Source organism: Limimonas halophila, from assembly GCF_900100655.1.
GTDB lineage: Bacteria > Pseudomonadota > Alphaproteobacteria > Kiloniellales > Rhodovibrionaceae > Limimonas > Limimonas halophila.
Window position 1 is genome coordinate 1 of sequence record NZ_FNCE01000006.1, and the last position, 109,704, is coordinate 109,704.

Annotated in this window: 105 protein-coding genes and 3 tRNA genes (1 of these 108 only partly in view); 48 read left to right on the forward strand and 60 right to left on the reverse strand. The window is 70.2% G+C overall.

The window, feature by feature from the left end:
* Positions 1 to 180 precede the first annotated feature (180 nt).
* Positions 181 to 396 carry a DUF2283 domain-containing protein gene (locus BLQ43_RS08860; RefSeq protein WP_090019923.1) on the reverse strand — a complete coding sequence of 72 codons (216 nt, stop codon included), beginning with the start codon at positions 394 to 396 and terminating at the stop codon, positions 181 to 183.
* A gap of 332 nt (positions 397 to 728) precedes the next feature.
* Here BLQ43_RS08860 and BLQ43_RS14615 point away from each other — a divergent pair, with 332 nt between their 5' ends.
* Positions 729 to 881: a hypothetical protein gene (locus BLQ43_RS14615; RefSeq protein WP_176758601.1), complete on the forward strand. Its 153-nt coding sequence runs from the start codon at positions 729 to 731 to the stop codon at positions 879 to 881.
* Between the two features lie 144 nt (positions 882 to 1,025).
* On the opposite strand, the gene BLQ43_RS08870 is transcribed toward BLQ43_RS14615, so the two are convergent.
* Positions 1,026 to 1,307 (reverse strand): DUF2442 domain-containing protein, encoded by a 282-nt coding sequence (locus BLQ43_RS08870; RefSeq protein ID WP_090019927.1) that lies wholly within the window; start codon positions 1,305 to 1,307, stop codon positions 1,026 to 1,028.
* Positions 1,288 to 1,524, reverse strand: coding sequence for a DUF4160 domain-containing protein (locus tag BLQ43_RS08875; protein ID WP_090019929.1), 237 nt, complete (start codon positions 1,522 to 1,524; stop codon positions 1,288 to 1,290). Before BLQ43_RS08875 ends, BLQ43_RS08870 begins: the two co-directional genes overlap by 20 nt.
* A gap of 375 nt (positions 1,525 to 1,899) precedes the next feature.
* On the opposite strand from BLQ43_RS08875, the gene BLQ43_RS08880 reads away from it, so the two are divergent.
* Positions 1,900 to 2,280, forward strand: a complete 381-nt coding sequence (locus BLQ43_RS08880) for a hypothetical protein (RefSeq protein WP_090019931.1) — start codon at positions 1,900 to 1,902, stop codon at positions 2,278 to 2,280.
* A 40-nt stretch (positions 2,281 to 2,320) separates the two neighbouring features.
* Here the strand turns inward: BLQ43_RS08880 and BLQ43_RS14385 are convergent, their stop codons facing one another.
* From BLQ43_RS14385 to BLQ43_RS08920, 8 genes are all read right to left on the reverse strand, one after another.
* Positions 2,321 to 3,892 (reverse strand): sulfotransferase family protein, encoded by a 1,572-nt coding sequence (locus BLQ43_RS14385; RefSeq protein ID WP_143006216.1) that lies wholly within the window; start codon positions 3,890 to 3,892, stop codon positions 2,321 to 2,323.
* 44 nt (positions 3,893 to 3,936) lie between these two features.
* Positions 3,937 to 4,704, reverse strand: a complete 768-nt coding sequence (locus BLQ43_RS08890) for a PIG-L deacetylase family protein (protein WP_090019936.1) — start codon at positions 4,702 to 4,704, stop codon at positions 3,937 to 3,939.
* A gap of 36 nt (positions 4,705 to 4,740) precedes the next feature.
* Entirely contained in the window at positions 4,741 to 5,958 is a 1,218-nt protein-coding gene (locus BLQ43_RS08895; RefSeq protein ID WP_143006217.1) for a glycosyltransferase family protein, read from the reverse strand.
* 294 nt (positions 5,959 to 6,252) lie between these two features.
* Positions 6,253 to 9,816, reverse strand: coding sequence for a beta strand repeat-containing protein (locus tag BLQ43_RS08900; RefSeq protein ID WP_090019940.1), 3,564 nt, complete (start codon positions 9,814 to 9,816; stop codon positions 6,253 to 6,255).
* Positions 9,817 to 10,017: 201 nt separating this feature from the next.
* Entirely contained in the window at positions 10,018 to 11,868 is a 1,851-nt protein-coding gene (locus BLQ43_RS08905) for a cadherin repeat domain-containing protein (RefSeq protein WP_090019943.1), read from the reverse strand.
* A 421-nt stretch (positions 11,869 to 12,289) separates the two neighbouring features.
* Positions 12,290 to 13,954 carry a hypothetical protein gene (locus tag BLQ43_RS14620; protein WP_090019945.1) on the reverse strand — a complete coding sequence of 555 codons (1,665 nt, stop codon included), beginning with the start codon at positions 13,952 to 13,954 and terminating at the stop codon, positions 12,290 to 12,292.
* 82 nt (positions 13,955 to 14,036) lie between these two features.
* Positions 14,037 to 14,396 (reverse strand): helix-turn-helix domain-containing protein, encoded by a 360-nt coding sequence (locus tag BLQ43_RS08915; RefSeq protein ID WP_245659531.1) that lies wholly within the window; start codon positions 14,394 to 14,396, stop codon positions 14,037 to 14,039.
* A gap of 275 nt (positions 14,397 to 14,671) precedes the next feature.
* Positions 14,672 to 15,076 (reverse strand): helix-turn-helix domain-containing protein, encoded by a 405-nt coding sequence (locus BLQ43_RS08920; protein WP_090019947.1) that lies wholly within the window; start codon positions 15,074 to 15,076, stop codon positions 14,672 to 14,674.
* A 159-nt stretch (positions 15,077 to 15,235) separates the two neighbouring features.
* On the opposite strand from BLQ43_RS08920, the gene BLQ43_RS08925 reads away from it, so the two are divergent.
* The 7 genes from BLQ43_RS08925 to modC all read left to right on the forward strand — a co-directional run bounded on the left by BLQ43_RS08925 (position 15,236) and on the right by modC (position 21,458).
* The gene (locus tag BLQ43_RS08925; RefSeq protein ID WP_176758602.1) at positions 15,236 to 15,601 is read left to right on the forward strand and encodes a helix-turn-helix transcriptional regulator; all 366 of its coding nucleotides are present in this window, start codon (positions 15,236 to 15,238) and stop codon (positions 15,599 to 15,601) included.
* 202 nt (positions 15,602 to 15,803) lie between these two features.
* Positions 15,804 to 16,754: a hypothetical protein gene (locus tag BLQ43_RS14395; protein WP_143006218.1), complete on the forward strand. Its 951-nt coding sequence runs from the start codon at positions 15,804 to 15,806 to the stop codon at positions 16,752 to 16,754.
* A gap of 831 nt (positions 16,755 to 17,585) precedes the next feature.
* Positions 17,586 to 17,969 (forward strand): rhodanese-like domain-containing protein, encoded by a 384-nt coding sequence (locus tag BLQ43_RS08930; protein WP_090019951.1) that lies wholly within the window; start codon positions 17,586 to 17,588, stop codon positions 17,967 to 17,969.
* Positions 17,970 to 17,989: 20 nt separating this feature from the next.
* The gene (locus BLQ43_RS08935) at positions 17,990 to 18,448 is read left to right on the forward strand and encodes a methyltransferase family protein (protein ID WP_090019953.1); all 459 of its coding nucleotides are present in this window, start codon (positions 17,990 to 17,992) and stop codon (positions 18,446 to 18,448) included.
* Positions 18,449 to 18,708: 260 nt separating this feature from the next.
* Positions 18,709 to 19,485 (forward strand): molybdate ABC transporter substrate-binding protein, encoded by a 777-nt coding sequence (gene modA / locus BLQ43_RS08940; protein ID WP_090019955.1) that lies wholly within the window; start codon positions 18,709 to 18,711, stop codon positions 19,483 to 19,485.
* 176 nt (positions 19,486 to 19,661) lie between these two features.
* Positions 19,662 to 20,339, forward strand: coding sequence for a molybdate ABC transporter permease subunit (modB, locus tag BLQ43_RS08945; RefSeq protein ID WP_090019957.1), 678 nt, complete (start codon positions 19,662 to 19,664; stop codon positions 20,337 to 20,339).
* Between the two features lie 3 nt (positions 20,340 to 20,342).
* Complete coding sequence (gene modC / locus BLQ43_RS08950; protein WP_090019959.1) at positions 20,343 to 21,458, forward strand: molybdenum ABC transporter ATP-binding protein; 1,116 nt, start codon at positions 20,343 to 20,345, stop codon at positions 21,456 to 21,458.
* A gap of 649 nt (positions 21,459 to 22,107) precedes the next feature.
* On the opposite strand, the gene dgcA is transcribed toward modC, so the two are convergent.
* The gene (gene dgcA, locus BLQ43_RS08955) at positions 22,108 to 23,088 is read right to left on the reverse strand and encodes an N-acetyl-D-Glu racemase DgcA (protein WP_090019961.1); all 981 of its coding nucleotides are present in this window, start codon (positions 23,086 to 23,088) and stop codon (positions 22,108 to 22,110) included.
* On the reverse strand, positions 23,085 to 24,083 hold the full coding sequence (dgcN, locus tag BLQ43_RS08960; protein ID WP_090019964.1) for an N-acetyltransferase DgcN: 999 nt from the start codon (positions 24,081 to 24,083) through the stop codon (positions 23,085 to 23,087). Before dgcN ends, dgcA begins: the two co-directional genes overlap by 4 nt.
* A 132-nt stretch (positions 24,084 to 24,215) precedes the next feature.
* Between dgcN and BLQ43_RS08965 the strand changes: the two genes are divergently transcribed.
* Genes BLQ43_RS08965 through BLQ43_RS08975 form a run of 3 tightly spaced genes read left to right on the forward strand, consistent with a single transcriptional unit; the run spans position 24,216 to position 27,953 of the window.
* Positions 24,216 to 25,991: a gamma-glutamyltransferase family protein gene (locus tag BLQ43_RS08965; RefSeq protein WP_245659532.1), complete on the forward strand. Its 1,776-nt coding sequence runs from the start codon at positions 24,216 to 24,218 to the stop codon at positions 25,989 to 25,991.
* Positions 25,992 to 26,013: 22 nt separating this feature from the next.
* Complete coding sequence (locus BLQ43_RS08970; protein WP_090019966.1) at positions 26,014 to 27,369, forward strand: ActS/PrrB/RegB family redox-sensitive histidine kinase; 1,356 nt, start codon at positions 26,014 to 26,016, stop codon at positions 27,367 to 27,369.
* Positions 27,366 to 27,953, forward strand: coding sequence for an ActR/PrrA/RegA family redox response regulator transcription factor (locus tag BLQ43_RS08975; RefSeq protein WP_090019968.1), 588 nt, complete (start codon positions 27,366 to 27,368; stop codon positions 27,951 to 27,953). Before BLQ43_RS08970 ends, BLQ43_RS08975 begins: the two co-directional genes overlap by 4 nt.
* A 12-nt stretch (positions 27,954 to 27,965) precedes the next feature.
* Here BLQ43_RS08975 and BLQ43_RS08980 read toward each other — a convergent pair whose 3' ends face one another.
* The 3 genes from BLQ43_RS08980 to BLQ43_RS08990 all read right to left on the reverse strand — a co-directional run bounded on the left by BLQ43_RS08980 (position 27,966) and on the right by BLQ43_RS08990 (position 29,919).
* Positions 27,966 to 28,394, reverse strand: a complete 429-nt coding sequence (locus BLQ43_RS08980; RefSeq protein WP_090019971.1) for a hypothetical protein — start codon at positions 28,392 to 28,394, stop codon at positions 27,966 to 27,968.
* 28 nt (positions 28,395 to 28,422) lie between these two features.
* The gene (locus BLQ43_RS08985; protein ID WP_090019973.1) at positions 28,423 to 28,875 is read right to left on the reverse strand and encodes a PAS domain-containing protein; all 453 of its coding nucleotides are present in this window, start codon (positions 28,873 to 28,875) and stop codon (positions 28,423 to 28,425) included.
* Positions 28,876 to 29,001: 126 nt separating this feature from the next.
* The gene (locus BLQ43_RS08990) at positions 29,002 to 29,919 is read right to left on the reverse strand and encodes a LysR family transcriptional regulator (protein ID WP_143006219.1); all 918 of its coding nucleotides are present in this window, start codon (positions 29,917 to 29,919) and stop codon (positions 29,002 to 29,004) included.
* 231 nt (positions 29,920 to 30,150) lie between these two features.
* Between BLQ43_RS08990 and BLQ43_RS08995 the strand changes: the two genes are divergently transcribed.
* The 6 genes from BLQ43_RS08995 to BLQ43_RS09020 all read left to right on the forward strand — a co-directional run bounded on the left by BLQ43_RS08995 (position 30,151) and on the right by BLQ43_RS09020 (position 36,100).
* Positions 30,151 to 30,612, forward strand: a complete 462-nt coding sequence (locus tag BLQ43_RS08995; RefSeq protein WP_090019977.1) for a helix-turn-helix domain-containing protein — start codon at positions 30,151 to 30,153, stop codon at positions 30,610 to 30,612.
* A 204-nt stretch (positions 30,613 to 30,816) separates the two neighbouring features.
* Positions 30,817 to 31,518, forward strand: coding sequence for a hypothetical protein (locus BLQ43_RS09000; RefSeq protein WP_090019979.1), 702 nt, complete (start codon positions 30,817 to 30,819; stop codon positions 31,516 to 31,518).
* A 39-nt stretch (positions 31,519 to 31,557) separates the two neighbouring features.
* A complete protein-coding gene (locus tag BLQ43_RS09005; protein WP_176758603.1) occupies positions 31,558 to 32,784 on the forward strand; it encodes an outer membrane beta-barrel protein in 1,227 nt (408 codons plus the stop codon).
* A 10-nt stretch (positions 32,785 to 32,794) separates the two neighbouring features.
* Entirely contained in the window at positions 32,795 to 33,322 is a 528-nt protein-coding gene (locus BLQ43_RS09010; protein WP_090019984.1) for a polysaccharide biosynthesis/export family protein, read from the forward strand.
* A 14-nt stretch (positions 33,323 to 33,336) separates the two neighbouring features.
* Complete coding sequence (locus tag BLQ43_RS09015) at positions 33,337 to 35,469, forward strand: GumC family protein (RefSeq protein WP_090019986.1); 2,133 nt, start codon at positions 33,337 to 33,339, stop codon at positions 35,467 to 35,469.
* A gap of 16 nt (positions 35,470 to 35,485) precedes the next feature.
* A complete protein-coding gene (locus BLQ43_RS09020) occupies positions 35,486 to 36,100 on the forward strand; it encodes a hypothetical protein (protein ID WP_090019988.1) in 615 nt (204 codons plus the stop codon).
* On the opposite strand, the gene BLQ43_RS09025 is transcribed toward BLQ43_RS09020, so the two are convergent.
* A complete protein-coding gene (locus BLQ43_RS09025) occupies positions 36,063 to 37,346 on the reverse strand; it encodes an O-antigen ligase family protein (RefSeq protein WP_176758604.1) in 1,284 nt (427 codons plus the stop codon). The genes BLQ43_RS09020 and BLQ43_RS09025 overlap by 38 nt on opposite strands.
* 138 nt (positions 37,347 to 37,484) lie before the next feature.
* On the opposite strand from BLQ43_RS09025, the gene BLQ43_RS09030 reads away from it, so the two are divergent.
* From BLQ43_RS09030 to BLQ43_RS09050, 5 genes are read left to right on the forward strand one after another with little or no spacing between them, the layout of a single operon-like run.
* Positions 37,485 to 38,141 (forward strand): sugar transferase, encoded by a 657-nt coding sequence (locus BLQ43_RS09030; RefSeq protein ID WP_245659533.1) that lies wholly within the window; start codon positions 37,485 to 37,487, stop codon positions 38,139 to 38,141.
* The gene (locus BLQ43_RS09035) at positions 38,138 to 39,403 is read left to right on the forward strand and encodes a lipopolysaccharide biosynthesis protein (RefSeq protein ID WP_090019993.1); all 1,266 of its coding nucleotides are present in this window, start codon (positions 38,138 to 38,140) and stop codon (positions 39,401 to 39,403) included. The genes BLQ43_RS09030 and BLQ43_RS09035 overlap by 4 nt, the downstream gene beginning before the upstream one ends.
* Positions 39,403 to 40,629: a glycosyltransferase family 4 protein gene (locus BLQ43_RS09040; RefSeq protein WP_143006222.1), complete on the forward strand. Its 1,227-nt coding sequence runs from the start codon at positions 39,403 to 39,405 to the stop codon at positions 40,627 to 40,629. The genes BLQ43_RS09035 and BLQ43_RS09040 overlap by 1 nt, the downstream gene beginning before the upstream one ends.
* Positions 40,626 to 41,960 (forward strand): hypothetical protein, encoded by a 1,335-nt coding sequence (locus BLQ43_RS09045; RefSeq protein ID WP_090019998.1) that lies wholly within the window; start codon positions 40,626 to 40,628, stop codon positions 41,958 to 41,960. The genes BLQ43_RS09040 and BLQ43_RS09045 overlap by 4 nt, the downstream gene beginning before the upstream one ends.
* Positions 41,957 to 43,090 carry a glycosyltransferase gene (locus tag BLQ43_RS09050; protein ID WP_090020001.1) on the forward strand — a complete coding sequence of 378 codons (1,134 nt, stop codon included), beginning with the start codon at positions 41,957 to 41,959 and terminating at the stop codon, positions 43,088 to 43,090. The genes BLQ43_RS09045 and BLQ43_RS09050 overlap by 4 nt, the downstream gene beginning before the upstream one ends.
* Here BLQ43_RS09050 and BLQ43_RS09055 read toward each other — a convergent pair.
* Positions 43,050 to 43,991, reverse strand: a complete 942-nt coding sequence (locus BLQ43_RS09055; protein ID WP_176758605.1) for a sulfotransferase — start codon at positions 43,989 to 43,991, stop codon at positions 43,050 to 43,052. The two genes, BLQ43_RS09050 and BLQ43_RS09055, sit on opposite strands and share 41 nt — an antisense overlap.
* On the opposite strand from BLQ43_RS09055, the gene BLQ43_RS09060 reads away from it, so the two are divergent.
* Positions 43,990 to 45,072, forward strand: a complete 1,083-nt coding sequence (locus BLQ43_RS09060) for a glycosyltransferase family 4 protein (RefSeq protein WP_090020003.1) — start codon at positions 43,990 to 43,992, stop codon at positions 45,070 to 45,072. The genes BLQ43_RS09055 and BLQ43_RS09060 overlap by 2 nt on opposite strands.
* On the opposite strand, the gene BLQ43_RS09065 is transcribed toward BLQ43_RS09060, so the two are convergent.
* Positions 44,994 to 45,752: an FkbM family methyltransferase gene (locus BLQ43_RS09065; protein WP_176758606.1), complete on the reverse strand. Its 759-nt coding sequence runs from the start codon at positions 45,750 to 45,752 to the stop codon at positions 44,994 to 44,996. The two genes, BLQ43_RS09060 and BLQ43_RS09065, sit on opposite strands and share 79 nt — an antisense overlap.
* A gap of 74 nt (positions 45,753 to 45,826) precedes the next feature.
* Here BLQ43_RS09065 and BLQ43_RS09070 point away from each other — a divergent pair, with 74 nt between their 5' ends.
* Positions 45,827 to 47,065 (forward strand): glycosyltransferase family 4 protein, encoded by a 1,239-nt coding sequence (locus tag BLQ43_RS09070; RefSeq protein WP_090020006.1) that lies wholly within the window; start codon positions 45,827 to 45,829, stop codon positions 47,063 to 47,065.
* A gap of 4 nt (positions 47,066 to 47,069) precedes the next feature.
* On the opposite strand, the gene BLQ43_RS09075 is transcribed toward BLQ43_RS09070, so the two are convergent.
* The 5 genes from BLQ43_RS09075 to thrS form a co-directional block, all read right to left on the reverse strand.
* Entirely contained in the window at positions 47,070 to 47,537 is a 468-nt protein-coding gene (locus tag BLQ43_RS09075; protein ID WP_090020009.1) for an MmcB family DNA repair protein, read from the reverse strand.
* The gene (locus tag BLQ43_RS09080; protein WP_090020011.1) at positions 47,537 to 48,268 is read right to left on the reverse strand and encodes a hypothetical protein; all 732 of its coding nucleotides are present in this window, start codon (positions 48,266 to 48,268) and stop codon (positions 47,537 to 47,539) included. Before BLQ43_RS09080 ends, BLQ43_RS09075 begins: the two co-directional genes overlap by 1 nt.
* A 129-nt stretch (positions 48,269 to 48,397) precedes the next feature.
* Positions 48,398 to 48,961: a hypothetical protein gene (locus tag BLQ43_RS09085; protein ID WP_090020013.1), complete on the reverse strand. Its 564-nt coding sequence runs from the start codon at positions 48,959 to 48,961 to the stop codon at positions 48,398 to 48,400.
* A 223-nt stretch (positions 48,962 to 49,184) separates the two neighbouring features.
* The gene (gene infC / locus BLQ43_RS09090) at positions 49,185 to 49,724 is read right to left on the reverse strand and encodes a translation initiation factor IF-3 (RefSeq protein ID WP_090020015.1); all 540 of its coding nucleotides are present in this window, start codon (positions 49,722 to 49,724) and stop codon (positions 49,185 to 49,187) included.
* A 127-nt stretch (positions 49,725 to 49,851) separates the two neighbouring features.
* Complete coding sequence (thrS, locus tag BLQ43_RS09095) at positions 49,852 to 51,774, reverse strand: threonine--tRNA ligase (RefSeq protein WP_437123477.1); 1,923 nt, start codon at positions 51,772 to 51,774, stop codon at positions 49,852 to 49,854.
* 277 nt (positions 51,775 to 52,051) lie between these two features.
* Here thrS and BLQ43_RS09100 point away from each other — a divergent pair, with 277 nt between their 5' ends.
* The gene (locus BLQ43_RS09100; protein WP_090020018.1) at positions 52,052 to 52,819 is read left to right on the forward strand and encodes an alpha/beta hydrolase family protein; all 768 of its coding nucleotides are present in this window, start codon (positions 52,052 to 52,054) and stop codon (positions 52,817 to 52,819) included.
* Positions 52,820 to 52,859: 40 nt separating this feature from the next.
* Here BLQ43_RS09100 and BLQ43_RS09105 read toward each other — a convergent pair whose 3' ends face one another.
* Positions 52,860 to 53,045 (reverse strand): CsbD family protein, encoded by a 186-nt coding sequence (locus tag BLQ43_RS09105; RefSeq protein WP_090020020.1) that lies wholly within the window; start codon positions 53,043 to 53,045, stop codon positions 52,860 to 52,862.
* A 16-nt stretch (positions 53,046 to 53,061) separates the two neighbouring features.
* A complete protein-coding gene (locus BLQ43_RS09110) occupies positions 53,062 to 53,268 on the reverse strand; it encodes a Thivi_2564 family membrane protein (RefSeq protein WP_090020021.1) in 207 nt (68 codons plus the stop codon).
* Between the two features lie 476 nt (positions 53,269 to 53,744).
* On the opposite strand from BLQ43_RS09110, the gene BLQ43_RS09115 reads away from it, so the two are divergent.
* Positions 53,745 to 53,948 carry a cold-shock protein gene (locus BLQ43_RS09115; RefSeq protein WP_090020023.1) on the forward strand — a complete coding sequence of 68 codons (204 nt, stop codon included), beginning with the start codon at positions 53,745 to 53,747 and terminating at the stop codon, positions 53,946 to 53,948.
* Positions 53,949 to 54,025: 77 nt separating this feature from the next.
* On the opposite strand, the gene BLQ43_RS09120 is transcribed toward BLQ43_RS09115, so the two are convergent.
* Positions 54,026 to 54,919 (reverse strand): SDR family oxidoreductase, encoded by an 894-nt coding sequence (locus BLQ43_RS09120; RefSeq protein ID WP_090020025.1) that lies wholly within the window; start codon positions 54,917 to 54,919, stop codon positions 54,026 to 54,028.
* Positions 54,920 to 55,010: 91 nt separating this feature from the next.
* Between BLQ43_RS09120 and BLQ43_RS09125 the strand changes: the two genes are divergently transcribed.
* Complete coding sequence (locus tag BLQ43_RS09125; protein WP_090020027.1) at positions 55,011 to 55,814, forward strand: tetratricopeptide repeat protein; 804 nt, start codon at positions 55,011 to 55,013, stop codon at positions 55,812 to 55,814.
* Between the two features lie 22 nt (positions 55,815 to 55,836).
* Positions 55,837 to 56,280 (forward strand): hypothetical protein, encoded by a 444-nt coding sequence (locus BLQ43_RS09130; protein WP_090020029.1) that lies wholly within the window; start codon positions 55,837 to 55,839, stop codon positions 56,278 to 56,280.
* Positions 56,281 to 56,417: 137 nt separating this feature from the next.
* On the opposite strand, the gene BLQ43_RS09135 is transcribed toward BLQ43_RS09130, so the two are convergent.
* The 3 genes from BLQ43_RS09135 to BLQ43_RS14625 form a co-directional block, all read right to left on the reverse strand.
* Positions 56,418 to 59,156 (reverse strand): calcium-binding protein, encoded by a 2,739-nt coding sequence (locus BLQ43_RS09135; protein ID WP_090020031.1) that lies wholly within the window; start codon positions 59,154 to 59,156, stop codon positions 56,418 to 56,420.
* A 178-nt stretch (positions 59,157 to 59,334) separates the two neighbouring features.
* Positions 59,335 to 62,202: a beta strand repeat-containing protein gene (locus BLQ43_RS09140; protein WP_090020033.1), complete on the reverse strand. Its 2,868-nt coding sequence runs from the start codon at positions 62,200 to 62,202 to the stop codon at positions 59,335 to 59,337.
* 182 nt (positions 62,203 to 62,384) lie between these two features.
* A complete protein-coding gene (locus BLQ43_RS14625) occupies positions 62,385 to 62,999 on the reverse strand; it encodes a trypsin-like serine peptidase (RefSeq protein WP_176758607.1) in 615 nt (204 codons plus the stop codon).
* Between the two features lie 255 nt (positions 63,000 to 63,254).
* On the opposite strand from BLQ43_RS14625, the gene BLQ43_RS14630 reads away from it, so the two are divergent.
* A complete protein-coding gene (locus tag BLQ43_RS14630; protein ID WP_176758608.1) occupies positions 63,255 to 65,939 on the forward strand; it encodes a beta strand repeat-containing protein in 2,685 nt (894 codons plus the stop codon).
* Between the two features lie 173 nt (positions 65,940 to 66,112).
* Here the strand turns inward: BLQ43_RS14630 and BLQ43_RS09155 are convergent, their stop codons facing one another.
* The 3 genes from BLQ43_RS09155 to BLQ43_RS09165 form a co-directional block, all read right to left on the reverse strand.
* Positions 66,113 to 68,161, reverse strand: coding sequence for a hypothetical protein (locus BLQ43_RS09155; RefSeq protein ID WP_090020039.1), 2,049 nt, complete (start codon positions 68,159 to 68,161; stop codon positions 66,113 to 66,115).
* A 289-nt stretch (positions 68,162 to 68,450) separates the two neighbouring features.
* Positions 68,451 to 68,675: a hypothetical protein gene (locus BLQ43_RS09160; RefSeq protein WP_090020041.1), complete on the reverse strand. Its 225-nt coding sequence runs from the start codon at positions 68,673 to 68,675 to the stop codon at positions 68,451 to 68,453.
* A gap of 128 nt (positions 68,676 to 68,803) precedes the next feature.
* Positions 68,804 to 69,442: a hypothetical protein gene (locus BLQ43_RS09165; RefSeq protein WP_090020042.1), complete on the reverse strand. Its 639-nt coding sequence runs from the start codon at positions 69,440 to 69,442 to the stop codon at positions 68,804 to 68,806.
* Between the two features lie 204 nt (positions 69,443 to 69,646).
* On the opposite strand from BLQ43_RS09165, the gene BLQ43_RS09170 reads away from it, so the two are divergent.
* The 3 genes from BLQ43_RS09170 (at position 69,647) to BLQ43_RS09180 (ending at position 73,127) form a co-directional block, all read left to right on the forward strand.
* On the forward strand, positions 69,647 to 70,750 hold the full coding sequence (locus BLQ43_RS09170; protein ID WP_143006226.1) for a hypothetical protein: 1,104 nt from the start codon (positions 69,647 to 69,649) through the stop codon (positions 70,748 to 70,750).
* A 221-nt stretch (positions 70,751 to 70,971) separates the two neighbouring features.
* Positions 70,972 to 72,285 (forward strand): pilus assembly protein TadG-related protein, encoded by a 1,314-nt coding sequence (locus tag BLQ43_RS09175; protein WP_143006227.1) that lies wholly within the window; start codon positions 70,972 to 70,974, stop codon positions 72,283 to 72,285.
* 95 nt (positions 72,286 to 72,380) lie between these two features.
* Complete coding sequence (locus BLQ43_RS09180) at positions 72,381 to 73,127, forward strand: substrate-binding periplasmic protein (RefSeq protein ID WP_143006228.1); 747 nt, start codon at positions 72,381 to 72,383, stop codon at positions 73,125 to 73,127.
* On the opposite strand, the gene BLQ43_RS09185 is transcribed toward BLQ43_RS09180, so the two are convergent.
* The 8 genes from BLQ43_RS09185 to BLQ43_RS09220 form a co-directional block, all read right to left on the reverse strand.
* Positions 73,114 to 74,103 carry a M23 family metallopeptidase gene (locus BLQ43_RS09185; RefSeq protein WP_176758609.1) on the reverse strand — a complete coding sequence of 330 codons (990 nt, stop codon included), beginning with the start codon at positions 74,101 to 74,103 and terminating at the stop codon, positions 73,114 to 73,116. The genes BLQ43_RS09180 and BLQ43_RS09185 overlap by 14 nt on opposite strands.
* A gap of 20 nt (positions 74,104 to 74,123) precedes the next feature.
* The gene (locus BLQ43_RS09190; RefSeq protein ID WP_090020052.1) at positions 74,124 to 74,342 is read right to left on the reverse strand and encodes a hypothetical protein; all 219 of its coding nucleotides are present in this window, start codon (positions 74,340 to 74,342) and stop codon (positions 74,124 to 74,126) included.
* Positions 74,343 to 74,409: 67 nt separating this feature from the next.
* Complete coding sequence (locus BLQ43_RS09195) at positions 74,410 to 75,945, reverse strand: class I SAM-dependent methyltransferase (RefSeq protein ID WP_176758610.1); 1,536 nt, start codon at positions 75,943 to 75,945, stop codon at positions 74,410 to 74,412.
* An 85-nt stretch (positions 75,946 to 76,030) separates the two neighbouring features.
* Complete coding sequence (glnT, locus tag BLQ43_RS09200; RefSeq protein WP_090020056.1) at positions 76,031 to 77,365, reverse strand: type III glutamate--ammonia ligase; 1,335 nt, start codon at positions 77,363 to 77,365, stop codon at positions 76,031 to 76,033.
* 95 nt (positions 77,366 to 77,460) lie between these two features.
* Positions 77,461 to 78,786: an FMN-binding glutamate synthase family protein gene (locus tag BLQ43_RS09205; protein ID WP_090020058.1), complete on the reverse strand. Its 1,326-nt coding sequence runs from the start codon at positions 78,784 to 78,786 to the stop codon at positions 77,461 to 77,463.
* Between the two features lie 27 nt (positions 78,787 to 78,813).
* On the reverse strand, positions 78,814 to 79,515 hold the full coding sequence (locus BLQ43_RS09210; protein ID WP_090020060.1) for a GltB/FmdC/FwdC-like GXGXG domain-containing protein: 702 nt from the start codon (positions 79,513 to 79,515) through the stop codon (positions 78,814 to 78,816).
* On the reverse strand, positions 79,512 to 80,456 hold the full coding sequence (locus BLQ43_RS09215; RefSeq protein ID WP_090020062.1) for a class II glutamine amidotransferase domain-containing protein: 945 nt from the start codon (positions 80,454 to 80,456) through the stop codon (positions 79,512 to 79,514). Before BLQ43_RS09215 ends, BLQ43_RS09210 begins: the two co-directional genes overlap by 4 nt.
* 136 nt (positions 80,457 to 80,592) lie before the next feature.
* On the reverse strand, positions 80,593 to 81,240 hold the full coding sequence (locus BLQ43_RS09220) for a helix-turn-helix domain-containing protein (RefSeq protein WP_090020063.1): 648 nt from the start codon (positions 81,238 to 81,240) through the stop codon (positions 80,593 to 80,595).
* A 219-nt stretch (positions 81,241 to 81,459) separates the two neighbouring features.
* Between BLQ43_RS09220 and BLQ43_RS09225 the strand changes: the two genes are divergently transcribed.
* Positions 81,460 to 82,785, forward strand: a complete 1,326-nt coding sequence (locus tag BLQ43_RS09225) for an NAD(P)/FAD-dependent oxidoreductase (protein ID WP_090020065.1) — start codon at positions 81,460 to 81,462, stop codon at positions 82,783 to 82,785.
* Positions 82,786 to 83,015: 230 nt separating this feature from the next.
* Positions 83,016 to 83,348 carry a YjiS-like domain-containing protein gene (locus BLQ43_RS14755; protein ID WP_090020067.1) on the forward strand — a complete coding sequence of 111 codons (333 nt, stop codon included), beginning with the start codon at positions 83,016 to 83,018 and terminating at the stop codon, positions 83,346 to 83,348.
* Between the two features lie 42 nt (positions 83,349 to 83,390).
* Here BLQ43_RS14755 and BLQ43_RS09235 read toward each other — a convergent pair whose 3' ends face one another.
* A complete protein-coding gene (locus BLQ43_RS09235; RefSeq protein ID WP_176758611.1) occupies positions 83,391 to 84,266 on the reverse strand; it encodes a LysR substrate-binding domain-containing protein in 876 nt (291 codons plus the stop codon).
* A 382-nt stretch (positions 84,267 to 84,648) separates the two neighbouring features.
* Between BLQ43_RS09235 and BLQ43_RS09240 the strand changes: the two genes are divergently transcribed.
* A complete protein-coding gene (locus BLQ43_RS09240; RefSeq protein ID WP_090020071.1) occupies positions 84,649 to 85,170 on the forward strand; it encodes a helix-turn-helix domain-containing protein in 522 nt (173 codons plus the stop codon).
* Between the two features lie 76 nt (positions 85,171 to 85,246).
* Here BLQ43_RS09240 and BLQ43_RS09245 read toward each other — a convergent pair.
* The 3 genes from BLQ43_RS09245 to BLQ43_RS09255 form a co-directional block, all read right to left on the reverse strand.
* Positions 85,247 to 85,321, reverse strand: a tRNA-Gln gene (locus tag BLQ43_RS09245).
* 60 nt (positions 85,322 to 85,381) lie between these two features.
* Positions 85,382 to 86,263 (reverse strand): 4-(cytidine 5'-diphospho)-2-C-methyl-D-erythritol kinase, encoded by an 882-nt coding sequence (locus tag BLQ43_RS09250; RefSeq protein ID WP_090020073.1) that lies wholly within the window; start codon positions 86,261 to 86,263, stop codon positions 85,382 to 85,384.
* Positions 86,260 to 88,050, reverse strand: coding sequence for a tetratricopeptide repeat protein (locus BLQ43_RS09255; protein WP_143006229.1), 1,791 nt, complete (start codon positions 88,048 to 88,050; stop codon positions 86,260 to 86,262). Before BLQ43_RS09255 ends, BLQ43_RS09250 begins: the two co-directional genes overlap by 4 nt.
* Before the next feature lie 120 nt (positions 88,051 to 88,170).
* Here BLQ43_RS09255 and BLQ43_RS09260 point away from each other — a divergent pair, with 120 nt between their 5' ends.
* The 5 genes from BLQ43_RS09260 to moaB all read left to right on the forward strand — a co-directional run bounded on the left by BLQ43_RS09260 (position 88,171) and on the right by moaB (position 93,825).
* Positions 88,171 to 89,037 (forward strand): uracil-DNA glycosylase, encoded by an 867-nt coding sequence (locus BLQ43_RS09260; protein ID WP_090020076.1) that lies wholly within the window; start codon positions 88,171 to 88,173, stop codon positions 89,035 to 89,037.
* A gap of 68 nt (positions 89,038 to 89,105) precedes the next feature.
* Positions 89,106 to 90,560 (forward strand): aminodeoxychorismate synthase component I, encoded by a 1,455-nt coding sequence (gene pabB, locus BLQ43_RS09265; RefSeq protein WP_090020078.1) that lies wholly within the window; start codon positions 89,106 to 89,108, stop codon positions 90,558 to 90,560.
* Positions 90,529 to 91,338 (forward strand): aminotransferase class IV, encoded by an 810-nt coding sequence (locus tag BLQ43_RS09270; RefSeq protein ID WP_090020080.1) that lies wholly within the window; start codon positions 90,529 to 90,531, stop codon positions 91,336 to 91,338. The genes pabB and BLQ43_RS09270 overlap by 32 nt, the downstream gene beginning before the upstream one ends.
* Positions 91,339 to 91,471: 133 nt before the next feature.
* Positions 91,472 to 93,271 (forward strand): lytic transglycosylase domain-containing protein, encoded by a 1,800-nt coding sequence (locus tag BLQ43_RS09275; RefSeq protein WP_090020083.1) that lies wholly within the window; start codon positions 91,472 to 91,474, stop codon positions 93,269 to 93,271.
* The gene (moaB, locus tag BLQ43_RS09280; protein ID WP_090020085.1) at positions 93,268 to 93,825 is read left to right on the forward strand and encodes a molybdenum cofactor biosynthesis protein B; all 558 of its coding nucleotides are present in this window, start codon (positions 93,268 to 93,270) and stop codon (positions 93,823 to 93,825) included. Before BLQ43_RS09275 ends, moaB begins: the two co-directional genes overlap by 4 nt.
* A gap of 33 nt (positions 93,826 to 93,858) precedes the next feature.
* Here the strand turns inward: moaB and BLQ43_RS09285 are convergent, their stop codons facing one another.
* The 3 genes from BLQ43_RS09285 to BLQ43_RS09295 all read right to left on the reverse strand — a co-directional run bounded on the left by BLQ43_RS09285 (position 93,859) and on the right by BLQ43_RS09295 (position 96,125).
* Positions 93,859 to 94,797: a pirin family protein gene (locus tag BLQ43_RS09285; RefSeq protein WP_090020087.1), complete on the reverse strand. Its 939-nt coding sequence runs from the start codon at positions 94,795 to 94,797 to the stop codon at positions 93,859 to 93,861.
* Positions 94,798 to 94,881: 84 nt separating this feature from the next.
* Positions 94,882 to 95,502 carry an isochorismate family cysteine hydrolase YcaC gene (ycaC, locus tag BLQ43_RS09290; protein WP_090020089.1) on the reverse strand — a complete coding sequence of 207 codons (621 nt, stop codon included), beginning with the start codon at positions 95,500 to 95,502 and terminating at the stop codon, positions 94,882 to 94,884.
* A gap of 128 nt (positions 95,503 to 95,630) precedes the next feature.
* Positions 95,631 to 96,125, reverse strand: coding sequence for an Lrp/AsnC family transcriptional regulator (locus BLQ43_RS09295; RefSeq protein WP_090020091.1), 495 nt, complete (start codon positions 96,123 to 96,125; stop codon positions 95,631 to 95,633).
* Positions 96,126 to 96,507: 382 nt separating this feature from the next.
* Between BLQ43_RS09295 and BLQ43_RS09300 the strand changes: the two genes are divergently transcribed.
* A complete protein-coding gene (locus BLQ43_RS09300; RefSeq protein WP_090020092.1) occupies positions 96,508 to 96,921 on the forward strand; it encodes a winged helix DNA-binding protein in 414 nt (137 codons plus the stop codon).
* A 146-nt stretch (positions 96,922 to 97,067) separates the two neighbouring features.
* Here the strand turns inward: BLQ43_RS09300 and BLQ43_RS09305 are convergent.
* A tRNA-Met gene (locus BLQ43_RS09305) sits at positions 97,068 to 97,144 on the reverse strand.
* A 220-nt stretch (positions 97,145 to 97,364) separates the two neighbouring features.
* On the opposite strand from BLQ43_RS09305, the gene BLQ43_RS09310 reads away from it, so the two are divergent.
* Positions 97,365 to 98,309, forward strand: a complete 945-nt coding sequence (locus BLQ43_RS09310; protein WP_090020094.1) for a hypothetical protein — start codon at positions 97,365 to 97,367, stop codon at positions 98,307 to 98,309.
* 165 nt (positions 98,310 to 98,474) lie between these two features.
* Here BLQ43_RS09310 and BLQ43_RS09315 read toward each other — a convergent pair.
* Positions 98,475 to 98,551: transfer RNA gene (locus BLQ43_RS09315), tRNA-Arg, on the reverse strand.
* Positions 98,552 to 98,769: 218 nt separating this feature from the next.
* On the opposite strand from BLQ43_RS09315, the gene BLQ43_RS09320 reads away from it, so the two are divergent.
* The gene (locus BLQ43_RS09320) at positions 98,770 to 99,012 is read left to right on the forward strand and encodes an HP1242/YdcH family protein (RefSeq protein WP_090020096.1); all 243 of its coding nucleotides are present in this window, start codon (positions 98,770 to 98,772) and stop codon (positions 99,010 to 99,012) included.
* A gap of 45 nt (positions 99,013 to 99,057) precedes the next feature.
* On the opposite strand, the gene BLQ43_RS09325 is transcribed toward BLQ43_RS09320, so the two are convergent.
* Positions 99,058 to 99,459, reverse strand: a complete 402-nt coding sequence (locus BLQ43_RS09325; RefSeq protein WP_143006230.1) for a hypothetical protein — start codon at positions 99,457 to 99,459, stop codon at positions 99,058 to 99,060.
* A 160-nt stretch (positions 99,460 to 99,619) separates the two neighbouring features.
* Complete coding sequence (locus tag BLQ43_RS14895) at positions 99,620 to 99,748, reverse strand: hypothetical protein (protein WP_281217569.1); 129 nt, start codon at positions 99,746 to 99,748, stop codon at positions 99,620 to 99,622.
* Between the two features lie 88 nt (positions 99,749 to 99,836).
* Here BLQ43_RS14895 and BLQ43_RS09330 point away from each other — a divergent pair, with 88 nt between their 5' ends.
* Entirely contained in the window at positions 99,837 to 100,196 is a 360-nt protein-coding gene (locus BLQ43_RS09330; protein ID WP_090020102.1) for a hypothetical protein, read from the forward strand.
* Between the two features lie 310 nt (positions 100,197 to 100,506).
* On the opposite strand, the gene BLQ43_RS09335 is transcribed toward BLQ43_RS09330, so the two are convergent.
* The 4 genes from BLQ43_RS09335 to BLQ43_RS09350 all read right to left on the reverse strand — a co-directional run bounded on the left by BLQ43_RS09335 (position 100,507) and on the right by BLQ43_RS09350 (position 103,467).
* Positions 100,507 to 100,848 (reverse strand): hypothetical protein, encoded by a 342-nt coding sequence (locus BLQ43_RS09335; RefSeq protein WP_143006231.1) that lies wholly within the window; start codon positions 100,846 to 100,848, stop codon positions 100,507 to 100,509.
* Positions 100,845 to 101,894 (reverse strand): hypothetical protein, encoded by a 1,050-nt coding sequence (locus BLQ43_RS09340; protein ID WP_090020107.1) that lies wholly within the window; start codon positions 101,892 to 101,894, stop codon positions 100,845 to 100,847. The genes BLQ43_RS09335 and BLQ43_RS09340 overlap by 4 nt, the downstream gene beginning before the upstream one ends.
* 73 nt (positions 101,895 to 101,967) lie before the next feature.
* A complete protein-coding gene (locus BLQ43_RS09345) occupies positions 101,968 to 102,969 on the reverse strand; it encodes a hypothetical protein (protein ID WP_090020109.1) in 1,002 nt (333 codons plus the stop codon).
* Positions 102,970 to 103,125: 156 nt separating this feature from the next.
* Positions 103,126 to 103,467 (reverse strand): helix-turn-helix domain-containing protein, encoded by a 342-nt coding sequence (locus BLQ43_RS09350; RefSeq protein WP_090020111.1) that lies wholly within the window; start codon positions 103,465 to 103,467, stop codon positions 103,126 to 103,128.
* Between the two features lie 266 nt (positions 103,468 to 103,733).
* Between BLQ43_RS09350 and BLQ43_RS09355 the strand changes: the two genes are divergently transcribed.
* Together BLQ43_RS09355 and BLQ43_RS09360 are read left to right on the forward strand one after the other, a co-directional pair.
* Entirely contained in the window at positions 103,734 to 104,159 is a 426-nt protein-coding gene (locus BLQ43_RS09355; protein WP_176758612.1) for a curli assembly protein CsgF, read from the forward strand.
* Between the two features lie 25 nt (positions 104,160 to 104,184).
* Positions 104,185 to 105,102 carry a CsgG/HfaB family protein gene (locus BLQ43_RS09360; protein WP_090020115.1) on the forward strand — a complete coding sequence of 306 codons (918 nt, stop codon included), beginning with the start codon at positions 104,185 to 104,187 and terminating at the stop codon, positions 105,100 to 105,102.
* 4 nt (positions 105,103 to 105,106) lie between these two features.
* On the opposite strand, the gene BLQ43_RS09365 is transcribed toward BLQ43_RS09360, so the two are convergent.
* Positions 105,107 to 106,537, reverse strand: coding sequence for a mannose-1-phosphate guanylyltransferase/mannose-6-phosphate isomerase (locus BLQ43_RS09365; protein ID WP_090020117.1), 1,431 nt, complete (start codon positions 106,535 to 106,537; stop codon positions 105,107 to 105,109).
* A gap of 219 nt (positions 106,538 to 106,756) precedes the next feature.
* Here BLQ43_RS09365 and BLQ43_RS09370 point away from each other — a divergent pair, with 219 nt between their 5' ends.
* A complete protein-coding gene (locus BLQ43_RS09370) occupies positions 106,757 to 108,061 on the forward strand; it encodes a UDP-glucose dehydrogenase family protein (protein ID WP_090020119.1) in 1,305 nt (434 codons plus the stop codon).
* Positions 108,062 to 108,318: 257 nt separating this feature from the next.
* Here the strand turns inward: BLQ43_RS09370 and BLQ43_RS09375 are convergent, their stop codons facing one another.
* The 3 genes in view from BLQ43_RS09375 to BLQ43_RS09385 are tightly spaced (at most 45 nt apart) and all read right to left on the reverse strand, a layout consistent with a single transcriptional unit that may run on beyond the window.
* Positions 108,319 to 108,807, reverse strand: a complete 489-nt coding sequence (locus tag BLQ43_RS09375) for a hypothetical protein (protein WP_143006233.1) — start codon at positions 108,805 to 108,807, stop codon at positions 108,319 to 108,321.
* Between the two features lie 20 nt (positions 108,808 to 108,827).
* Positions 108,828 to 109,604: a polymer-forming cytoskeletal protein gene (locus tag BLQ43_RS09380; RefSeq protein ID WP_090020124.1), complete on the reverse strand. Its 777-nt coding sequence runs from the start codon at positions 109,602 to 109,604 to the stop codon at positions 108,828 to 108,830.
* A 45-nt stretch (positions 109,605 to 109,649) separates the two neighbouring features.
* Positions 109,650 to 109,704, reverse strand: the final stretch of a protein-coding gene (locus BLQ43_RS09385; protein ID WP_176758613.1) for an EI24 domain-containing protein. Its footprint extends 668 nt past the window's final position; the window shows 55 of its 723 coding nt (coding positions 669–723); the start codon falls outside the window, past its right edge; its stop codon occupies positions 109,650 to 109,652.

The window sequence follows — 109,704 nt, forward strand, 5'->3', positions numbered from 1 at the left end:
ACAGCATCCACCGCCCCGTCACGACACCGCAACCGTGGCCGGCGGGTTCGCCGCAAGCCGGTGTTTCATCGCATCGGCAGGAGATTTTGAGTGGACGGCTTTGGCCGCCCCGTCACGAGGCCGCAAGTGCGGAGCGCAGCCGGCCCACCCGATCCCGGCCGGCATGCAGCCGGAGCCTCCTTACGCGGCATCCTGGCCGGGTGCGGGAACGTGTTCGACGACGAGGCGGTCGATATTGGCGCAATGGCGGGCGTGCTGAACGTCGATGCCGACCAGATGGCCCTGTGCGTCGTAGTCCAACACGACGCCATCCGAAACCTCGTCGGAATCGACCGCCACATCATCCGTCAGATGGATGTAGAGCGCATCGGTCGCGGGATCGTAATTCAGCTTCACGGTTGACACTTTCGATCCGGAAGGCGTTGTGGACCGTCTCGCCGTCCGGCAGCGTGACCACGCGCAGATACCAGCCAATCTCGGGTATCCAGGTCCAATGCCGAATGCGCCCGTCTTCGGGCTGCACCTCGCGCCGCACCGGGGCGTCCAGCGCCTGCCAATACCATTCTACAGCATCGGACTTCTTTTCAGAAACAGGCGTGGATGGCCGTTACGGTGAACGGCCATGACGGTAATGGGGCGGATTTTCCCAATTCGTCACGCCCGCACACCGTTGCGGGCGTCCACGTTCCTGAACACGAATTTGCGTCCGATGCTGTAAACGGATGTAGGTGCGTTTCGCGAGCACGTTCACGCGGAAGTATTCCGTCATCGCGATCATCGCCGCCCTCTCCACCAGCGGCGAGATCGATACCGCTTCGCCGTGGTCGCGGCAATCCGTCATTACCCGCTTGCTGGCCTTCGGCCAGCGACTGCGTGTCTAAGCGGGCAATCTCGCCCTTGTCGAAGGCCCCGAGATCGGCGGGGATAACCGAACCGGGTGGGATCACCCGGTCGGGGCCGGGTGATGACGATGGGGGAAGGTCGGGTGGCGGCGACGCTTCGCGACGCGAACTTGGGGAGACGCCCTACGCCGGCTGTTCAGCCGGCGTGTGCGGTTGCGGCGCCCGCGCGCCGCGAAGCAGGCCTTCCGTGCTCAGATCTTCGTCGATGTCGGGCCAGTGAATGCCATACCCGCCACCGGCCACTTCCCAATGCGCGCGCTCTTCGGGCGTCGCGTTCGCAAGGCGCGGGTACCACGCGAGCGGCACACTGATCGAACGGCCGTCCATGAGGTCCACACTCAGGCGCGACTCGTCGACGGATACGGCCAAGACCCGGATATCGGTGTCAGGTGCCAAAGAAGTCATGCCACGCCTCCAACAATTTCATGCGCCGCTCGCGAACCAACCGATGGAGCGCCGTCAGGTCGTGCGCCGAAAAGCCGGTCGCGGATGCCACGCCGCCCGTTTGCAGCCAGAATTTGGCACTTGCACCGCCCTTGTCCACATGAACATGGGGCGGCTCATTCGGTTCATGGCTGTAAAAGTAGAAGCGAAAACCCTTTTCTCTCAGCACCGTCGGCATCGTCGCACCTGAAACCTTCCCCCCGCAACAAGCCAGCCCACCGAGCCGACACCCGACCGGCGTTCATTTCAAGGGGGCAGAGGCGAGATGCGTACGCTCACGACCGCCCCCCACCCGTCATGGCCCGCTCCCCCCACCCGTCATTGCCCGGTTCTCGTACCCGTCATTGCCCGCTTTAAGCGGGCAATCTCGCCCACCCATGCCACCGGACCCCGTTCCGGTGGACGGAAACCCCGGCGACCCGGCGGGCACGGCGACGCCAGCCGGTCCCTGGGCGGTGAAGCAAACTGGCATCGGCCACCCTCTTTACAAACGCAGCGTGCTTTCGTACGCACGGACATGCAGAACATACCATGAACATTTGCGAGGTACGCTATGATCAACGCCAGCATCGGAAAGCTTGCCAGCCTTGGCGACGCCGAGAAGGGCTTCGCCGTCATCGGCATCGGCACGAAAATGCAGTTCAGCGAAATCCTGAACCCGAACACCCTTGGAAGCATGACGCGTGTCGCCCACGACGGCGACATCCTCATCATCAACCATTTGCCGGCGGACAAGCCGGAAGCCTACCGGCGCCCGCACAAGAAGATCGTGCTTCTTCATCGGGATCGGGACGGCCATGCATCCCACACGCCCCTGGCAGAGATCCCGCCGGGCGGTCCGCTGATTCCGTGCGTAGAGGGCATCCGGCCCTTGAGCACGGTTCAAGCCGCCGAGGGCGAGGCCACGACGGAAGCCGCGGAAGAGAACAAATAGAGAACGAACACGGCCGGGCCGTCACATGGCGGCCCGGCCCTTACGGCTCGCCGCGCACCCAGGCCAGCGCGGCGTCGACGGTGTGGGCGCTGGGGTCCATGCCGACCCAGGTGTGCAGCCGGCCGCCCAGCGTGGGGTCGGCGCGGAAGCGGTCGAAGCTCACGCTCAGCGCGTTGATGTCCTGGTTCACCACCTTGCCGAAGATGGTCTGATAGATGACCTTCGCCCCGGCCTGGCCGTAGACGGGGTGCCACCCGCGCCGCTGGCGGCTGCGCTCGATGGCCTCGAACGGCCGCGTGACCACGAGGAAGGTGGGCTCGCACACCGCTTGCAAATCAGCAATGAAGAAGGCCGAAACAGGATGCTTCATAATCAAATGACTACATCCGGCTTCCGCCGCATATCTTTTTTGCTCTTGAAGCCATTCATGCAACCATTCGCGGAAACCGCTCGTATCACCTTCTTTGGCTTTAAGCGAAAATTGATCCACACGGGACAAAACCGCATCTCGAAGCCCGGTGGGTTCATGACTGTTCGGCGTCCTGGGATCTTTCGTCTGCACATGGGGCGGACACGAATATGCACCAAGCCGTGCCAAATACCCGGTTACGGCTGTGGTGCCACTTGACCACGACCCGAGGACGACGATTGGACGAACATCGTCCGGCGACCTGACCGCCCCGCTTTGCGTAGCCGGGGCAGACACCTGCCCACTCTTGTCCTCGTCGCGACTCGCACTCGGTCGTTGGGTCGCCGCCATGGAATCAGGGATCACGAGGCTGTCGACCTTCGGTGCCGGGACCGGACCGGTGGTCAGGGTTCGACCGGCTTCAAAGAACTGCTTACCGACGGTTTCCGGATCCCCGCTGATCCGCCGATAAACCTCTTCGTAATACTGACGCTCTTGTTCCGTCGTGGAGACGCTATCTCGCCCGTTTCTTGGCGGGGGAAGCGTGATCCCCTCCGGCTTTGTTGGAACACCGAGGCGTTCCAGAAAGCGTTGGGCGCCATCCTCGTCCCGGAAGTCTTCAAGGTTGATGTCCACGAAATCGCACGAATGATTATTCGCTATATATTCCCGATAGTACCCGCCGCGAGCACGCATTTCAGACACATACCACAAGATCGTTCCGGCGCGCCCAAACTGGCGGAACTTCTTGGACGGTATGATGCAATTCTGTGACGCCGGCGGGAGCCACACCCAGGCCGAAGCGGGGTTCTCGAATTCGCGAAGATTGAACAGACTCAGACCGGTTTTGCGGATGTCGCGCTTCAGGAAGACGATTTTCACGCCAACATCCGACGGAAGCAGATCGAGATTTTCGACCAAGCCGGCCTTCGCGAGATAATGCGAAGGCTCCACGTACACCTCGCCCGGCTCAGCCAACACGCGCTCGAACTTACGCGCCCAGAACGTCCTTATTTTTCGCGTCACACCGGCATTGTTGAAATGCATCATATCCGAGTGATCGGGCGTGTCGACGCCGTGCGACCACCACTGCTGGTGTTCGTGGTAAACGCGCGCGTTGGAAACGTTGCGCGCCAACAGTTCCGTCAGGAACACTGTCCCGGATCGGCCGGTGGTGATCGTGAAAACAAGCGTCTTCGACATCGGCGGTGCCACTCCGGATCAGCGGCGTCAGCTGATCGCTCGGGTTACGACGTAAACGGATCCAGCGTGAACGAAACGCGCATCGGCGCGGGCAGTTGAACGAACATCAACGGTTGAATTGTCGGCGTTTGCGGCCGCTTGGCTGACGCCGCAGCCGGGTCAACGACGAAGAAATGCTCGTAATCCGGCCAAGCGTAGTCCTTGAACCACGTCCAGCAGCCGTGCTTGATGTAGTGATCGCGCAATGTCTTCGCGATCTTCATGTCCGTCGGCTGGTGCGCCAGGCAATCCGAAAACCGGCCAAGATGCCGCTGCGCCAGAAGCACCGTCAGGTTGCTGCAATAGCCGGACACGAGGACGGAAAACCCGAATTCCTGTTGCAACCGCATGACGGCGCGGAATACCTGCACGTGCTCCTCATGGCCGTACTCACCCCACGGGTTGTGCGTTACGACCGTTTTCACCCCGCGCAGATGCTCGCGCAGTAACGCAATCAAGCGCTCACAGTTGCTTTCGTAGGTGTCGTTGTTCCGCCGGCATCGCAGGCCAGCCCAGGTTTCCCCGGGAAGCGGCCAAGCCGCGGTGGAAAACACCTCGCTCTCGGGAACGGCCAGAAAGGTCGTGTTCGCCAATGGAAACGCCTGCATCGCGGCCTGCCGGCGTTGGGACAGGCCCGGCTGACTACCGATGTTGCCGTAGCACAGCACGACCTGCCGCGAGCGAGCCACCGCCGAACTGGCCCACAGGCATTCGTCGTCGGGATGCGCCATGACGACGGTACAGTCGTCCAGGATCGTCGGATCGGTCTGCATCACGGATCCTTCACACGGCTTCGCCCGGCACGCGGTTCAGGACGCGGCACCGGCCGCCTCGCGCTGGTCGGCCAGCGCCAGCATCTCGGCCACGGCGTCCTTCTTGCGCTGCGCGGGCTCGAAGGGCTCGGCGGCGCGGTGGGCGCGCTGGACGGCCTGCATGTAGTAGGCGTCGTCGTCCATCAGCCGCTGGAGCGTGTCGAACCAGGGCTGGACGATGTGGGCGTTGGGCACGTTGGTGTACTTTTCCAGCAGCGCGTCCGGCAGGTCGAAGCAGAAGCCGCCGCCGTTCAACTGGTCGGGGATGCCGCCGCGGTTGGCGCCCAGCACGGGGATGCCGCCAAGCTGCGCCTCGGTGATGGCGCGCCCTGCCGCTTCCTGGATGAAGGAGGGGAAGAGCAGCGCGGCCGTGCGCTTGTAGACGCGGCGCATGTCCTGCTGGTTCGGAATCCACCAGATGTTGGGCATCGTCACGAAGTCGGGCTTGATCTCCCGCCACGCGTCGGCGGAAACGCGCCCTTCCACCAGCAGGAAGGTGAAGTCCGGGCGCTTGGCCCACGCCATTTCCACCAGCTTCATCACAAGCGTGGCGCCCTTGTCGCCGGTGGGGTTGATGAAGGTGATGAAGCCGCTGCTGCGCGAACCGATGCTGGCGACGGAGGTGACCTCGTGCGCGGGCGCGCGGTTGTTTTCGTGGATCATCGTGCGCAGCACGCCGGGATTGATGCCCAGGCGTTCGCGGTAGAGGTCGCGCAGATAGGGCGACGGGCACAGCACGTGGTCGAAGGTCTGGAAGACGTCCGGGTATTGGTAGGAGGCGTTGGCCAGATAAAAGACCAGCGTGCGGGTGTGCCGACGCGCGCTTTCCCACAGCTTCTTGGACAGCGTGTCGCTGCCGTAGCCGATCACGACGTCGGGCTGCAGCTCGCGCAGGATTTCGTCGGTCTTGGTCAGCAGGCGCTGGGCTTCGTCGCGTTCCAGGTGCCGGCCCTGGGTGCTCTTGGTGTAGAGCACGTGGTGGCGCACGCCATCGCGCCAGAAGCGCAGCATCTTGCCCTGGTTGTGGGCGGCGGCGCCCTCCGCGCCGACGGCGGCGGTCATGGGGAATTCGTGCCGCCCGTCGAAGAGCGTGGCGGAGATGGAATAGGCCTCGTGCCCGGCTTCGGAAAGCCAGCCCAGAAGCGTGCGCATTTCCAGCGCGGCGCCACTGCGCGTGTCCAGCACGCACATGGGCGAGAGGAAGACAACTTTCACGGCCCTGCCGCTCGCTTATCCGTTGGGGGTGACGGCCCGTATGGCGAAAATCGCGCCGGTCGTCCAGAGGGGTTGCCGGGATCGTGTTTTGACCCTGCCACGGGTGCGACGGCCTTATCCGTCCGGCCCCACCTCCCCGACCCGTCATTGCCCGCACCGGCAACTTCGGCGAGCAGCGGGGACGGCGAAGCGGTGGTTCGCTTCTGGCGGTGCGAAGCCGCCCGACGCAGGCCACATGAAAAGGGGCCGGCCCCGAAGGACCGGCCCCAAGCAGCGTCCGGTTATCCCGGATGCTTAGAAGACGAAGTCGTCGTTGTTGAAGGTGTTCACGTTCGTATCGATGAACACCAAATCGCCGTCGAACGCATCGGACGAAATCTGCGTGTCGTCCGACGTGCTGTCATCGTCGAAGTTACCGCCGGTGAACGTCAGGTCATCGGTGCTGTTCACGCCGCTGACGTTGCTGAAGTCGAGCGTGTCATCGACGATGTCGCCGCCAAAGTCGCCACCGTTAACACGGAGATTGTTATCAATCCCATCGAAGACGAGCGTGTCGTTCTCGTCAGTCTCGAGATTGATGACGGAGGCCGTGTCATTGAGAGAGTCATTGCCCTCGCCAGAGGCAATCTGATTGTTCACTCCCTCAGCGAGTTCGCCGAGATCATAAGTGACACTGCCGCCAGTGCTTCCGAGAGCAGCGATCTCGAAACCGCCACCGAAGTCGGAAAGGTCCACCGTCTCGATCGAACTGCCGTTAGTGACGTTCGAGACCAACAGGTTGTCGTCCGAGCTAGACGCCGTGATCGTGGTCGTGTTGGCAACGTCCAGATCGGAAATCGTGGCGTTGGTGTCGGACTCGCCACTGCCGTCATTCACGTCGAGGTTCAGGGTCTCGATGCCATTGCTGCCGCCCGATGCGTCGAGGGCGAGCTCATCGACGGTCTGACCACTGGCGTCAAGGCCAACGTTGATGCTCTGGCTATCGCCAGAACCACCGAGATTCAGCTCGACAGCACCGCTGCTCCCCGCAGTCGCGTCGCCCTTGATGTCGACGGAAGCACCATCGGCAAGATTGTCGAGCCGCGCGATGGAGAGCTCGCCGCCACCGCCGGATGTCAGCGTAGCGCTAAGCTCAATCGTCTCACTGCCGGCGAGATTGGAGGCATCAAGCGCAGCCACGGCCGGAGCCGTCATTGTACCCGCGCCATTCGCCGTAAGGCTCACGTCCACGGTTTCAATGTTGCTCGTCTCAGGCGCGTTAATCGACGTGGTGCCGGAGCCGCTCTGCGAGGCGGACACGCTCAACGTATCATCGCCGTCACCGCCGTTCAGCACGTCACCGCTGTCGGCGATGCTGCCGAAATCGAAGGTGTCGTCGTTGGCCGTGCCGGTCACGTCGTGATCGACGCCGCCGGAGAAGGTGAGGTCGACAAAGCCGGTCAGGTCACCAGCGTCAACGGTATTGCCGCTGCTGCTGCCACCGATCGCCGCGGAGATCTTCACGTCGGCATCGCCATTCAGGTCCAGGCTCTCGATCGTGCTGTCCTGAATCGACGTGAACTCGATATCAGCGACGTCGGTATCACCGCTGGTCTGGTCATTGGCGCTGTTGAGCGTCAGGTTGACCTGCTCGGCTTCACCGTTGCCGCCAACGTCACCACTGTCCAGCACGAGGCCGTCACCGCCCGAGCCGATCGTGAACGTGCCGGAACCGTTGCCAGTGTCTGCGGCGTTGTTCTCGATCGTGAAGCCAAGGGCATCACTGTTGCCGCTGGCCTCGCCGCTGGCAAGGCGGACGTCGAGAAAGCCAAGCTCAGTCCCGCCGCTGGTGTTGGCCTGCAAGGCAAAATTGCTGTCAGCGCCCACCGAGTTGGCGGTAATGCCGCTGCCTGCACCAGCAAGGCCACCAGAGCCAACAACAGCGTTGACATTTTCGAAGTCGCCGAGATTGCTGAGGTCGACGTTGCCACTGGAGCCAGACTGGAACTCGGCGCTGAACGTCTCGAAGTTATTCAGCGTGGCGCCGCTGCCCGGCGAAAGGTTACCAGTGCCGGCCGCGATCACCTCGTCCGTCCCGGCGCCGCCGTCGAGCGTCGTGTCGCCGCTGTAGTCGTTGCTGCCCAGGTCAACGGTGTCGTCGCCGGACCCAGTGGCGACGTCAATCGACGTGCCGCTCACGTTCGTCGAGCCGAGATTGCCGAGATCGACCGTGTCGTCACCAGCGCCACCGGTTGCGGAAATACCGCCGCTGGCGGAAGCATCCGTCGTACCGAACGTCGCGGTCAGGTCGCCCTCGAAACCGGCGGCGTCGACCGTGCGCGTCGCGACGTCAGAGGCGTCGTCCTCCACGATGCCGAGGTCGAGGTCCGCAGTGCCGCCAACCTCGATCGTCTCGAACGCGTTGCCGATATCGTTCGAACTGGACGAATTATCAGTGGTGAGAACCGTGTTTTCTTCGCCACCCGTGCTCGTGACGGACAGCGTTTCCACCACATCCGTGTCACCGGCCGCGTTGTCCGTGTCGATGGTGGCACTGGAGCCGCCCGTCGCCGTGACATTGATGCTGTCGCTGTCACCGCTGACCGCGTCGTTGGCGAACACCGCACGGAGTGTGCCCTCAGCGCCGGAAAGGCCGAAGACAGCGCCGGTGTTCTCGACGTTGCTGATCTCGGTGGTGCTGCCGGACGCGCTGCCGTCCGACCAGAACTCGTTCGTGCCGGAGGTGTTCGACGTGTTGTAGGTCAGAACGTCGCTGCCACCGGTCGCGTTGTTCGAAACGAACAGCTGCTCCGTGTTGTCCACCGTCGGGTTGACGGTGACCGCACCGCTACCCGAGCCGATCGTGCTGACCACCAACTCGTCGGACTGGCCGCCGGCGGAATCGATGCTGTCGAAGCTCTGCAGCGTGCCGTCGCTGCTGGAGCTCATGTCGATTACGCCCTGCGTGGTGTCGTTGGAGGCCGTGGTCTCCAGCGCCTGCTGCGGGCCAACGTTGTCCTGACCCGTGGTCAGCTGATTGGTGTTGCCCGTCGGCACGTTGGAGATGCCGGTGGTCTCGCTGGCAACCTGGTCGAAGTTCTCGTCCAGCAGGCTGACCTGCACGCCCTCGAGGCCCTCGGACACATTGTCGCGCGAGGCATCGAGCGTGAAGGTAAGGGTGTCGCCGGCCTCGGCGCCCGCGTTGAAGGTCACGCTGCCGGTGGAGAGCGTGAAGTCGTCCTGCCCGGCCTCGGCCGCGTTGCCGCCCAGGTCGCTGCCGCTGGTGGCGAGCTGCAGCGTCGTGTCCTCGCTGAGCGCCTGGTTGGTCGTCACGGTGTAGGTGACCGTGCCGCCCTCGTCCACGACGTTCGGGCTGTCGGACAGCGAGAAGTCCTGCTGGGGCTCGACGGGGTCGCCGCCACGGCCGATGCCGGTCGCATCCCCAACGGTCACGTTGTTCGGATCGACGCTGTCGCCGTCGGCGAAGGTCTGCCCGCCGACCGAGACGGCCGGGCTGTCGCCGCTGCTGTCGATGCCGGCGTCGATCGTGCCGTCGGCGAACTGCAGCTGCGAGGCCGCGTTCGCGATGTCGTTGTTCAGCGAGATCGTGGAGGTCGTGCCGGTGACGGTGTCCGTGATCTCCAGGCCGAAGCCGCTGACCTGGAAGTCGTAGTCCGTCACGCTGCCGGCGAACTGAACGGTGTCGCCGTTCGCGGCGAAGTTCGTCACCTGGCCGGCGGTCTGCTGGTTCGCCTGAATCTGGATCGTCTCGGTCGCGGCGGTGCCGATGACGTTGAAGCCGTCGTGCGAAGCGCCGCCCAACGGCGCGGCAATCGGCGTGGTGCCGCCGTCGCCGTCGAGAATGAGCCTATCAACCATGGTTGCCTCTCCGTCTGTTGTGTCTTGGCCCAAACCTTATGCCTGGTCGCCAAGTCCGGACCCGTTCCGGCGTACCTGCCGCCGGACAAGGTCACGTCGTGTGACGGGCGGATTCCCCCCCGAGCGTGCGGAGCCGTATGGAAGTCCCCCCGAGTGGTGGGGCGTGCCCGCGCGGAGCACGCCCCGGTCGTCCGTGCCGGGTTACGCGAACCCGAGCGCGTCGTCGCCAAAGACGTTCTGGAACGTCGAGGCGTTGAAGATGTCGCCATCGGCGTCCTGGCCGATGTTGATCGTGGTCACGCTGGCCTGACCGGCCGAGAGCGTCACCTCGCCATCGGTCGTGTCGTTGTTGGTGACACCGATGTCGGCCAGCTCGTCGATGCCCTGGAAGAACAGCTGATCGCCGCTCTCGAAGTCATCGATCGTGAGGTTGGCGCTGCTGCCCGTGTCGAAGATGAAGCGGTCGTCACCACCGGCGCCGGACACCGTGGCGTCCTGGTTGCCGTTGATGTTCTCGCTGTCCGAGGTGCCGGAATCGACCGGATCCGGGCCGCCCTCGCTCGGCAGGGCCGGCAGGTCGCTGCCGCTGCCGTCGTCGCCGCTGCCGTCGTCACCGCTGCCGTCGGACGCGGGCTCGCCGAAGGCGTCCCCGTTGATGCCGAGGCCGCGGTCGCCGAACTGCGTTTCGAAGCTGGTGGTGTCGAAGATCTGCTGATCGACGGTGTTGGACAGGTTCGTGACCGTCACGGTCGCCTGACCGGCCGACAGCGTCACCTCACCGTCCTCGAAGCTGTTGTTCTGCACGCCGACGTCGCCGATCTGATCGACGTTGAAGAACAGCTGGTCGCCGTTGGCGAAGTCGTCGATCGTCAGGTCGGCGCTGGAGCCGGTGTCGAACGCGAAGCGGTCCTGACCGCCGTTGCCGGAGACCGTGGCGGACTGGTTGCCGTTGATGTTCTCGCTGGACGAGGTGCCGGCGTCGACCAGCTCCGGCCCGTCACCGCCGAAGGCCGGCGGGAGGTTCGGGAAGTCTCCGCCGTCATCGGCCGTGTCGTTGGAGACGCTGAAGGTGACCTCGGCCGAACCGGTGTTGCCGTCGTCGTCCGTCGCCGTGACCGTGGCGGTGAAGCTGTTGCTCCCCGTCTCGAAGTCGTTCAGGGCCGAGCCGGCGCCCGCCTCGGTCAGCGCCACGGTGCCGTTGGCGTCGATCGTGACGTAGTCGGCGATGTTGCCGTCGCCGCCCGTGACCTCGAGGCTGGTGATGGAGCCATCGTCGGTGGCCGTGATCTGGCCGATGCCGGCCCCGGCGGCGGCGTTCTCCTGGAAGGAGACGGTCTGGCCGCTTTCGACGGTCGGCGCGTCGCCGTCGCCGTCACCATCGCCATCACCGTCACCGTCGCCGTCGCCGTCACCGTCGCCATCGCCGTCACCCGGCGTGGTCTGCTCGTCGTCGGCGATGGTCTGACCGAGGTTGTCCTCGCTCGGGACGGAATCGGCGTTCTCGTTCACGCCGTTCAGCGCGTCCTGGCCCAGCTGGCGGTCGGCGTCGAGGTTGCCGTTGTCGCCCCACTCGCCGCCGTTGGCGTCCCAGGCGGCGGCGAAGTTGTTGGCCGCGTCCACGCGGTTGTTGTGCGCCTCAACGACCGCCTGGGCGGAACTCGACAGGATGCCGTCGTCCAGGCCCTGCAGCGTGCCGACCGTGTCGATCGCGCCGCCGATCGCCGCGGCGATGCCCTCGGGGCTGCCGTCGTCGTTGATGACGCTCTCGATGTCGTCACGCAGGCCCAGATCGCCCAGCGCCGTGGCGCTGCCGAACAGGTTGGTGGAGATCTGGTCGGCCAGCGTGGCCGTGTCGGCGTCGAAGTTCAGCGCGCCGCTGTTCTCGGTGTTCTGCAGCTCGTTGGACGTGGCGAACTGCTCGGCGACGGACTCGATGCCGTTGCTCTCGATCTCACCGGCCCAGAAGTCACGGCCGTCGGTCCGCGGCGCGCGGCCCAGGATGCCGACGAATAACGCCGTGGCCTGGTCTTGCGGTGTGCTCAAGTCTGCCATGGAAGGCCTCCTCTCGATGGTGCGCGTTGGCGCTCCCTGCCCCTTAGCGCGTTCCTCGCTGGCTCAGCGTGGCCATGCATGCTGCCGGTCGGCGTGCACCCTTCGGGGTAGCCCCAGCGCATGTATAGTAACTCTTTAACAGGGAGCGGCGTGGCGGGTCAATCGCGGTGGCGTGGTAAGAGTCTGCGGTGAGCATGTGCGCGACAACTTATACTTTTGCCCCCGAGTCCAGTGCGAACGGTAAAATGGTCATCGCCGCCGCGTAAACCCCCGCACAGCGACGATCCTTAACCGCATCCCGAAGGTTGGTTGCGCCGCACGCGCCTCGCAAGGGGGACCGGCGTGCGGCCCCGCCCGATGACGATTGGCCACAGCCGCTGCGCACGCCGCAATCACACGCGTGGTACGACGCGGGGCGTGATCACGCCGTCAGCGCTTCGACGCTGCCGATGCCGACGAGGCTGATGGCCCCGCCGTCGGCGAGATCGATCGTGATCGAGGGACTATCCGCCACGTCGAGCTGCGGCGTGAGGGCGTCGGCCTCCATGAAAATGACGCCCGGCATGAAGGCGAAGGCGTCCAGCTCCAGCTGGTCGCTTTCAAAGGCCACGACCGTCGGCAGGTCGCCGTCGTTGGCCTGCTGGAATTCCAGCGCGGTCTCGCCGGCAAAGGTCTCCTTGTCCAGGTAGAGGTCCTGGGCGTCGGCGCGGTTGTCGAAGACGTAATTCACGCTGCGCGTCAGCGCCGCCGCACGGTCTGCCGCCAGCTCGGCCAGCTCCGCAGCCGAGTCCGGATCGCCGCCGTGCCCGGGACTGTCACCGCCGGACTCCCCGTCCTTCGGCTCGTCGCCTTCCGGCCCGCCAGCGTCCGGCTGGTCGCCGCCACTTCCGGTCTCGTCGCCGTTTCCGGTGTCGTCGCCGGGGCTGATCCCGTGCCAGGGGGCGCCGGACTCACCGCTTTCGCCGTCCTCCCCGTCCGCCGGAGCGTCGCCGTTCGCCGGCGCGTCGTCTTCCCGGCGCTCATCGGGCAGCAGCGCGCGCAGCAGCGTGCGCGCGCCTTCCGCATCCAGGGTGACGCCCTGGAAGTCGATGGGATCGACTTGGAGCGAGTCGGCGGCGGTGAAGGTCGTCTCCGCTTGCGGCTGCGCCACCGCCAGCTGGCGTGCCGCGGGGCTCTCCGGCTCGGCCGCGTTCGGCGCGGCCGTCACCGGCTCTGCCGTGAAGCCGAGCTCCGGGCGCGGCGCCTGAAGCTGCGCGAACGGCTGGCCGTTCTCGTCCGCGGTGTCGGCCGGCAGCAACACGGGATGGGGCGCCGTGGCGCTCCGCCCCTCGCCGTCCCGGCCAGCGCCGCCGACCAGATCGCTTGCCGCGTCGTGCGCGCTGACCAATTGCACGCGCGGTGCGTCCTCCGCCCCGGCGCCCGCCTCGTCCGGGGCGTGCAGGATCGCGGCCAGCGCCTCGATCCCCGGCAGCGCGGGCGTGGAAACCGTGGTGACGGCGCCGGTGCCGTCGACCGGGGTGGCCGCCAGCCCGACCGCGGCGATCGCGGCCGTCATCATCGCGCCCGTCTGCACCGCGCTGGAGCCGCTGGTGTGTTCGCCGCCGCCGGGCTTGCCGGCGCCCACGCCGCCGCGCACCTCGCCGCCGGGCGTGCTGGCGCGTGCGTCGTCGGCGCGGAGCTGCATGAGCGCCGTCGCCACGAAGGCCGTGAGCATGGCCGCGGGATGAATCGACAGCCGCGTGCCGCCGGAGGGCTGCGGCGCGCGCGGGACCAGCACCTCGTACTGATCCAGGATGCGGTTCAGCGCCTCGCGCAGATCGTTCGCCCGCACCGGACTGTCCAGCAGCCCCGCGTCGGCGATGAAGGTGCCGTCCAGCCGCGCGAAGTGCGCGATCACCTCTTCGCTGTCCGGGCGGACGAAGACGAACCACGGCTCGCCCTCGTCGGTCAGGCCGCGGTCGGTCTCGACCTGAAAGCCCGCGCGCGACAGCGCATCGACGGCGCGGTGGAACTCGGCGATCTCCTGGTTGCGCCAATCGCGCGGCTTGGGTGCGCGCTTGGAAAAGGACAGGATTGCCGCCGTCACCCTTTACCTCCCTGCGTGCGCGGGGCCGCTCTACCTGGAGCGGCCGGCGGACCGGACACCGGGTGCACCCGCCCGGACGCGCTCACGCGTCGTCGTTGGCGTTGGCTGCGCGCGTGGTCTGGGTCGGATCCTGCGCATCCGCGCCGTCCTCGTCGAAGAGGATGGCATAGGTGACGGGATCGTAATAGCGCATGATGCCCTTCACGAACGCCTTGGGCTCGACCTCCAGCGCGCGCGCCCACACCTCGTAGCGTTCCGGCGGCACGCGGCCGCGGCCCGCTTCGAGCTGCGAGACGAAGCTGTAGTAGTCCAGCCCGACCCGTTCGGCGAGTTGGCGCTGGGACAGGCCCGCGCGCTCGCGCAGGCTCTTCATCCAGCGCCCGGCTTGCTTGCGCAGGCTCTGGACGTCGTACTTGCTGTCGTGCTGCGGATGCGCGTACACGGTTCGGCTCCGTTGCCCTCGCCCCGGCGCCGCGCGGCGCCGCGCGTGGATTGTGTTTCCGCCCAGGCGTGCCCCGCCCGAAAGCAGCGCACGGCCGGATGGATCGCCCGCACGGGGCAGGCGATCCTTCGCGGAGTGTTAACATTTCACTCAACCCTAGCGGGGCAAGACGCCGCACGCAATGGGTAAAGCACCACGCGTGAACGCCGCGAATTGGGAAGGCGGCTGCACCGGGGGCGGTCACTCGCCCGGACGCACGAGATGGGGAGCGCCGTTCACGCGGAGACGCGGTCCAGCATGGCCGCGATCATCTTGCTCAGCGAGGCGCGGGCGGCGTCCGGCTCGGTGCGCCACAGGCGCAGCGCGCATTCCAGCGAGCGCGCGTCGGCCGGCAGGGGGTCGAAGGCGCGCGGATCGCGGGGCCAGGCCGCCGGGGCGAAAAGCGCATCCAGCCAGGCCGTCGCGGACACCCCGCTCAAGCGCAGCAGCCGGCCGACGTACAGGGTGGGCACGCCGGCCCAGCCTTCTTCGAACGCGCGGACTCGCGCCACGCGAAAGCCCACCGCCTCCGCCGCCTGCGCCCGCGACAGGCCCATCCCCTCCCGCAGCGCGCGCACGTGGTCCGCGATGCGCTCCGTCTCCGGCGGGCACGGGCGGACGGTTCGAAGGTTTTGGGACATGGCACGGCTCCGTGGCTGGTCTTCCCGCCGCCAGCCATAGCCATGCGCCAACCCCCGATCCACGCGTGTAGTGTCGCCCCTGCTTGCGCGCTTCGCGCGAGCGAAAGAGGTAATCTGGTTGCATTCAGCAACCGCCCGAACCCGCACAGTGTTCGGGGCATGGGAACCGGGTTCGATTCGCAGGATCAGGCCATCCGCGAGGCGTTCGGACGCCGGTTGCAGGATCTTCGCCTGACCGCCGGGTTCAGTCAGGCGCAGATGGCGGAACGTATCGGCCGCTCAGTGGAACAGGTCGCCGCGATCGAGAACGGGCGCACCGGCACCTCCATCCCGATCGCTGCGCGTATCGCGGGCGCGCTCGGCATCACCCTGCCCGACCTCTTCGACCTGGACGACCAGCCCGCCAACGACACCGACCACCGCCGCGCCCTGCGCGAGCTGGTCAAAAGCCTGCGCGGCGAAAGCGCCCACCGCATCAAGCTGCTGAAAAAGCTCTGGGCCACCGTGCGGCCGGAGCTGCGGTGATCTTCACCACGCCTCACCCCTCCATACCGCTGGTTATGGTTGCTGACCCCACATTCCAAACAGTCTGGGGTTGCAGTTTGCTCGAAACAAATTTAGCGTTAACTACCCCAGCGTACGATGTCATGCCAATACTGGCCGGAGAACAGAAATGTATAACGTCACTTTTGCGAACTTCATATGCAAATTCGGGGAAGAATACATTATGAACGACTATCTAAATGGAATCGTGCTCCCATCATTTTTTGATGACAAACTATTTCGTCAGTATGGAGAAGAAAATATCTATTTCATATATGAGCCGGAACTCGTTTATCTATCAAAAGAGGATGATATTGTAGGTATTTGGGGCACTTTTGTAAAGGATTCTTTACTTCAACGGAGTCACACCTACGATTCTCAAGAGGGGATCCGTGAAGAACCGACCAGTCTCGAAGCAGCAACATTCGCTCAATTCCTTCTTATACTTAACAATCATCGTCTGATATACCTGCCAATGACTCGTGATGCTCCATCGTTACAGAATTTTCAGACAACCATAAAAAAATTCTTAAACATTAAGCACGATGAATTTCTACGTACAGAAAAACATAGGTTAAACGAACAAAGTCAACGTGCAACCATAAAAGGGCTTGCTCATATACATCCAAAACCCACATTAGATGTAGAATACCTTGTTAGCAAACGAGCATTATCCGTATACCTTGACCAATTTCAGAAATTACAATCATTGACCATCCGGGTTATGGACACGAACCAGGAGGCTGAATACTCCGACCTCATAGATGATATCCGAGAACTCTCAAAGCCTATAAACCCTGACAGGACACAGCTGTCGTGGGCAAATAGCGAGGGATTGAATATCGATCATGTGAGAGAGCCAGTCGATGCTTTCGCACATGGAGAAAAAGTTCACATGACGCTAAAAGGACAAGGTCATGAAGGAACTAAAATGCAAGTTGATAACGAAAAATTGAGGTTAAAAGTAGAGCATGAATCATTACCTGCCGAAAACAATGATCTGGTGAAACTTATGTATCAAGACTACATTAATCAAGCCGCAAATGTGACCTCTAGTGGAGATATCTCGATTGGCCCAAATCCTCTTGGAAGTTTAGAAAAAATTGACATAACGGATATTCATAATGATGAGTGAAGAGAATCCCATAAAAGTATTGAGAGAAGATAAATTCTCGGATTTATATAAATTATACTCATCTATACCTAAAAGCAAGTTTAATTTTTTATTTCCTATTATAATATCTTTAATTTTATTGGTGTCTCTATTGATTGTAGTATATTATTATGTCCCCATAAGAAACTTATCCACGGATATTGGTCATATCATGCAAGAATTGAGTAGCGACATTATAATTATTTGTTCATCAATACTCGCGCTTTGGTTGACTGCCTTCACCATTTTCACTACATTCGCAAATACTGAACTTTTTGTTTTTATGAATCAAAAAGTGCGAAGCGATGCAAGAGGGCCAAATATATCAGAGTTAAAGTACACAATTGTTATTTTTATTGGTGTCGTAACCCATTTTCTCACCCTATTAATAACATCTTTGTTTATAAAATATACCGTATCCCAGAATGGGATTATAACGGATATTCTCACACGCGTGTGTTATCAACCTTTACGCTGGTATGGGTTTGTTGTTTTAGTGGTATTTTGTGCATATGTAGGATACATAACGTACGTAATGGCGCTGATAAAGTCGTTGGTCTACAATATCTATGCTTTCGTTGCTGTAGGTATAGAATATGAAGGAGCGCGTAGACGCAGGAATAATATGTGGCCATTCAGTGATAAATTTAAATGATCATATTAATAGTTACACCGTTACATTATTATTGTTTAATGTCACGGGTACTAATATGTAGGAAAAAGCGCTATAATTCGTCACATTGCAGTATATCCAAAAGCGTGAATCGTTAGGCTAGATCAGTTGGGCTCAAAGAAGTTTGGCGAGGTCCGCCCATGAACACCGAAACCATCGACGGCGCCACGCTGGAAAACTGGGGCGCGCAGGAGCTCTACGACGCCCACAAGCGCGGTGAGGTCGTCATCATCGACGTGCGCACGCCCCAGGAATACGCCTTCGAGCACATCCACGGCGCGCTGCTCGCCCCCATGGCGACCTTCGACCCGAAGGACCTGCCCTCCCAGGAAGGCAAGCCCATCGTCTTCCACTGCGGCTCCGGCAAGCGCTCCCACCGCGTCGCCGAGGCCTGCATCAAGGCCGGCTTCTCGAAGATCGCCCACCTGGCCGGCGGCTTCGCCGCGTGGAAGCAGGCCGGGCTGCCCTACGTCGCCATCGACCCGGCCAACGGCAGCCAGCGCGTCGTCGGCTCGGCGTCCTGACGCAGCGGGCGGAGGTCGCCGTGTCCGAGAAGCCCAACGTCAAGCTGCCGCCCCCCGCCATCTACGCCGCGGCCGTCGCGCTCGGGCTCGCCGTGGAGTGGCTGTGGCCCTGGTCCGCCTTCGCCGGCTGGCCGCGCTGGATGCTCGCGGGCGCGCTCGCCGGGCCGGCGCTGGCCCTCGCCGCCTGGGCGCTCATCACCTTCCGCCGCGCCGACACCGCCGTCGAGCCGTGGGAGCCCGCGCGCAACCTCGTCACCCACGGCCCCTACAGCCACACCCGCAACCCCATGTACGTGGCGCTCACGCTGCTCACCGCCGGGGTCGCCGTCGCCGCCGACCTGCCGTGGGTGCTGCTCGCCGTGCCCCTCGCCGTCCTCGTCACCGACCGCCACGTCATCCGCCGCGAGGAAGCCCATCTCGCCCACGTCTTCGGTGATGCCTACCGCGCCTACCGCGATCGCGTCCGCCGCTGGCTCTGAAACACAGCGTGTTTCATCGCTTCAATCAGGCAGATGGACGCCCGCCGAACGAGATGTTTGGGGCTGTCTTGGGGAAACATGCGGATGTTTCATCCCATCAATCAGGCAGATGGATGCCCGCCAAACGCGATGTTTGGGGCTGTCTTGGGGACAGGTGCCAGCCGAACCGTTGCGCGGCTTGTCAGCCGCACGGCGGTGCGCTATGGCCACAAAACCCTATGCGCATTGCCGGAAACCGCGGCCACGCGGGGAGGCGCTTGATGACGGCACGCACACGGCGGCTGGCGGCCGCCCTCGCGATGGCGGCAATCGCGCTGCCGGGCGCGGCTCGGGCGGCGGAGGCGCTGGTCGCCGTGTCCGCCAACTTCGCCGAGGTCGCACGAACCCTGAAACCCCAGTTCGAGGCGGCCACCGACCACGAGCTGACGCTCACCGTGGGCGCCACGGGCACCCTCTACGCCCAGGTCCGCAAGGGCGCGCCCTACGACGTCCTGCTCGCGGCCGACCAAAAGCGCCCCGCCAAGCTGGAAGCGGCGGGCGAGATCGTCCCCGGCTCGCGCTTCACCTACGCCGTCGGCCGCCTGTCGCTGTGGAGTCCCGAGCCCGAGCGCATCGGCGACGCCCCGCTCGACGCGCTGACGGCGGACGACGTCGAGCACCTCGCCATCGCCAACCCGAAGCTGGCTCCCTACGGCCGCGCGGCGAAGCGGACGCTCAAACACTTCGGCCTGTGGAAGCGGCTGTCGGAAAAGATCGTCATGGGCCAGAACGTGGGCCAGACCTTTTCCATGGTCGCCACCGGCAACGCCCAGCTCGGCCTCGTCGCGACCTCGTACGCCCTGAACGCCGAGAAGCACCAGCCCGCCAGCCGCTGGGACGTGCCCGCGAGCGCCCACGCGCCCATCCGCCAGGACGCCGTGCGCCTGCGCCACGGCGCGGACAATCCCGCCGCCGGAGCCTTCCTGAGCTACCTGCGCTCCAAGGACGCGCGGACGATCATCCGGCGCTTCGGCTACCGCACGGGCGGGAACAGCTGACCCGATGGCGGCGTGAGCAAGACACCCAGGTCGTGCAAAGAGAATCTGCGGAACCTCGGATAGGGTTCTTTGCACGCTAAAGCGTGCGAGGCGTTGAAAACGCCTGTCCACCTTCAGGAGGACAGCCCGTCGAAGACGGGCTCGCGCGCTTAAGCGCGCAAAGACAGAATGAGGCCATGGACCTGCCGGACCTCGGCCCGCTCTGGCTCAGCCTCCGCCTCGCCGGGATCGCGATGGCGATCCTGCTGGTGCTGGCGACGCCGCTGGCGTGGTGGCTGGCGCACACGCGCTCGCGCCTGAAAGCGCCCGTGGAGGCGGCGACCGCGCTGCCGCTGGTGATGCCGCCGACCGTGCTGGGCTTTTACCTGCTGGTCTTCCTCAGCCCCGACAGCCCGCTGGGCGCGGCGTGGGTGGAGGTCACGGGCTCGGCGCTGACCTTCTCCTTCACCGGGCTGGTCGTGGCGTCGATCGTCTACTCCCTGCCCTTCGCGGTGCAGCCGCTCCAGGGCGCGTTCGAGGCAGTCGGGCGCGGGCCGCTGGAAGCCGCCGCCAGCCTGCGCGCGGGGCCGCTGGACGCCTTTGCCACCGTGGCCGCGCCCATGGCCGCGCGCGGCTACCTGACGGCCGCGGTGCTGAGCTTCGCCCACACCCTCGGGGAGTTCGGCGTGGTGCTCATGGTGGGCGGCAACATCCCCGGCGAAACGCGCGTGATCTCCATCGCCATCTACGAGCACGTGGAAACCCTGGCCTACGCCGAGGCGCACTGGCTCTCCATCATCCTGCTCGTCTTCTCCTTCCTGATCCTGCTGGCCGTCTACGCGGTCAACCGGCGCTTTCCGGTGCAGGTGGGCTGACCGATGGGTGAGCTGACCGTCACCGTCCGCCGTGCCTTCCCCGACTTCACCCTGGCCGTGGACCACGCCTTCGCGCTGGACGGCATCACCGCGCTCTTCGGCCCCAGCGGCGCGGGCAAGAGCACGCTGCTGCGCATCGTCGCCGGGCACGAGCGCGGGGCGCAGGGGCGCGTCATCTTCGACGGCGAGGCGTGGCAGGACGGCCGGACGCACGTGCCGCCGCACCGCCGGGGCGTGGGCACCGTGTTCCAGGATGCGCGGCTGTTCCCGCATCTGAACGTGCGCGGCAACCTGCGCTATGCGGACAAGCGCGCGCCGGCGGGTTCGGGCCGGATCACCTTCGACGGCGTGGTGCGGGCGCTGGACCTGGGCCCGCTGCTCGATCGGCGGCCGCAGGCGCTCTCGGGCGGGGAGCGCCAGCGCGTGGCCGTGGGGCGGACGCTGCTGACGCGCCCGCGCCTGCTGCTGATGGACGAGCCGCTGGCGGCGCTGGACCTGCGGCGCAAGGCGGACATCCTGCCGCACATCGCGGCGCTGCCGCGCACCTTCGGCGTGCCCATCGTCTACGTCACCCACGCCATCGAGGAGGTGACGCAGCTCGCCGACCGCATGGCCGTGCTGGCACACGGGGAGCTGCGCGCGGCCGGGGAGACGGCGGCGGTGCTGGAACGCCGCGACCTCCAGCCCGAGCTGGGGCACTTCGAGGCGGGCGTGGCGCTCACCGCCCGCGTGACGGCGCACGACGCGGATTTTCATCTCACCCACGTGCGCCTGGGCGAGCAGCGCATCCAGATGCCGGCGGCGCCGGTCCCCGTGGGCAGCGACGTGCGCCTGCGCGTGCGCGCCCGCGACGTGGCCCTGGCGCGCGAAGAGCCGCGCGGCATCAGCATCCGCAACCGGCTGCGCGGCACGGTGCTGGACGTGGCGGAAGAGGCGGACACCGCCTTCGCCGAGGTGCTGGTGGACGTCGAGGGCCAGCACCTGCGCGCGCGCCTCACCCGCGCCGCCGTCGCGGACCTCGACCTGGCGCCCGGAACACCCGTGTGGGCGCTGGTGAAATCCATCGCCTTCGACCGGCGAGCGCTCACCGCGCCGCGGCCGTCGGCGGACGACGGCTGATCGGCTTCATCGGGATGCGGCGGTGGCGGTGCCAGCGCGACAAACATCGGGGGCGGTTCTCGTAAAGGCTGGCGCCCGTTGCGCCAAAGGCATCGGACGGGATCGCACCCCGAACCGGCACAGCCTCACCCCGCCGCGCCGTCCGGCGCGGCGACCCTCTCCCGCCGGGAGAGGGTTGGGCGTCGCGGCGGCCCCGACGACAAGCCACCGACCCAGGCGCGCCGGCCGTCCGTACGCGGGCGGTCGTTTATCGGACTGGATGCCAAGAACGGGGTCTAGGCATGACGGCGCGAGATGGCGCGAACATCTCGCTTTCCCCGCACCCAAGGCGTTTCGGCCGAGACTGCCACATTCCCAACAATAGACCTCAACAGCCCCGACCGCCGTTACGCGTGCGGCGAACGTCGCCGCTCAGAACCGCGAACGGATGCGATCAAACACGCTCGTCTTGTGACGGTTCGGCTTGCCCCGGTCCCCAAGACAGCCGCCAAAACCTCGCTTGGGAGGCGTCCGCCTGCCTGACTGGCGCGATAAAACACGCCGTCGTCCCAACACCGCAACATAACGCCAACACCACCGACCGCCGTGACGCGTGCGGCGAACGTAGCTGCTCAGAACCTCGAACAGATGCGTTTGAACGCGCTTGCGTTCACCCCCAGAGGGCGGATGGGGGCGGATGCAGGAGGGAGCCGTCGATGGTGAGGCCGGGGTCGCGGTCCTGGGCGAGGAGGAGCGGGCCGTCGAGATCGACGATCTCGGCGTCCTGGGCCAGCACGACGGCGGGCGCCATGGCGAGCGAGGTGCCCACCATGCAGCCGACCATGAGGCCGAAACCCTGCCCGACCGCCTGGGTCTTGAGCTTGAGCGCCTCGGTGAGCCCGCCGGTCTTGTCGAGCTTGACGTTCACGAGGTCGTACTTGCCCGCGAGGTCCGGCAGGTCGGCGCTGGTGTGGCAGGACTCGTCGGCGGCGACGGGCACGGGGCGGCTCATGCCGGCAAGCGCCTCGTCGTCCCCGGCGGGGAGCGGCTGCTCGATCAGCTCGACGCCCAGGTCCTTCAGCTCAGGCGCGAGGGCGGTGTACTGCTCGGCCGTCCAGGCCTCGTTGGCGTCGACGACGAGGCGGCTGCGCGGCGCGTTTTCGCGCACGGCCGAGACGCGGGCGAGATCGTCGGGGCCTTCCAGCTTGAGCTTGAGCACGGGGCGGTCGCTGTGCGCACGCGCGGCGACGGCCATGCGCGTGGCGGTGTCGAGCGAGAGGGTGTAGCAGGTCGCCACCGGCTCGGGCGTGGGCAGGTCCAGCAGCTGCCAGACGCGCTTGCTGGCGCGCTTGGCGGCCACATCCCAGAGCGCGCAGTCGACGGCGTTGCGCGCCGCCCCGGCGGGCAGGCGCTGCTGCAGCGTCTCGCGGTCCAGCCCGCCCTCGATCTCGCTGCGCAACGCCTCGATTTGCGCGACGACGGACTCCACGCTCTCGCCGTAGCGGGCGTAGGGCACACACTCGCCGCGGCCGAGAACGCCGTGGGTTTCCAGCTCGACCACCACGACCTCGGCCGAGGTGCGACTGCCGCGCGAGATGGTGAAGCGGCCGCGGATGGGCCAGGATTCGGGGCGGACGGTAAGTCGGGTCATGGCAGCACATCCACCAGGCGCGCGACGCCGTCGCGCACGGGATCGACGGCGGGCAGGCCCAGCGCGTCCTCGGTTTCGCGGAGGTATCGGCGCGCGGCCCCGGCGTCCATGGCGGCCGTGTTGACCGCGACGCCGACGGTGGCGACGGCGGGGTTGGTCAGCCGCGCCAGCTCTTCGTTGCGGGCGATGGTGTCGGCGAGCGTGGGCAGGCCGTAGGTGGGCAGCCCGCGCATGTGCTCGCGCGTGGGCTCGTGGCACAGCACCAGGGCATCCGGCTGGGAGCCGTGCAGCAGACCGAGGGACACGCCGGCGAAGGAGACGTGGAAGAGGGAGCCCTGCCCCTCCACGACGTCCCAGTGGTCCGGCTCGTTGGCGGGGGTGAGCCATTCCGCCGCGCCGGAGATGAAGTCGGCCACGACGGCATCGACCGACACGCCTTCCCCGCAGATCAGGATGCCGGTCTGCCCGGTGGCGCGGAAGTCGGCGTCAACCTCGCGGCGCTTCAGCTCGGCGTCCAGCGCCAGCGAGGTGTACATCTTCCCCACGGAGCAGTCGGTGCCGACCGTGAGCAGCCGCTTGCCGGGGCGTGTCTTGCCGTCGGCGACGGAGAACTGGCGCGTGGGATGGCGCACGTCGTGCAGGCGGCGGCCGTTGCGCGCGGCCGCCTCGGCAAGGCGCGGCACGTCGTTCAGGCGCGCGTGCAGCCCGGCCGCCACGTCCATGCCCGCGTCGAGCGCCCGCTCCAGCGCGTCCGTCCACGCCTCGGAGATCACGCCACCCCGGTTGGCGACGCCGACGACGACGCTGCGCGCGCCCTCGGCGGCGCCCTGGTCGATGGTCTTGTCCGGCAGGCCCAAATCGGCCTTGCAGCCCGGAAGGCGCACCTGGCCCAGGCAGCGGTCGGGGCGCCAGTGGGCCACGCCGCGCGCGGTCTTGGCCGCCAGCTCGTCGGCCGCGTCGCCGAGGAAGAGCAGGTAGGGTGGGTCGATCGCCATGCGAAATCCTTCCGAATGCGCGGCGTCGGCGTGGGAGTCTAGCCGGTGCGCGCGGCGCTGTCGCCCCGCCGGGCGTTGCCGCCCGGGCCGGGGGAGCCTACCCTTGTCGCCGCGACCGGCAAGAGGTTGATCGTGGCCTTCACCACCCGGCCCGAATTGCGCGGCACCTTCGGCGGCGTGGCCTCGACGCACTGGCTGGCGAGCCAGGCGGGCATGCGCATGCTGGAACTGGACGGCACCGCCGCCGACGCCGCGGTGGCGGCCGGGTTCACGCTTCAGGTCGTGGAGCCGCACCTGAACGGCCCCGGCGGCGAGGTGCCCATCCTGCACCACGCCCACGGCGACGCCCGCCCGACCGTGATTTGCGGCCAGGGCACCGCGCCCGCGCGCGCCACGGTCGCCGCGTTCCGCGAACTGGGGTTGGATCTGGTTCCCGGCACGGGCCTGCTGGCGGCCGTGGTGCCGGGGGCGTTCGACGCCTGGCTGCGCCTGCTGCGCGACCACGGCACGCTGTCGCTGGCAACCGTCCTCGCCCCCGCCATCCGCTACGCCGCCGACGGCCACCCGCTGCTGCCGGGCGCCGCCAACGCCATCGCCGGGCTGGCGCAGCGCTTCCGCGAGGACTGGCCGACCTCGGCCGCGGTCTTCCTGCCGCGCGACAGGCCGCCGGAGGCCAACGAGGGGTTCCGCAACCCGGCGCTCGCGGCGACCTACCGGCGCATCCTCGACGAGGCCGAAGCCGCCAGCGGCGACCGCGTCGAGCAGATCGAGGCGGCGCGGCGCACCTGGGCGCGCGGCTTCGTCGCCGAGGCCATCGACCGCTTCTGCCGCACGCAGCGGGTGCGCGACACCTCCGGCCGCTGCCACGGCGGCTTTCTGACCGGCGACGACATGGCGCGCTGGCAGGCGGGCGTGGAAGCCCCCGTGGTGCACGAGCACGCGGGCTACACCGTGTGCAAGCCGGGGCCGTGGAGCCAGGGGCCGGTGCTGCTGCAACAGCTCGCCCTGCTGGACGGCCTGGACCTCGCCGGCATGGACCCGGCCGGCCCGGCCTTCGTCCACACCGTCACCGAGGCCGCCAAGCTGGCGCTGGCCGACCGCGAGGCCTTCTACGGCGACCCGGCGTTCGCCGACGTGCCCATCGCGACGCTGCTCAGCGACGACCACGCGGCCCAGCGCCGGGCACTGATCGGCGAGCACGCCTCGACCGAGCTACGCCCCGGCACCATCCCCGGCCAGGGCACGGACGATCCGGTTCCGGTTCAGGCCCCGGACACCGCCGGCGAGGGCGCGCCGGGCACGGGCGAGCCGACGGTGCAGGACAAGCCGGGGGATACCTGCCACGTCGACGCCGTGGACCGCTGGGGCAACGCCGTCTCGGCCACGCCCTCGGGCGGGTGGCTGCAGGCCTCGCCCGTGATCCCGGAGCTGGGCTTTCCGCTCAACACGCGCGCGCAGATGTTCTGGCTGGCGGAAGACCACCCCAACGCGCTCGCCCCCGGCAAGCGCCCGCGCACCACGCTCTCGGCCTCGATCGCGGTGCGCGACGGCCAAGCGGCGCTGGCGTGGGGAACGCCCGGCGGGGACTATCAGGACCAGTGGGCGCTGACCTTCTGGCTGCGCCACGTCCATCACGGCCTGAACCTACAGGAAGCCATCGACGCGCCCATGTTCTGCACCGACCACGCGCCCGCGTCGTTCTACCCGCGCCGCGCGCAGCCCGGCAGCCTGAACGTGGAAGCGCGCTTCGCCGAAACCACGCTGGCCGAGCTGCGCGAGCGCGGACACGGCGTGCGCATCCGCGACGCCTGGTCGCTTGGACGCCTGGCCGCGGCCGGCTTAACGGACGGCCAGGTGCGCGCCGCCGCCCACCCGCGCATGATGCAGGGCTACGCCGTGGCCCGCTAACCGCCACGACCCGCAGAGGGCCATGACCCGACTCGCCGCGATCCTGAAAGCTTGGCTGGCCGCGCTCACACCGGCGGCTGGCACGGCCCCCGACGGCGGGCGGGTGCGCCAGCGCACCCTGGTGCTGATCCGCTGGGTGGCCGTGATCGGCCAGACCGCGGCGCTGGTGATCGTGGCGGTGAGCCTGGGCTACTGCCTGCCGGTCGCGCCCGCGTTCCTGGCGGTGGGCGCGTCCGTCGCGGTCAACCTGCACGCCGAGTTCGTCCGCCCCGGCGGCGAGTGGCTGAGCGAGCGCGCCGCCGCGCTGTATCTGGGCTACGACCTGCTGCAGCTCACTTTCCTGCTGGGCCTGACCGGCGGCCTCGCGAACCCCTTCGCCATCCTGATCCTGGCGCCGGTCACGGTGTCCGCCAGCCTGCTGTCGCGCACCACCACGCTGCTCCTGGCGACGCTGGCCGTGGTGGCGGCGAGCGCGATCGCCCTGGTGCACCTGCCCCTGCCCTGGCCCGGCGGCCTGGAGCTGCCGACGCTCTACATCCTGGGCAACTGGCTCGCCCTGGTGCTCGCGGTGCTCTTCATCGCCGTCTACGTGCTGGCCCTCGCCCGCGAGGCGCAGCGCCGCTCCGACGCCCTGGCGGCCACGCAGATGGCGCTGGCGCGCGAGCAGCGCCTGTCGGAGCTGGGCGGGCTGGCCGCCGCGGCGGCGCACGAACTGGGCACGCCGCTGGGCACGATCGCGGTCGTGGCGCGCGAGCTGGCGACCGAGCTGCCGGACGACAGCCCCTACAAGGAGGACGCCGACCTGCTGGTGCAGGAAAGCGCGCGCTGCCGCGACATCCTCGACCGCCTGGGCCGGCGCCCGGCGAGCGACACCGGCGGCCCCTACAACTGGCTGAGCCTGCGCGGGCTGGTGGAGGCGGCGGCGACGCCCTACCACCGCTCGGGCGTGCGCTTCGAGGTGCGCACGGACCGCAACGCCACCGGCACCGAACCGACGGTGCCCCGCAGTCCCGAAATCCTGCACGCGCTCGGCACGCTCATCCACAATGCCATGCGCTTCGCGTCGGGCCGCGTGGACGCCGTCGTCGGCTGGAACGCCAGCGACGCCTGGGTCACGGTGCGCGACGACGGGCCGGGATTCACGTCCGATATTCTCTCGCGCCTGGGTGAGCCCTACATTTCCACTGGCAGCAGCGGGGCCGACGACCCAGGTCAGCACATGGGCCTTGGGATCTTCATCGCACGCACCCTGCTGGCGCGGACCGGGGGCGAGGTCAGCTTCGCCAACCGGCGCCCCGGCGCCGAGGTGCACGTGCGCTGGCCCCGGGCCCGCCTGGAGACCGGACCGGCGAGCTTGAGCGAGGCACAGCCGCAATGAACGAAAGCCAGAACCAGCACCCCGACCCGAGCGACGCCCACGACGCCGGCCTGGAAGCCTACGGCCGCCTGCTGATCGTCGACGACGACGAGCGCTTCCTGCGCCGCGTCAGCCGCGCCATGGACCGCCGGGGCTTCGAGGTGGAAACGGCCACCGGCGTCGCGGACGCGGTCGAAACCGCCCAGCGCATCCGGCCGTCCTACGCCGTGGTCGACCTGCGCCTGGAGGACGGCAACGGGCTGGAGGTCGTGCAGGCCATTCAGCAACACATCCCCGACTGCCGCGTCGTGGTGCTGACGGGATACGGCAACATCGCCACCGCCGTGGCCGCGGTGAAGGCGGGCGCGGTTGACTACCTGGCCAAGCCCGCGGACGCCGATCAGATCACGGCCGCGCTCATCATCGACAACGGCGAGCTGCCGCCGCCGCCGGAACACCCGATGAGCGCCGACCGCGTGCGCTGGGAGCACATCCAGCGCGTCTACGAGGAATGCGACCGCAACGTCTCGGAAACCGCGCGGCGCCTGCGCATGCACCGGCGCACGCTGCAGCGCATCCTGAGCAAGTACGCGCCGCAGCCGTAAGGTCCGGCCGGATCAGGCCCCGGCGACGAGGTTGAGGAGGTAGATGGCGATCACGCCGAGCGCGAAGATGCCCAGTCCCTTCAGGGCCAGGCCGAGGTAGGTGTCGCCGAAGCGCTGCTGCTTGGCGGGCTTCCTCCTGGCCTGCTGCCGCGCCTGCCGGCGCTCGCGCGATTCCTCGGCCTCGCGCCGGACCTCGGCACGCTTTTCCGCGACCTGCTGGTTGTGCCGGTCGACCTCGTTGTCGCGGTAGATGGTCCGCGAGCGGAAGACTTCGTTGCGGTCGTCCCAATATTCCTCGGTGACGCGCAGCGCCGGATAGCGCCGACTCTGGATCATGCGCTTGGCTTCGAGCAGCGCCAGATCCTTGTCGTCGAAGAACGCCTGGATCTTCCAGTCACCGTTCGTGAAGGTGTGGATTTCGTAGCTGCGGTCGTCGGCCATGGGCGACCCGGTTCCGTGGTGGCGGCCGTCAGGCGCTGCCGTCGGCCGGCTTGCCGTTGGCGGCGCCGAGAACGTGGTCGATGGTCGCCCCATCATCCGACAGAGGCAACAGGATACTGCGATACAGTGTGGGCGTGCCGCCGACCTCGGCCTCGCCGCCGATGCTCATGGGGATGCGCTTGTCGAGCATCCGGCTGAGCGGCTTGAGGGCCTGGTACAGCAGGGTGTCGCCGGGGCAATCGGCCACCTGCGTGCCCGGTTCCAGCACATGGCCGGTCAGCAGGTTTTCGCCGATGGCCTGGAGCCGGGACGCGCTCACCGGCTCGTCCAGCTTCAGCAGGAAGCAGTTGGGCCAGTCGTCCCCGATCGTTTCCGGATCGATCTCGCCCACCGGCGGATACTCGCGCTCGTTGCGCAGATCGTCCCAGTAGGCCATGAGGCGAAGGACAAGCCGCCGCTCTTCCGGCCGGTAGACCGCCATCGTTCTCCCCCTGCTGTCATCGCGAGCCGCTTCACGATGCGGGTGGCGGTTTAAGATGAAGTAAACCGTGACTCGGGCGGCGCCACATCAACCGATGCGATCAACACCCGGGGCGGGCATCGCGTCTCAGCTTTCGAAAAGGAACGCGCGGTCGGTGTGGGCGCGCTCGCGCAGGAAGTCGCTGACCGCGCGGATGCGGGCACTGTGCCGCGTTTCCTCGTGGGTGAGCAACTTCAGGTTGAGGCGGTAGCCGAAGTCCAGGGCGACGTCGATCATGTCCGGACGCGACTGCGCGATGTAGGGCGGCAGCAGGCCGATCCCCAGGCCGCTTTCCAGCGCCTCGAGGTAGGAACTCAGCGCCGTCACGCGAACGCGAACGCGCGGGTGGCTTTCGATGAAGGAGCGCCAGATCCCCAGCTCGTCGGCCCAGTGGAAGTGGTGCAGATCGACCACGGCGTGGTCGTAGAGCTGGTCCAGGCTGGCGGGCGTGCCGTTGGCGTCGAGATAGGTGGTGCTGGCGTAGAAGCGGTAGCGCACCGTCCCCAGGGACCGCGAGATCAGGCGCGGGTCGCGCGGCTCCCCGAAGCGCAGCGCAATGTCGGCCTCGCGCGCCCCCAAGTCCATGTAGCGGCTGGTCGCCAGGGTATCCAGCATGATCGCTGGATGGGCGGCGTTGAAAGCCGGCAGGTTGGGCAGCACCCAACACGAGATCAGCCCCTCGCTGCCCGTCACGCGCACGACGCCGCGCGGTTCCGCGTCGACGTCCACCAACTCGCGTTCCAGCGCCAGCGCCTCCGATTCCATGCGCTCAACGTGGGGAACCATGACGTCGGCGGCGGGGGTGGGTCGCATGCCGTGTCCCCGGTGATCGAAGAGCTTCGTGCCCAGGCGGTGCTCCAGGGCCTGAATGCGGCGGCTCACCGTGGACTGCCGCGTGCCCAGGCGCTGCGCGGCGCGGGAATAGCTCCCCGCCCGCACCACGGCCAGGAAGATGCGCACGTCGTCCCAGTCCCCCAGCGCCTGCGAACCTATGCCCATGTGCATACCACTGTCGCCGATTTCGCCCACGCACACATATGCGTCGAATGTTAAATCTTGAGTAGCGCTTAGGCGAGGGGATGAACGGCAGGCATGTGCCACCACCGCTTCGGGCGTGAGACGCGGCCGGTCCGGCTTCGCGAATCGCACCCACCCGATCCGCGCCGCAGCTGACGTCCGGCACACCGGACGAACCGTGCACCCCAATCACACAACACGGGACGAGCAGGAGGCCACATGGAAGGGGACGCCAGCGCTTTCATGCACGCGAAGGGGGGCTGGACCGAGCCGGCCGCGGCCTCCGTCGGGGAGCCGGTCAGCCGGCCCGGCGACGTGGACAAGCAGGTCGCCCGGCGCATCCGCGCGGCGCGGTTGCAACGGGGCCTCTCCCAGAACGAACTGGCGCAGGCCATGAACCTCAGCCTGCAACAGGTTCACAAGTACGAGACGGCGCGCAACCGCATCGGCGCGGCGCGGTTGGCCCAGGTGGCCGAGGTCCTGGACATCGGCGTGGATTCGCTGTTCGACGACCCGACCCGGGGCCACGCGCGCGCCGAAAACGGCAGCAGCCGCGAGTGCCTCGAACTGGTGCGCAACTTTCAACGGGTGGCGGACCGCAACCAGCGCTCGGCCTTCCTGGCGCTGCTGCGTGCGGCCGCGGCCGGGGAATCCGGCGGCACCGCGGACGAGGACGGATGACGCCGATCCGGGCGCAGGGGATGGCGGCGCACGCACCCACACCCAGAGATACACCTTTCACGATTTACTGAATCGCATCAGTTGTCACATCGTTGCGCGTGTGGTTCATTCAGCCGCATGCACGCGGTGCGGCGACAGTCCACGACAAACGGCCCGCAGGCGGCGCGGACGCCGGCGTTCACCCGTCGGCGGGCCGGCATGCGGATGGATGCGCCCCGCCCCATACTGGCCGCGGCCATCCTTGCCGCCGTCCTGACGGCAGGCGCCCCTCCCGCCCACGGCGGGAGCGACGCCCCCGGCCAGGGTGACGTCCCCGACCGGGCTGCCGACACCACGCAGCGCACCGACACCATCCAGCGCACAGACCGGGGCGTCCGCGTCACGCTCGGCGACGGGCTGACGGTCATCGTGCCCGAGCGCGTCGCCGCGCGCGCCGACGCGCTGGCGGCGACGGCAAGCCCCGCGTTGCGCCGGCGCACGCGTGCTCTCCTCCGCCAAAACGCCGCCGACGATCCCGCCATGGCCGCGGCGCTCGGCACCTACCTCGCCCAGCGCGATCCCGAGCGCGCCCGCACGATCCGCCGCACCGTGCGGCGGTTTACCAGCGCCGGCGGCGCGCTCCTCGGGGGTGAGCGCGACCGAAGCACCGCCACACAAGGCACCGCCACGCAAGGCACAGCGGGAAGCGGCCTCGCCACGCCGGACGCGGCGCGCGGCGGCGACCCGGACGGTGTCGGCACCGGCGCGGTCGCGGACGCCGGCAGCGGTTCCGCCGGCGGCGGTGTCCGGATAACCGGCGGGACCGGCGGCGGCCGGGCGCCGGCGCCGCAGCAGACGCTGCTGTCCTCGCCCGGCGTCACGGTCCAGGCCCCGGCCTCGCGCGTGGCGAGCCCCACGCTGCCCTGAACCGTCATGCGGAATCGGACGCCAAGACGATCGCGGCGCATGGCGACGCTGGTGAGCCTGACGACGATGCTGGCCGCCCAGCCCGCGCCGACCCAGGACCTGAAGCCCGGCCAGACGGTGCGCGACCGCGAGCACCAGCCCACGGCGGCGCGCGGCGTGCGGCTGGGCAGCTTCACGCTGGAACCGGCGCTCGAACTCGCAACGGCCTACGACGACAACATCCGCGCCAGCTCGGCCAACCGCGCGGGCGATCTGGTCAGCGAGATCCGTCCCCGGCTGGCGCTCACGTCCGACTGGGCGAACCACGCCCTCACCGTCCGCGGCGGGGCCGAGGTGGTGCGCCACGCCAAAAATCCCGGTGAAGACCGGATCGACGCCGATCTGGACGTCAACGGCCGCCTGGACCCCACGCCGGCCAGCAAGGTCACGGCAAACCTTCACCTGGCGCGCGACCACGAAAGCCGCGCCGACCCGAACGACCCCGGCGGCGCCGAACCCACACCGATCAACCGCGTGACGGGCGAGGTCACGGGCACCTACCGCTTCGCCGATTTCACGGTGGACCTGGCCGGCATCGCCGAACACCGCGACTTCGAGGACGTGCCCGCCGCCACCGGCGGCACGATCGACAACGACGCCCGCGACCGCACGACCTGGCGGGTGTCCGCGCGCGGCGCCTACCGCGTCTGGCCGGGCCTGAAGAGCTTCGTCGAAGCCACCTACGGCCGCACCAGCTTCGCCGGGCGCCTGCGCGCGGACGGCCTGGACCGCGACGGGCAAAGCATCGAACTCGTCTCCGGCACCAGCTTCGCCATCACCGGCATGACCTTCGGCGAAGCCTTCGCGGGCGTGCAGCGGGAAACCTACGACGATCCCCGGCTCGGCCGGACCGTCGGCGCGGTATCGGGGGCGTCGCTGACCAGCACGATCACGCCGCTGATCACGCTCAAGCTGCAAATGGACCGCACGCTCCAGCTCACGACCGTGCCGCGAGCGGTCGCCTTTCGCTCGACGGCCGTGCGCTTCGGCTACGACCACGAGCTGCTGCGCCAGCTCATGCTCGGGCTCGATCTGGCCTACACGCGCAACAGCTTCATCGGCACGCGGCGGCTGGACGAGTCCTACGACCTCAATTTCACCGCCGACTACCGCCTGAACCGCACGGTTCACCTCACCGCCCGGATCGCGCGCAACCAGCGCGTCTCCACCGGCGATGCCGATTTCACGCGCCACCGCGTGGGTCTCGGCGTGCGGCTGCAATATTGAGGAAACGACGATGCTGCGCCGGATCATCGCCGTGATCGCCGCCGTTTCGGTGCTCGTGAGCGGCGCCGTGGCCGCCGGGGACGCCGGGCGCTACCGCCTGACGGCGGGCGACCGCCTCGAAATCCAGGTGCACGGTCACGAGCGCCTGACCACCGAGGCCACGCTGGACGGCACGGGCGCGGTGTCGCTCGCCCTCGTCGGCGAGGTGCGGCTGGCCGGGCTGACGGCGGGTCAGGCGGCCGAACGCATCGCGGGCGCCTACGAGCGCGGCTATCTCGACACCGCGCGCGTGAGCGTGCGCGTGCTCAATCACCGCCCCGTTTTCGTGCTGGGCGAGGTCGAGGAGCCCGGCCGCTACGACTACGAGCGCGGGCTGACGGTGTTGCAGGCCGTGGCGCTCGCGGGCGGCTACAGCTACCGCGCCGATCCCGACGACATCACCGTGGTGCGCGGGCGCAGCGGCAAACGCCGGGACGCGGGCGAAACCACGCGGTTGTTGCCGGGCGACACCGTGCGCGTCGGTCAGCGCTTCTTCTGAGCGTGGGGGCTGCCATGGCCGCACAAGCCGACACGGAAACCAGCGGCCTCGACGCGGTGCTGCGCAGCCTGTGGCGGCGCAAGGCGATCGTCGTCGGGGTCGTGGTGCTGATCCCGCTGCTGGCGGGATTGGGGTCGCTGGCGATGGAGGCGCGCTACCGCGCCGCCGCCGAGGTGATGCTGGAACCGCGTGCGGGCGCGGCCGAGGGGGATCGCAGCCCTGGCGCATCCGCCACGCGGGCCGCGATCGCCAGCCAGGTGGAGGCCCTGACCGCCCGCGGGCTGCTGCGCCGCGTCGTCGAGCGGGCGGACCTGCTGGACACGCCCGCCTTCAACCCGAGCCTACGCCCCGAGACCACGCTGCTCGACCGCCTGGGCCTCAATGGCGGCTCGGACCGAACGCTCCCGAAGGCGGTGCAGCAGCGCCGGGCCGTCGCCGCCCTGCGCGAGCGCCTGACCGTCCGCCGCCAGGGCCGCTCGCAGGTGGCCCGCATCGCCGTGACCGCCCCGACGCCCGAACTGGCCGCGCGCGTCGCCAACACCGTGGCGTCCACCTACATCGACCGCCGCCGCGCCCTGCGCCAGCGCTGGCGCGAGCGGGCCACCGGCCAGCTGGCGGACACCGTGACGGACCTGCGCGGCAAGGTGCGCGCGGCCGAGGACGCCGTCGCCGCCTACCGCGAGAAGACGGGCCTGACCACGGAACCGGGCGCGGGGACGCCGTCCCGCGAACTGGCGGCGCTGACCAGCAACCTCGCCAGCGCCCGCGCGGCCCTGGCGGAGGCCGAAGCCCGTGTGGACCGGGCCGAGGACCGCGTGCAGGGCGGCGACGCCGGGGCGGCGGCGCGGGCGCTCGACAGCCCGCTGATCCAGAAGCTGCGCATCCGCGTCACCGAACTGCGCGCCAAGAAGGCCGAGCTGAACCAACGCTACGCGGAACAGCACCCGAAGCTCCAAACGGTGACGGAACAGCTCGACCGCCTGCGAAGCCGCATCGACGACCAAGTGGCGCGCGTCGTCGACGGCCTGCGCAGCGAGGCGGAGGTCGCGCGCCAACGCGTCGAGCGCCTGGAAGCCGCCGTCGCCCGCAAGCGCGAGCAGGTGAGCGCGCGCCAAACCGACGCCGTGAAGCTCCAGCGCCTGCAACGCGCGGCCGAGGCGGAACGCAAGCTCTTCACCAGCTTCCTCGCCCGGCTGCGCAAGGCGGACAGCGCCCAGGCCGCCGCCGAGCCGGGCGCGCGCGTGCTGGCCGAAGCCCGGCCGCCGCTGAACCCGAGCGCGCCCAACCGCACGCTCATCGTGGCCCTGGCGGTCCTGACGGCGCTGCCGTGCGGGGTGGGCCTGGCGCTCTTCGTGGACCACCGTGACGCGGGCGTCGCCAGCCTGGCGGAGCTGGAGCAGACCACGGGCGCGCGGGCGGTGGCGCTGCTGCCCCGGGTCACGGGCGCGGACCGGCACGTGCCCGCCGACCACCTGCTCGACCGGCCGGCGTCCGCGTTCGCGGAAGGGGTGCAAGCGCTGCACACCGGGCTGGACGGCGCCGGCGCGCCGCGCGCGGTCATGGTAACCTCCGCCCAGCCGCAGGAGGGCAAGTCCAGCCTCGCCCTGGCCTACGGGCGGTTGCTGGCGCGGCAAGGCGCCTCGGCCGTGCTGGTGGAGGCCGACCTGCGCCGCCCCGGTCTGGCGCAAAAGGTGCGCGCGCCGGAAACGCCGGGCGTGGGCGAGGTGCTGACGGGCGCGGCGACGCCCGCCGACGCCCTGCGCGGCGACCCGCATTCGGCGCTCACCATCCTACCGGCCGGCGCGGCGGCGGCTGAGCCGGGCGACATCCTGGCGAGCACCCGGGTGGCCGACCTGATCCGCGATCTGGCGGCCCGCTTCGACCACGTCATCGTCGACGTGCCGCCCGTCATCCCGGTGGCGGACGCCCGGCGGCTGGCGCCGCACGTGGACGCCGCGGTGATGGCCGTGCGCTGGCGGCGGACGCGGCACACGACGCTCAACCTCGCGCTGCACCAGTTGGCGCAGACGGGCGCGCCCATCCGCGGCGCCGTGCTCACGCGCGTGGACCGGCGGCGGCACAAGCACTTCGGCGCCGGGGAGGAGGTGGCCTATGGGCGCGAGTCGCGCGCCTACTATTCGGGTTAACCGCGCGGGCGGCGCGGTGGTCGCGGCCCTGGGCGCGCTGCTGGCCGTGCTGGCGCTGCCCATCGCGGGGGCGGAGTTGGCCCGCCGGCCCGCCGAGCCCGTCGTGGCCGAGTTGCGCGCGGGCGCGGCGGTCGAGCCCGGGGCGCTGGCGCGGCTGGCGGCGGCGAGCCGAGCCGCGCTGGCGTGGCGGCCGGACGGCCCCGGCCGCGCGACGCTCGGGCTGGTGGACCTCGTGCGCGCGCGCCGGGCGGACCGGCCCGTGCCACACCTGGAAGCCGCCGCCGCGTACCTGCGCGCGAGCCTGCGCCGCCGGCCCGCCGATCCGCACACCTGGGCGCGCCTGGCGCGCACGCGCTACCGGCTGGGCCTGCCCGCACGCGATGTGGCGGCGGCGCTGCGGCGCTCGCTGGCGACGGGCGCATACCTCCCCCGGCTGGCTCCGGCCCGCGCCGCGCTGGCGCTGCGGCTGTGGCCGGTGCTGAACCGCGACGGGCGCTGGCGGCGCGAGTTGGCCGAGGGCTGGCGTCGGCAGCCGAACCTGCTGACGCGAACCGCCCGCGCCACGGGCCGAAGCGGCGTGCTCGGCCGCGCGGTCACGCACGGCTCGGCCGCGCGGCGCCGAGTCCGATGACGGCGGCGAGCGTCAGGGCGACCGCCGGCACCTGCGGGGCGAAGTCGATCAGGCCGTGCGTGGCCGCGAGCGCCGCCGCCCCCACACCCGCGCGGCCGGCCACCGAGCCGCCGCGCGCGGTGCGCCAACACGCCACCGCGAGCGCCGCCACCGCCGCCAGCAGCCCCAGCGCTCCGGGCACGCCCAGGCCCGCTGCGGCCTGAAGGTAGACGCTGTGCGCGTGCACGACCGGGTCGGCGAGCGCCGGCGGGCGGACGCCGGGAAACACGGCCGCGAACGCCCCCGCGCCGTGGCCGAGCAGCGGCCGCTGCGCGATCAGCTCCAGCGTGGCGGCATAGATATGCAGGCGCTCGGCCACCTGTTCGCCGACCGCGCCCCAGCGCGCCATCAGCGCGAGGGTGCTGCCGGCCGCCAGGACCACGCCGCCGCCCACACTCCACGCCAGCCAGCGCGGTTCGCGCCCGCGCGGCCGGGCGAAGGCCACCGCGATCAAGCCCACCGCCGTCGCCGCCAGCCCCCCGCGCGACTGCGCGCCCACCAATGCCGCCGCCAGCACCAGCGCCGCCGCGAGCACGGGCCACGCGCGCTCGATCAGCGCCAGCCAGCCCCGGCGACGAACGGTGGCCGCCAGCAGCGCCGCCGCCGTCACGAGGGCGGTTCCCGCGTACGCGGCGAAGGCGTTGCGGTTGATGAAGGGCGCCGTCGCCGCGTCGCGGTAGGCGGGCTGCGCGGCCCCGAGGATGGTGTCCCACCCCGCCGCCATCTCGGCAAGCGCATAGAGGCTGTAGCCAGCCGCAACGACGACGAGAACGGTCAACAGCCGCTCGCGATCCGCCGCACCGCCACCCAGGTGCAGCGCCAGCACGGCTACGCCGCCCACCATCGCCAGCCGTGCCACGGCCGCGCGCGTGGCCGCCGGATCTGCGGAGATCGCCCCCGCCGGCGCCTGACCGAGGACATCGGCGAGCCCGGCCCAGACCGGGTGCGCGCCCGGCAGGCCGTGCAGGCTCTGGATGGCGGCCCACGCCAGCACCAGCGCGGTGAGCGGATACGCCCACCCGCCCGGCCGCGCGGCGGCGCGCCAGCCGAGCACCCCGGCGGCGACGCCCGCGCCCCACACGGCGGTCAAGACGCCGACAGCCACCGCCAGCGGCGCCCACGCCCATCCCGGCGCGGCGCCGAAGGGCAGCGGCGCGGCGCACACGATCGTCCACAGGCTCCAGCGCAGACCGCGTTCCCATCCCATCGCGGCCGCCGCATAGATCGCCTCGTTTGCGGGCGCAAGCCCTTGCACGCGCATTTGGTGTGTGCACACTCGCGCATGTATTCGCGCCTCGCGCACACCGGCACACGCGAGACGACACCCGTCACGACGGACCAACGCATGCGCCATGCCCTCACGCCCGGGACGGTCCCGGCCGCGTCCATGCCCGCCGCGCCGCGGCCCCGGGCCGCGCGCCTGAAACGCGCGGAAGACCTCCTCGTGGCGGGCGCAGCGCTTACGCTGGCGGCGCCGCCGCTGGCGCTCCTGGCGCTGGCGGTGAAGCTGGACAGTCCCGGCCCCGTGGTCTTCCGCCAGCCGCGCGTGGGGCGGAACGGGCGGCTCTTCCCCCTCTTCAAGCTGCGCACGATGCACCACGCGGCCGCCGACCCCGGCGGCCGGCGGCTGGCCCGGCCCGGCGACCCGCGCATCACACGCGTCGGCCGGGTGCTGCGGCCAACGCGCCTGGACGAGCTGCCGCAGCTCGTGAACGTGCTGCGCGGGGAGATGAGCGTCGTCGGCCCGCGCCCGCACGCCATCCACGCCCGCGCGGGCGGGCTGCGCTACCCCGAGGCCGTGGCCGGCTACGCCCGCCGCCACGCCGTGCGCCCCGGCATCACCGGGCTGGCGCAGGTGCGCGGCTGGTGCGGCACCACCCACAGCGTCGCGCAGTTGCGCGGGCGCGTGGCCTGCGACCGCGCCTACATCGCCCGCTGGTCGCTGCGCCTCGACCTCGCGATCCTGCTCGCCACACCCCTGGCGCTGGCGCGCGGGCGATGAGGAGGCTGCGCACCCGCGCGGCGGCAGTGACGGCCGCCAAGGCCGGACGCTGCGCCCTCGGGCTGCTGCTGACGCTCGCCCTGGCGCGCTGGCTCGGCGCGGACGCCTACGGCGGCTACGCGGCGGCGATGGCGGTCGCGCAGCTCGCGGCCGTGGCCCTGGCGATGGGGCTGCCGCAGCTCGCCGCGCGGGACGGCGCGCGGCACCGGGCGACCGGCGATACCGGCGGGTTGGCTGGCCTGCGGCGGTGTCTGGTGCGCCACGGCGCCGGGGTAGCCGTCGCGGCCGTCTCGGTGGCGATCGCCGGCCTGATGGTTTGGGCGGATCGGGCCGTGACGGTGGCGGCCACGGCCGCGCTGGCGGCGCTGCTGGTCGCGCTGCGGCTGCACGGGGAATGGCTGGTCGGCGCCGGCCGCACGCTGCTGGGCGAGCTTGGCGACGGCGCGCTGCGGCGCGGGCTGTTCGCGCTGGCGCTGATTCCGGCCGTGATCTGGCTGCCGGCGGCCGGCGGCACGGCGCTGACGGCGCACGCCCTGGCGGCGGCCGGGGCGCTGGCCCTGGTCGCGGCGATGGCGGGGCGGCGCGAGGCGCACGCGACGACCGCCGACGGCACGGATCGCGCCCGCTACGCCGCCGCCCTGCCCTTTCTGGGGGTCGCCGCGCTCAACGTCGTCATGGCGAACGCCGACGTGCTCATGCTGGGCGCGCTGGCCGGACCCGAGGCGGCGGGCCCCTATGCCGTCGCGGCGCGGCTGGCGGAGATGCCGGCGCTGGCGCTCTTGGCGGTGAACGCGGCGGCCGTGCCGGTCTACGCGCGGGCGCACACGGCGAACGACCCGCGATCGGCCGCCGAGGCCGCGCGCTGGACGGCGCGCACGCTTACCCTCCTGGCGGGCGGAACGCTGGCGCTGGCCTGGCTGGCCGGGCCGGCGCTGCTGCCGCTGCTCGGCGCGGGCTTCGGGGCCGGCGCGACGCCGCTCATGATCCTGGCGGGTGCGCAGCTCGCCAACGCGGGAACGGGCGCGGCGGCGGTGCTGCTGGACACCGCGGGGCTGCAGCGCGTCACGCTGACGGGCGTGGCCGCGGGCGCCGCCGTCAACCTCGCCCTCAACGCGGTGCTGATCCCGGCCCACGGCGCGGTGGGCGCGGCCGTCGCCACGGGTGCCGGTCTGGTGGTGTGGAACGCGCTCCTGGCGTGGCAGGCGCGGCGGCGCGTGGGGATCGACGCCACGCCGCTCGGGCTGCGGCCGGCCGTCTTGTGATGCGCGTGGGCGTGTTTCACCCCGGCGCGCAGCAGTCCTGGCAGCGCGCGGTTGCCTTCCAGGACACCGGGCAGCTCGCGTGGTTCGCCACCAGCGCCTACTTCCACCCCGAGAGCGCGCCCGTGCGCGCCGCCGGGCACCTGCCGTCCGGCCTGCGCGAGCCCGCGCAGCGCCGCCTGCTGCGCCGGCACTTCCCCCTGCTGGACCCGGCGCACGTCCGCCGCATGGGCGTGGCGGAGCTGGCTGAGCTTGGTCTGCGCCGGCTGGGCGCGGACGCGCTGGCGCACCCCGTGAACACCTGGGGCAACCGCCGCTTCGGCCGGCAGGTGATCGCGCTCATGCAGCGGGAGCCCGTGGACGTCGTCTGGGGCTTCGACACGAGCGCGCTGGAGGTCTTTCGCTGGGCCAAGCCGCGCGGCATCACCTGCGTGCTGGACCAGACCATCGGCCACCCGGCGGTGATGAACGGTGTCATGGCGGCCGAGCGTACCCGCCACCCCGAGTTTTTCCGCGGCCACGACCGGCCCTTTTCCGCCGCCTGGATCGGCCGCCAGAACGAAGAAATCGCGCTCGCGGACCTCGTGCTCTGCGGCAGCGATTTCTGCGCCGAGACGCTGCGCGCGCAGGGCTGCGACCCCGCCAAGCTGCGCGTGGTGCCCTACGGCCACGACGAGACGCGCTGGCCCGACACGCCGCCCGAGCGCCTACCGCTCGACGGGCGCCCGCTGGAGCTGCTGTTCGCGGGCACGATCGGCCCGCGCAAGGGCGCGGCGCACCTGCTGCAAGCGATCGAGCGCCTATCGCCCGACACCGCGCGTCTGACGCTCGTGGGCCACCGCAACGTGCCCAAGGCCACGCTGGAGCGCTACCGCGCGCGCGTGCGCCACGTGCCGCAGCTGGCGCCGGGCGAGTTGCCGGCGTTGTTCCGAAGCGCGGACCTGCTGGTGCTGCCCAGCCTGTTCGAGGGCAGCGCCCTCGTGCTCAACGAGGCCCTGGCGGCGGGCCTGGGGATCGTGCAGTCGCACGCCGCCGGCGACGGCGCGCGCGAGGGGCACACCGGCACCATCCTGCCCGAGGTCTCGCCTGAGGCGCTGGCGGCGACGATCACCGCCTTGGCGCGCGATCCCGAAACCGTCGCGGCGTGGCAGGCCAACGCCTGGGCCGAGCGCCACACGCGCACCTGGGCGCGCTACCGCGCCCGCCTGCCGGCGGTGCTGGCGGCATGATCGCGCTGGCGCTCGGCTTGCAGACCGTGCTGTGGGCGAGCGTTGGCGCGCTGTTTCTGGCGCACCGCGGCGCCTCGCTCTTCCATCCGCTGAGCTTCTACCTCGTCTTCCACGGGCTGGTGTTCGTGCTGCGCCCGTGGGCGGTGCACGGCCTCGGCTTCGATTCGCAGTGGCAGGCCATGCAGTTCCACCCCACGCCCGGCGGCTTCGTGGCGACGCTGGCGCTGGCCTCGCTGGGGCTGCTGGCCTTCGCCGCCGCCGTGCTACCCGCCGGGAACGGACGCGCGCGGCCGGGACCCGAGGCCACGAGCTACACGGCCGAGCAGCGCACGGCCTTTCATCTGGTTGCCGCCGTGCTGCTGCCGCTGGCGCTCTTCGGCGCGTGGCGGGATGCGCAGATCTTCGGCACGCTCGTCCAGGCGCCGGGCGGCACCGGCATGGTGCAGCAGGGCGGGCACACCTACTTCCAGAACACCACCGGCTACATCGTGAAGGCCCACCACCTGCTGATCCCGCTGACGGCGATCTTCGCCGCCGTGCACGGCTTTCGCTGGTGGGCGCTGATGCCGGCGGGGGCGGTGTGCCTCTACCGCGCCTTCCTGGGCAGCCGCTGGGGGCTGGTCGTGGTGCTGGGGGTGGTGCTGCTGCTGCACCTCGCCGGGCGCGAGGGGCGCTGGCTGCGCGGCGTGCATCTGGCGCTCGCCGTGCCCGTGGTCGCCGCCTTCGTCGCCATCGGCCTGGACCGCGACGTGCTGCGCCACGCCACCGGCATCGGCCCGCTGCGCGACCACGGCGCGCCCATCGCGCGCGAGGGCGGCTGGCTGCACCGCCTGGACCGGGCGGACTTCGCCAACTTCGACTTCCTGGCCTACATCCACTGGGCCGTGCCGGGGCAGACGCGCACGCACACCTACTTCACCCAGCATCTCGCGCTCTTCACCCAGCCCATCCCGCGCATGCTGTGGCCGGGCAAGCCGCACGGCTCGCCGGTGCAGCTCGTGGACCTGAACCGCCACGGCTGGTGGGGCACGCGCACCAAGTCCGCCGTGGGCGACGGCTGGCTGTCGTGGGGGCTGCCCGGGGTGGTGGTCACGCTGGGGCTGGCGGGCGCGGCCTGGGGCGGGCTGCACCGCTGGTACGCACGCCGCGCCGACGATCCGATGGCGACCGCCGCCTACGCCTGCTTCCTGCCGGTGTGCGTGCTCTACTTCCGCGACGGCAGCCTCGTCACCGTGGCGCGCACGGGCATGTGGATGCTGCTGCCCGTGATCCTTTGGGTCGCGGCGTGGCGGGTGCTCGCGCGCTTCGGCGGGCGGAGCGGCCAGCCGTGACGCGGCCGGTTGTGTTCGTGTGGAGCCAGCTCGGCCCCACGCACGCCGACCGCCTGACGGCGGCGGCCGAGGCGCTGCCGGGCCGGCGCGTCGTGGGCGCGGAGATCGCAGCGGCCAGCGGCGTTTATGCCTGGGCGCCGGTTTCCGATGGGCACGCCTGGACGCGCGTGACCCTCTTCCCCGGCCGCACGCTTGAAGCCGCGCCGCGTTGGCGGCGCTTCGCACGGCTGGCGCGGCTGCTGCGGCGCGAGCGGCCGGCGGCGGTCTTCCTGTGCCACTACGAGCGCCCGGAGACCTGGGCCGCGGCGTTGTTAGGGCGGGTGCTGGGGGCGCGGCCGGTGCTGATGTTCGATTCCACCCACGCCGACGCGCCGCGCCGATGGTGGCGGGAGGCGGCGAAGCGCCCCGCCCTGTGGCCCTACGCGCGCGTGCTGGCGTCGGGCGAACGGGCGCGGGCGTACGCGGCGAAGCTGGGCGTACCGCGCGAGCGCGTGGCGCTGGGCTACGACAGCGTGTGCGTCGCACGCGTGCGCCGGCTGGCGGGAGATGCGGTTCACACGCCGCACAGTGAGCGCTCCTTCGTCGTGGCGGCGCGCTTCGTGGCGAAGAAGAACCTGACGGCGGCGCTCCAGGCGTACACCCGTTACCGGTCCGATGCGCTGGCGGCCGGGGAGACGCCGCGCGAATTGGTGCTGTGCGGCGACGGGCTGGAGCAACCGGCGCTCGACGACGAGATCGCGCGGCTGGGGCTGGGCGGCGTGCGCTTCGCGGGATTCCTTCAGGACGACGACCTCATGCCCGTGCTGGCGCGCGGCCTGGCGCTGCTGCTGCCCAGCACCTCCGAGCCGTGGGGGCTGGTGGTGAACGAGGCCCTGGCGCTGGGCGTGCCGCCCATCGTCTCGAACCGCGCGGGCGCGGCGGACTTGGTGCGGGACGGCGTCAGCGGCCACGTCGTTGCGCCGCACGACACCGCCGGCATGGCGGCGGCGATGACGAGGCTGGCGCGCGAGCCGCATCGCTGGGCCGCGATGGCCGAGGCCGCGCGGGCGGACGCGGCGGCCGGCGACGTCGACCGCTTCACGGACGGGGTCAGCGCGTGTCTGCCCAGTGGCGCAGATCCAGGCCGGTGAGGGCTTCCAGGCGATGAACCTCCCCCGCCAGGTGCGACCACACCAGCGCGCGCTCCTCGGCCGTCGGGCCGGTCCGCTCGGGCGCGGTTTCCAGCGCGCGCCCGATCCGCGCCGCCACCCCGCGCGGCAACACACGCCGCGCCAGCGCCTTGGCGCCCGAGCGGTGCAGGGCGGCGCTCAGCCCCGGCCAGCGCGGCGCGGCGGCCGTGTTGACGGGCGTTGCGGGCGGCTCGATGGGCGCGACGGCGATGTGGCGGCAGATCTCGCCGAAAACACCCGCGAAGTCGGCGCGCAGGGCCTCGCGCGTGCGGATCAGCACCTGCTCGCGCGGAAACGCGTCGAGGTAGCGCGCCACGGCCTCGGCATAGCGGCTGAACGCCAGATAGCGCGGCTCGCGGTCGAGAGCTTCGGCAAAGCTCAGGCGCGTGCGGCCGATGCGGCGGTCCATGAGGTATTGCGCGTACGCCCGCTCGGCCGGCTCGCGCAGCAGGATGAGGATGCGCGCGTTTGGCCGCGCGGCGGCGATGGCGGCCGGGGTGCCCGGCGCGTGCAGGTAGCTGGTGGAGGCGTCCACCACGGCCCGCGCCGGCGCTGCCCCCGCGAAGAGCGCGGCGTAGGTGGCGGGATCGGCCACCCGGGCGTGGTGCAGCGTGGCGGGGCCGTCCGGCTTGAGCACCTCGCGCGCATCGTGAACGCCGCGCGCGTCGGCGTCCGGCCCCAGCCAGGCCGGGTCGGCGAGGAAGTGCGGCTCCTTCACGGGACAGACGAACGCCGCCGGGTGCGCCCGCAGGGCCTCGGCCACCGCCGTGGTGCCCGCCTTCATCGCGCCCACCAGAAAGACGTCCGGCAGGCGGGCGTTCGCTGATGCCGCCCGGTCCGCCGCCGCGAGGTCGCCAGCCATGACGCCGCCCGTCCGCGTGATCGCCGACCTCCCGCCGCCCGAGCACGGCCAGGCGCGCGTGAGCGCGTGTGTTGTGGACCGCCTCGCGGCGCGGGGCAAGGTGGCGGTGCACGACATCGCCCCGGCGGGCGGGCGGCGGCTGCCGGCGGTGGCCCGGGCGCTGGCGGCCGTGGCGGTGCGGCCCTCGCGCGCGCTCTACATGCCGGTGCTGGCGGGGCGCGGGACGGCCGTGGTCATCGCGCTCGCGGGGCTGGCGCGGCTGCGCGGCGTGCCGGTGGCGCTGCACCACCACAGCTTCGCCTACCTGGACCGGCGCTGGCGCACGCTGGCGTGGCTGGTGCGCGCGGCCGGGCCGGCGACCGAGCACGTCGTGCTGTGTCCGGCGATGGCGCGGCGGCTGCGCCAGCGCTACGGGGTTCGCCGCACGCGCGTGGTGGGCAACGCGGCCGTGGTGGCGGGGCCATCGTCCCCAACCCCCTCTTTCGTCTCCCCCTTCCCCGGGGCCGGGGAAGGGGGAGAGAGGGTTTCTCGGCCGGGGCAATGCCCCATGACCATCGGCTTCGTCGGGGCGGTGTCGCGGGCGAAGGGGGTGGACGCCTTCCTCGATCTGGCGCGGCGGATGGCGCCGGACGTGCGGGCCGTCGTTGCCGGGCCGGTGGCGGACGGCGATGCGGCCGGGGTGCTGGCGGCGGCATCCCACGAGCTGGGCGAGCGCCTGACCCGCCGCGCCGCCAGCAACGACCGGGACGCGCTCTTCGCCGGAATCGACGTGCTGGTGCTGCCCAGCCGCTACCGCCACGAGGCCCAGCCGCTCGTGGTGCTGGAGGCCCTGGCGCGCGGCATTCCCGTGATCGCCACGGGGCGTGGCTGCCTGCCCGGCATGGCGCAGCCGCCCGCGCTCACCGTGCTGCCGCGCGACGGAGCCACGGTCGCGGCGGCCGAACGCGCCCTCGCCCACCTGACGCCGCGGCTGGACACCGCCCGGCGCGAGGCGCGCGCGCTCTACGAGGCGCTGGCGGCGGACTCGGCGGCCGGGCTGGACGCGCTGACGGCGTATCTCGCGAAAAGCACGTCGGCCTGAACGCGGCCGAAGGCGGGATGCGTCACGGCGTTGTCGCTGCGCACCGGCTGAAAGCCGTGATCCGCCAGGTAGGCTTCGACGGCGGGGCGCAGCGCCTGACCGGCGTACAGCTCGACGTCCGAGCACTCGCACAGCACCCAGTCGATCTGTGGCAACAGGTGCGTGCTTGCCCGCAGTGTGTCCAATTCCGATCCCTGCACGTCGAGTTTCAACAACACCGGCGGCGTCAATACGGCCGACGGCACGAGATCGGCCAGCGGCGCGGTTCGCACCGTTTCAGTGCGCACGGCGTGCGTGCCCGGAAACACGCGGGTCTGCCGCGCGCCCACGGGCAGCAGCGAGGCGGAGTCGGTGCGCGCCGGAACCTGCATCGTGGCCCGGCCGCGCTCGGGCGCCACGGCTGCGCGGTGGACGGTGATGCCGCCGAGCGCGGCCGCGACCCGGTGCAAAACTTCGGCCGGGGCCGCCAGCGGCTCGACGGCGTGGACGTGGGCACCGGGCAGCAGCGCCCGCGCGGCCAGGACGAACTGCCCGCGGTTCGCGCCCACGTCGATCACGGTCACAGCGTCCAGCGTCCGCAGCGCGTTCGCGTGCTCCACCGCCGCCGCCACGCCGCGGCGCAGCCCCAGCCGCCACGGCCGCCGCGTCAGCAGGCGGGCCAGCTTTACCGCCCGGCGCATCGCGTTCCGCTCCCGCTTGAACCCGCCACCCGGCCTGGCGCACCATCCGGCCATTCCGGGTTTCGAGATCCGCCATGCGTGTGTGCGTCCACGACCACTGCGGGCACCCCTTCCCCGTCCAGCTGAGCCGCTGGCTGGCGGCGCGCGGGCACGCCGTGCTGCACCTCTACGCCCCGGCCGTGGAGGCGCCGCGCGGGCGGTTGGCGCAGCGGCCCGGCGACCCGGCGGGGCTGAAGATCGAAGCCGTGCCCATGCCGGGCAACCTCGCCAAGTACCGCCCCGCCCGCCGCTACGTCCAGGAGCGCGCCTACGCCCGCCGCGCCGGCCAGCGCATCGCCGCCTTCGCGCCGGACGTGGTGCTCTCGGGCAACTGCAGCGCGCTCGTGCAGCGGCGCCTGCAACTGGCCGCGCACCGCCACGGCGCCGCCTTCGTCTACTGGCTTCAGGACATCTACGCGCTGGCGGTGAAGCGCTCGCTGGCGGGCCGGATGCCGCGCCTCGCGCCCGTGGCGGGACGCCTCGTCGACCGCATGGAAACCGCGGCGCTGGCGGACAGCGACGCCGTGGTCGCGATCACCGAGGATTTTCTGCCCGCCGTCATCGGCCGGGGCGTCCACCCCGACCGCGCGCACGTCATTCCCAACTGGGCGCCGGTGGCGGAGCTGACGCCGGACAGCCGCGACGCGGGCGCGCGCTGGCGCATGCGCCACGGCCTGGGCCGGCGTTTCCTCTTCGTCTACGCAGGCACGCTGGGCCTCAAGCACGAGCCGCACGACCTGGCGGCGCTGGCGCGCGCCCACCGCGACGACCCGAACGTGGGCGTGGTCGTGATCGGCCAGGGGCCGGGCCGCGCCGCGCTGGAGCGCGCCAAGGCCGCCGAACACCTGACGAACCTGATGGTGTTGGACTTCGTGCCCTTCGCCGAGATGGCAGCCGTCATGGCCGCCGCCGACGTCCTTGTGGCGATGTTGACGCCGGAAGCGGGCAGCTTTTCGGTGCCGTCCAAGGTGCTGACCTACCTCTGCGGCGGGCGTCCCGTGCTCGCCGCCATGCCGCCGGGCAACGCCGCCGCGCGCACACTGCACGCCGCCGATGCGGGCCTTGTGGTGGAACCGGGTGACGAGGCCGCGTGGCTGGCCGCCGCCGACGCGCTGCGCCGTGATCCCGAGCGCCGCGCGCGCATGGGCGCCGCCGGCCGCGCCCACGCCGAGCGCGCCTTCGCCATGAAGCGCATCGGGCCGCAGTTCGTCGAGGTGCTGGAAACCGCGGCGGGCGCCCGCGCGGATCGGCACGCCGGGACGACGCCGGCGTAAGCGCTCACCCGTCGTCCACGCCGGCTTCGGGGTCGATGGCGCGGTGCAGGCGCCGGGCGGCCGTGCGGGCGAAGCGCAGCAGGACCGCGCGGCGGCGGGCGCCGGCCAGCTTGTGTTCGGGCGGCTCGCGCAGCACCTGGGCGTCGTAGCCGTCGGCCACGAGGACGCCGCAGGTGGCTTCGTCGGGCAGGATGTCCATGGGAAACTCGGGCGGCACGGCGAAGGCGAAGCGGTCGCAGAAGGCGCGGTAGGCGTCCCACTTGGCGTCCGCACGGAAGTCGGCGCGCGAGGCCTTCACCTCCACGATGAGCACGCCGCCGCGCTCGTCCACGCCCAGCACGTCGGCGCGGCGGCCGTCGGCCAGCGGCATCTCCGTCACGACCGCGTAGCCGCGCGCCGCGAGCCCCCGGCACACCCCGCGCGCCAGCCACACGCCCGGGGCCGCGCCGTCCGGTGCGTCACCGCCCGCCATCAGGGGTAGTCGCAGCGCCGCCAGGTGACCTTCGCGAAGGCGCGGTCGTCGCCCTCGACGATGGAGAAGCGGTGCTCCTGGCCGTCCACGACCATGGCGTGGTGGACCGGCAGGCGGCCCTCGGCCGACTGGCTCTCGCCGCCCAGGCGCGTGAAGGTGGCGGTGATGGGCGCGGCGGGATCGAACCACGCTTGCGGCTGGCCCTGGGCGTCGGTCGCGGGCTGGCCGGTGGCCGTCACCGTGACGGTGTTGCCCGCGAAGGACACCGAGCTGGCGGCGCCGCTGGACAGCGGCGTCTGCACGATGAAGCGCTTGGTCACGGGGCCGCCGGGGCACTCGGGCTCGACGCTGGCGCTTTCCACCAGGAATTCGAGGCGGTCGGCGGGCACACCGTTGTTCAGCCGCGCGCGCAACAGCTTCAGCAGTTCGGCTGGCTCACCTTCCGGCACGTTCTGCTCGTAGCGCTGCTTCCAGGTTGTAAGCTGGTTTTCCGTGGCTTCCAGCTCGCGCCGCAGCCGCGCGTTCTCCTGCGCCTGCTCGTCCAGGCGGCGTTGCAGCTCGGCGACCTGCTCCTCCAGCTCGCGGACCTCGATTCGGGCGAGCTTGGCCCCCGTGGCATAGGCGAACGCGCCTGCCCCGATTAGGCCGACGAGGATGAGCACCCACTTGACGACGGCCCAGCGCCGCCGGCGTTTGCGCGCGCGATGACTTTCCGTCAGGCCCCAGGTCATGGCCTCTCAAAGTTTGTCGCGAAATGTCTCATGGTTAAAGCCGTTCGGCGATGCGCCGACGTGCCACGTCCTGTCAAGCACGCGCATGCGGCAAAACCGTGACGGCGTTCGCCCGTTCGGCCGGGACGATTAATTCACGGTGTCGGCCTTGGTGGGGCGCGGCGCTTCCGTCCAGTCGGAGGGCGCGGGCAGATCCCATCCGGCCTCGTCGCTCTTGCGCTTGAGCACGTCGAGGATCTTGTGCGCGTTCGGCCGGTCGAGGGTCAGCGCGCAGACCCGCTCGCGTGCCGTGCCGTCCGCGCCGTCGCCGTGGCGCCGCAGGCCGTCGAGCGCCAGCACGATCGCGCCCTTGCGGGCTTGCAGGTGCGCTTCGGTGACGAGGAAGTGCGCCGCCGGATCGCTGGCCCCGCCCGGATTGTCGCCGCCGTCGCCGCCGGTTTCCAGGGCGGAGATGTGCTCCATCTGCAGGATCTCGCCGCGCTGCGCCGGGTCCGCCTGGGCCGCCGTGGGGCTGCTTTCGGCCAGGAAGCTGGCGTAGCGGTTGAGCAGCTGGCGCAGCAGCCGCCGCGTAAACCAGGCCGCGCGCGGCCCGTCCCTGACCGTGTGCGCGATCAGCACCAGCCGGTCTTCCACCCGGTTGACGCCGAGCTGCAACGTGCGCGCGACGGGGTAGTCGGTTCCGCTCTCGGTCATGCCGGACGCTCGTGCGGTCGATGCGCGGTCTGGGGGACCTTCCCCGCCTGCTTTGGGGAGCCGGTATAGTGCGGGTGCGCCGGCTTTCATAGGCCCGAGCGGCGGGACGGCGCGAGTCGGCCACGCACCCCGGCATGAAAAAGGCGGAAGACCGCACGGCCTTCCGCCTTCGTGTCAGCGTCATTCGCCGCGCTAACGCAATAAGCACGGGTGCGGTGACCCGTTAACGCGGCGCCAGCACCATGATCATCTGCCGCCCTTCGAGCTTGGGGTCGGCTTCGATCTTGCCGGTGTCGGCGACGTCGTCACGCACCTTGTTCAGGATCTTCTGGCCGAGGTCCTGGTGCGCCATCTCGCGCCCGCGGAAGCGCAGGCTGACCTTCACCCTATCGCCCTCGCCCAGGAACTTCTGGATGTTCTTGATTTTCACATTGTAGTCGTGATCTTCAATGTTGGGGCGGATCTTGACTTCCTTGACATCCACCGTCTTTTGCTTCTTGCGGGCTTCGGCTTTCCGCTTCTGCATCTCGTACTTGTAACGGCCGAAGTCCAGCACCTTGCACACGGGTGGCTTGCTCGTGGGAGAGACTTCCACGAGGTCAAGGCCGGCCTCTTCCGCCGCCTGCAGAGCTTGGTTCAGCGGAACAACGCCGTGGTTCTGCCCGTCGGCGTCGATCAGGCGCACTTCGCGCGCTTGAATCTGTCGATTGGCGCGCGGCGCGTCGCTCGCGGGCGCAGAACTCTGGTGCGGTCGCTTTCCTATGGATCAGGCTCCGTTTTTTCCGTTGCTACGTTCGGTTGGGTTGTGCGTCGTCGCGGCCGCGATCACCACAAGCCGGTCGCGCGCCGCCTCCATTCGGGAAGCAGAGCGCGCGCCGGTCAAGCGGTCATCACGTTTCCGGCGAGGCGGGCGGTCGCGCCTCCGTGGCGAGTTTAGTCACCGCCTCGTCCAGTTCAAGAACCTCTTGCTGCTTCGAGCCCAGCCGGCGCAGGGCCACGGTGCCCTGGGCCGCCTCGGTGTTGCCGACCACGGCGATCACCGGAACCTTCTGGTTGCTGTGCTCGCGGACCTTGTAGTTGATCTTCTCGTTGCGCAGGTCCGTCTTCACGCGCAGCCCGGCGGCGCGCATGCGCTTGGCGACGGCTTCCGCGTACTGGTCGGCGTCGTTGGTGATCGTCGTCACCACCACCTGCTCGGGCGCGAGCCAGAGCGGGAACTTGCCCGCGTGCTCCTCGATCAGGATGGCGATGAAGCGCTCGAAGGAGCCCAGGATCGCCCGGTGCAGCATCACCGGCCGATGCTCGTTGCCGTCCTGGCCGACGTAGGTGGCGTCCAACCGCTCGGGCAGGACGAAGTCGACCTGCAGCGTGCCGCACTGCCAGTCGCGGCCCAGCGCGTCGCGCAGGACGAACTCCAGCTTGGGGCCGTAGAACGCGCCCTCGCCGGGGTTGAGCGTGTAGGGCAGCCCGGCGTGCTCGACCGCCGACTTGAGGGCGTGCTCGGCGCGGTCCCACACCTCGTCCGAGCCCGCGCGCGTCTCCGGGCGGTCGGAGAACTTGACCGTCACGTCCTCGAAGCCGAAGGCGGCGTAGACCTCACGCAGCAGGGCACAGAACTTCACCGTCTCGTCGTCGATCTGCTCCTCGGTGCAGAAGATGTGCGCGTCGTCCTGCGTGAAGGCGCGGACGCGCATCAGCCCGTGCAGGGCGCCCGAGGGCTCGTAGCGGTGGCAGGAGCCGAACTCCGCCATGCGGTAGGGCAAATCGCGGTAGCTGGTGATGCCCTGCTTGAAGATCTGCACGTGGCCGGGGCAGTTCATCGGCTTGATGGCGAGGGTGTGGTCGTCCTCGCTCTTCGCCGTGAACATGTTGTCGTGGAACTTCTGCCAGTGGCCGGAGCGCTCCCACAGGCTCTGATCGATGAGCTGGGGCGTCTTCACCTCGACGTAGCCGTCGCGCTCCAGCTTGTCGCGCAGGTAGCGCTCGATCTGGCGGTAGAGCGTCCACCCCTTGGGGTGCCAGAAGACGTTGCCGACGGCCTCCTCCTGCTGGTGGAAGAGGCCCAGCTCGCGGCCGAGCTTGCGGTGGTCGCGCCGGGCGGCCTCCTCCAGCATGTGGAGGTGATCCTTGAGCTGCTTCTCCGTCTCCCAGGCCGTGCCGTAGACGCGCTGGAGCTGCTCGTTGCGCTGGTCGCCGCGCCAGTAGGCGCCCGAGACCTTCATCAGCTTGAAGGCGTGACCGATCTTGGCCGTGCTGGGCGTGTGCGGGCCCTTGCACAGGTCCAGCCAGTCGCCCTGCTTGTAGACGCTGATGACGGCGTCGTCGGGCAGCGTCTGGATGTGCTCGGCCTTGTAGTGCTCGCCGATGGAGCGGAAGTATTCGATGGCCTCCTGCCGGTCCCAGACCTCGCGCACGATCTCCTCATCGCGGTCGATGATCTCGTGCATGCGCTGCTCGATCTTTTCGAGGTCCTCCGGCGTGAAGGGCTCCTCGCGCGCGAAGTCGTAATAGAAGCCGGTCTCGGTGGGCGGACCGAAGGTCACCTGGGTGTCCGGGTAGAGCTCCTGCGTCGCCTCCGCCAGCACGTGCGCGCAGTCGTGGCGGATCAGCTCGGGCGCGTCCGGGTGGCCGCGCGTGACGATCTCCACGTGCGCGTCGTCCGGCACCGCGCGCTGCAGGTCGCGCACCTCGCCGTCGACCTTGATCGCCAGGGCCTGCTTGGCGAGCTTCTTGCCGATGCGCTCGGCGACCTCGAAGCCGGTGGGCGCGTGGTCGAACGTCAGCTTACTGCCGTCCGGCAGCACCACGCGCACACTGCGCTCCACCTCGGCAACAGTGCTCACGGCTCTCCTCCGTCTCGCCCCGGGACGCGAGCGCGATGAGCCGACGCGGAATTGTCCCACGAGCCCCATCGCGCTCGATGCCATTCATGGACGGGCATGACTCCAAGCCCGGATCGTTTCGATCCGACCTTATCATGCCCTTGTGGCAACATGGGGGGACCATAGGACGCGTGCAAATGCAACGCCACTGGCGCGTTGACGCGGTGGCGTGCTACCGCCGTACCCGACGGCAAAAGGAGCCCGCGCCATGAGCGACACCGCCGCGCCCGCCTACCTGGACACGGGCCACGGCGCCCGCATCGCCCACCACCGCACGCCCGGCGCCGCGCCCGGGATCGTCTTCCTGGGCGGCTTTGCCTCCGACATGGACGGCACCAAGGCGACGGCGCTGGAAGCCTACGCGCGCGAGCGCGGGCGCGCCTTCGTGCGCTTCGACTACCAGGGCCACGGGCAGTCCAGCGGGCGCTTCGTCGACGGCACGGTGAGCGCGTGGCTGGCCGATTCGCTGGCGGTGCTCGACCACCTTACGGAAGGGCCGCAGGTGCTCGTCGGCTCCTCGATGGGCGGGTGCATGATGCTGCTCGCCGCGCTGCAGCGGCCCGAGCGCGTGGCCGCCCTCGTGGGCCTCGCCGCCGCGCCCGACTTCACCGAGGACCTGCTGCTGCCCACGCTGGACGAGGCGGCGCGGGAAACGCTGGCGCGCGAGGGGGTGTACAACATGCCCTCGCCCTACGGCGACCCGGTGCCGCTGTCCAAGGCGCTGGTGGACGACGGGCGCAAGCACCTGCTGCTGCGCGACACCATCGACCTCACCTGCCCCGTGCGCCTGATCCACGGCATGCGCGACGACGACGTCCCGTGGCACTGGTCGCTGAAGACGCAGGCGGCGCTGGCCAGCGAGGACGTCGAGGTGACGCTGGTGAAGAACGCGGATCACCGCCTCTCCGCGCCCGCCGACCTGCGCCGCCTGGAACGCACGCTGGACGGCCTGAACGAGGTCGTGGCGACGTGCTGACACGCGGAGCCGGGCGGGTCCGGCCGCGTCGGCTGATGGGCTATTTCTTGTCGCCCGCGTCGCGGACGGCGTCCTTCGCGGTGCCCGCGGCCTCCTGGACATGACCCTGGGTCGTCTCGGCCCGGCCCTTGGCTTCCAGTTTCTTGTTGCCCGTGATCCGGCCGATCGCGCGCTTGGCGGCGCCGGTCGCCTGCTTGAACGGGCCTTTGATGCGTGCGGTGTCCATGGTGTCCGCTCCGTGGTCAGCCGGTGAAAGGCATGATGGCGGCTGGCGCGGCCTGTAGACCGCCGATGACGCCCAGGGCGCTGAGCAGCCAGACGATCACCACAATCACGACAACGAGGTTGAGCAGCCCGCGGATTCGGTTGTCCATCGGGATGTAGGCGTTGATGAGCCACAGAACCACGCCGGCAATCACCAGCGTGACGACGATCGGGATAATCGGCATACCGCCTCTCCGTGTACGCGAGGGAAGAAGCGTCGCCGCTTGGGCGACTTCGTGGCACGCGGGTCACCGTCGATGATCGGGAAAAATCCGCGCAATCCGTTTTGCCGATTGTCCCGCATCCATCGAGCGGTCGATTGGCCTTTTAACGAACGCATCCTTCCCGAAACTTCGCGGATCGAACCAGGACTTCGCTTTCGGCGCAATCCCTCTGGCGAATACGTTGAATCGGGGGCCCGATCGCCCCGCCGCGCGCGAGGCCTCGGGAAAACCGACGGCACGGCAAAAAAACCCTTTGCTTCCCGGCCGAACGTGCGTACAGTCCGTGACTGTCTGAGACGTGACTTTGGCGTGCCTGGGCCCGCGGGCGACACAGCCCGCATCGGATTCCTGCTCCCGGAGTGACGAGACTCGAGACCGCGGCCGCCGCGATGCGCGCGGTGGCGCGACTGCCAACCCGGGATACAGGAGATCGCGATATGGCGACCGGGACCGTGAAGTTCTTCAACACCACCAAGGGCTACGGCTTCATCCAGCCGGAGGACGGCGGGAAGGACGTTTTCGTCCACATCACCGCTGTTCAGCGCGCCGGCATGACCGGTCTGGAAGAGGGCCAGCGCATCGGTTACGACCTCGTGACCGACAAGGGCAAGACCGCCGCGGGCAACCTGCACGCGGTCTAAGCTGGACGACGGCCGCGCGGGGCCGCGCGGCATCGACCAGAACGGGCGGCGGTCCGGGGAACCGGGCCGCCGCTTTTTTATGCCGCGTTTTCGGCCACCAGCGCCCGCAGCCCCTCGCGGTAGGTCGGATAAGCCAGCTCGACCCCCAGCTCGTCGTGGATGCGGGCATTCGCGACGCGCTTGTTGTCGCGCCAGAAGGTGCGCGCCATCTCCGACATTTCCGCCGTGTCGAAATCCTGCAAGGGCGGCGGGTTCACGCCGAGCAGCTCGCAGGCATAGGCGGTGACGTCCTGCGGCGCCGCCGGCTCGTCGTCGCAGACGTTGTAGACGGCGCCGGGGTTGGGCCGCGCGATCGAGGCTTCCAGAACCCGCACGATGTCGTCGGCGTGGATGCGCGAGAACACGTGCCCCGGCTTGTGGATTCGCCGCGCCGTGCCCCGGCGCACGGATTCGATCGGCCCGCGTCCGGGCCCGTAAATCCCGGCGAGCCGGAAGACGTGGACGGGCACCCCGTGGTCGGCGTACAGCGCACGCCATCGCCCCTCGGCGTGGGCGCGACGCTCGCTCCGCTCACTGGTCGGGCGCAACGCGCTCGTCTCGTCCACCCAGCCGCCGTCGCGGTCGCCGTACACCCCCGTGGTGGAGAGGTAGCCGGCCCAGTCGAGCCGGTCGGCCGCGCGCGCGATGGTGTCGCCGTGCTGGTCCAGCACCGCGTCGTGGTCCCCGGCCTTGTCCGGCGGCACCGAGCTGAGCAGGTGCGTGGCGCGCGCGAGCGCGGCATCGGCGTCGGCCAGCGGGCGGTCGCGGTCGAAGACCTGGGCGTCGATACCCTCGGCGCGCAGGGCTTCCACCTTCTCCGCCGTCCGCGCGGTGCCGGCGACCTGCCACCCGGCCGCCAGCAGGCGCTGGGCCAGGCGGTGCGCGCTGTAGCCGATGCCGAAGATGAAGATGCGCGGCGTGTGATCGGTCATGATGCGGTCCTTGCGCAGCGCGGTCGGATGTGAACTTGCGGTCGCGCGAAACTGGGTCTACCAGCGGACCGGAGCAAGATGGAGAGCCGGCATGCGGCACGGGCAGACGATCGCGCCCCTGGTGGCGCTGGCGCTGCTGGCGGCGGGACCCGCGCCCGCCCAGACCGAAACGGACGCGGCGGACGCCCCGAAGTCCGACGAGCTGAAGGCGGCGGAGCGCTACACCGACTGCCTTCGCCTGGCGGCCCAGACCCCCGAAAAGGCGCGCGGCCGTGCGCGCACTTGGGAAGCCCAGGGCGGCGGCGACCCCGCGCGGCACTGTCTGGCGGTGGCCTTGCTGAACGACGGCCAGCACACGGCCGCGGCCAAGCGGCTGGAGGAGCTGGCGCGCACGCTCGACACCGACTCCGGCCCCCTCATGCGCGCGGAAGCCATGGCCCAGGCCGGCCAGGCGTGGCTGCTGGCGGGCGAGCTGGAGAAGGCGGAGACGGCGCACAGCAAGGCGCTCAACCTCAACCGGGACAACGCCGAGCTGTGGGTCGACCGGGCGATGGTGCGCTTCCAGCGCGCCAACTACGCGGGCGCGGTGCAGGACCTCAACCGCGCGCAGAGCAAGGCGCCCGACAACGCCATGGTCTACGTCTACCGCGCCAGCGCGCTGCGCCACCTGGATCGCCTCAAGGCGGCGCTGGAGGACGCGGAGACGGCCGTCGAGTTGGCCCCGCGCAACCCCGAGGCGCTGCTGGAAAAGGGCATCCTGCACCGGCTGCAGGGCGACAAGGACGCCGCGCGCCAGGCGTGGACGCGCCTGCTGGAGGTGGCGCCCACCTCACCCGCGGCGGAAGCGGCGCGCACCAACCTGACCCAGATGAAATCCAAGACAGACGAAGGCTGATAGCCTTCGGGAGGACCTAGCGATGTTCTGGCTCCTGCTCGGCATGGTGATCCTGCTGATGGTGTTCGACGCGATCATCACCATGCGCCGCCGGCCCGAATGGCGAAGGTCCGCGGAGCAGGCCTACGCCCACCTGCAGAAGGCGGCGCCAGCGTCGGACAAGGTGGCAATGGGCCGCGACGCCTTCGTCAAGCACTACCTGGAGTTGTGCCAGAAAGCCACGACCGGCAGCCGGCTGGGCGTCATCCTGGGGTTGGCGCTGGCGTGGTTCGTCTGCGCGCTCGCCACCGCGGCGGTGAGCCAAGAGCCGGTGGGGATGCTGAACTACATCGCCATGGCGGTGGTCGTCGTCGCCCTGCCCGCGCCGGTGCTGATCAAGATGGTGGGCATCCGCAAGGCCAAGCGCTTCGCCCAGCCGCCGACCGGCGATGAAGCCGGCAGCGCGGCTTCGTCCGGCGCGGAATAAACAAAAAAAGCGGCCCGCCGAGGTGGCGGGCCGAACGGTTGTCGCACGGCACGGGAGGGGGCTCTTCTTGGCCGCCCGGCCGGTTGCGGGCGGCGGACGGGCGGCGCTGCCGGTGGCGCCGCCCATGGACAAGGGGGTCAAGCGATGGTCACGTAGTCCGCCAGCGGCGTCTCGGTGGAAACGTCGCCGCCGAGGACCGTGATCTCGCCGGTGTCATGGCTGAGGACCACGCCGGCGTCTTCGCCCTCGCCGCCGGCTTCGGCGACCTCGAGATCCTCCAGGGCGAAGTCCTCGGGTGTGTCGTCCAACTCGATCGTGTCCGTGCCGAGTTCGAAATCGGTGATGGTGTCGCTGCCGTGGCCCGCGGCCTCGGCATCCTCGCCGTCACCCTCGTCGGTCTCGTCCTCGTTTTCCGTCTCGTCTTCGGTTTCGTCTTCCGTCTCGTCGTCCTCGGCCTCGTCGTCCTCGGTTTCCTCCTCATCATCGCGGAGGTCCGCGATCGGGTCATCCGTGGTCGCGACGTTGCCCTCGCCGAGGTCCGACAGGCTCACGCCCTCCAGCGTGACCGACCCGCCGTCGTAGCTCACCACAACGCCGGCCTCGCCGTCCTCGGCCGTGACACCGTCCGGCAGTTCAAGGCCGTCGTCGTCCTCTTCCTCGGCGTCGTCCTCGGTGTCGCCGTCGTCATCCTCGGTGTCATCGTCCTCGGTGTCACCGTCGTCATCGGACGTGCTGCCGTCGTCGGTGCTCGTGTCATCCGAGGTCGTGTCGTCACCCGAGGTGGTGTCGTCCTCGGACGTGGTATCGTCCGAGGTGCTGTCGTCGTCCGACGTTCCGTCCTCGCTCGAACCGTCGTCGCTGTCGCTCGTGTCCTCGGTGCCGTCGCCGCTCGACTCGCCGTCTTCCTCGTCACCGAGGTTGAAGACGAGCGTGTCGGTGGGGGCGAAGAAATCGGTCACGGTGTCGTCACCGTCACCGCTCGAGAAGCTGAAGTTCGTCGGGCCGTTGCCGCCCGTCAGGGTGTCGTCACCGGCACCGCCGACCAGGATGTCGGGGCCGTTGCCGCCCAGCAGTTCGTCCTCACCGGCAAGGCCGCGCAGGGTATCGGGGCCGTTGCCGCCGTCGAGCGTATCCGCCCCCTCGGTGCCGACCAGGTTGTTGGGTCCGTTGTTGCCGGCCGGGCCCATCGCGCGCGCCGCGACGAAGGCGTTGGCGGTGGTGCCGTCGTCACCGCTCGTGTCGTCGCCGGAGCTGTCGTCCCCGCTGCTGGTCTCACCATTGGCCTCGAGCGAGAAGCTGAAGGTGTCGGCGCCCTCGCCGCCGGTCAGGGTGTCGTCGCCTTCACCACCTTCCAGCTCGTCGTCCCCGGCGCCGCCGTCGATCGTGTCGGCCCCGCCGTCGCCGTCGAGTTCGTCGTTGCCGGCGCCGCCGCTGATGGTGTCGTCACCATCGCCGCCTTCCAGGTCGTCGTCGCCGTCGGTGCCGGTCAGGTCCTGCGGTGCGTCGGCGTCGTCGCCGCTGTCGGCGTCCTCACTGTCATCACCGTCGTCACCCTCGGTATCGCCGTCATCCGCACCGCTGCCGGCATCGCCCGCAAAGCCCAGGGCGTTGCCGCCGATCGTGCTCTCGAAGGTGCTGGCATCGATGATGGTGCTGTCGGCGTCGCTGCCGAGGTTGGTGACGGTCGCGGCGGTTTCCCCGGCGGCGATGGTGACGCTGCCATCGGTAAAGGAGGTGTTCTTCACCGTGGCATCGGCGGCCGTCACCCCGTCCCCGAAGAAGAGCTGGTCGCCGCTGTTGAGATCGTCGATCGTGACGGTCGTGACCTCCTGGTTCAGGATGAAGCGGTCGTCACCGCCATTGCCGGAAAGCGTGGCGCCGTCCTGATTGCCGTCGATGTTCTCGCTGGCCTCGGTGCCTTCCAGCACCGGCTCGGGACCCCCCTCGGACGGCAGCGGCGGCAGGCCGCCCTCCTCCGTGGTGTCGTCCTCGCCCTTGCCGTCGAACTTGGCCGCGCCCTTGGCGTCGAGCTTCACCTGCGTGGGATCGAAATCCGGGCCGACGGCCTGACCGCCCACGGTCACGGTCGGCGGGCCGCCGCCCTCCGCGCTGATGTCGGCCTCGGCAGAGCCGTCCGCGAAGGCGATCTCGACGTTGCCGTTGACGGCGATATCGGCCTCGGTCTCGCCGTCCGAGACGCTCAACTCGTTGCCGCTGCTCTCCACCTTGAAGTCGGCCAGGTCGCCGGCGAACTCGACGCGGTCCTCACCGCCGCCGTCGAAGCTGACCTGCGCGCCGTTCGTGACCTGAACCGTCTCGGCGTCGCCCGTGCCGGTGACGTCGGCGTCGAACGGCAGCTGCACGGTCTGCGCGCCACCGCCCAGGAAGACCTCGTTGCCGCCGTTGTCGCCGCCGGATCCGTCGTCGCCGGAACCGTCGTCCGTCGAGTCATCGCCGCTCGACCCGTCACCGTCCGTGCCGCTGTTGCTGGACAGCGTGACGTTGGCCGGGTCGAAGCCGTCGCCAAGCGGCTCCCCGCCGAGCTGCACCTGCGGTGGGCTCACACTCGTGTCGAAGGCGGCGGTCGCCGTGCCGTCGCTGAACTGGATGTCGACGTCGGCATTGAGTCGGACGACGGCCCGCGTGCCATCCTCGCCGCCGGACTCCAAGACGATGCCGTTGCCTGCCTGCGTCACGGAAAAGTCGGCCAGCGCGCCGGGCAGCGCGACGGTGTCGCCGCTGTTCGCGCTGAAACTCACATCCGCGCCCGCGGGCACGGTGACTGTCTCGGCGCCCGCCGAGCCGCGGACCTCGGCGTCGAAGGGCACCGATACGCCCTGATCGCCGCCGCCGAGAACCACCAGATTGCTGTCCATCGTGGACCTCCTTTGTCCCTGTTTCCGCGCGCCGGACCGCATGTGGTCGGCGCAAGCGGGATGCATCCTGCCGCCGTCAACGTGATCTCAGTGTGTCATCTGCCTGAACGTCCTGTCGAATCGGGGTTTTTCCCCCAAATCCAACGCAAAGATCGCCATCTTTTCGACCGGATTTGAATCAGGCGGCGTCGTCGGCGAAGCGCGCGAAGAGGCTTCCGCCGTCGGCGACCAGCTCCACCGCGAGGCCGTCGGGAACGCCCGCCGTCTGGAGGTCGAGTTCGTCCGCGATCGTGACGGCGTCCTCGGCCTCGATGAGGGCGAAGCGGTCGCCCGGCTGCGGCGCGAAGCCCGGCGCCACGTCGATGGTCACCTCGCCCGAGAGCGCCGCGGCCCCGGCCACGTCGAGCAGGTCGCGCTCGCCCGCCCCGGCGCCGTCGATCTCCAGCGTCGTGGCACCGGCGTGGTCGAGATCGCCGTCGATAGGCGTGACGGCGGGGCCGTCGGCGGGGACGAGCGTGCCGCCGGCGATGCGCAGGTCGCCGCTGACGGCCCCCTCCGGCGCCACCCGCAGCACGCCGGACGCCCCGACGAGGATGTCGGGCCCGGCGTCGTCCACGGCGGTGCCCGCCGCGAGCCGGCCGCCGTCGCCGACGACGAGCGTCCCCTGGCCGCCCTGGCTCGGCAGCGGGGTGCGGGTTTCCGACTCGACGCCGGCACCGACGAGCAACTCCCCGCCCGTCTCGAAGCGTGAGCCCTCGCCCTCCACGATGACGCGGCCGGTGGCCCCGGACGTGCGCGCGATCAGGGCGGCGCTGGCCCCGGCGGCCACCACCTCGCCGCCACCGGCCACGGTCAGCTCGCCGTCGCCCCGCTCGCCCACGGTCAGCAGGGCCCGCGCTTCGCCGCCCGGCGCGGGACCGTCCAGACGCAGACTGCTCTCGGCGCCGCGCACGCGGACCGTGCCCACGGCGCCATCCGCGCGCGCGACCGCGACCAGCGGCGCCGCCCCTTCGGGGGCGCTGAGGCCGACGCTGCCCCCGTCGCGCACGGTCAGGCTGCCCATGCCGGTGCCGCCCACCAGGGCGCTGGCGCCGGCTCCCGCCAGGGTGCCCGCGCCCGGCCCCGCGACCCCGGCGAGCTCGAGCGTGCTGCCCGCGCCCTCGACCGTGACCTGACCCGTGCCGTCCTGGTTGGCCACGAAGAGGAAACGGCCGTCCACGCGCGCGCCCTCGCGCACCGTCAGGCTGCCCTGCCCGGCGCCGCCGGCCACGAGGGTGGGCGCCACCGCGCCGTCGACGCTCAGCCGCGCATCCGCCCCGGCGACCGTCAGCGCGCCGTCCGCGACCGGGCCGGAGCCGATGGCGAGGCGGGCGTTCGCCGTGCTGGCCGGGTCGGCTGGACCGCCGACGGTCACCGCCCCACCCGTGCGGATCGTCAACGCGCTCTGCTCGACCGGCACGTCCGCGGCCGGCGCGGTGCTGGCGGCAGGGTTGCCCGCGCTGACCGTCAGACCGGCGCCGGGCCCGGTGACCGCCAGCTCGCCGCCGTCCGCGATCCGGGCGACACCGCGGCCCAAACCCGCACCGACGATCGCCCCCGGGCCCATGTTTTCGGGTGCGCTGTCACGCGTGAAGCGAACCGCGCTGTCCGCGCCCTCAACGATCAGCCTGCCCAGGCTGTCCGGGTCCTGCCCGAGCACGAGACTCGGCCCGTCGCCGGCCGCAGCGTCGAAAGCCACCGTGCCGCCATCGCGCACCGTGAGCGTCCCGCGGCTGCCGGACGCACCCCCGACCGCCGCGAACCCCGAGCCGCCGTCGGCCGAGCCGACCGTGAACAGGACCTCCGGGCCCGCGAGCGTGACCTCCCCGGTTCCGGCGCGGCCCACCAACAGATCGCGGGCCGCCGCGGCGGCGCCGTCCCGGAGCGTCAGCGTGCCCGATCCCGCGTCGCCGACGATGATGCTGCTCTCGGCGCCACGCGCACTCAGGCGGGTGCCGTCGCCGCGCAGATCGACGCGCCCATCGGCGCCGTCCCGCGCGCCGACGACGAGGTTGCGGCCGCTGTCGGCCGCCAGCACCAGCTCCGCCCCGTTGGCGGCCGTGACGCGCCCGCGGCCGTCCAGCCCCACGGTGAGCGTGGTGCCATTCGCCGGCACCGCCGTCGTCGGGCCTTCGCCGGCGACGAAAACCTGGCCGTTCGCGCCGACGCCGCGCGCGCCCGCCTCGACCCCGCCGGCCAGGCTGGAGATGGCGGGCGAATCCGGCGCCGTGGCGTCGGGCGCGCCGTCGGGGCCCACCGGGCGACCCGCGAGCACCGGGGTCGCGACGCCGTCGATGACGCGGACCGCCGCCGTGGCCGTCCCGTCGGCAAAGGCGATCTCGCTGGTGGCGTTGAGCGCGACGCGCACGCGCGTCTCGCCGTTCGTCAGGGTCAACTGGTTGCCCGATGCGCTGGCCGTGTAGGCATCGAAGGGGGCCGGAAGCGCCACGCGGTCGCCGCCGCCCGCGACCACCTCGACCGACGCGCCGGCTGGCACGCGCACGGTTTCGGCCGCCGCCGTGCCGGTCACGCGCGCGTCGAAGGGAACGGTCACGGTGCCCGGGCCGGCGCGGAGGAAGACGCCGTTGCCGCCGGCGGCCGGCGGGGCGTCCGCGGCGGGCTCGGTCAGCGCAACCCGGCCCGGATTGAAGGCCGAATCGACGGGAACGTCCCCCAAGGTGACCACGGGGCGCGCACCGCTGGTATCGAGCCGGGCCGTCGCGGCGCCGCCGTCGAAGCCTACGCTGACCGGGGCGTTGAGCGAAATCGCGGCGTGCGTCCCGTCGTCGCGGACGAGGTCGAGTTGGTTGCCGCTGGCGCTGACGTCGTAAGCGTCCAGCGCACCGGGCAGGCGGACGGCATCGCCCTCGCCCGCCTGTAGGCGCACATCCCCGCCGCTGGGCACGCGGACCGTTTCCGCCGCCGCCGTGCCCGCAACCCGGGCGCGGAAGGGAATCTCGACCGTCTGCGTCTCGCCCGACAGGACCACGAGGTCGCGTGGCTGCATGCCGTTTTCGGCTCCGTCCGGCGCGCCGTGGCGCCGTGGTCGGCACCCAACGCGCGATCAAAATGATTTTGCTGCGATCTGTGCGCGCGAGTGTGCACAGCGGTATGGCCCGGCACAACCGGAACGGGGATGATTTAGCCGCATTCCGCGCGGACGTGATGCATCGGCGTGCATGCGCGCCGTCAGCGGCGCAGCGCGTCCGGGAAAAGCTGGCGGATGCGCGCGGCCGACACGGCCAGGGCCGTGCGCGGATCCCGCGCCACGATAACGCCGAGGATCGTCGGCGGGTGGACGTCCCGCAACAGCGGCGACCCGGACGCCCCGCCGACGGCGAAGCAGGTGGTGCGCCAGACGGGCTTGCCCGCTGTTTCGGGCGTGACCGTGCAGGCGTGCTGCACGGTCTGCCCGCGCGGCCGATGCGCCGGGTAGCCGACGGCCGTGAAGCCGGCCTCGTCCGGTCCGTCATCCGCCAACCGGAGGGGTTTCACGGAAATTTGATCCGTAAGCTCCAGAAGCGCGACGTCGTTTTGAAGCGCGTCCAGGCTGTCGGGCCCGTCGGGACGGCGGTAGCCCGCCGGCAAGCGGATGCGCGCGACCCCCGCGCGCCCGGCGGCGGCGCCCATGCGCCAGCCCGCCGCAAAGCTGACCGTCCCCGTAGAAACGGCGTTTGCCCCGGTTTTCACGACGCAGTGCGCCGCCGTCAGAACGCGGCGTTCGGCGATCAGGACGCCGGTGCAGACCGGCTCGCCGGCGACGACGATCCGGCCGACCGCGGCCCGCGGGCCCCGATGGGCCACGCCCTCGGCTGGCGCCGGGCGTGCCGCAACGAGGATCGTGCTAAGGACTGCGCCCGCGCCCACAAGCCCGCAAAATCCCTGGAATCGCCGCGGAATTCGCAACCCGAAGCGCAAGCCTGCGGATCGCCTCTTCAATTCTGGCGCGTTTAACGGCATCGTGGGAGCCCTACGGTCACGGGTTGGGGGAACCGGGCCGTTCCCTGTGGCACGGCCGCAGGGCTCGCCATTCGAAACCAAACCAGAGAGAGGATCAAAATGGCAGATCGGCTCGTACTCGACGAGAGTGGGGGTGTACGGACGATTGCCGGCGGCAACAGCGTCAACGTCGTCGGCACCGCTGCCAGCGAAGGCATCATCGCCAATCAGGGGGCGAACGTCACCAACTTCAACGCCAGCGCCGGCGGGGCGAGCGACGTCGTCCATCTGGCCGGCAGCATCGCTGACTTCGACATCACCGCCCAGGGCAACACGATCGAATTCGACGACCAGGACGTGAACGGCGAGGAGGTCACGGTCGCCCTCAACGGCGACACCGAGATCCGCTTCGCCGACGGCAGCACCACGGCCGGCGTCGATACCAGCGGCGATGCGCTGCAGGTTCAGCTCGGCGGCCTCGATGTCCCGACGGCCGGCTTTGACGAAAGCGCGGTGACGCTCGACGCCGCGGCGACCTCCGAAGCTCGGGAAACCGGCCAGACCATCCAGCTCACCCAGGGTGACGACGAAGTCGACCCCGGGACCTTCATCCCCGAGGACAAGACCACCGATCAGGCCGACACCATTCTGGGCACCAGCGACGGTGATCTGGGCGACGGCGACGTCATCGACGGCGGCGCCGGCAGCGACACCCTGCGGGTCACGGAGACGCTGGACGGCGACGAAACCATCGCGCCGACGGTCAACGACGTCGAGGACATCAGCTTCGGCGTGAACGGGGACGGCACCGGCGGCTCCACCACCACGCTCAACTTCGACGACATCACCGGCACCGAAGAGGTCTACGTCCGCAACCCCACGGGCGAGTCCGGGGATCAGGTGACGCTCACCGGCGCCAACTACCGCACGGGCACGCTCACCACGGTGCGCGGCGGCGACGGCGAGGTGGACGTCCGCACGGACTTCACCAATTCCCAGGCGAGCGGCAACAACGCCACGATCGACCTCTCCGGCTCGAACGTGAACACCCTGCGCGCCGACGGGGTGGAAACCGTGAACCTGCGCGGTGAGCGGGCGCCGAGCGAGGTGGCGAGCCTGGACCTGAACCAGACCACGCGCCTCAACGTCACGGGTGACAACGCCATCACCGTGGCCGGCGCGCTCGCGGCCAACGCGAGCAACCTCGACACCGTGGACGCCGCGGGCGCCACCGGCGGGCTGGACGTGACCACCGGCGACATGGCTGCCGGCGCCGACATCACCGGTAGCGGTGGCGAGGATCGCATCGATTTCCGCGACGCCACCAACACGATCAACGTGCTGGGCTACGCTGGCGACGATGTGCTGCTGGCCGGCGACCAGGTCTCCGCCGACGACACGATCAACGGCGGCGCGGGCAACGACGTTCTGGCGCTTACGGCCGGTGATGTGGACGACCTCTCCGAGGACCCGGCCCGCCTGGACGCCATCAGCAACATCGAAACCGTCGGCGTGCTGACCAATCTCGGCAGCGACGAGAGCGGCGACTTCGACGTCTCCAACTTCGGCGCCAACGGCCTGATCCTGCAGGCGGCCCTGAGCGGCGCGGCGCGCACCGTCTCCGGCTTCGAGGACGGCGCCACGCTGCGGATCGAGGATTTCGCCGATTTCCAGGAGACGCTGACCCTCCAGGGCCCCGGCACCGACGGCGAAGGCCTCGAGGTGCTGGAGGTCTACGCCGAGGGCGACGTCACCGACGGCGGCACGCAGAACCTGGATCTCGCCACCCCTGGGTTCAGCGAGGTCAAGCTGTTCGCCGAGGACAGCGACGAGAGCGACGCCGCCGGCAATGACGACGGCTACGAGCTGAACCTCTCCAACGCCGACGGGCTCCAGGAGCTGCTGCTGGAGGGCAACCGCGCCGTTTCCTTCACCGCCGACGGCTCGACCCCGAACCTTGAGGCGATCGAGGCCAGCGGCATCCAGCCCGGCGTGGTGGAGATGACGGGCGACGTCTCCATCGACCTGAGCAACTTCTCCGGCGATTCCGGGGTCGAGGTCGTCAGCGGGGCCGGCGAGGACGAGCTCATCGGCTCGCCCAACGACGACATCCTCGACGCGGGCTCGAACAACGGCACGCTGGAAGGCGGCGCCGGTGACGACGAGCTGTTCGCCCTCAACCGCCGCGACATCGTCGGCGAGGACCAGAACGAAAACACGGCGCGTGGCGGTGCCGGCAACGACACCATCGACGTCGGCGACGGCGACGACATCATCGACGGTGGCGAAGGCCGCGACACCATGACCGGCGGCGCCGACACCGATACCTTCGTCTACGACTCCGTCACCGATTCCACGGACGTGAACGGCAACGGTCCGGGTGACGACGTCGACGTCCTGCGCAGCCTGAACGTCAACGACTCCGGGGCCGAGCCGGCACCCAACCCGGACAAGATCGACATCTCCGGGATCGACGGCGTCGATGGCCAGGATGTGGAGATCGTGCCGGAAGGCGCCACCCGCGGCACCGAGACCCAGCCCGACGGGGTCAATCTTCCGCAGGGCACGGTCAACACGGACAGCTTCCTGTCCGACCTGGACAGCATTGCCAACTTTGACAACCAGACCGGGGTGATCGAGGTCCAGCTCCTCGAAGCCGACGGTGGAGACCTGAACGGTGACGACTGGCTGGCGATCAACCTCGACGACAACGAGACGATCGATTCCAACGATCTGATCCTCGAGGTTTCCGGCTTCTCCGGTGTCATCGGCAGCTTCACGCCCAGCGACTTCATCACGGGCTAACGCCCGCGGCGCGTCGGCGGCGGCTGCGTGCCGTCGCCGGCAGCCGGCAACACCGGGTTGCCTCTGATCCCGCATCATTTGGGGGCCGGCTCACCGAGAGCCGGCCCCTTTTTTTGGTCCGCACGGTTTATCGTGGGCTCGGCACAGAGAGGGGAAAAAAGGACCGGGCGAGATCACGCCACGGCGAGTGGGTCGCTCACGCTGGCGGGCAGCGCGCTGTCGCTCACCGGGACCCCGGCGTCCGCCAGGATGGCGAGATCCACCTGGGAAATCTCACGAGTTTCGTTGGGATCGATTTGGCCAACCATCAGGTCGTCGTCGCCGCCGATGTGGTAGGGATCGCTCGGCCCGAAGATCACGGGACCGTTGTTGACCGCCCAAACGGCCGGACCGTCGAATTCAAAGCCGCCCGTAAAACGGTTGGTGCTGATGTGCTGGTCGAAGGTGGAGGCCACGCCGTCCGCCCGATCGGGCCCGACGTTGATGGAGCCGTCGAAACCCAGCGCGTGCCCCAGTTCGTGGATCAGCACCGTGAGGCCGTCGAACTGCCCGTCCGGAACCGTCCCGTCCGCCTGGCGCTCGAAGGCGATGCGGTCGAAGCTGGACTCCTGCAGGCCCATGACGATGTCGGGCGCATCACCGTTCGGATCCGCGCCGGTGCGCAACTCCGAGACGACGCCGGGCAGACGGGCTTCTCGCCCGTTGAAGAGATCGCCGGTCGGAACGCTCGGCACATCGGGCGAGACGATCGATTGCGTAGCCGCGAGGGCATTGCCGACCTGATCGGGCCCAGTTTCACGCAGTTCGATCTCGACGTCGGCGCCCTCGGCGGCGTCCAGGTGCGCTTGCCACGCCGACCAGGCCTCCTGCAAGGCGTCCGTCAGCCCTTCGCGATGGCCGTCGAAGAAACCGGACGTTTCGGCATCGAAGCTGAGCTCGAGCGGCGCGGTCGCATCCGGTGTGGCCGCCAGATCCGAGTCGGCCTGCCCGAAACCGAGCGCACGCTCGCCGAAAACGTCGCGAAAGCTTGCAAGGTCCGAAACCGCGTCGTCCCGGGCCGGGTCGATGTTGCTCAGCGTGACCTGCGTGTTTTCGCCTGCGAACACCTGAACGTCGCCGTCCGCCCGATCGCCGTTGCCGATCGAGATGTCGGCCGCCGTCCGGCCGCCCGTCAAGAAAAGTTGATCGTCAACGGCGAAATCGGTGATCGTGACGCCGGTGGGATCGTTGTCGAAGACGAAACGATCGGAACCGCCATTCCCGGCGATGGTGCCGCCGTCCTGGTTGCCTTCGATGAGATCGGCCGCCGGGGTGCCGGTGTGCACGAGTCCCCGGCCGGTCGCAGCCGGCACGGGCGGCAGCCCACCATCCTGCGTGCCTGGCGCGTTGTCCGCAGCACCGTCCGCATCCAGCGACACGGACCCGGCATCGAACCCCGAATCCACAGTCCGTCCACCGAGGGTGACGGCTGCGGCCCCGTCCGTCACCGCGATCGAAGCCGAGGCGCTTCCGTCCGCGAACGCCAGCGTCGCCTCCCCGTTCAGGCCGATCGCCGCCCGCGTGCCGCCGTTTTCCAGAACCAGCTGGTTGCCGCGGCTGGCAACGTCGTAGCTGTCGAGCTCGCCCGCCAACGCGACGCGGTCGCCGTCCCCGGCGGAAAAATTCACGGCGGCACCGCTGGCGATTTGCACGGTTTCCGCGGCGGCGGTCCCCGTGACGTCCGCATTGAAGGGAACCCGGAGCGTTTGGTCCGCCCCGTTCAGGAAGATGTCGTTGGGCCGTCTGGACGCGCCCGATCCCCCACCCGGCGACGGCGTCGCCAACGCGACGTTCGCGGCGTCGACGCCATTCGCGACGGACTCGCCACCCAGCATAACGGCGGGCCGTCCATCCGTAACGTCGAGGCGAGCTGTCGCGGTGCCGTCGTCGAAGCGCAGCGCGGCCGGCGCGTTGAGCCCGATGCGGGCGACCGTGCCGTCCGGCCCTTCAGCCACCAGCGTGTTGCCGGCGGCAGAGAAGGTGTAGTCGGCGAGCGCGCCCGGCAGGGCGACCGCGTCGTCGGTGTTGGCCGCGAACCGCACGTCGGCGCCGCGCGCCACGGCGACGGTTTCCGGCGCGCCCGTCCCGGCCACGTCCGCCGCGAAGGGAACCACGAGAGTCTGCGCCTCGCCGCTCAGCACGATGTCGTTGCGCGGGGCCGGGGATGCCTGGCCGTCCGTCATGGGTGCCTCATTCGACCGATCACACGGATCAGCTTAGCACACCAGCGGGGTTGAGCAACACTCTATGCAACTTTGCATCCACACGGGCGCACGAGAAGATCACCCGTCGCGCGCGACCGGGCCGGTCTTGTTACCCGCTGGGCGGACAAGCGCCGCGCACACGCGGCCCCGGCGAAGGCACACTCCAAGGGCACGCGCTGGCGAGCCTCCCCGCGCGGCGGAGCGTAAAAATAGGGGGTTGGAGCGATTCGGCCCCGAGCGAGCGGCGTCGGCCCCGCGAGGTGCGGGATCAGGCGGTTTCGCCGCCCGTCTCGCCCTGCTGATCCTGCACGCGCTGCTGCAGCTGCTCGCCGGAGCGGCGCAGCGCCTCGACCACGGCGCCGTACTGCGTGGCCGGAATCACGATCTCGCCGGTCGTGGTCTCCTGGCCGTCGGCGCTCGTCGCGATGGTTTCCACCCGGACGAGGCCGTTGGAGAGGGACACGTTGCGGATGTTCTCGGTCAGGAGGATCATGGTCGTTCGTCCTTCCAAAAACGAAATGCGGGCATCGCGCCGGCGCACCGCGCACCGATGCAAGCGGGGGGCTGATACCCGCCAGCGCGGCCTTTGACAAGCGGGGCGGGTGGATGGCCGCTGGGCCGTTAGCGATTGGGCGTGGAATCGGATCGGGCGCCGTCATCCGCGGCCGGGGGCTGCTCCCCTTCGTTGAAGAGCTGATCGATTTCCCCCTGCGACGACACCCGGCCCGCGAAGCGTGCGCCGCCGGTCTGATACGCCTCCGCGTCGATGCCGAACTTCGTCAGCGTGGAGCTGAGCCGGTCCTCGATCTCTTCCAGGTTCGCCATGGCCGCGCGGATGCGCTGGCTGGTCAGGTCTTGGAACGAGCAGGCCATGAGGATTTCCTGGACGTCGTCGCGCATCGCGGACAGGGCCTGCTGGCGTTGCTCCGGGTCGGCCCAGATGCGCTCGTCGTCCAGGCGCGCGGCGATGCGGTCCACGGCGTCCAGGATGCGGTTGGCGGCGTCCTCGGTGATCTTCACCACGGCGTCCAGCTCCACGCCGGCCTGCCCCTGGCCGTCGGGCTGGCGCGAGATGGCCTCGATCAGCTCGATGACCTCGCCGAAGCGCGCCTTCACGGTGTCCTCGGCCATGCCGATGAGCTGGGACGCCGCGTTGACCTCCGCCGACAGCTCGTCGAAGCGCCGCGTCATGAAGCGCTCCATGGAGTCGAGGCGCTGGCGGAGATCCGCCGGGTCGGCCGGATTGTCGCGCTCGTCCATGATGGCCGCCTCCGTCCGGCGGGTAGTGGGCCGTCGCATCCGTTGTAGCCCGCCGCAGCTTTCCCAAACGTTTAGATCGTGTTCACTTCAAAGCCGTAAGCTGCGCCAGCGTGGCGGTTCGCGGCCTTCGGGCCTTGGCAAGCGCGTCCGCATCGCAATAATCGTTCACGAGACATGCGCCCCCACCCGGCAGACACCACGGTCATGGCTTGGCACGCTCGTCACGAGCACGGAGAGCGCCGCGAGGTGGTCGGCTTCACCTACCGCGAGGCGCTGGTGCGCGACTGCGCGCCCCTTCCGGGCGAACCGCCGGGGCACGTCCCGCTGCCGACCTGGCAGGGACGCCTGCAGGGACCAACCGTGAGCGACGTCGTGGTCGCCGAGGGCGACGGCACCTACCGCCTGTGCGGCTGGGCGGACCTCCAGGCCTCGAACGGCGAGATCGTGACCGCACACCCGGACGAGGAGCCGACGGGCCCGTTCCGGCCGGGCTGCGTGGCCTCGGGCCGCCCGGTCGCCCGCCACGGCGATTTCGAGATCGTGGAGCGGCACGGCAGCGTCGGCGTCCACCCGCTGACGGTCCGTTTGGCCAGTGCCCTCTTCGACAGCGAGCGCGAGGCGCTCGCCCACATCGCGGACCTTGCCGCCTACGCCTGGGAATACGAGCTGGAACGCCGCCTGCGGCTCTACACGGCCGTGCGCGACGGCGTGCCCGTGGAGCCGGCGCTGGCGGCCGGGGACTCCATCAGCCAGCAGGTGGAAAACCAGGTGCTGCGCGAAGCCTGCACCTTCCTGGGCGTGAACCCCGACGGCCCGGCGGATCGCCCACGCGACCGCGCCGCCCGGCCGGACGCGGCGAGCGGCGCGATCGTCCGCATGGCACTGCGCGACGACGGCACGGTGCACGGAGAGCTGCTGGTCGGCATCGCCGGCTACGGCGCGGGCACGGCCCTCCACGCGCTGACCACCGGCCAGCTCGTGGACCTGCTCCGGGCCGTGCGCGCGGACGGGCTGCAGGACGACGTGGACTTGCTGGAAGCCTTCCTGGACGCCGCTGATCCGGCGTGGCGCGAGCGCACCCACACCGCCGACCGGCGCACCACCGGCAAGCCCGACGCCCTGCCCGACCCCTTCGAGGTCTTGGGGCTCGACCCGGGCACGGCCACGATCGAGGACGTGAAGCGGGCCTACCGGCACGCCATGAAGGCGGCCCACCCCGACACCAGCGGCCTGCCGCCGTGGTTCGCGCAGACGATCAACCACGCCTACGCCGCCGCGGCCTCGGCGCTGGACAAGGACATGCGGTGATCGCGCGGTCCCGTGGGCAACGACAACAATATCCGTCAAATCCATTCTGCTTCAGGTCCGGCAAAATTGCCGTCAAAAACCCGTATTTGACCCGGACGCGGATTCGCCACAGCCTTTTACCCAGTCAGGATCGACACGACGGCACTCACTCCCGGCGCAGTCGTCCATACGGCGATTCGGCCGTGCGTGCGCTGGGGCGAACGGTGGCGCGGGAGGAAGGCATGGCCAGGCTGACCCGGTGGTTCCCCACGCTGCGCCGGCTGACGCGGAGCGAGCGCGGCGCCGTGCTGCCCTTGGTGGCCGTGTCGCTGCCGGTGCTTCTGGGCGCCGGCGCGGTGGGTGTGGACATCGCCCACATCAGCGTCGTTCGCGCCCGGCTGCAGGCGGCGGCGGACGCGGCGGCGCGCGCCTCGGTCTCGCGCATCGCCAACCCGCAGAAGGTGGAGGCGGTGGCGCTGGACTACGCGCGCGCCAACATGGACCCGGCCGACCACGGCCAGATCCTGCAGGCCGACGACATCGTGATCGGCCAGTGGGCCAGTGAGGACGGCAACTCGCCGAGCTTCAGCAACGCCGCCGTCCGCAACGCCAACGCGGTCCGGGTGACGACGCGGCGCTCGCGCGCCAACGGCAATCCGCTGGACCTGGCGCTCGCGCCCATCCTGGGCGTCGCGCGCAGCGACATCACGGCCACGGCCGTTGCCGCGCAGCTGTCGGACGGCTCGGCGTGCGTGCTCTCGCTTGCGGACAGCGGCGCCGGCATCCGCATGACGGGCTCGATCGACATCAACGCGCCGTCGTGCGGCTTCGCGGCGAACTCGACTTCCGCCAACGCCCTGGACGTCGACGGCGCCGCGGCGGACGCGAGCCTGCAATCCCTCTATCTCGCCGGCGGCAAGGACGACCGGCACGGCGTCGTGGAGAGCGAGCAGCAGCCCATCGTCAACGCCGGGGCGCCGCTGCCCGACCCCTACGCGCGCCGCGACTTCAGCGACCTTCCCGAAGACGTGAGCCCGACGGCCAGCGCGGATGTCGGCGGCGGGCCGCCGGGCGATACCACGCTGCAGCCGGGCGTCTATCCGGACGGGCTGTCCATCTCCGGGGCTGGCGAGGTCGAGCTGGAACCGGGGGTCTACGTCCTCGAAGGCAACCTTTCGGTCAGCGGCGCCGCCAGCGTAACCGGGGATGGGGTCACGATCGTCTCGCGCGACCCGGACATCAACATCTCCGGCTCGCCCGACATCGAGCTGACCGCGCCCGACAGCGGCCCGACCCGCGGCATCGCCATGATGCGCCGCGGCGACGAGGGCGGTGGCAGCCAGATCGCCGGGACGGCCAACATGACCGTGGATGGCGCCTTCTACTTCCCCGACACCACGCTCAGTTTCCGCGGCACCCCCGACAGCCGCGACTGCCTCCAGGTGGTCGCGGAGCGCGTGAGCTTCCTGGGCAACGCCGGCGCCGACTTCCCGCAGGAGTGTCAGGACATCGGCACGGCCTCGGTCGGCTTCGGCGGCTCGCGGCTCGTCCGTTAACCCGGATCACACACCTGTTTGTTGCAGGTCAGCATCCCCCGGCGTATCTTTGCTTGCCCTGCTAACGGTTGACCGGGGGAGTGGTGTTTTTCCGCGTGGCGAGTGCGATCCTGATGGCCGCGGCCCTGGCGGCGGCGCCGGCGCATGGGGCCACGATCCGGCTGGTCACCAACCCCTGGCCCCCGGTCCAGGGGCCGTCGATGCCCGAGGGCGGTCCCAGCCCCGCCATCATCAAGGCTGCGGCGAAGGCCGCGGGCCATACCGCCGAGGTCACCTTCATGCCGTGGAAGCGCGCCAAGGCCATGGCGCGCGCGGGCTCCTACGATGGCCTGCTGGCGGCCTGGTACACCGAGGCGCGCGACCGGCACTACGCTTACACGCAACCGTATTACAGCATGCGCGTCGGCTTGATGGCCCACGAGACCTTCGAGCTGCGGCGCTACGAAACCCTGGCCAGGCTGCGCGGCCACCGCATCGGTGTGCTGGAAGGCTGGGGCTACCCCAAGCCGTTCAAAACGGCTGCCCAGCTCGACAAGGTGCGGTATCCCAACCCGGAAGCGGCGGTGGACGCCCTGCTGCGCGATCGGGTCGAGCTGGTCGCGATGGTCGAGAGCGTCTTCCGCCACCACGCCGCTCGCATGGGCGCGGAGCCTTCGGCCTACCGGATGCTGCATCCCGCGCTGATGACACCGGACCTGCACGTGGCGCTCAGTGAGAAAAACCCCGAGGCCGAGCGGCTGGCCCGCGCGCTGACGCGGGGCCTGCGCCGCATCAAGGCGAACGGCACCTACGCCCGCATCCTCGGCCGCTACGGCGCGATGCGGCAACTCAGCGAACGCTGAGCTCGCGGCGCACGTCCACGACGGGCTGGCGTTCGTCGCCGTTCCCGCGCGTGACGGTGTAGCGCGCGGTGTAGGCACGCGCCGGCCCGTCGGGCGTGCGCGTGCCGATGTAGCGGATGCGCTGGGCGCTGGCGTCGGAAAGCGCGTTGGTGTCCTTGGCGAGGACGGTGCCGTCCGGGCCGCGCAGCACGATGCGCTCGCGATCGCCCGCCCGGAGGCCGCGCGTGAGCGCGTAGAACACCACCGCCTTGGCGCCCGGCGCCACCCGAACCGCCTTCACGCGCCCGGCCACGACGTCGCGCGCGCTGACCTTGCGGCGGGCGAACCCCGCCGCGAGCAGCCCGCCGGGCTCATAGGCCAGCCGCTCGCGCGCCCGCGCCGTCCACAGCCCCGCGCCGCCGGCCTTGCAGCCCGCTCCCTTCCGCGCGCCCGTAAAGGGGTCGACGACGGCGCCGTTGTGGCGGACCTCGAACTCCAGGTGCGGGAACTCGGTGTTGCCGGACAGCCCGATCGTGCCCAGCTGCTCCCCCGCGCGGACGGTGTCGCCCGGCGCCACCGCGATGCTGCCCAGGCGCAGATGGCTGTACTGCGTGACCCAGCCGTCGCCGTGGGCCACGACCACGCCGTTGCCGGCCTCGTGATTGGTGAGCACACCCTCGGCGAGCTGGTCCTTGAAGGCGTCCGGCATGCCGTCGCGCAGCGCCTTTACCCGGCCCGGCGCTGCGGCGAGCACGGGCACGCCGTCGTGCATTTCGGCCACGGTGGGCACACGGATGTCCGTCCCCTCGTGCCCGTCGTAGCTCTGACGGCCGCAGCGGTAATCGCGCGCGCCGTCGCCGGCCTTCGTGTCGACGTAATGCTGGATGCTGCACGTGCCGCCGAGCGCGCAGTCCACCGGTACGCGCAACGCGGGCGGTTCGGCGGACGCTCCGCTCGCGCCGACAATGGGGAAAAACACCGCCGCCGCGGCGATCATGCGCGATCCGCACCGCATGATCAGTGCGTCGCGTCGGAGTCGTCGTGGAAGTGGCTCTGCGCTTCCTGCAACTGCTCACCCGCCTCGTTGAGCTGTTCCAGGAGTTGCAGGTAGACGCTCGCCGGCACGGCGATGTGGCCGGTCTCGATCTCCTCGCCGCTGGGGCCGGTGGCCACGGTGTTGAAGCGCACCACCCCGTTGGAGAGGTTCACGTTGCGGATGCCTTCCACGAACAGCATGCGACGCCCTTTCCGTCGGGATTGCCGGTTTGAAGCGTAGCGGCGCGGCGCACCGGGGCCAACGGGGTTACAGCACGCCCAGATGCCTCCACAGCGGCACCTTGGCCTCCAGCACCTGCCCGGCCTGCGCCACGGCCTCGCGCTGGTTGTCCCGCTCCGTCCGCAACACCTCACCGTCGCGTTTGAGCCGCGTACCGCGCTGGCGCAGACGTTGCCACACCGCCGCCCCCAGCGTTTCCGCGTCGCGCACGTCCTGCGCCGCCAGGACGTCGTAGCAGGCCATCTCCACCGTCCCCGTCGACAGCGCCGTGCCGATGGCCGGCGCGGCCAGGTAGGCGTAGGCATCCCCCAGCATGGCCCGGTGCGCCACGGCCGCGTTGAAGCGCTTGGCGGCGGCGCGGGCATCGTCCGACACCGCCGCACGCAGGCTGTGGGCCTGCCCGCTGGCGCACAGCACCGCGAGCGCCTGGTTGGCGCGGGCGAGGTCGAGGCCCGTGCGCTCCAGGATGTCCTGCACGCGCGTCACGCCGGCGCTGAGCGCGTCGCACACGGCCTTGTAGAGGGCCTCGTCGCCCGTGGCCTCGCCCTGCGGCGTCTGGAAGGTGAAGGTGACGTCCTCGCGCCGCTTGATCAGCGTGAAGCGGCGCTCGCGCACGCCCTCCGACTCCTCGACGGCGGTCAGCGCGCGCCGCCCCTTCACAAACAGATCGCGCCGGAATTGCTGGTTGAGCGCGTAGTCCTTCACCAGCTCCGCCATGGCATTGTCGGGCGCCGCCGCCTTGTGGCGGCGCGCGGCTTCCGGCAGCGCCAGGGTGTCGAAGTTCTCCAGCAGCGACGCCGAGCCCGCGTATTCGAGTTTCGCCGCCGCCAGCTCCGCGCGCACGTCCGTGTGGTAGAGCGGATGCCAGTGCGCGTTCAGGAATTCGTGGGCCAGATAGCGGCGGTCCTTGTCCGCCAGGGCGTCCAGGCGCTTGCCCGCCAGCGGATTGGCCGTGAAGAAGCCAAGGTTGTCCCCGCGCAGCGCCTGCACGTGCGCCATGGCGCCCTTGATCTGGGCGTCGCTGCGGTCTGGGTGACGCTCGGCGTGCTCGGCGAGCAGGCGCTGAAGCGGCGCCATGGCCGCCCAGCCCGGCATGCAGTTGTAGCTGATGTAGACGAGCCCGCCCGGCTTCAGCCAGCGGTCGAGGAAGCGGACGATGGCCTCGCGGTTGGCCGCGCTGATCCAGCTGTAGATGCCGTGGATGCCCACCACGTCGAACACGGGCAGCGCGCCGGCATCGGCATCCGCGGCCTGCTGGAAGCTCAGCTCGTGAAAGTGAGCGTTGGCGACCCCGCCCTGCTGCGCCAGGTCGCGCGCGTTGGCGATCTGGCCGGGGTTGAAGTCGATGCCGTGAAAGGCGCTGTCGGGAAACTGGGCGGCGAGCACCAGCGTGCCGAAGCCCTGCCCGCAGCCCAGGTCGCAGTAGGCGAGCGGCGCGTCGGGCGACGGCGCGGCCGTGTGCACCAACTCGGCGGCGTGGTGCAGCCACACCGGCGAAAGCTCGCGGTAAAACCCGGGCGTATAGGCGATGTCCGCGACGTAGCCGTCACCCCAGTCCGTCATCCCGGTCTCCCCCAGGGCATGATGCGGTCGCGTCGTCATGCCAAAGGGGGGCGCGACCGGCAAGCGGCACGGCGTGACGGCGGCGTCAGCAGTCCAGCGTGGTGTCGATCTCCCACTGCGTCAGCGTCTGGGTGAAGCGCTGCCACTCGTCGTGCTTGAGCTTGCAGAAGGAATCGATCAGCTCGTCGCCCAGCTGGGCGCGCAGCACCTTGCTCTTCTGGGTGTGGCGGATGGCGTCCAGCAGGTTCAGCGGCAGCCGGCGCACGCGCTTCAGCGTGCGGCCTTCCGCGTACATGTTGACGTCCAGCGGCTTGCCCGGCTCGCGCCCCTGCTCCATGCCGTCCAGCCCCGCGGCCATGATGCCGGCCTGCATCAGGTAGGGATTGGCGGCGCCGTCCATCAGGCGCAGCTCGAAGCGCCCCGGATCGGGAATGCGGATCATGTGCGTGCGGTTGTTGCCCGCGTAGGTCACGGCGTTGGGGGCCCAAGTCGCCCCGGAGCTGGTGCTGCTGGCGTTGATGCGCTTGTAGCTGTTCACCGTCGGGTTGAAGAGCGCGCACAGCGCCTCGGCACTGGTCGTCACCCCGCCCAGGAAGCTGTAAGCCAGCGGCGACATGCCCAGCGGATCGTTCTCGTCGACGAAGACGTTGCGCCCGGTGGCGACGTCCTGAAGCGAGACGTGGGCGTGGCAGCCGTTGCCCGTGAGGTGCTCGAAGGGCTTGGGCATGAAGGTGGCGCGGTAGCCGTGCTTCTCCGCGATGGATTTGACCATGTACTTGAAGAAGGCGTGGCGGTCGGCCGTGGTCAGCATGTCCGCGTAGGCCCAGTTCATCTCGAACTGGCCGTTCGCGTCCTCGTGGTCGTTCTGGTACGGCTCCCAGCCCAGCGCCAGCATGCCGTCGCAGATTTCCTTGATGATGTCGTACTGCCGCATGAGCGCGGACTGGTCGTAACAGGGCTTGTTGGCGGTATCGTGATCGTCGGCGAGCGCGTGACGGTCGCGCTTGATCAAGTGATACTCGCACTCGATGCCGGCCATCGGCCGGTAGCCCTTGTCGTTCGCGCGCTGGATCAGGCGTTTCAGCGCCACGCGCGGCGAGCTTTCGATGGGCGCGCCGTGCATCCACAGATCGGCGGCCAGCCAGCCCACCTCGGGCTTCCAGGGAAGCTGAATCAGGCTGTTCGGGTCGGGCAGCGCGAACATGTCCGGGTGCGCGGGCGTGAGGTCCATGATCGCGGCGAAGCCGGCGAACCCCGCGCCGTCCGCCTGCATGTCCCCGATGGCGGCGGCGGGGACCATCTTGGCCCGCAGCGTGCCGCCCATGTCCACGAAGCTGATGAGAAAGTACTCGATGCCCCGGTCCTTCGCGATTTGCGCGAGGTCGGGCTGCTCGGCGGTCCTCGTGACGTCCTCCGGCATGAAACCCCCTGGTCGTTGTGGCCGTCCGCCGGACGGCCGGTTTCCGCCGGGTCCACCGGGTGCATGGGGATGGCGATCCGCTTATGGCGGACCGCTCATGGCCCGCCGCCCTGGCCGGGGACCCAGTCGGTGCCGGCGAGCGGCACCTTCGCCATCGCCGCCGCCTCCGTCGTGGCGGCCACCATGTCCTCGGGCTCGAGGTTGAGCACGTGGCTCTTGCCGCAGGCGCGCGCGAGCGTCTGCAGCTCGTACACCATGGTTTTCAGGTAGTTCTGCAACAGGCGCGCGCCCTTTTCGGGCGGCAGGCGCGATTCCAGCTCGGGGTCCTGCGTGGTGATGCCGACCGGGCAGCGCCCCGTGTGGCAGTGGTGGCAATACCCCGGCTCGACGCCGAGCGCGTGGTAGTCCTCGCGGTACACCGGCTTGTTGCAGCCGATCGCCATCATCGCCGCCGTGCCGATGGACACCGCGTCCGCCCCCAGCGCCAGCGCCTTGGCCGCGTCCGCGCCGGAGCGGATGCCGCCGGAGACGATGAGCTGCACCGTGCGGTGCATGCCCATCTCCTGCAGCGCCTCCACGGCCTGGCGCACGGCCGGGAGCGTGGGGATGCCGACGTGTTCGATGAAGACGTCCTGGGTGGCCGCGGTGCCGCCCTGCATGCCGTCCAGCACCACGGCGTCCGCGCCCGCCTTCACCGCCAGCGCGGTGTCGAACCGCGTGCGCGTCGCGCCCACCTTGACGTAGATGGGCTTTTCCCAGTCCGTGATCTCGCGCAGTTCCTGGATCTTGATCTCCAGGTCGTCCGGGCCCGTCCAGTCGGGATGGCGGGAGGCGCTGCGCTGGTCCACGCCGGGCGGCAGGTCGCGCATCGCCGCCACGGTCTCGTTGACCTTCTGGCCCAGCAGCATGCCGCCGCCGCCCGGCTTGGCGCCCTGGCCGACGACCACCTCGATCGCGTCGGCGCGGCGCAGGTCGTCCGGGTTCATGCCGTAGCGCGAGGGCAGCACCTGATACACGAGGAGGTCGCTGGCCGCGCGCTCCTCGTCGGTCATGCCGCCGTCCCCCGTGGTGGTGCTGGTGCCCATGCGGCTGGCTGCCCAGCCGAAGGCGCGCTTGGCGTGCGTGCCCAGCGAGCCGTAGCTCATGCCCGCGATGGTGATGGGGATGTCCAGGTGGAGGGGCTTGCGCGCGCAGCGCCCGCCGATGACCACGTCGGTGTGGCAGGCCTCGCGGTAGCCCTCCAGCGGGTAGCGCGAGATCGACGCGCCCAGCATGAGCAGGTCGTCGAAGTGGGGCAGGCGGCGCTTCGAGCCCAGCCCGCGGATCTCGTACACGCCCTGGTCGGCGGCACGCTGGATCTCCCGGATGGTTTCCGGCGGGAACAGGCCGGCGGGGCGTTGCGCGCGCTCGTCGACGGACATGCGGACCCTCCCGTGCCGCGCGCCGGGTTACAGCGCGTCGGCGGTGTCGATCGTGAAGTTGTAGAGCTTGCGGGCGGAGCCGTAGCGGCGGAACTCGCCCGGATCGGCCGCCAGGCCCGCCGCCGTGAGCAGCTCGCTGAGCTCGGCGCGGTGCTCCGCGCGCATGTGCTTTTCCACGCAGTCGGCGCCCAGGCCCTCGGCGGCGCCGCGCAGGTAGATGCGCGCCTCGTAGATGGAATCGCCAAGGTCCGGGCCGGCGTCGCCGCAGATCACCAGCCGGCCCTTCTGCGCCATGAAGGCGCTCATGTGTCCGACCGAGCCGCCGACCACGATGTCGATCCCCTTCATCGAGATGCCGCAGCGCGAGGAGGCGTCGCCCTCGATCACCAGCAGCCCGCCGTGGCCCGTGGCGCCCGCGGACTGCGAGGCGTTGCCGCGCACGTGCACCCGCCCGGACATCATGTTCTCCGCCACGCCCGGGCCGGCGTGGCCGTTGATCGTGACCGTGGCGCGCTTGTTCATGCCGGCGCAGTAGAAGCCGACATGGCCGTCCACCGTAACCTCGACGGGCGCGTCCAGGCCGGCGGCGATGGCGTGCTTGCCACGGGGATTGCGCACCACGATTCCGGTTGCGTTGTCGCCCTCGCGGACGGCGTGCAGGCGGGCGTTCAGCTCGCGCACGCTGGTGGCGTCGAGATCGCAGACGGGCTCGGCCAGGACGTCGCTCATGCCGGCACCTCCGCCTGCACCGCGCCGCCGACCACGCGCCCCTCGCCGTCGCGGTGCCAGATGTACACGCGGCCGGGGTCGGGCTCCCAGACACGCGCCGTCTCCGCGCCCGGCAGCGCCGCGATGGCGCGGAACTCGGTCGCCATGGCCACCCAGTCGTCGGTTTCCGCGAGCACGGCGTGCTTGCAGGCGATGGGATCGCGGACCACGGCGAAGCCGTCGTGCGTGCCGATGGCGAAGGTGTAGAAGCCGTCCAGCGCCCGGAGGGCGGCGTCCAGCGCCTCGCGGAGGCTCGCGCCCGCGCGCATGCGCTCGGTCAGAAACCCGGCCGCCACCTCGCTGTCGTTGTCGGTCTGGAAGGTGATGCCCAGGCGGCGCAGGCGCTCGCGCAGCCGGTTGTGGTTGGACAGCGAGCCGTTGTGGACCAGGCAGAGGTCCATGCCCGTGGAGAAGGGGTGCGAATGCGCCGTGGTCACGGCGCTCTCCGTCGCCATGCGCGTGTGGCCCAGGGCGTGTGTGCCCGTGATCTCCCGCAGCGCGAAGGCATCCGCCACGTCGCGCGGCAGGCCCTTTTCCTTGAAGATCTCGATGGCGTCGCCGGCGCTGACGATGCGCACCTCGGGATGGTGATGGGCGAGCCAGGCGCGCACGGCCTCGAAATCGCCCTTCACCTTCAGCACCGCGTGGCTGCCGCGCTCGGTGCAGCTCACCTCGGGGAACGCGGTGTGGAGGCCGGCGCTCACGTCCGCCCAGGGGCGCGTGTCGCCGAGAGCGGTGACGGAGAGCTTCACCCAGCCCTCGCCGACGGGATCGCGGTAAAAGGCGACCCCGGCGCTGTCCGGGCCGCGGTCCTCCATCTCGATCAGCATCTTCGTCAGGTGCTCGCCGAGGCGGTCTTCGATCTCCCGGCTTTTGGCGAACAGGCCGACGATCCCGCACATCCGGCGCTCTCCACTCTCATGAAACTGATGTGATTATAATGAATGCGACGCCGGGGCACAACAGCGCACACCGCCCCCATCTCGAGGACCGAGGGGTGAAGCGATCCGTATGTATGCGGGAAGTGCGCAGACGAGCTCACTCCGCCTGGCGCGCCTGGACCGAGAGCAGGCGGATGGGCAGGCGGATCAGGTCTTCGGGCCCGTGCGTCACGTCGGAATCGAAGAAGAGGGAATCGCCCTCGCGCAGATGATAAGTCGAGCCGCCGTAGCGGTAGATCATCTCGCCTTCGAGGATATAGATGAACTCGATCCCCTCGTGCTGAAACAGCGGAAACACCTCGGAGCCTTCCGTGAGCGTCACGAGGTAGGGCTCCACGTTCACGCGCTTGTCCAGCGCGTGCCCCAACAGACGATACTCGTGGCCGGCGCGCGTGCCGCCGCGCTCGATGACGAGCCCGTTGCCGGCGCGCACGTGCACGGCGTCGCGCTGGATGTCGTACTTGCGGAACAGCGAGGTGACGGGGACGTTCAGGGCCTGGGCCACGGCCTGGAGCGTCGCCAGGGACGGCGAGGTGGTGCCGTTCTCGATCTTCGACAGCATGGCCGAGGAGACGCCGGACATCCGCGAGAGATCGCTGACCTTGAGGTCGAGCTGCTTGCGGTACTGGCGCACCTGCCGCCCGATCGCGGCTTCCAACTGGCTGTCACGCTCCGGCTTCTCGGCGTCCGCCGCGGTGCCCGGTGCAGCCGGCGCGGGCGGGCCGTGGCCGTGATCCTCAGGCATCTGTGTCCCCGATCCCGGTTTGCGGGCCCGGCATCTTCGCACACGGCCGCGACCGCTCGCCAGCCATTCGGGGCGCGGCGGTTGTGCGGCCGCGGGTCCCGCCACGGATATTGCCGCCGACCCGGGGCGATTTGACGTCGTCTGCGCCGCGTGCTGCCCTTCAGCGCGCATGACACCCTCGGCATCACCCGTCCCCGGCCACCCCCGCGAGACCGGGGCATGAGCGCCCCACGGTCCCAACCGACCGCGGCGCTGCCCGCATCCGTCGGCGTCGCCGTCATCGGGGGCGGCATCGCTGGCGCCAGTCTTGCGTTCGAACTGGCGCGGCGGGGGCACAGCGTGGCGCTCCTGGAGAAGGGCCGCGTCGGCGCCGAGCAGTCCAGCCGCAATTGGGGCTGGTGCCGCCAGCAGGGCCGCGACCACCGGGAACTTCCCCTGATCCAGGAAAGCCTGCGCCAGTGGGACGCGCTGACGGGCACGCACGGCGCCGACACGGGCTTCCGGCGCGCGGGCATCGTGAAGGTTGCGGAGTCGCGCGAGCAGCTCGCGGGCCTGGAAGCGGCGGCCGACCTGGCCGCGCGGCACGGGATCCGCGGCCAGCTGCTCTCGGCCGAGCAGGCTCGCGAGCTGGTGCCCGGGCTCCAGGGCCGGGTGGTCGGCGGGCTTCACACCCCGGACGACGGCGTGGCGGAACCCGCCCGGGCGGCGCCCGCGATCGCCGACGCGGCGGCCCGGCACGGCGCGCACGTCCGCGAGGGCTGCGCGGTGCGCGGGCTCGACGTGGCGGCCGGGGCGGTGCGTGGCGTCGTGACCGAGCACGGCCGCGTGGCGGCGGACGCCGTGGTCTGCGCGGGCGGTGCGTGGTCGCGTCTGCTGTGCCAGCGGCACGGCGTCGCCCTGCCCCAGTTGACCGTCCGCGCCACAGCGTTCCGCACGCCCGCGGCACTGGACGTGAGCCGCGCCGGGGCGGTGGGCCTGCCCGGCGTGAGCCTGCGCCGGCGCGGCGACGGCGGCCATACCGTCGGCGTCAGCGCAAGCAACATCGCCGAGATCACGCCCGCGACCTTCATGTGGCTGCGCAGCTTCTGGCCGGGCTTTCGCATGGAACGCCCGCGCCTGAAGCTTCGCGTCGGCCGCGCCTTTCTGGACGCCGTGCGCACGCCCCGGCGCTGGGATTTCGACCGGCCCTCGCCCTTCGAGGCCACGCGGGTGCTGGACCCGGCCCCGGATTGGCGCGGCCTGCGCGACGCCCGGGCGCGGCTGGCGCGGCGGCTGCCGGCGCTCGCGGGCATCGAGGCGGCCGAAGCGTGGGCGGGGGCGATCGACGCAACACCGGACGCGGTGCCCGCGATCGGTCCCGTGCCGGGCCTGCCGGGCCTGCACCTCGCGACCGGCTTCAGCGGGCACGGCTTCGGCCTCGGCCCCGGGGCCGGACGGCTCGCGGCGGATCTTGTCACCGCCGGCGACCCGGTCGTGGACCCGTCGCCCTACCGAATCGAACGCTTCTTCGACGGCACGCGGCTGGTGCCGGAATCCGGCATTTGACCGGGTGTGGCACGATCGCGCCGGCTTGCGGATCGTTGTTTATACCAATTTTACCCAATGAAACTGGTCTCGTTTCAAGTGATCTCGGTCGGGATGCACGATCGCAACCCAGACAAAATGTCGCATGCACTGGCTGCATTTTGGCTATTCGCCGATCGCGTTTGTCCGCGTGACCGAATTGGCCATTTCGGGAGGGCAAGCACTCCTTCGCACGATTGGAGGTCCCCGCGATGGTCAACGGCAACACCCTGGATGCAATGCACCGCCAGCTCTACGGCCCGAACGCGGGGGCACAGGCCACCGCCGGCCAGGCACCGGCCAACGCGCGCCCGGCGCCGGCCGTGCGCGACGGCGTCGAGCGGGTGATGACGGCCGTGCAGGCGAAGCTCGCCGCGCTGCGCACGCGCCTGGTCCAGGCGCGCCGGCGGCGCGAGACGGCGGCCGCGCTGGCGGCCCTGGACGATGAAACGCTCCGGGACCTCGGCATCGAGAGCCGCGCCGCGATCCCCGCGGCGGCCTCGGCCGCCGTGGCCCAGGACCCCGCCCCGCGGGTCCGCCGCTGAGCATGCGCCGATGCGGCGCGCGTTCCCGCCCGGCCGAAACGCTCAGGGCCGGGCGGGGACGCGCGTGATCTCGCGCACGCAGTCGGCGAGGTAGGCCGCCAGCTGGCGCGTCGTCTCGGTCTGGTGGCGGGGGTTCTCGTAGATCGCCAGCTGGGTGTGCGGCAGCGCCGGAAAGCCGTCGCTTTCGCCCAGAACCCGCAGGTCGTCAGTCACGGCGCTTTCCGGAAAGACGGACAGCCCCATGCCGGCCGCGACGGCGTTGCGCACCGTGGCCACGCTGGTGCTCGTGAAGGTCTCACGCCAGCGCCAGCCGAAGCGCTCCAGCTCGCCCGTCGCGATCTCGCGGTAGGGGCACGGCGGATCGAACAGGGCCAGCGGCATGGCCTCGCCGATGCCGGGGGTGTGCTCGCGCCCGATGACCCACAACAGCCGCTCGCTGTGGACAGCGCGCGCCGCATCGTCTTCCGGGTCGCGGATCGCCAGCGCCAGATCGAGATCGCCCGCGTGAACGGCCGGCCGCAACCGCGAGCTTGCATCCACGTTGATCTTCAAATGCACGTCGGGATGCGCGCGCACGAAGCGCGACAGCACCGTTTGCATACGGGTGCTGGTGAACTCGGGGATGCCCATCCGCAGCTCACCCGCGAGCGCGGGACCGCTCATGACTTCCCGCGCCTCTTCGCTCATCTCCACGATGCGCTTGGCGTAGGGGAAAAGGCGCTGGCCATCCGGGGTGAGCGCCACGGTGTGCGCGTTGCGCTGGAGCAAACGGGCTTCGACGCGCTCTTCCAGCCGCCGCATCTGCATGCTGACGGCGGACTGCCCCCGGTTCAGCCGCTCGGCCGCGCCGCCAAAGCTCCCCGTTTCCACGATCGTCACGAAGGCCGATAACAGTGTCAGATCGAGGTCATACACCATCCGAAACGCGCGCCCCCGCCGCCAAAACCCCGACACAGCAAATAGCCTACAAGCCAGCGCCAGCATCGACCATGAAGTGCATCTCGTAAAGCCATTTCGACCTGGACAAGCACACGCGATCGGCGAACTCGACGAGACCGGGATCTCACATCAATTGATCAATTGTTCCGGGTGAACCGAGCCGCGACCGGCCGGGAGCTGACCGCACGTCATGGGGCCCCCGTTGCCGCGCGAGTGTGATTATCTTGAAGCAAGTCAACGATCACGTGTCGTGAAACACAACCGTGACTGGGCCAAAAAGATTGATGCATCGCAGTGGAGTCTTGATCCGCACCGCGTGTCACGCCTGCCCTGATGCAATCATCAAGGAGGCGCCGCAGTCATGAGTGGCACATACGGGAATAGCGTTCTGGAAAACCTGGGCCGCCGCATCCGCAACACGCGGGTGTCCAACGGCATGTCGCAGGCCGCGCTGGCGCGCATGTGCGGCATCACCTTCCAGCAGGTGCAGAAGTACGAGATGGGCAAGACCCGCATTCCCATCGACCGCCTGGTGAGCGTCGCGGCGGCCCTGGATCTGTCGGTGACCGAGCTTGTGCGGGACCTCGACCAGGAGCCGGCGGGGGCTGTGGACGACACGCCTCTGCGCAGCCAGAAGCAGGCGGTCGCCCTGCTCAAGCACTTCAACACAATTCAGGATGAAACGGTTCGGGCCTCGCTGCTCGCGCTCATCAAGAGCGTCGCAAACCTGGAGCGGGCGGGCTCCGGCGCGGGAGCGCACCTGCTGGCGCCCGACGGCGATGCGACGGCCGCGTACGACGCGCTGACGGACGGGCCGACACCGCACGCGCCCACGGCGGATGCCCCCGCCGACGCGGACGCCGCCCTGGCCGCCAGCCCCTGATCCGCCCGCGGCAGCCACCACGCGGCAGCGACACGGCTCGACGGCGTTTCGGGAAAACCGGGAAAACACGCGGGAGTGGTTGGGGCGGCAGGATTCGAACCTGCGAGTCACGGTACCAAAAACCGTTGCCTTACCGCTTGGCTACGCCCCAACCGGAATCGCGCCGGATCATAGGGCTATCGGCCGCTTGAGACAATGTGTGCAGCGCGCTTCAGCCCTGCAACCGGCCGCTGCGCACCCACCAGGCCGGGCGCGCGGCAGCCAGGGTGTGCGCGGCCGTTTCCGCCGAGGCGGTGTTGGCGAAGATGCCGAAGCAGGTGGCGCCGCTGCCCGACATGCGCGCGACGTGGCAGCCGGGCGCCGAGCGCAGCGCGTCCAGCACTTCCCCGATCGCCGGCGCGACGGTTTCCGCCGCCGTCGTCAGGTCGTTGCGCTGGGCCGACAGCCGCGCCGCCAGTTCGCGCACCCCGCTGGGCGGCATGCGCCACACCGGCGGCGCGCTGGAAAAGGCGCGCTTGTGCGCCCTGAACACCGCCGGCGTCGGCACCGCCACGCCCGGGTTCACCAGCACGACCGGCGCGGGCGGCAACCCGTCGAGCGGCGTCACCGTATCGCCGATGCCGCTGACGAAGGCCGGCCGGCCGAAGAGGCACATGGGCACGTCCGCGCCCAGGGCCAGCGCGAGGTCGTGCAGCTCGCGCGATTCGATCCGAACCCCCCACAACGCGATCAGCGCCCGCAGCGTCGCCGCCGCGTCCGCCGAGCCCCCGCCGAGCCCGGCGGCGACAGGAAGCTGCTTGTCCAGGTGCAGCGCCGCGCCGGCACTCACGCCCGCGTGCTCGGCCAGGGCCCGTGCCGCCCGAAGCACGAGGTTCGACTCCGCCCCTGCGTCGAGCGCCTCGGCGAACGGCCCGCCCACTGTCAGCGACAGCGTCTCCGCGGGCTCGGCGGTGATCGTATCGCTCACGTCCGCGAACGCGATCAGCCCGTCCAGTTCGTGATAGCCGTCGGCGCGCTTGCCGGTGACGTGCAGCGAGAGGTTCAGCTTGGCCGGCGCGCGGCGGGAGATGGCCGTGGCGGCGGTATCGCTCATCCGTTCGTGTTCGCCGTTGCCTGGGCCGCGTTCAGGCCGTTTTCCAGCTTGCCGCGGATTTCCTCGGCCTCGGTGTCGCGCGGGCCCAGGTCGAGCGCCCGCTGCCACTGGTAGCGCGCCTCGCGCTCGCGGCCGACGTGCCAGTACGCGTCACCCAGGTGGTCGTTGATCGTGGGGTCGCCGGGGCGCAGCTCCACCGCGCGCTCCAAATGCTTGACGGCCTTCTCGAAGTTGCCCAGTCGGTAGTGCGCCCACCCCAGGCTGTCCACGATGTAGCCGTCCTCGGGCCGCTTGGAGACGGCGGTGTCCAGCATCTCCAGCGCCCGGTCCAGGTTCGTCTTCTGCTCCACCCAGGAGTAGGCGAGGTAGTTCATCACGTAGGGCTGTTCGGGATACAGATCCAGCGCCGTCGAAAAGCGTTCCTCGGCCTCGGCCCAGCGGTCCGTGCGCTCCAGCGCGATGCCGTGGAAGTAGTAGAGCGTCCAGTGCCGCCGCTGCGGCTCGCCGACGCGCTCGACCGCGCGGGCGTAGACCTCCGCGGCCTGCGCGAAGGCTTCCTGCTGGCGCAGCGCGTTGCCCAGGCGGTAGAGCGGCTCGTAGGCGTCGGGTTTGGCCTCGGCGACCTCGCGCAGCAGCGCCTCCGCTTCGTCGAACTTGCCGAGCGCGCCCAGTTCCTCCGCCACGCGCAGCTTGGCGACGAAATCGACGGGCGAATCGGGAGCGACGGCCCGGTAGGTCTCGATCGCCGCGCGCGACCGGCCCTGGCTTTGCAGGATCTCGCCCAGGAGCACCCGGCCCGCCTCATAGTCGGGGCGCAGGTGCAGGGCGAACTGGGTGTAGACCAGCGCCAGCTCGGTCGCGCGCTCCTGACTGAGCAGCCCGGCGACGTTGAACAGCGCCTCGGCGATGCCGTGGCGCACCGTGGCCACCTCCGCCGACGGCGCTTTGTCGCGCGCGTCCAGGCGCTCCAGCAGGAGCTGCACGATGGCGCTGTCGGCGTTGCGCTGCAGCACCTTCTCGTAAACTTGGCGCGCGCGCTCGGGCTCGCCCTGGCGGGCGTAGAAGTTGCCCACCAGCCAAGCCAGGCGCACGGTCAGGCTGCTGGCGGCTTGGCCGGCGTTTTCGTAGGCCGCGCGGGCGGCCTCGGTGTTCCCCGCAACGTCCTTCATCAGCGCCGCGTGCACGTGGCGCAGCACGCCCAGGCCCTGAATCCCGTCCAGCTCGTCCAGCTTGGCCAGCCCGGCTTCCAGCTCGCCGCGCTTGACGGCCAGCCAGCCGGAGATCAACGGCTTTACCAATGCCGAGAGGCCGTGCGAGGGCAGCGCGTCCACGCGCTCCTGCGCCGTCGCCATGTCCCCACCGCGCACCGACCGGACCACGTCCATCAGCGCGGCCACGCCCTGGCCTCCGCCGTCTTCCCGCAGGCGCTCGGCGAGGCGCGCGGCGGCGTCCATCTCCCCCACGCTGGCGTGGAGCAGGAAGGCGCGCTGGCGCAGCTTCGCGCTGTCGGCGTCGCGGTCCAGCGCGTCCGCCATGAAGCCGGCGGCGTCTTCCAGGGCATTCCGGCGGGTCGCGTGCAGGGCGGCCAGATAACTGCCGTAGGCCGACGCGCTGGAGCCGCCGAACGCGGCCAGATCCGCGCCGGGGCTGGCGCCGCTGCTGTCGGCGACCACCGATCCGGCCGACAGGGAATCGCCCGATCCCCCGCACCCGACAAGCAATGTGCCCGCGGCCGCGGCGGCCAGCGCGGCGCGGTGAACCCGTTTGAACATCGTGCGTGACGTCACGCCAGCGGACCTCCCGCCGGGGCTGGTGGTGGGCGGTCGCGCGCCCGGACCGGTGCAGTTTAATCGCAGCTGGCCGCACGCTACAACGTTGGCAGCAAGCACGGCGGCGGTACCGGTTCCATGGCGGCGGACGACCCGGAAGCCATCAGGGCGATGCTGGACTGGCTGGTCGCGGCCGGGGCGGACGAGGCCGTGGCCGAGGCTCCGGTCGACCGCTACGCCCGCGCCCGCGAGTCCCGCCAGCGCCGCGCTTCCGAGTCGGCCAACAGATCGGGTGCGACGGCGACGCGTCAAGACGCACCGGCCACATCAACCGACACGGGCGCAGCGCCGGCGCCGGGGCTGCTCGGGGACGCGGCGGACGTCGAGGCCGGCAGCGCGCGCGCCCTCGCCTCCCAGGCGCAAACGCTGGACGAACTGGAATCCGCGCTGGGAAGCTTCGAGGGCTGCGCGCTCAAGCAGACCGCCACCAACACCGTCTTCGCGGACGGCGCGCGCGCCGCGCGCGTGATGATCATCGGCGAGGCGCCGGGCGCGGACGAGGACCGCATGGGGCGGCCCTTCGTCGGGCGCGCGGGGCAGCTGCTCGACCGCATGCTGGCCGCCATCGGGCTGTCGCGCGACGACAGCGCCTACATCTCCAACATCCTGTTCTGGCGCCCGCCGGGCAACCGCGCCCCGACGCAGGCGGAAAAGGCGGCCTGCCTGCCCTTCGTGGAGCGCCACATCGCGCTCAAGGCACCGGACTACCTCGTGCTGCTGGGTGGGCCGTCGGCGAAGACGCTGCTGGGGCGCAGCGAGGGCGTGCTGAAGCTGCGCGGGCGCTGGTTCCCCTACAGCTCGCCGGACCTCGCGGCGCCCATCCCGGCACTGGTGACGCTGCACCCGGCCTTCCTGCTGCGCCAGCCCAAGCAGAAGCGGCAGGCGTGGCGCGATCTGCTGGCGCTCAAGGTCGCCATGGACGCCGGCTCGGACCCCACGGCCTGATGCGGTGCTTGACCGTAGGCGCGCGCCCCGCACATTTCCCCGCACCGTGGCCGCGCCGGTGATCCCGCATGACGCCCGACCTGCCGCTCGCCGAGCCCATTCCCTACCGCGACCCGCTCGACCTCCTGGCCGCGTGGGGCGGGACGCCGTACGCGCTGCTGTTCGACAGCGCCGACCCGGCGGACGAACGGGCGCGCTATTCCTACCTCTGCCTCGATCCCGTGGAGACGTGCGCCGTGCCCATCGACGGCGGGACGGAGGCCGGCCCGCTCGCGTGGCTGGACGCGCGGCTGCGCCGGGGCCGGCAGGCGTCGCGGCCCGATCTGCCGCCCTTCCAGGGCGGCGCGGCGGGGCTGCTGGGCTACGAGCTGGGCGGCCACCTGGAAACCCTGCCCGCCCCCGCCGCGCACGGCGCCGATCACCCCGTGGCCGCGCTGGGCATCTACGACGTCGTCGCCGCCTTCGACCACACCCACCAGCGGGCGTGGCTGATCGCCACGGGCTACCCGGAAACCGACCCGGCGGCGCGGCGGGCGCGCGCCGAGCGGCGGCTGGCGGCGCTGCGCCCGCATCTGACCGAGCCGGGCGCGATGCCGGCCCCGGCCGCGCTGGCGCCATTGGCGTGGGAAAGCGACGTCGCCGGGCCCGCCTACCGCGACAAGGTGGCGCGCGCGATTCAGTACATCCACGCCGGCGACGTCTTCCAGGTGAACCTCTCGCGCGAGCTGGTGGCGCCGCGGCCGAGCGGCCTGCGCGCCTTCGCGCTCTACCGCAGCATGCGCCGGCGCACGCTTGCGCCCTTCTCCGCCTACATGGCGCTGCCGGACGGGCGCGCGGTGTGCTCCTTCTCGCCCGAGCGCTTCCTGCAAGCCGACGCCGAGGGCCACGTGGAGACCCGGCCCATCAAGGGCACGCGCCCGCGCGCGGCCGAGCCGGCGGAAGACGCGCGCCTGGCCGCCGAGCTCGCGGGCTCCGCCAAGGACCGGGCGGAAAACCTCATGATCGTGGACCTGCTGCGCAACGACCTGGCGCGGGTATGCCGCGTGGGCTCGGTCCACGTGCCCACGCTGTGCGGGCTGGAGAGTTTCCGCGCCGTCCACCACCTCGTCTCGGTCGTGCGCGGCGAGCTGGCCGTGGGCCGGACGCCGGTGGACCTGATCTCGGCGGGGTTTCCCGGCGGTTCGATCACGGGCGCGCCCAAGATCCGCGCCATGGAGATCATCCGCGAGCTGGAGGGGCGGCGGCGCGGGCCCTACTGCGGCTCGCTGTGCTGGCTCGGCTTCGACGGCGCGATGGATTCCAGCATCCTCATCCGCACGATGACGGTGGAGCCGGCGGCGGTGCGCTACGGCGTGGGCGGCGGTGTCGTGGCGGACTCCGACCCCGAGGCCGAGTGGCGCGAGACCGAGGTGAAGGCCGCCGCCTTCATGGCCGCCGAAGACGCCGGCGCGGGGGACACGGAAACGGACGCGGAGACGGACCCGGACACGCATGTACGCGGATCTCAACGGCACGCTTCGTGAAGCCGACGACCTGTGCATCCACCCCGGCGACCGGGGCCTCACCCTCGGAGACGGCGTGTTCGAGACCATCGCCGTCCGCGCCGGCCGGGCGCTGCGCTTGGCCGCGCACTTGGACCGCCTGCACCGGGGCCTGGCGACGCTCGCCTTCGAGACCGTGCCCGCGCGGGACGCGCTGCACGCGGCCGTGGAGCGCGTGATCGCGGCCAACGCGCTGGAAACGGGTGTCATTCGCCTGACGGTGACGCGCGGCGCGGCGGCGCGCGGGCTGGCGCCCCAGGGCGGCGGGCCGCCCACGGTGCTCGTGACGGCCAGCGACGCCCTGCCGCCCGCCGACCCGGTATCGGCGGTCATCAGCACGCGCGTCCGCCGCAACGAGCATTCGCCCACGAGCGGGCTGAAGTCGCTGAGCTACCTGGACAACGTGCTGGCCCGCCAGGAGGCCGCCGAGCGCGGCGCGGGCGAGGCGCTGCTGCGCAACACCGCCGGCCACATCGTGGAGGCCACGGTCGCCAACGTCTTCGCCGTGATCGACGGCGAGCTGTGCACGCCGCCGCTCGCCGACGGCGCGCTGCCCGGCGTCCTGCGCGCGGCGATCCTGAATGCCGAAGCGGTGCGCGAGGTGCACCTGACGCTCGACGAGCTCCTGCGGGCCGACGAAGTGATCCTCAGCAACAGCCTGAGCGTTCGCCCCGTCGTGGCATTGGACGGCCACCCCATCGGCGCGGGCGTCCCCGGTCCGTGGCAGCGACGGCTGCGGGGATTTACCGCGTCGGTGTGATCAAACATACAGCTTTGACGGGTTGATAACGAATACTCTTGTATCGTACGCAGACCACAGCGTTTGGGCGAAACCCCGCGTGTTCGGCTTGCACCGCACGGGCGGGCTGGCGCCGATTGGGGGAGGGGCGGAGATGAAACGGACGCTGACGGCCCTGCTGGCCGTCGCCGGCGGATATATCCTGTCGGCAGGGCCTGCGCCGGCGGACATGCCGCCGCCCCCGCCGCAGCCGCCCAAGCCCGCGGCGGCGCCCGACGACCTGCCCAAGGTGCTGTCGAAGGCCGACGTGCGCCGTTACCGCCGCATCTTCGCCCTCGGCGGCCCCGGCGCATGGGACAAGGCCGACGCGCTGATTGCCGAGCTGGACAACCGCATCCTGGTCGGCCATGCGCTCGCCCAGCGTTACCTGCATCCCACCGCCTATTACACGCCCTTCAACGAGCTTCGGGCCTGGCTGAAGCGCTACCACGACCACCCGCAGGCGCACAGCCTGTACGAGTTGGCGATGCAGCGCCGGCCCGGCGGCGCCGGCCCCGTGCACCGGCCCACCTACACGCGCGCCTCTGTCGCGGAGCTTCCGGGCGGCACGCACGACCCCGAAACCGTCTTCGACGGCCCGCGCGCCTATGGGCGCGAGCGCGCACAGCACGTGCTGTGGCGGGTTCGCACGAACGTCAACCGCACGCGCCTGTCCATCACCGAGGCCTACCTCCAGCGCGACAACGTGCGCGGCGCGCTGCGCGCCGACGAGATGGGGTGGGCCCGCGCCAAGGTCGCCGCGGGCTGGTACTACTACGGCGACGACCGTGAAGCGCGCGCGATCGCGACCGACGCCGCCGCGCGCACGGGCGAGCCCTACGCCCACTGGATCGCCGGGCTGGCGGCCTGGCGCCAGGGCGACCTGAAACCAGCCGGGGAGCACTTCGCCGCCGTGGCAACGGCCGACGACGCCCCGGTGGGCAAGCAGGCGGCCGGGGCCTACTGGGCGGCACGCGCCCACATCCGCCTGCGCGAACCGGCGGAGATGGGGCGCTGGCTGCGCCGCGCCGCGGCCCATCCGGACACCTTCTACGGCCAGCTCGCCCGCGCGGCCCTGGGCACAACACCCGACATCCGCATGCGCCCGCCCGAGCCGCCGGAAGGCGCCTTCCGCGAACTGCGCACACATCCCGCCGGCCGGCGGGCGCTGGCACTGATGCAGGTGGGCAAGCGCGAGTTGGCCAAGCGCGAGCTGCTGGGCATGCCCGGCTGGGACGAGCGCGACAGCGCCGCGACGCTGCTGCTGGCGGCCGAGCGCGGTGGGTTGAGCGCTTTCGCCCACGACATGGCCCGGCACATGAGCGAAATGCCGGCCGCGCGCTGGCGGCAGGCGGCGGTCAACGCGGCACGCTACCCGATCCCGCTGTGGCGGCCGCACACGGGCTTCCGCATCGACCGCGCGCTGCTCTACGCCGTGATGCGCAAAGAATCCGGCTACGAGCCGGTGGCGCGCTCGGGCGCGGGGGCGCGCGGGCTCATGCAGATCATGCCGGCGACGGCCCGCTTCGTCGCCGAGCGCAACAACCTGCGCTACACGGACTACAACTTCTCCCGCCCTGCCTGGAGCCTCAACATCGCCCAGCAGTACCTGCGCTACCTGCTGGACCGCGGGAGCGTGGACGGCAACCTCATCCGCCTGCTCACCGCCTACAACGCGGGGCCCGGCAACCTGCGCCGCTGGCTCGACGAGGTTGACCACGGCGGCGATCCGCTGCTCTTCATCGAGAGCATTCCCTCCGCGGAGACGCGGCGCTACGTTGAGGAAGTGATGCGGAACGTATGGTTCTACCGCGGGCGCCTGGGCGAGGCGGCGCCCTCGCGGCGCATGCTCGCGGCGGGCCGGGTGCCGCGCTACGGCGTCGGCGGCGACGAGCAGGAGATCGCGCGCAAATGAGCGGCCCCCAGGACGGCCTTTCGGTCGCCTTCCTTCCGGTCAAGATCGCCGTCATGACCGTCAGCGACTCCCGCACCGAGGCGACCGACGCCTCGGGCGCGAAGCTGGCGGAGATGCTGCGGGCGGACGGCCACGAGCTGGCGGACAAGCGCATCGTGCGCGACGACGCCGACGCCATCGTGGCCGCGCTGCGCGAGCACATCGAAAATCCCGAGGTGGACTGCGTGCTCGCCACCGGCGGCACGGGGCTGACGGGCCGCGACGTGACGCCCGAAGCCTTCCGCCGCGTCTTCGACAAGGAGATCGACGGCTTCGGCGAGCTGTTCCGCTGGCTGTCCTACGAAAAGATCGGCACCTCGACGATGCAGTCGCGCGCCGTGGGCGGCGTGGCGGAAGGCACCTACCTCTTCGCCCTGCCCGGTTCCAAGGGCGCGTGCACGGACGCCTGGACGGACATCCTGCGCCACCAGCTCGACGCGCGGCACAAGCCCTGCAACCTCGTGGAACTCATGCCGCGCCTGCGCGAGCACATCCCCGGCGGCGGACAGGACTGAGCGCCGCCCCGATCGCCCAGCCGAGCCGGGGCCTCAACCGCGCCAGGGCAACGGTGGCGGCATCAGACGGTCGCTTCCGGCATGCGGGACGGCACCGAAACGCGCGTCGCCGGCCTCCCACGCGCGCTGTGCCTCGGCGATCTCGGCCTTGCTGCCGAGGAAGTTCCACCAGATCCGAAAATCCGCGTCGTTCGGCTCGCCACCGATGAGGATGGCCCGGCTCCCGGCGGCGAAGCTCAGCGTAGCCTGATCCCGCCCCCGGCCGAGATAGGCCAGCGTGTCCGGTTCCATCGCTTGGCCGTCGATATCGAGATCGCCGGTTACGGCGAACACCGCGTGCTCGAAGGTTTCACGCAGCGGCAGGGTCAGGCGGTCGGCCGCCGGGCTTGCCAGCTCCACTCCCACCAGCGGCGAAAACGTCCGCGTGGGCGCTTCAAGCCCGGCAAAACTGCCGGCCAGGAGCGTCACCTCGACGTTCCCCGTACGCCAGCGCGGCAGGTCCGGATATTGGTCGAAGCGCGGCTGCGTGTGGCGGGCGGCTTCGGGCAGCGCGATCCAAAGCTGCACGGCGTTCAGACGGTGCTCGCCCGGCACCGCTGCTTCGGCGTGGGCGATGCCACGGCCCGCGGTCATCAGGTTGAGCGTGCCCGGCCGGATGATTTCGTCGTTCCCCAGGCTATCGCGGTGCCTGACCGCCCCTTCCAGCATCCAGGTCACGGTTTGCAGGCCGGTGTGCGGGTGGGGGCCAACATCGAGCGCCCCGCCCGCATCTTCAGGATGCGCCGGGACCGCGTGATCGAGAAAACACCAGGGGCCCACGATGCGGCGGTGGCGCACGGGCAGCACGCGGCTGACCCGGACACCCCCGACATCGGCGACACGGGGGCGCACGTGCTGGATCTGGCGCTGGCCATCGACGACCGGACAATCGAGGGCCGAAGCGCCTTCACCGTCGTCGATGCGGTTGCTCATGACACCCACCCGTTGCCCCAGCCGCCGATTCGGAGGCGCGACAACAGCCTTTCAGATTTTGTCACCGGTACGCGCCCCCGGGACTCACGCTTGGTGCTGCGAGTAGCTCTGGATCAGGTTTGCGTACGCCGGGAGATGCTGCGCCAGCAGGCCGCCAAAGCCCTCGACGTCGTTGCGCCAGTCCCGATGAAGTTCACAGCCGGCGCCGAACCACGTCATCAATTGAACGCCGGCTTGCGACATGCGGTTCCAGGCGGCATCGCGCGTGGTCTGGTTGAAGGTGCCCGACGCATCGGTCACGACGAAAACCTCGTACCCCGCCTCCAACGCCGAGAGCGCGGGAAAGGCCACGCAGACCTCGGTGACGACGCCCGCGATCACCAGCTGCCGCCGGCCGGTTTCAGCCACAGCGTTGCGAAAGGCTTCGTTGTCCCAAGCGTTGATCTGCCCCGGGCGCGCGATATACGGGGCGTGCGGGAACGCTTCCTTGAGTTCCGGGACCATGGGCCCGTTCGGGCCATCCTCGAAACTCGTCGTGAGAATGGTGGGCAGGTCGAAGAACTTGCCGATGTCCGCAAGCGCAAGCACGTTGTTCTTAAAATCGTCCGGACTGAAATCGCGAACCAGGGAGAGCAGCCCGGCCTGGTGATCCACCATAAGCAGGGCGGCATCGTCCTTGTTGAGCCGGTTGTAGGTATAGGGCATGGCGACTGTCCTCCCGTTTGATTGGGCGGGGCACCCGGAACTGACGGATCAGGGTTGCACGCCGAACCCGGCCGCCTCAATCGCTCTGTTTTGATCAGGAATTACGTGAAGGCGTGCGGGAGCGCGCGTCACTCTTCCTCGTCGGCCGCCGTCACCTCGCCCAGGGGCAGGCCCGGCTCGTCCTTGCTGACGCGGATGGCCTGGATGGTCTGCACCGTGGCGACGTGGGGCGCCCCCGTCAGGCGCGCGGTCAGTTCGTTCTCGTGGGCGGTGTTGCGCGCCAGAATCTTGAGCAGGAAATCGTGCGGGCCGCGGCACATCGTGCACTCGCGCACCTCGGGCCAGGACCGCATGCGCGCCTCGAAATCCTGCAGTACGGACTCGCTCTGGCTGTCCAGGCCCACCAGGGCGAAGAAGAGCACCTCGAAGCCGAGCGGTTCCGGCGTCACGCGCGCAGCATAGCCGCGGATGTAGCCGGCTTCCTCAAGGGCGCGCACGCGGCGCAGGCACGGCGGCGCCGAGATGCCGACCCGGCGGGCGAGCTCGACGTTGGTGATGCGCCCTTCGGCTTGCAGCACCTCGAGGATGCGAAGGTCCGTTCGGTCGAGTTTCGCCCGGGGCATCGTGGCCAGCCCTCCGGCCGGAGCGTGTCGTGATCGGCGTCGGCAGGCGGCGCGCCCGCACACCCGCCTCGGGCGCGATAACCGCCACGCGTTTGCAGTGTGCGAAGCGTGTCGGACCGTGGGTATGCCGGTCCAGCTGCCGGAGGTCAAAACCCCGTGCACGGCATCAAAAAAGCGGGGCCGGCGAGCGGCCCCGCAGCTTCAGGGGAAGGAGGCTCGCCATGCCACGGACGGACCGGCTGCCAAGCACGGCTGCATTCTCGCACGTTTCAACGTAGGATGCGGGTCCGGGCGCATCAACGGGGAACCGGTCCGGGCACTTGACCGCTGCGCTGCGGGCGCCGTACACGGCCGGTTTCATTGGACAACGACACGGGCGGGCATGGGTTTCGATCACGCCACGCGACGGACCTACCTGGACATGATGGCGCGCATCAGTGCGCGCTGGCTGCGGCTGTTCGAAAACGACCCGGATCTCTACTCGACGGCTTACTGGGATTTGCTGACGACGCTCTGGGCGGCCGGCGGCCCCATGCGCAAGACCGAGGCGCTGGCCGCGATGTCGGCGGTGAAGAGCCCGCACACGGCCGGCAAGTACCTGGACTGCGCCGTGGCCCGCGGCTACGTGCAGGAAACCGGCAACCCGGCCGACGCGCGCTCCAAGCTGGTGCAGCTGTCGCCCTGGCTGAAACAGCGGCTGGACGCCTTCTTCGACGACGCCGTGAACGACATGGTGGCCACCGCCGACCTGGTGCGCGATCGCCGCGACGACAGCGAGGGCGAGGACGCGGCCTGAGCCCAGCCCCGGACGGCCCGGACGTGCGCGCCCCCGAGCGACGTGCGCACGTCCGCCGCGGAACGGCGCCGGTGCGTCAACGTGCTTACCGGCGACGACCCGGCAAGGAACGGTGGTTTAAGCTGTGACGATGCGGGAAAAGGGAATGGTAGCGGGGGAGGGACTCGAACCCTCGACTCAAGGATTATGATTCCTTCGCTCTGACCAACTGAGCTACCCCGCCACCCGTCGCGAGCGGGCGGCTCCGCCCGGCGGACGGGCATATAGGCGCTCGTCCCGGCGCGTGTCAACACGCATCCCGGTCGCGTACAGCCGGTCGTGGCGTCGGGTCACACCCCACATGGAGGACGCCGACCGATCCCATTGACGCACCCCCGCGATGGGGTGCCTCGTGCGCCAGTAGTTGCTTGGCGAAACTCAAAACGCGTCAATGGAGCCCTCCAATGCGCGGCACCACACCCTTCGACGACCGCTTCGACGACGACGCCGCCTTCGGCACGACGGCGCTCGGTTCGCCCGCCCTTAACCACAATCCATTCGGCACACCGCCCCTGGGCCCACCATCGCAGCCGCCGGGTCCGGGCGGGCGTCCCAACCCGACCGAGCCCGAGGAGGAGAATGAGGTGCTGATCGACTACGACGGCGGCGAAGTCGGCCAGAACGCGCCCTCGTTCGAATGGGAAGGCCAGACCTTCACGCTGGATTCCCAACCAAGCGAACGCGTGACGGCGGCGCACCGTGTCGAGCGCACGCCCAACGGCGAGATCGAGATTCACCTGGAGGAAGGCGCGAGCACGGATGTCGGTGCCAGCGCCAAAGCAAGTTACCGCACCGACCTACCCGATTTCACACGCGCCTCGCTGGGGTTCGAGTACGGCGGGGATCTGGCGGAGTCGACCCCCACCTTTTCCAACATGCAGGGCTTCTTCCGCCGCGACCCGGCCACGCGCGACGCGGATTCCCCGGAAGAGGCCGTGAAGGCGCAGCTCTTGGTGGGCTCGGATGCAGGAAACCCGAATTCCCCGTTCGCCGGGTCGCTGCTGCGCGACCGGAACGGTCAGGAGACGGGTGACTTCGTGGACAATGCGGACTTTCCCACCAGCGGCCGTTTCAATCTCGTCACGCAGGAAGACGGGCGCGTGAACACCGGCGTCACGGTGCCGGGCTCGGGCGCGGCCACCGAGAACCGGGATCTCGATCCGGCGGACGAAATCGACGACTTCGAGCTGGAGCAACTGCTGCTGCAGGTTGAGACGTTTCAGGACGATGCCAGCTTTCAAAATCAGTTCGGCGACGACGGCCAGCAGTTCACCTACACCGATCTGAAAATCCTCGGCGACGGCGGCGGGGCACACACGGCCGCCGACGGTGCGGAGGTGTTGGCGTAGTCTGGGCGAGCTGCCGCGTTCAGCGGTATTGCCGATGATCCGGGCTCGCGGGCGGTCTTCGCGGGCCCGTTTTTTCGGGTCACACCAGAGGAAGTGCGCACACGTTAAGGTCCGCACACGTGTGCGACCGTTAACCGTCCAACTTGGCCGCGACCGGGAAAAAGCTGGTGGACCCGGCAGGACTCGAACCTGCGACCTTCGGCTCCGGAGGCCGACGCTCTATCCGACTGAGCTACGGGTCCGAACCGGCGCACGCCGCGCCGTGCTCTCGTTCCGCGTGATCTAGCTCATTGCGCCGGGCGATGCAACGTGTGTCTGCTGGGCGGGCAGCGACACACGCCCGGCCGCCGGACGACGGAAGCCGGGCGCCCTTGACTGCCGCAATGCACGGCGGGAGCGGCCGGCCCCGCTCCGCCGTGGCGGCCTTCACCAACGCACCTGGACGAAGGAGCGAGCGACCATGACGCATACGCCGCACGAACTGGCGGACGAATTTCCGGAGCACACGCAGCGCATCCACGACCTGAAGGTGTCGGACGACCACTTCGCCAAGCTGGCGGACGACTACCACGAGGTGAACCGCCAGGTGCATCGCATGGAAACCGACATGGAACCCGTCTCCGACGAGGTGCTGGAAGAGGCGCGCAAGAAGCGCCTCGCGCTGAAGGACGAGATCGCCGCCTACCTGCGCGAGCACGGCTGACGCGGCTGCCTCGCGGCCCGGGGGAGGGACCGCCTCCGGGCCGGTTCAGCGCGTGGTCACCGTGATCGCGCTCCCCGCGCCGCCGGTGGAAAACCGGCTCAGGTTGCCCGACTTGCCGCGAACCGCGATGTCCAGCCGCCCGCCTTCCGCGGTCTGGCGGATTTCGCAGGACATGCGCTCCGCTTGGAAATGCCGGGTCAGCGGCGGCCGGCCGGCGATCTCGACCGTTTCCGTGTGCGCCGGCCCTTCGAGCGTGCAGCGCACCGTGAACGCCGCGGCCGCGTTGCCGTCGAGCTGCAGGACGAACCCCGAGTCCGCCGCGGCGGCCGGCGACATGCCGACGGCCGCCAATCCGGCGTAGTGGACCACCGGCACCCGCCGCGCGCCCTCCCACAGCGCCGTCGCCGCCCGATGCACCTCGGCCAGCACCGCCGGGACATTCGCCAAATCGGATGAGAACCCAAGACCCCGGTACGCCACCACGCCCCCGTCATCAACGCGAACCGAATTGCATTACCATTGTGCGGGTCGACGGGTGCCTGAAAACTGAGCACTTGGCGTACACATATCGGATAAACGAAGCCGCAGCTGCCTCTGGCTACCACGCTCACAACTGCAAATCCCGTTTGCGGATTTCGGCAACCGAAATATTGTTATCACCACGCAGAACCGACAAGTTTTCCGCTTGATGGCGGAGATGCCCGAGAACGCCGAAATCACGCGACTTCATCGGCACCCCGTCCTCCGGCCATGTCTATTGCCGCGTTCAAACCGTGCCGTGCTACAATGTTTGCATGTTCAAGCAACCGCGAGGGCGTCGGACCATGCGGCGCAGTGTTCGGATCGCCGTGGGCGCGATCGTGGCAGCATCGCTCGGTTTCGTGGCCCCCCTGGGGGCCGCGGCGCAGGACAGCCCCGTGCGCATCGAGCAGGTGCCGAAGGAACGGCAACTGGACCAGGACGCGCTGGACGAAGGGCTGCTGGAAGAGCACATCGAAGCCGGCCGCATCCCGGAGCGCTGCGAGGACCCCGACGTCGCCGCCAGCGATCCCGCCTGCGTGCCGGAACGCAAGAAGAGCGTTTCGGAAAGCTACGGCATCCCGGTGATCGAGGACCCCGGCACGGACAACTCCGACCTCATCCCCGGTGTGACGATTAATCAGAGTCGCACGCCGTCGCGCTGACGCGGACGGCTTCGCGGTGGGGTAACCAATCCCGCACGCCGTCACGCTGACGCGGACGGCTTCGCGGTGGGGCAATCAGTCCCGCACGCCGTCGCGCTGACGCGGACGGCTTCGCGGTGGGGTAATCAGTCCCGCGCGCCGCAATCTTCACGACCGCCCGGTGCCGACACCCTCCCTGATCGCCGGGGCAATCCGCGATGAGCGGGATTGCCCGGTCGACACGCAGTCGCCGGCTGGAAGCCAGCTAGCCGGGCAATGACGGGCGGCGGCTGCTCGCGTCGGGCGGCGCGGCATGCCCCATCCACTGTCGTCACCGCACGGAGACCGTGATGACGCTGTCCTTGCCGCCGGTGGACAGGCGGCTCACGTTGCCGTCGCGCCCACGCAGCTCGATGTCCAGGCGCCCGCCGGCCGCGGTCTGGCGGATCTCGCAAAACAGCCCGCGCGCATGAAAGTGCCGGGTCAGCGGCGGCCGCCCGGTGAAGGCGATGTCGTGCGCCGTCGCGCCGGTTTCCAGCGTGCAGCGGACGTCGAAGGCGGCCGGCTCGTTGCCGGCCAGCCGCAGCGTGTAGTCACCGCCGGCCGCGACGGGGCCGGGCGCGAGGCCGGCCAGCGCCGCGACGGCCGCGCACGCGCGCACCGCGCCCATCATCGCCGCGCCGTGATGTCGAGCCCGCCGGTGCCGTTGGGGCGCGCCGAGAAGCCGGAAAAGCTCTGCGGCCCCTTCACGTCGACGGCGAAGTTGACCCCGCCCTGGGCCGCCAGGGTGAAGGGCGTGTTCGGCTGGCCGGCCACACGGACGTCGCCGCGCGCGATCAGGGCGTTTTCGTTGGCGCCGTCGCCCTGCAGAAGGCGCGTGTTGTTGTTGTCGTCGGTCTGGAGATGAACGCCGACGTCGTTGCCGTTCTGCACCGTCAGCAGCCGGTTGTTGCGGCCGGCCTGCAACGCCACGGAGCGGTTGCCCCCGCCGCCCTGAAGGAGGTGCGCGGTGTTGTTTCGGCCCGCGCCCTGCCCGTTCAGACTGTTGAGGATGTCGTCGAGCGTCTGTTCACCGCGCAACGGCTCGAAGCCGGCGGGCCCGAGCGCCGTCGGATCGCCGCCGTTGCCCTGACCTCGGCCTTGCCCCTGCCCCTGGTTGCCGGTGTTATCCTGGCCGTTCGGCGGGGTTTGCGCCGGCGCGTCGGCGAAGGCGAAGCTGAAGTCGCGCGGGATTCCGGCTAGGTTCGTGGCCTCCAAGGCGGACACGGACCCCTGCACGAGCACCGACCGGCTGCCGTCGCCGTACTGCCTGGCGACGGCCGTGTTCCCCTTGCCGCGTTGAATAACTCTGGCCCGGCTGGTGTCGGCATCCCCCGGCGGAATTTCGATGGAACCACCGGGAAGGTCCACCTCTTCGCAAAAGATCACCGGGGACACCTCGCAGGCGCGCGGATTGGCCGGGATCGGTTGCTCGACGACCTCGCCGGCCGGCGTTTCGACTTGAAGGACGGGTTGCAAGAAGGTGCCATCGAAAAAATCGCCAACAAACGTTTTTGCCTCGCTCAGCGCCCCCTGGTGGACCCTTGCCGTGTTGTCTTCGCCGATCTGGCGCACCGACAAATCGTTGCCGTCGGCGGCTGCCGGCGCCGCACCAAGGCCGAACGCGAGGCTCCCGGCCGTCACGGTCACAGCCGTCGTCACGAGGATTCGGCGAAGCATTGGCGATCTCCCTCACGGGCAAACCAAACGATGGAGCAGCCGCCCCGCGGGACCGCTGCCCCATCGCGATGGCTTATTGCTGCACGGTACTGGCGTAGTTGCCGCTACCGTTCTGCGTGACCCAGTTCGTGTTGTCGTCGCCGATCTGTGCCAGCTTCGCCGTGTTGTCGTTGCCGAGCTGGATGGAACTCGCGGTGTTGCGGTTGCCCTCCTGGGCCACCGTGCTGGCGTTGCGGCTGCCCACCTGGGCGAAAGTGATATGGTTCCTGTTGCCGGCCTGCACGGTCAGCCCGTCGTTGCGGTTGCCGCGCTGCTCGGCGGCATTCAGGATGCGCAGATTGCCGTTGCCGAGCACGGTGGCGTTGGGCGAGCCGTTGTCCGTCTCGAACTTGCCGGCAACGCTGAAGTTGTCCCGGTTGTTGCCACGGCCGACGATCCGGTTGTTATCGCCCTGCACGCGGATGCCCATGCGGTTGACGTTGCCGATCTGCTGGACCGCGGCGGCGTTGTTGTTGCCGCCGACCTGGGCGATACGTGTGGGCCCGCCGGCGGCGTTGACGGCGGACACGCCCGACAGGATGTCGCCCGGACGGTGATAGGCGCCAAAACTCACGCTGTTGCCGCCCGTGCCGACATCCACGCTGCCACCGGCGCCACCGTGCACGACGTTCTTGCGGCCGTTCTGGTGGGCACCGACGGTGTTGCCGCCCAGGTTGCCGATCACGTTGTTGGCGCCGAAGGCGGCGACGTTCTCGTTGCCGCCACGCTGGCGGAAGCCCGCCGTGGTGTTGTTGCCCGAGTGATCGTTCAGGCGCACGAAGTTCCGATTGGTCTGCTGATCGACGGCCACGTTGTTCTGATTGCCCGTAACCGGCACCGACGCCGTGCTGCGATTACCTGCCTGATTGATGAAGGTCTCGTTGTTGTTGCCGTCCTGATCACCGCGGGCAAAATTCAGGTTGCCCGCCTGCTCGACGTCGACGGTGTTGTTCTTCCCGGCCGCGGCGCCGGTCGCCATGAGCCCCAAGCTCAGCGCCGCCGCGCTGACCGTGGTGAGAAAGGTGCGGACCCGCATGGTTCGCCTCCCGTTGTTTGGATGAGCAATTTCGGACCGCCCGGTCCGAACCGGACATCCCAAGCCGAACAGTTAACGTATCGTTAAGACAACCTCGGGCGCTTCGGCACGCGAAAGCGGAGCGGATTTGACGCGAATCCGGTGTATTGGGGCCGTTCACCCGGCCGCCGCGCCGGAATCGGGGTGTTCGCCCGCGTTGAAATGGGCCATGCGGCGGGCGACCTCCTTCGCCCAGCGGCGCATCACCGCCTCCCCGTGCGGGGTCAGGCGGTAGCCGCCGGGCACGCGCGCCACCAGCGGCCCGCCTCCGTCATCGCTGGCGAGGTGGGCGAGATGGCTGTGCACCGTCGCCAGCCCAAACCCCAGCGACTGCGCGATCCCGCTGAGCTTCGCGGGGCGGCCCTCCCGCCACTGCGCCGCCGCGACGCAGCGCAGGATCGCCGCCGTGCGCAGGTTTCCCCAAAAGTCCAGGTCGACCCGGTGCACCTCCGTCAGCATGTCCGGAACCGCTCCCAATTCCGGCGAGAGCGAAATAACACGATCGGTCACGATTACCCCGAATGATCGCGCGTATGACGGTATCACCATTGTGCCCGTACACGGCGCTCGGAAAATCGACATCCCGTCGTACACACAAAGAGGGATCGTCGACCGTTGTTTTTCTTGCTGTTTTTCGGTTGCGGAAAGCCTGCCGTCTTGGCGTCGGGCGCAGCACCCGCTTAGGGTTCACGAACAGTTAACAACGCGGCGGGGAGACGATGACGATGCGCACCCGGACGACACGCATTCTCGCGGTCTGTGCCGGCCTCATGGCGGCCGCCGCCGGCCCGGCCGCCGCCCAGGACCTGGTCTATCAGCCGGTCAACCCCTCCTTCGGCGGCGACCCCTTCAACAGCAGCCACTTGATCAACCTGGCTCAGCAGCAGAACGACTTCGACGACTCCTCCTTCGATCCGCCGAGCGCGCAGGAGCAGTTCGCGGATTCCCTGGAGCGCCGCATCCTCTCCCGCACCTCGCAGGAGATCACCGACCGCATCTTCGGCGAGAACCCGCAGGAAAGCGGCGAGTTCACCGTGGGGCAGCAGCGCATCACCTTCGACCAGACGGGTGACGGTCAGATCGATATCACGCTGCTCGACCTGCAAACGGGCGCGGAAACCAACTTGACGATCCCGACGCCGCAGTTCTGATCCCAGCCCAGGTAAGGACACAGCCATGTGGCGACTGGCACGCACGGCCGGCCTGCTGGCCGTGGCGGGAGCGCTCGTCTCCTGCACGACCGGCAACGTGGAAAGCATCGGGCAGAAACCGGAAATCATGCCCGAGTTGGCGACCACCAAGCGGCTCAAGCAGCTGCCGCCGCCCAACCAGAAGATGACGGTCGCCGTTTACGACTTCAGCGACCAGACCGGCCAGCGCAAGCCCGACGAGAACGTCGCCGCGCTGTCCACCGCGGTCACGCAGGGCGGCGCCGCCATTCTGGTGGACGCGGCCTTCCAGGCCGGCCGCGGCGACTGGTTCAAGGTGCTGGAGCGCAAGGGCCTTCAGGACCTGCTGCAGGAGCGCAAGATCATCCGCTCCACGCGCCAGCAGTTCGGCAACGGCCAGCCGCTCAACCCGCTGACCTTCGGCGGCATCCTGCTGGAAGGCGGAATCATCTCCTACGACACCAACCGCCTCACCGGCGGGCTGGGCGCGCGGCTGCTCGGCATCGGCGGCAACACCGAATACCGCGCCGACGTCGTCTCGGTCTACCTGCGTGCGGTGAGCGTGAAGACCGGCGAGATCGTGCAATCCGTCAAGGTGAGCAAGACGCTCTACTCCCTCCAGCTCCAGGCCAACGTCTTCAAGTTCGTCGGTGTCGAGGAAATCCTGGAGATGGACGCCGGCGTCACCTCCAACGAACCCACGCAGGTCGCCGTGCGCCAGGCCATCGAGTCCGCGATGTACGCCCTGATCGTGGAGGGCGCGCAGGACGCGTTGTGGGCCTTCGCGGACAGCCAGGCCGGGCAGAAGGTGATCGACACCTACCGCGAAATCACCGAACGCGAGCCGGCGAAGACCGTGAAGGGCGACGCGGCGGAGCAGACCTCCTCGGCGCCGCGGTCGCCACGCGCCGCTTCGCCCTCGTGACCGGTCAGCGCCCGTAGCGGTCGTCGAAGCGGACGATGTCGTCCTCGCCCAGGTAGGCGCCGGTCTGCACCTCGACGATCTCCAGCTCCGCCGGCCCAGCATTCTCAAGGCGGTGCGTCGCCCCGATGGGGATGTAGGTGGACTGGTTCTCGCCCAGCTCGAAGCGCTCGCCGTCCAGCTCCACCGTGGCGGTGCCGCGCACCACCACCCAGTGCTCCGCGCGGTGGCGGTGGAGCTGGCGCGAGAGCCCCTCGCCCGGGCGCACAACCAGCCGCTTGACGCGGAAGTGCTCACCCGCGTCCACCTCCTCGTAGGCGCCCCAGGGCCGGGAGACGCGGCGGTGGACCTCGGCTTCCGGCCGCCCCGCGCGGCGCAGCGCGTCCACCACCGGGCGAACGTCCTGGGCCCGGTCCAGCGGCGCAACAAGGACGGCGTCGGGGGTTTCCGCGATGAGGTGCCCGTCCAGGCCCACGGCGCCCACCACCCGGCTTTCCGCGTGGATCAGGGAATTGTGCACGTCGTGGGCGGCCACCTCGCCCGAGACGACGTTGCCGTCCGCGTCCGCCGCACCCGTTTCGCGCGCGTGCTCCCACACCGCGCGCCAGGAGCCGACGTCGCGCCAGCCCGCGTCGAAAGGGACCATCACGGCGGTGTCGGTGCGCTCCATCACCGCGCGGTCGAACGACACCGCCGGCGCCTCGCCGAACGCCGCCTCGCCCACGCGCACGAAATCCCGGTCGGGCGCGCGCTCCGCGTGCGCGGCTTCGACCGCCGAAAGCACGGCGGGCGCATGGGCGCCGAGCGCGTCCAACCCGGCCGAGGCGCGGAAGACGAACATCCCGCTGTTCCAGTAGTGGCCGCCGTCGGCCAGGTAGCGTTCGGCCGTCGCCCGATCGGGCTTTTCCGTGAACGCCTCGACCCGGCGCGGCCCCTCGCCCGGGGCCACGCGGATGTAGCCGTAGCCGGTTTCGGGCCCTGTGGGCGTGACGCCGAAGGTCACCAGCCAGCCCGCATCGGCGTGCGGCACGGCACGCGCCACGGCCCGCGCGAACGCGCCGTGATCCGTGATCGCGTGATCGGCCGGCAGCACCGCGAGCACGGGGTCGCCGTCCAGCGCCCGGGCCTCGCACGCCGCCAGCGCGATGGCGGGCGCCGTGTCGCGGCCCGCCGGTTCCAGCAGGATGCGGGCGCCGTCCATGCCGGCGTCGCGCAGCGCTTCGGCCGCGAGAAAGCGGTGCTCCTCGTTGCACACCACGATCGGGTCGGCCCCGCCCAGCGCGCGCGCCCGCGCCAGGGTCTGCGCGAACAGGCCATCCGCGCCCGCCAGCGGCTGGAACTGCTTGGGGTGCCGGGCGCGCGACACCGGCCAGAGCCGCGTGCCCGAACCGCCCGCCAGGATCACGGGCCGAACGCGCGGCGTGGTGGGCTGACTCATGCGGCTCCCCGGCTATCGCGGTGGCGAACGGCGGCGGGCGCGATGCTCGCGGCGCAAGCGCCGCCTGTCCAGAGGGGCGAGGCGCCGCCCGCGCGCCGTACGTCCGAAGGGACCGCGACCTCGTCCGCCTGCACGGTCGCAAAACCGGCGAAACAGCCGGATGGTCATCGTGAGATCGCCCGCTGACTCCGGCGCATCGGACAACCCGAAAGGCGCACAATGCGGATCGCCATGATCGGAACCGGCTATGTCGGCCTCGTCTCCGGGGCCTGCTTTGCCGAGTTCGGCACGACCGTCCACTGCATGGACCGCGACGCGGACAAGATCGCCCGCCTGAACCGCGGGGAGCTCCCCATCCACGAACCGGGGCTCGACGAGCTGCTGGCCCGCAACATCGCCGCCGGGCGCCTGCGCTTCACCACCGAGATGGCCGAGGCCACCACCGGGGCGGACGCGATCTTCATCGCCGTCGGCACGCCCAGCCGGCGCGGCAACGGCGAGGCCGACCTGCGGTTCGTGCACAGCGCCGCCGTGACCGCCGCACGCGCCGCCGAGCCCGACAGCGTGATCGTCACCAAGTCGACCGTTCCCGTCGGCACGGGGCGCGAGCTGGCGCGCAGGCTGGCCGAGGCGGTGCCGAACAAGCGCCTGCACGTCGCCGCCAACCCCGAGTTCCTGCGCGAGGGCGCCGCCATCGCCGACTTCATGCGCCCGGACCGCGTGGTCGTGGGCGCGGAGAGCGAGCGCGCGCGCACGGTCCTGGAGGCGCTCTACCGCCCGCTCTACCTGAACCAGACGCCGCTGGTGATCACGGATCTGGAAACCGCCGAACTGGCCAAGTACGCGGCCAACGCCTTCCTCGCCACCAAGATCGGCTTCATCAACGAAATGGCCGACCTGTGCGAGGCCGTGGGCGCCGACGTGCACGGCGTTGCGTGCTGCATGGGCCTGGACGGGCGCATCGGGCCCAAGTTCCTGCACCCCGGCCCCGGCTTCGGCGGCTCCTGTTTCCCCAAGGACACGCGCTGCCTCGCCCACACGGCGGACACGGTCGGCACGCCGCTGGGCATCGTCAACGCCGTCATCGCGGGCAACGACCGCCGCCCGGACACCATGGCCGCCAAGATCGCCAACGCGCTGGGCGGCGACGTGAGCGGGCAGACGCTCGCCGTGCTCGGGCTCACGTTCAAGCCGAACACCGACGACATGCGCGAGGCCCCGAGCCTGAAGATCATCCCTGCCCTGCAAAGCGCCGGTGTCACCATCCGCGCCTTCGATCCGCACGGCATGCCGGAAGCCGCCAAGCACCTGGCCGATGTCGTCTGGTGCCGCGACTGCTACGACGCCATGACCGGCGCCGACGGCGTCGCCATCCTCACCGAATGGAACCAGTTCCGGAACCTCGACACCCAGCGCATGCACCAAGCGCTGCGCCGGCCCGTCGTTATCGATCTGCGCAACATCTACGACCCCGCCGCCATGACCGAGGCCGGATTCCACTACACCTGCGTCGGCCGGCAATGAAGGCTCATTGCATGGCTTCCGTCAGGCGAGCGGACGCCCGCCAAACGAGATGAATGGGGCTGTCTTGGGGAAGGTGCCAGCCGGACCCTCACTGTGCTCCGCGATCGTCACGCTGGTGCCGGCGACAACAGCCGCTCAAAACCTCGTACGGATGCGATCAAACACCCCGCTTTTCGAGCCGGTGTTCCGGTCGTGATGGCACCCCGGTGACGATAGCCGCTCAAAACCTCGTACGGATCGGCTTAAACACCCAGTGTTTAGGTGCCCGGGGCGGCTTGTTGGCTTAGGAGGGAGCGCAGGCAGGTGCGGGTTTCGAGCGGCTTGGCCTGGCGGTCGCGGGCATCGAGGTAGACCGCGCGGCGCTCGCCGTCGCCGCCGTCGGCTTTGTACAGAAAGACGTCGAGAACACAGCGCCGGCTGACGTACTGCCAGATGCGGGCGGGCGGCTCGCTGCGCACGCGCGTGGGCGGGCCCAGGACGCTGCGCACGGTCTGCGGTCCCTGGTCGAGGATGCGCTCGGGATCGGGGTCGACCGGCTCGACGCGGATGGCCGGGCGCTGCGGCACTTCGTCCGGCCAGGGCACCGCGGGCGGATCCACGGCCGACCCTTCGACGGGCGGCCCGGACAGGTCGCGCGGCACCATGCGCGTGCCGCCATCCGGCCCCTCGGGCGCCGATCCGGGTTCGCCCGGCGGCCGGACGCAGGCGGCGGCAAGGACGGCCAGACCGCATCCCGCGGCGCGCACCAGACGCGACACCGGGGAGCCTACCCGTCCTGCTGGCGCACCGCCTCGTCGCCCACGCCCGCGGCGGCGAGCGGGTCGTCGGGCGTGTCGAGGGCATCGCCCGCGGCGTCGCGGGCGGGCTCGGCCGCCGGGTCGGCGGCGCCGTTGGCGGGCTGGGCGGCCGTGTCGTCGGTGCGGTAGCGCTCGGCTTCCTCGGCGCTCAGCTCCACCAGCGTGCCGCCGATGCGGCCGCCGCTCTCGATCTCAAGCGCGCGGTAGCGGATGGTGCCGTGGACCTGCCCGTTGGCGCGGAGGTTCAGGCGCTCGCGAACGACCAGATCGCCTTCGAACCGGCCGGCGATTTCCGCCACGTCGATGACGGCCGAGCCCTTGAAGGAGCCGGTGGGCGCGACTTCAAGCTCGCGCGTCTCGGTCAGGTCCGCCTCGACCATGCCCTCGACCAGCAGCTTGTCGCAGGCCGCGATCTCGCCGGACATGCGGATGTTCTGCCCGACGATCAGCTTGTTGCCCGCGTCCTCGTCCTGCGCCGGCGCGGTCTTGCCGCGCTGGCGGTTGTTCGACGCCTGGCGCGAGGGTTCCGGGTTCACCGGCGGCGTGGGCTGGCGGTTCAGCACCGCGGAGGGGTCCGGCCGCGTCGGGCGTTCCGGCTGGACGGGCGCCGACGCCTGGGCCGACCCGCCGGGCTTGCTCTCGCCGGGAGCGTCGCCGTCCCCCTCACCGGCGGGGCTGGCGGGCGCGGCCGAGGGCTCGCGCCGGGTGTCCTGTTTGGGCTGTTGCTTGGTGCGTTTGCCGAACATCCGTGCCTCGCTCGTGAGGACCGCTGGGCTCGTGAGGACCGCTGATCAGGCGGCGCGCACGGCCGGCGCCCCCGCCCGCCGACGGATGCGCTCGACGACG

What these genes read in the sequence shown, in the direction of transcription:
- BLQ43_RS09295 (WP_090020091.1), bottom strand. Translation starts at nt 96,125, where the DNA reads ATGCCCCGGGCGAAACTCGACCGAACGGACCTTCGCATCCTCGAGGTG.
- BLQ43_RS09105 (WP_090020020.1), bottom strand. Translation starts at nt 53,045, where the DNA reads ATGGACACCGCACGCATCAAAGGCCCGTTCAAGCAGGCGACCGGCGCC.
- BLQ43_RS09190 (WP_090020052.1), bottom strand. Translation starts at nt 74,342, where the DNA reads ATGCTGTTCGTGGAAGGCATCCGCAACGTGAACCTCTCCAACGGGGTG.
- modC (WP_090019959.1), top strand. Translation starts at nt 20,343, where the DNA reads ATGGGTGAGCTGACCGTCACCGTCCGCCGTGCCTTCCCCGACTTCACC.
- BLQ43_RS09350 (WP_090020111.1), bottom strand. Translation starts at nt 103,467, where the DNA reads ATGCTGACGGAGGTGCACCGGGTCGACCTGGACTTTTGGGGAAACCTG.
- BLQ43_RS14630 (WP_176758608.1), top strand. Translation starts at nt 63,255, where the DNA reads ATGGCAGATCGGCTCGTACTCGACGAGAGTGGGGGTGTACGGACGATT.
- BLQ43_RS09225 (WP_090020065.1), top strand. Translation starts at nt 81,460, where the DNA reads ATGAGCGCCCCACGGTCCCAACCGACCGCGGCGCTGCCCGCATCCGTC.
- BLQ43_RS09080 (WP_090020011.1), bottom strand. Translation starts at nt 48,268, where the DNA reads ATGACCTGGGGCCTGACGGAAAGTCATCGCGCGCGCAAACGCCGGCGG.
- BLQ43_RS09210 (WP_090020060.1), bottom strand. Translation starts at nt 79,515, where the DNA reads ATGAGCGACGTCCTGGCCGAGCCCGTCTGCGATCTCGACGCCACCAGC.
- BLQ43_RS09015 (WP_090019986.1), top strand. Translation starts at nt 33,337, where the DNA reads ATGGCCGCACAAGCCGACACGGAAACCAGCGGCCTCGACGCGGTGCTG.
- BLQ43_RS09270 (WP_090020080.1), top strand. Translation starts at nt 90,529, where the DNA reads ATGTACGCGGATCTCAACGGCACGCTTCGTGAAGCCGACGACCTGTGC.
- BLQ43_RS09330 (WP_090020102.1), top strand. Translation starts at nt 99,837, where the DNA reads ATGCGGCGCAGTGTTCGGATCGCCGTGGGCGCGATCGTGGCAGCATCG.
- BLQ43_RS09085 (WP_090020013.1), bottom strand. Translation starts at nt 48,961, where the DNA reads ATGACCGAGAGCGGAACCGACTACCCCGTCGCGCGCACGTTGCAGCTC.
- glnT (WP_090020056.1), bottom strand. Translation starts at nt 77,365, where the DNA reads ATGCCGGAGGACGTCACGAGGACCGCCGAGCAGCCCGACCTCGCGCAA.
- BLQ43_RS09140 (WP_090020033.1), bottom strand. Translation starts at nt 62,202, where the DNA reads ATGCAGCCACGCGACCTCGTGGTCCTGTCGGGCGAGACGCAGACGGTC.
- dgcA (WP_090019961.1), bottom strand. Translation starts at nt 23,088, where the DNA reads ATGACCCGACTTACCGTCCGCCCCGAATCCTGGCCCATCCGCGGCCGC.
- BLQ43_RS09115 (WP_090020023.1), top strand. Translation starts at nt 53,745, where the DNA reads ATGGCGACCGGGACCGTGAAGTTCTTCAACACCACCAAGGGCTACGGC.
- BLQ43_RS09025 (WP_176758604.1), bottom strand. Translation starts at nt 37,346, where the DNA reads ATGGGATGGGAACGCGGTCTGCGCTGGAGCCTGTGGACGATCGTGTGC.
- BLQ43_RS08975 (WP_090019968.1), top strand. Translation starts at nt 27,366, where the DNA reads ATGAACGAAAGCCAGAACCAGCACCCCGACCCGAGCGACGCCCACGAC.
- BLQ43_RS08900 (WP_090019940.1), bottom strand. Translation starts at nt 9,816, where the DNA reads ATGGTTGATAGGCTCATTCTCGACGGCGACGGCGGCACCACGCCGATT.
- BLQ43_RS09185 (WP_176758609.1), bottom strand. Translation starts at nt 74,103, where the DNA reads ATGATCGCCGCGGCGGCGGTGTTTTTCCCCATTGTCGGCGCGAGCGGA.
- BLQ43_RS08925 (WP_176758602.1), top strand. Translation starts at nt 15,236, where the DNA reads ATGGGAACCGGGTTCGATTCGCAGGATCAGGCCATCCGCGAGGCGTTC.
- BLQ43_RS08930 (WP_090019951.1), top strand. Translation starts at nt 17,586, where the DNA reads ATGAACACCGAAACCATCGACGGCGCCACGCTGGAAAACTGGGGCGCG.
- BLQ43_RS09235 (WP_176758611.1), bottom strand. Translation starts at nt 84,266, where the DNA reads ATGGTGTATGACCTCGATCTGACACTGTTATCGGCCTTCGTGACGATC.
- BLQ43_RS09250 (WP_090020073.1), bottom strand. Translation starts at nt 86,263, where the DNA reads ATGAGCGATACCGCCGCCACGGCCATCTCCCGCCGCGCGCCGGCCAAG.
- BLQ43_RS09205 (WP_090020058.1), bottom strand. Translation starts at nt 78,786, where the DNA reads ATGTCCGTCGACGAGCGCGCGCAACGCCCCGCCGGCCTGTTCCCGCCG.
- BLQ43_RS09030 (WP_245659533.1), top strand. Translation starts at nt 37,485, where the DNA reads ATGCGCCATGCCCTCACGCCCGGGACGGTCCCGGCCGCGTCCATGCCC.
- pabB (WP_090020078.1), top strand. Translation starts at nt 89,106, where the DNA reads ATGACGCCCGACCTGCCGCTCGCCGAGCCCATTCCCTACCGCGACCCG.
- BLQ43_RS09285 (WP_090020087.1), bottom strand. Translation starts at nt 94,797, where the DNA reads ATGAGCAACCGCATCGACGACGGTGAAGGCGCTTCGGCCCTCGATTGT.
- BLQ43_RS09220 (WP_090020063.1), bottom strand. Translation starts at nt 81,240, where the DNA reads ATGCCTGAGGATCACGGCCACGGCCCGCCCGCGCCGGCTGCACCGGGC.
- BLQ43_RS09300 (WP_090020092.1), top strand. Translation starts at nt 96,508, where the DNA reads ATGGGTTTCGATCACGCCACGCGACGGACCTACCTGGACATGATGGCG.
- BLQ43_RS09135 (WP_090020031.1), bottom strand. Translation starts at nt 59,156, where the DNA reads ATGGACAGCAATCTGGTGGTTCTCGGCGGCGGCGATCAGGGCGTATCG.
- BLQ43_RS08970 (WP_090019966.1), top strand. Translation starts at nt 26,014, where the DNA reads ATGACCCGACTCGCCGCGATCCTGAAAGCTTGGCTGGCCGCGCTCACA.
- BLQ43_RS09165 (WP_090020042.1), bottom strand. Translation starts at nt 69,442, where the DNA reads ATGGACGAGCGCGACAATCCGGCCGACCCGGCGGATCTCCGCCAGCGC.
- BLQ43_RS08985 (WP_090019973.1), bottom strand. Translation starts at nt 28,875, where the DNA reads ATGGCGGTCTACCGGCCGGAAGAGCGGCGGCTTGTCCTTCGCCTCATG.
- BLQ43_RS14755 (WP_090020067.1), top strand. Translation starts at nt 83,016, where the DNA reads ATGGTCAACGGCAACACCCTGGATGCAATGCACCGCCAGCTCTACGGC.
- BLQ43_RS09160 (WP_090020041.1), bottom strand. Translation starts at nt 68,675, where the DNA reads ATGATCCTCCTGACCGAGAACATCCGCAACGTGTCCCTCTCCAACGGC.
- BLQ43_RS09065 (WP_176758606.1), bottom strand. Translation starts at nt 45,752, where the DNA reads ATGCGCCGGGCGGTAAAGCTGGCCCGCCTGCTGACGCGGCGGCCGTGG.
- BLQ43_RS09000 (WP_090019979.1), top strand. Translation starts at nt 30,817, where the DNA reads ATGGATGCGCCCCGCCCCATACTGGCCGCGGCCATCCTTGCCGCCGTC.
- BLQ43_RS09120 (WP_090020025.1), bottom strand. Translation starts at nt 54,919, where the DNA reads ATGACCGATCACACGCCGCGCATCTTCATCTTCGGCATCGGCTACAGC.
- BLQ43_RS09125 (WP_090020027.1), top strand. Translation starts at nt 55,011, where the DNA reads ATGCGGCACGGGCAGACGATCGCGCCCCTGGTGGCGCTGGCGCTGCTG.
- BLQ43_RS09175 (WP_143006227.1), top strand. Translation starts at nt 70,972, where the DNA reads ATGGCCAGGCTGACCCGGTGGTTCCCCACGCTGCGCCGGCTGACGCGG.
- BLQ43_RS14395 (WP_143006218.1), top strand. Translation starts at nt 15,804, where the DNA reads ATGAACGACTATCTAAATGGAATCGTGCTCCCATCATTTTTTGATGAC.
- BLQ43_RS09055 (WP_176758605.1), bottom strand. Translation starts at nt 43,991, where the DNA reads ATGGCTGGCGACCTCGCGGCGGCGGACCGGGCGGCATCAGCGAACGCC.
- BLQ43_RS09100 (WP_090020018.1), top strand. Translation starts at nt 52,052, where the DNA reads ATGAGCGACACCGCCGCGCCCGCCTACCTGGACACGGGCCACGGCGCC.
- BLQ43_RS09380 (WP_090020124.1), bottom strand. Translation starts at nt 109,604, where the DNA reads ATGTTCGGCAAACGCACCAAGCAACAGCCCAAACAGGACACCCGGCGC.
- BLQ43_RS09045 (WP_090019998.1), top strand. Translation starts at nt 40,626, where the DNA reads ATGATCGCGCTGGCGCTCGGCTTGCAGACCGTGCTGTGGGCGAGCGTT.
- BLQ43_RS09035 (WP_090019993.1), top strand. Translation starts at nt 38,138, where the DNA reads ATGAGGAGGCTGCGCACCCGCGCGGCGGCAGTGACGGCCGCCAAGGCC.
- BLQ43_RS08870 (WP_090019927.1), bottom strand. Translation starts at nt 1,307, where the DNA reads ATGACTTCTTTGGCACCTGACACCGATATCCGGGTCTTGGCCGTATCC.
- BLQ43_RS08990 (WP_143006219.1), bottom strand. Translation starts at nt 29,919, where the DNA reads ATGCACATGGGCATAGGTTCGCAGGCGCTGGGGGACTGGGACGACGTG.
- BLQ43_RS08920 (WP_090019947.1), bottom strand. Translation starts at nt 15,076, where the DNA reads ATGTCCCAAAACCTTCGAACCGTCCGCCCGTGCCCGCCGGAGACGGAG.
- BLQ43_RS09370 (WP_090020119.1), top strand. Translation starts at nt 106,757, where the DNA reads ATGCGGATCGCCATGATCGGAACCGGCTATGTCGGCCTCGTCTCCGGG.
- BLQ43_RS08875 (WP_090019929.1), bottom strand. Translation starts at nt 1,524, where the DNA reads ATGCCGACGGTGCTGAGAGAAAAGGGTTTTCGCTTCTACTTTTACAGC.
- BLQ43_RS09040 (WP_143006222.1), top strand. Translation starts at nt 39,403, where the DNA reads ATGCGCGTGGGCGTGTTTCACCCCGGCGCGCAGCAGTCCTGGCAGCGC.
- BLQ43_RS09215 (WP_090020062.1), bottom strand. Translation starts at nt 80,456, where the DNA reads ATGTGCGGGATCGTCGGCCTGTTCGCCAAAAGCCGGGAGATCGAAGAC.
- BLQ43_RS09195 (WP_176758610.1), bottom strand. Translation starts at nt 75,945, where the DNA reads ATGACGGACTGGGGTGACGGCTACGTCGCGGACATCGCCTATACGCCC.
- BLQ43_RS09075 (WP_090020009.1), bottom strand. Translation starts at nt 47,537, where the DNA reads ATGGCGGGCGGTGACGCACCGGACGGCGCGGCCCCGGGCGTGTGGCTG.
- BLQ43_RS09155 (WP_090020039.1), bottom strand. Translation starts at nt 68,161, where the DNA reads ATGACGGACGGCCAGGCATCCCCGGCCCCGCGCAACGACATCGTGCTG.
- BLQ43_RS08905 (WP_090019943.1), bottom strand. Translation starts at nt 11,868, where the DNA reads ATGGCAGACTTGAGCACACCGCAAGACCAGGCCACGGCGTTATTCGTC.
- BLQ43_RS09170 (WP_143006226.1), top strand. Translation starts at nt 69,647, where the DNA reads ATGGCTTGGCACGCTCGTCACGAGCACGGAGAGCGCCGCGAGGTGGTC.
- BLQ43_RS09365 (WP_090020117.1), bottom strand. Translation starts at nt 106,537, where the DNA reads ATGAGTCAGCCCACCACGCCGCGCGTTCGGCCCGTGATCCTGGCGGGC.
- BLQ43_RS08995 (WP_090019977.1), top strand. Translation starts at nt 30,151, where the DNA reads ATGGAAGGGGACGCCAGCGCTTTCATGCACGCGAAGGGGGGCTGGACC.
- BLQ43_RS09275 (WP_090020083.1), top strand. Translation starts at nt 91,472, where the DNA reads ATGAAACGGACGCTGACGGCCCTGCTGGCCGTCGCCGGCGGATATATC.
- BLQ43_RS09010 (WP_090019984.1), top strand. Translation starts at nt 32,795, where the DNA reads ATGCTGCGCCGGATCATCGCCGTGATCGCCGCCGTTTCGGTGCTCGTG.
- BLQ43_RS08880 (WP_090019931.1), top strand. Translation starts at nt 1,900, where the DNA reads ATGATCAACGCCAGCATCGGAAAGCTTGCCAGCCTTGGCGACGCCGAG.
- dgcN (WP_090019964.1), bottom strand. Translation starts at nt 24,083, where the DNA reads ATGGCGATCGACCCACCCTACCTGCTCTTCCTCGGCGACGCGGCCGAC.
- BLQ43_RS09240 (WP_090020071.1), top strand. Translation starts at nt 84,649, where the DNA reads ATGAGTGGCACATACGGGAATAGCGTTCTGGAAAACCTGGGCCGCCGC.
- modB (WP_090019957.1), top strand. Translation starts at nt 19,662, where the DNA reads ATGGACCTGCCGGACCTCGGCCCGCTCTGGCTCAGCCTCCGCCTCGCC.
- BLQ43_RS08890 (WP_090019936.1), bottom strand. Translation starts at nt 4,704, where the DNA reads ATGCAGACCGATCCGACGATCCTGGACGACTGTACCGTCGTCATGGCG.
- BLQ43_RS09070 (WP_090020006.1), top strand. Translation starts at nt 45,827, where the DNA reads ATGCGTGTGTGCGTCCACGACCACTGCGGGCACCCCTTCCCCGTCCAG.
- BLQ43_RS09005 (WP_176758603.1), top strand. Translation starts at nt 31,558, where the DNA reads ATGGCGACGCTGGTGAGCCTGACGACGATGCTGGCCGCCCAGCCCGCG.
- BLQ43_RS09060 (WP_090020003.1), top strand. Translation starts at nt 43,990, where the DNA reads ATGACGCCGCCCGTCCGCGTGATCGCCGACCTCCCGCCGCCCGAGCAC.
- modA (WP_090019955.1), top strand. Translation starts at nt 18,709, where the DNA reads ATGACGGCACGCACACGGCGGCTGGCGGCCGCCCTCGCGATGGCGGCA.
- BLQ43_RS09345 (WP_090020109.1), bottom strand. Translation starts at nt 102,969, where the DNA reads ATGCGGGTCCGCACCTTTCTCACCACGGTCAGCGCGGCGGCGCTGAGC.
- BLQ43_RS09360 (WP_090020115.1), top strand. Translation starts at nt 104,185, where the DNA reads ATGTGGCGACTGGCACGCACGGCCGGCCTGCTGGCCGTGGCGGGAGCG.
- ycaC (WP_090020089.1), bottom strand. Translation starts at nt 95,502, where the DNA reads ATGCCCTATACCTACAACCGGCTCAACAAGGACGATGCCGCCCTGCTT.
- BLQ43_RS09310 (WP_090020094.1), top strand. Translation starts at nt 97,365, where the DNA reads ATGCGCGGCACCACACCCTTCGACGACCGCTTCGACGACGACGCCGCC.
- BLQ43_RS09335 (WP_143006231.1), bottom strand. Translation starts at nt 100,848, where the DNA reads ATGATGGGCGCGGTGCGCGCGTGCGCGGCCGTCGCGGCGCTGGCCGGC.
- BLQ43_RS09110 (WP_090020021.1), bottom strand. Translation starts at nt 53,268, where the DNA reads ATGCCGATTATCCCGATCGTCGTCACGCTGGTGATTGCCGGCGTGGTT.
- moaB (WP_090020085.1), top strand. Translation starts at nt 93,268, where the DNA reads ATGAGCGGCCCCCAGGACGGCCTTTCGGTCGCCTTCCTTCCGGTCAAG.
- BLQ43_RS09355 (WP_176758612.1), top strand. Translation starts at nt 103,734, where the DNA reads ATGCGCACCCGGACGACACGCATTCTCGCGGTCTGTGCCGGCCTCATG.
- BLQ43_RS09130 (WP_090020029.1), top strand. Translation starts at nt 55,837, where the DNA reads ATGTTCTGGCTCCTGCTCGGCATGGTGATCCTGCTGATGGTGTTCGAC.
- BLQ43_RS09340 (WP_090020107.1), bottom strand. Translation starts at nt 101,894, where the DNA reads ATGCTTCGCCGAATCCTCGTGACGACGGCTGTGACCGTGACGGCCGGG.
- BLQ43_RS09320 (WP_090020096.1), top strand. Translation starts at nt 98,770, where the DNA reads ATGACGCATACGCCGCACGAACTGGCGGACGAATTTCCGGAGCACACG.
- BLQ43_RS09260 (WP_090020076.1), top strand. Translation starts at nt 88,171, where the DNA reads ATGGCGGCGGACGACCCGGAAGCCATCAGGGCGATGCTGGACTGGCTG.
- BLQ43_RS08980 (WP_090019971.1), bottom strand. Translation starts at nt 28,394, where the DNA reads ATGGCCGACGACCGCAGCTACGAAATCCACACCTTCACGAACGGTGAC.
- BLQ43_RS14385 (WP_143006216.1), bottom strand. Translation starts at nt 3,892, where the DNA reads ATGTCGAAGACGCTTGTTTTCACGATCACCACCGGCCGATCCGGGACA.